General features: G+C 63.0%; 113 protein-coding genes, 2 pseudogenes and 1 riboswitch (2 of these 116 only partly in view). Of the genes and pseudogenes, 52 read left to right on the top strand and 63 right to left on the bottom strand.

The window, feature by feature from the left end; translation table 11 throughout:
- Positions 1–540, top strand: the 3' portion of a protein-coding gene (locus AC0L3O_RS10610) for a polyprenyl synthetase family protein (protein ID WP_128170591.1). 378 nt of this gene lie to the left of the window's left edge; only the last 540 of its 918 coding nucleotides appear in the window; its start codon lies beyond the left edge, outside the window; its stop codon occupies positions 538–540.
- A gap of 25 nt (positions 541–565) precedes the next feature.
- Here AC0L3O_RS10610 and AC0L3O_RS10605 read toward each other — a convergent pair whose 3' ends face one another.
- From AC0L3O_RS10605 to AC0L3O_RS10585, 5 genes are all read right to left on the bottom strand, one after another.
- A complete protein-coding gene (locus tag AC0L3O_RS10605) occupies positions 566–1,456 on the bottom strand; it encodes a LysR family transcriptional regulator (protein ID WP_473615507.1) in 891 nt (296 codons plus the stop codon).
- A gap of 239 nt (positions 1,457–1,695) precedes the next feature.
- Complete coding sequence (locus AC0L3O_RS10600; RefSeq protein WP_473615505.1) at positions 1,696–2,061, bottom strand: hypothetical protein; 366 nt, start codon at positions 2,059–2,061, stop codon at positions 1,696–1,698.
- A gap of 91 nt (positions 2,062–2,152) precedes the next feature.
- Entirely contained in the window at positions 2,153–3,019 is an 867-nt protein-coding gene (locus AC0L3O_RS10595; protein ID WP_128170589.1) for a lytic transglycosylase domain-containing protein, read from the bottom strand.
- A 4-nt stretch (positions 3,020–3,023) separates the two neighbouring features.
- The gene (gene ispG / locus AC0L3O_RS10590) at positions 3,024–4,277 is read right to left on the bottom strand and encodes a flavodoxin-dependent (E)-4-hydroxy-3-methylbut-2-enyl-diphosphate synthase (RefSeq protein WP_473615504.1); all 1,254 of its coding nucleotides are present in this window, start codon (positions 4,275–4,277) and stop codon (positions 3,024–3,026) included.
- 376 nt (positions 4,278–4,653) lie between these two features.
- Complete coding sequence (locus tag AC0L3O_RS10585; protein WP_023797036.1) at positions 4,654–4,839, bottom strand: YdcH family protein; 186 nt, start codon at positions 4,837–4,839, stop codon at positions 4,654–4,656.
- 240 nt (positions 4,840–5,079) lie between these two features.
- On the opposite strand from AC0L3O_RS10585, the gene AC0L3O_RS10580 reads away from it, so the two are divergent.
- Positions 5,080–5,283, top strand: coding sequence for a YdcH family protein (locus AC0L3O_RS10580; RefSeq protein WP_023797035.1), 204 nt, complete (start codon positions 5,080–5,082; stop codon positions 5,281–5,283).
- A gap of 33 nt (positions 5,284–5,316) precedes the next feature.
- Here the strand turns inward: AC0L3O_RS10580 and AC0L3O_RS10575 are convergent, their stop codons facing one another.
- Entirely contained in the window at positions 5,317–6,120 is an 804-nt protein-coding gene (locus AC0L3O_RS10575) for an IclR family transcriptional regulator (protein WP_023797034.1), read from the bottom strand.
- Positions 6,121–6,243: 123 nt separating this feature from the next.
- On the opposite strand from AC0L3O_RS10575, the gene AC0L3O_RS10570 reads away from it, so the two are divergent.
- From AC0L3O_RS10570 to AC0L3O_RS10520, 11 genes are all read left to right on the top strand, one after another.
- The gene (locus AC0L3O_RS10570; protein ID WP_091593538.1) at positions 6,244–7,119 is read left to right on the top strand and encodes a transporter substrate-binding domain-containing protein; all 876 of its coding nucleotides are present in this window, start codon (positions 6,244–6,246) and stop codon (positions 7,117–7,119) included.
- Positions 7,120–7,190: 71 nt separating this feature from the next.
- Positions 7,191–7,856 carry an amino acid ABC transporter permease gene (locus tag AC0L3O_RS10565; protein ID WP_473615502.1) on the top strand — a complete coding sequence of 222 codons (666 nt, stop codon included), beginning with the start codon at positions 7,191–7,193 and terminating at the stop codon, positions 7,854–7,856.
- Position 7,857: 1 nt separating this feature from the next.
- Positions 7,858–8,508: an amino acid ABC transporter permease gene (locus tag AC0L3O_RS10560; protein WP_077380470.1), complete on the top strand. Its 651-nt coding sequence runs from the start codon at positions 7,858–7,860 to the stop codon at positions 8,506–8,508.
- A 4-nt stretch (positions 8,509–8,512) separates the two neighbouring features.
- The gene (locus AC0L3O_RS10555) at positions 8,513–9,307 is read left to right on the top strand and encodes an amino acid ABC transporter ATP-binding protein (RefSeq protein ID WP_031254069.1); all 795 of its coding nucleotides are present in this window, start codon (positions 8,513–8,515) and stop codon (positions 9,305–9,307) included.
- Positions 9,308–9,343: 36 nt separating this feature from the next.
- Positions 9,344–9,805 carry a RidA family protein gene (locus tag AC0L3O_RS10550; protein WP_023797029.1) on the top strand — a complete coding sequence of 154 codons (462 nt, stop codon included), beginning with the start codon at positions 9,344–9,346 and terminating at the stop codon, positions 9,803–9,805.
- Between the two features lie 24 nt (positions 9,806–9,829).
- Positions 9,830–11,035, top strand: coding sequence for an aminotransferase class V-fold PLP-dependent enzyme (locus tag AC0L3O_RS10545; RefSeq protein WP_473615501.1), 1,206 nt, complete (start codon positions 9,830–9,832; stop codon positions 11,033–11,035).
- 104 nt (positions 11,036–11,139) lie between these two features.
- Positions 11,140–11,637: a 5-(carboxyamino)imidazole ribonucleotide mutase gene (gene purE, locus AC0L3O_RS10540; protein WP_023797027.1), complete on the top strand. Its 498-nt coding sequence runs from the start codon at positions 11,140–11,142 to the stop codon at positions 11,635–11,637.
- On the top strand, positions 11,634–12,710 hold the full coding sequence (locus AC0L3O_RS10535; RefSeq protein WP_287341906.1) for a 5-(carboxyamino)imidazole ribonucleotide synthase: 1,077 nt from the start codon (positions 11,634–11,636) through the stop codon (positions 12,708–12,710). The genes purE and AC0L3O_RS10535 overlap by 4 nt, the downstream gene beginning before the upstream one ends.
- 178 nt (positions 12,711–12,888) lie before the next feature.
- A complete protein-coding gene (gene ykgO / locus AC0L3O_RS10530; protein WP_006327841.1) occupies positions 12,889–13,014 on the top strand; it encodes a type B 50S ribosomal protein L36 in 126 nt (41 codons plus the stop codon).
- A gap of 219 nt (positions 13,015–13,233) precedes the next feature.
- Complete coding sequence (locus tag AC0L3O_RS10525; RefSeq protein ID WP_023797025.1) at positions 13,234–13,818, top strand: tetratricopeptide repeat protein; 585 nt, start codon at positions 13,234–13,236, stop codon at positions 13,816–13,818.
- 87 nt (positions 13,819–13,905) lie between these two features.
- A complete protein-coding gene (locus tag AC0L3O_RS10520) occupies positions 13,906–14,973 on the top strand; it encodes an alpha/beta fold hydrolase (protein WP_473615500.1) in 1,068 nt (355 codons plus the stop codon).
- Between the two features lie 33 nt (positions 14,974–15,006).
- On the opposite strand, the gene pyk is transcribed toward AC0L3O_RS10520, so the two are convergent.
- Together pyk and AC0L3O_RS10510 are read right to left on the bottom strand one after the other, a co-directional pair.
- Positions 15,007–16,443 (bottom strand): pyruvate kinase, encoded by a 1,437-nt coding sequence (gene pyk / locus AC0L3O_RS10515; RefSeq protein ID WP_023797023.1) that lies wholly within the window; start codon positions 16,441–16,443, stop codon positions 15,007–15,009.
- The gene (locus AC0L3O_RS10510; protein WP_023797022.1) at positions 16,440–16,928 is read right to left on the bottom strand and encodes a DUF1036 domain-containing protein; all 489 of its coding nucleotides are present in this window, start codon (positions 16,926–16,928) and stop codon (positions 16,440–16,442) included. The genes pyk and AC0L3O_RS10510 overlap by 4 nt, the downstream gene beginning before the upstream one ends.
- A 245-nt stretch (positions 16,929–17,173) precedes the next feature.
- Between AC0L3O_RS10510 and AC0L3O_RS10505 the strand changes: the two genes are divergently transcribed.
- The 3 genes from AC0L3O_RS10505 (at position 17,174) to AC0L3O_RS10495 (ending at position 19,694) form a co-directional block, all read left to right on the top strand.
- Positions 17,174–17,971: an N-formylglutamate amidohydrolase gene (locus AC0L3O_RS10505; RefSeq protein ID WP_128170617.1), complete on the top strand. Its 798-nt coding sequence runs from the start codon at positions 17,174–17,176 to the stop codon at positions 17,969–17,971.
- A 25-nt stretch (positions 17,972–17,996) separates the two neighbouring features.
- Complete coding sequence (locus AC0L3O_RS10500; RefSeq protein ID WP_023797020.1) at positions 17,997–18,305, top strand: DUF1244 domain-containing protein; 309 nt, start codon at positions 17,997–17,999, stop codon at positions 18,303–18,305.
- 192 nt (positions 18,306–18,497) lie between these two features.
- Positions 18,498–19,694 (top strand): MFS transporter, encoded by a 1,197-nt coding sequence (locus AC0L3O_RS10495; protein WP_473524014.1) that lies wholly within the window; start codon positions 18,498–18,500, stop codon positions 19,692–19,694.
- Here AC0L3O_RS10495 and AC0L3O_RS10490 read toward each other — a convergent pair.
- Complete coding sequence (locus AC0L3O_RS10490) at positions 19,652–20,563, bottom strand: LysR family transcriptional regulator (RefSeq protein ID WP_473615498.1); 912 nt, start codon at positions 20,561–20,563, stop codon at positions 19,652–19,654. The genes AC0L3O_RS10495 and AC0L3O_RS10490 overlap by 43 nt on opposite strands.
- Positions 20,564–20,657: 94 nt before the next feature.
- Between AC0L3O_RS10490 and AC0L3O_RS10485 the strand changes: the two genes are divergently transcribed.
- Positions 20,658–21,617: an NAD-dependent epimerase/dehydratase family protein gene (locus AC0L3O_RS10485; RefSeq protein ID WP_473535716.1), complete on the top strand. Its 960-nt coding sequence runs from the start codon at positions 20,658–20,660 to the stop codon at positions 21,615–21,617.
- A gap of 114 nt (positions 21,618–21,731) precedes the next feature.
- Here AC0L3O_RS10485 and AC0L3O_RS10480 read toward each other — a convergent pair whose 3' ends face one another.
- The 6 genes from AC0L3O_RS10480 to AC0L3O_RS10455 all read right to left on the bottom strand — a co-directional run bounded on the left by AC0L3O_RS10480 (position 21,732) and on the right by AC0L3O_RS10455 (position 29,481).
- Positions 21,732–21,890 carry a DUF3309 family protein gene (locus tag AC0L3O_RS10480; RefSeq protein WP_091593346.1) on the bottom strand — a complete coding sequence of 53 codons (159 nt, stop codon included), beginning with the start codon at positions 21,888–21,890 and terminating at the stop codon, positions 21,732–21,734.
- Between the two features lie 98 nt (positions 21,891–21,988).
- Positions 21,989–25,165, bottom strand: a complete 3,177-nt coding sequence (locus tag AC0L3O_RS10475) for an efflux RND transporter permease subunit (RefSeq protein WP_287238289.1) — start codon at positions 25,163–25,165, stop codon at positions 21,989–21,991.
- 2 nt (positions 25,166–25,167) lie between these two features.
- Complete coding sequence (locus AC0L3O_RS10470; RefSeq protein ID WP_419695037.1) at positions 25,168–26,346, bottom strand: efflux RND transporter periplasmic adaptor subunit; 1,179 nt, start codon at positions 26,344–26,346, stop codon at positions 25,168–25,170.
- A gap of 120 nt (positions 26,347–26,466) precedes the next feature.
- Positions 26,467–26,616: a hypothetical protein gene (locus tag AC0L3O_RS10465; RefSeq protein WP_287282408.1), complete on the bottom strand. Its 150-nt coding sequence runs from the start codon at positions 26,614–26,616 to the stop codon at positions 26,467–26,469.
- 127 nt (positions 26,617–26,743) lie between these two features.
- A complete protein-coding gene (locus tag AC0L3O_RS10460; RefSeq protein WP_473535717.1) occupies positions 26,744–29,017 on the bottom strand; it encodes a xanthine dehydrogenase family protein molybdopterin-binding subunit in 2,274 nt (757 codons plus the stop codon).
- 2 nt (positions 29,018–29,019) lie between these two features.
- Entirely contained in the window at positions 29,020–29,481 is a 462-nt protein-coding gene (locus AC0L3O_RS10455; protein ID WP_473615496.1) for a (2Fe-2S)-binding protein, read from the bottom strand.
- 117 nt (positions 29,482–29,598) lie between these two features.
- Between AC0L3O_RS10455 and AC0L3O_RS10450 the strand changes: the two genes are divergently transcribed.
- Positions 29,599–30,195 carry a TetR/AcrR family transcriptional regulator gene (locus tag AC0L3O_RS10450; RefSeq protein WP_473535719.1) on the top strand — a complete coding sequence of 199 codons (597 nt, stop codon included), beginning with the start codon at positions 29,599–29,601 and terminating at the stop codon, positions 30,193–30,195.
- 12 nt (positions 30,196–30,207) lie between these two features.
- Here AC0L3O_RS10450 and AC0L3O_RS10445 read toward each other — a convergent pair whose 3' ends face one another.
- From AC0L3O_RS10445 to AC0L3O_RS10435, 3 genes are all read right to left on the bottom strand, one after another.
- Positions 30,208–31,338: a patatin-like phospholipase family protein gene (locus AC0L3O_RS10445; RefSeq protein ID WP_027152943.1), complete on the bottom strand. Its 1,131-nt coding sequence runs from the start codon at positions 31,336–31,338 to the stop codon at positions 30,208–30,210.
- A gap of 37 nt (positions 31,339–31,375) precedes the next feature.
- A complete protein-coding gene (locus AC0L3O_RS10440) occupies positions 31,376–32,158 on the bottom strand; it encodes a 3-hydroxybutyrate dehydrogenase (protein WP_128182015.1) in 783 nt (260 codons plus the stop codon).
- A 189-nt stretch (positions 32,159–32,347) separates the two neighbouring features.
- Positions 32,348–33,037: a TetR/AcrR family transcriptional regulator gene (locus AC0L3O_RS10435; protein ID WP_473482273.1), complete on the bottom strand. Its 690-nt coding sequence runs from the start codon at positions 33,035–33,037 to the stop codon at positions 32,348–32,350.
- A gap of 101 nt (positions 33,038–33,138) precedes the next feature.
- Between AC0L3O_RS10435 and AC0L3O_RS10430 the strand changes: the two genes are divergently transcribed.
- Positions 33,139–33,585: a hypothetical protein gene (locus tag AC0L3O_RS10430; RefSeq protein WP_473482274.1), complete on the top strand. Its 447-nt coding sequence runs from the start codon at positions 33,139–33,141 to the stop codon at positions 33,583–33,585.
- A 95-nt stretch (positions 33,586–33,680) separates the two neighbouring features.
- Here the strand turns inward: AC0L3O_RS10430 and phaR are convergent, their stop codons facing one another.
- Both phaR and AC0L3O_RS10420 read right to left on the bottom strand, forming a co-directional pair.
- Positions 33,681–34,292, bottom strand: a complete 612-nt coding sequence (gene phaR / locus AC0L3O_RS10425; protein WP_287230006.1) for a polyhydroxyalkanoate synthesis repressor PhaR — start codon at positions 34,290–34,292, stop codon at positions 33,681–33,683.
- 135 nt (positions 34,293–34,427) lie between these two features.
- On the bottom strand, positions 34,428–34,619 hold the full coding sequence (locus tag AC0L3O_RS10420) for a hypothetical protein (protein ID WP_473535722.1): 192 nt from the start codon (positions 34,617–34,619) through the stop codon (positions 34,428–34,430).
- Here AC0L3O_RS10420 and AC0L3O_RS10415 point away from each other — a divergent pair.
- Both AC0L3O_RS10415 and phbB read left to right on the top strand, forming a co-directional pair.
- A complete protein-coding gene (locus AC0L3O_RS10415) occupies positions 34,606–35,784 on the top strand; it encodes an acetyl-CoA C-acetyltransferase (RefSeq protein WP_473615495.1) in 1,179 nt (392 codons plus the stop codon). The genes AC0L3O_RS10420 and AC0L3O_RS10415 overlap by 14 nt on opposite strands.
- A gap of 122 nt (positions 35,785–35,906) precedes the next feature.
- On the top strand, positions 35,907–36,632 hold the full coding sequence (phbB, locus tag AC0L3O_RS10410; RefSeq protein ID WP_287230008.1) for an acetoacetyl-CoA reductase: 726 nt from the start codon (positions 35,907–35,909) through the stop codon (positions 36,630–36,632).
- Between the two features lie 104 nt (positions 36,633–36,736).
- Here phbB and AC0L3O_RS10405 read toward each other — a convergent pair whose 3' ends face one another.
- Positions 36,737–37,987, bottom strand: coding sequence for an FAD-dependent oxidoreductase (locus AC0L3O_RS10405; RefSeq protein WP_473615494.1), 1,251 nt, complete (start codon positions 37,985–37,987; stop codon positions 36,737–36,739).
- An 81-nt stretch (positions 37,988–38,068) separates the two neighbouring features.
- On the opposite strand from AC0L3O_RS10405, the gene AC0L3O_RS10400 reads away from it, so the two are divergent.
- From AC0L3O_RS10400 to AC0L3O_RS10380, 5 genes are all read left to right on the top strand, one after another.
- Positions 38,069–38,653 (top strand): TetR/AcrR family transcriptional regulator, encoded by a 585-nt coding sequence (locus tag AC0L3O_RS10400; RefSeq protein WP_128176220.1) that lies wholly within the window; start codon positions 38,069–38,071, stop codon positions 38,651–38,653.
- A gap of 691 nt (positions 38,654–39,344) precedes the next feature.
- Positions 39,345–42,725 carry a helicase-related protein gene (locus AC0L3O_RS10395; protein ID WP_473615492.1) on the top strand — a complete coding sequence of 1,127 codons (3,381 nt, stop codon included), beginning with the start codon at positions 39,345–39,347 and terminating at the stop codon, positions 42,723–42,725.
- Between the two features lie 14 nt (positions 42,726–42,739).
- Positions 42,740–43,126 carry an RNA-binding S4 domain-containing protein gene (locus AC0L3O_RS10390; RefSeq protein WP_473615491.1) on the top strand — a complete coding sequence of 129 codons (387 nt, stop codon included), beginning with the start codon at positions 42,740–42,742 and terminating at the stop codon, positions 43,124–43,126.
- Between the two features lie 251 nt (positions 43,127–43,377).
- Positions 43,378–43,716, top strand: coding sequence for a ferredoxin FdxA (fdxA, locus tag AC0L3O_RS10385; RefSeq protein WP_023803892.1), 339 nt, complete (start codon positions 43,378–43,380; stop codon positions 43,714–43,716).
- A gap of 467 nt (positions 43,717–44,183) precedes the next feature.
- On the top strand, positions 44,184–44,765 hold the full coding sequence (locus tag AC0L3O_RS10380) for a CarD family transcriptional regulator (RefSeq protein WP_027152934.1): 582 nt from the start codon (positions 44,184–44,186) through the stop codon (positions 44,763–44,765).
- A 199-nt stretch (positions 44,766–44,964) separates the two neighbouring features.
- On the opposite strand, the gene AC0L3O_RS10375 is transcribed toward AC0L3O_RS10380, so the two are convergent.
- From AC0L3O_RS10375 to AC0L3O_RS10365, 3 genes are all read right to left on the bottom strand, one after another.
- Complete coding sequence (locus tag AC0L3O_RS10375) at positions 44,965–45,738, bottom strand: amino acid ABC transporter ATP-binding protein (RefSeq protein ID WP_473512246.1); 774 nt, start codon at positions 45,736–45,738, stop codon at positions 44,965–44,967.
- The gene (locus AC0L3O_RS10370) at positions 45,735–46,415 is read right to left on the bottom strand and encodes an amino acid ABC transporter permease (RefSeq protein WP_027152932.1); all 681 of its coding nucleotides are present in this window, start codon (positions 46,413–46,415) and stop codon (positions 45,735–45,737) included. Before AC0L3O_RS10370 ends, AC0L3O_RS10375 begins: the two co-directional genes overlap by 4 nt.
- 161 nt (positions 46,416–46,576) lie before the next feature.
- Positions 46,577–47,350, bottom strand: a complete 774-nt coding sequence (locus AC0L3O_RS10365; protein ID WP_023803897.1) for an amino acid ABC transporter substrate-binding protein — start codon at positions 47,348–47,350, stop codon at positions 46,577–46,579.
- A 345-nt stretch (positions 47,351–47,695) separates the two neighbouring features.
- Between AC0L3O_RS10365 and AC0L3O_RS10360 the strand changes: the two genes are divergently transcribed.
- Complete coding sequence (locus AC0L3O_RS10360) at positions 47,696–48,559, top strand: RNA polymerase factor sigma-32 (protein WP_027152930.1); 864 nt, start codon at positions 47,696–47,698, stop codon at positions 48,557–48,559.
- A 230-nt stretch (positions 48,560–48,789) separates the two neighbouring features.
- Here the strand turns inward: AC0L3O_RS10360 and AC0L3O_RS10355 are convergent, their stop codons facing one another.
- The 4 genes from AC0L3O_RS10355 to thiB form a co-directional block, all read right to left on the bottom strand.
- A complete protein-coding gene (locus AC0L3O_RS10355; RefSeq protein WP_287176126.1) occupies positions 48,790–50,217 on the bottom strand; it encodes a M48 family metalloprotease in 1,428 nt (475 codons plus the stop codon).
- A 291-nt stretch (positions 50,218–50,508) separates the two neighbouring features.
- Positions 50,509–51,276, bottom strand: a complete 768-nt coding sequence (thiQ, locus tag AC0L3O_RS10350; RefSeq protein ID WP_473535775.1) for a thiamine ABC transporter ATP-binding protein — start codon at positions 51,274–51,276, stop codon at positions 50,509–50,511.
- Entirely contained in the window at positions 51,276–52,895 is a 1,620-nt protein-coding gene (gene thiP / locus AC0L3O_RS10345; RefSeq protein WP_473535726.1) for a thiamine/thiamine pyrophosphate ABC transporter permease, read from the bottom strand. The genes thiQ and thiP overlap by 1 nt, the downstream gene beginning before the upstream one ends.
- A 92-nt stretch (positions 52,896–52,987) precedes the next feature.
- The gene (thiB, locus tag AC0L3O_RS10340) at positions 52,988–54,001 is read right to left on the bottom strand and encodes a thiamine ABC transporter substrate binding subunit (protein ID WP_473615490.1); all 1,014 of its coding nucleotides are present in this window, start codon (positions 53,999–54,001) and stop codon (positions 52,988–52,990) included.
- 43 nt (positions 54,002–54,044) lie between these two features.
- Positions 54,045–54,158, bottom strand: a riboswitch (TPP riboswitch).
- 102 nt (positions 54,159–54,260) lie between these two features.
- Between thiB and AC0L3O_RS10335 the strand changes: the two genes are divergently transcribed.
- The 4 genes from AC0L3O_RS10335 (at position 54,261) to AC0L3O_RS10320 (ending at position 57,332) form a co-directional block, all read left to right on the top strand.
- Positions 54,261–54,905: a thiamine diphosphokinase gene (locus AC0L3O_RS10335; protein ID WP_473535727.1), complete on the top strand. Its 645-nt coding sequence runs from the start codon at positions 54,261–54,263 to the stop codon at positions 54,903–54,905.
- A gap of 1 nt (position 54,906) precedes the next feature.
- Positions 54,907–56,727, top strand: a complete 1,821-nt coding sequence (locus AC0L3O_RS10330) for an ABC-F family ATP-binding cassette domain-containing protein (RefSeq protein WP_027152924.1) — start codon at positions 54,907–54,909, stop codon at positions 56,725–56,727.
- 63 nt (positions 56,728–56,790) lie between these two features.
- Complete coding sequence (locus tag AC0L3O_RS10325; RefSeq protein ID WP_091593381.1) at positions 56,791–57,033, top strand: type II toxin-antitoxin system CcdA family antitoxin; 243 nt, start codon at positions 56,791–56,793, stop codon at positions 57,031–57,033.
- Positions 57,033–57,332 (top strand): CcdB family protein, encoded by a 300-nt coding sequence (locus tag AC0L3O_RS10320; protein WP_023803907.1) that lies wholly within the window; start codon positions 57,033–57,035, stop codon positions 57,330–57,332. Before AC0L3O_RS10325 ends, AC0L3O_RS10320 begins: the two co-directional genes overlap by 1 nt.
- Positions 57,333–57,358: 26 nt before the next feature.
- On the opposite strand, the gene AC0L3O_RS10315 is transcribed toward AC0L3O_RS10320, so the two are convergent.
- Entirely contained in the window at positions 57,359–58,993 is a 1,635-nt protein-coding gene (locus AC0L3O_RS10315; protein ID WP_128170974.1) for a hypothetical protein, read from the bottom strand.
- Positions 58,994–59,067: 74 nt separating this feature from the next.
- Positions 59,068–60,366, bottom strand: a complete 1,299-nt coding sequence (locus AC0L3O_RS10310) for an adenylosuccinate synthase (protein ID WP_473535728.1) — start codon at positions 60,364–60,366, stop codon at positions 59,068–59,070.
- A 313-nt stretch (positions 60,367–60,679) separates the two neighbouring features.
- Here AC0L3O_RS10310 and AC0L3O_RS10305 point away from each other — a divergent pair, with 313 nt between their 5' ends.
- Positions 60,680–61,570: a DMT family transporter gene (locus tag AC0L3O_RS10305; RefSeq protein ID WP_287240371.1), complete on the top strand. Its 891-nt coding sequence runs from the start codon at positions 60,680–60,682 to the stop codon at positions 61,568–61,570.
- A 105-nt stretch (positions 61,571–61,675) separates the two neighbouring features.
- Here the strand turns inward: AC0L3O_RS10305 and serA are convergent, their stop codons facing one another.
- From serA to glmM, 5 genes are all read right to left on the bottom strand, one after another.
- A complete protein-coding gene (gene serA, locus AC0L3O_RS10300; protein ID WP_031255292.1) occupies positions 61,676–63,274 on the bottom strand; it encodes a phosphoglycerate dehydrogenase in 1,599 nt (532 codons plus the stop codon).
- A gap of 181 nt (positions 63,275–63,455) precedes the next feature.
- Complete coding sequence (locus AC0L3O_RS10295; RefSeq protein ID WP_473535729.1) at positions 63,456–64,631, bottom strand: phosphoserine transaminase; 1,176 nt, start codon at positions 64,629–64,631, stop codon at positions 63,456–63,458.
- 187 nt (positions 64,632–64,818) lie between these two features.
- The gene (locus AC0L3O_RS10290) at positions 64,819–65,568 is read right to left on the bottom strand and encodes an outer membrane protein (protein WP_287075062.1); all 750 of its coding nucleotides are present in this window, start codon (positions 65,566–65,568) and stop codon (positions 64,819–64,821) included.
- A 190-nt stretch (positions 65,569–65,758) separates the two neighbouring features.
- A complete protein-coding gene (locus AC0L3O_RS10285) occupies positions 65,759–66,598 on the bottom strand; it encodes an outer membrane protein (protein WP_023799976.1) in 840 nt (279 codons plus the stop codon).
- A 225-nt stretch (positions 66,599–66,823) separates the two neighbouring features.
- Positions 66,824–68,176 carry a phosphoglucosamine mutase gene (gene glmM, locus AC0L3O_RS10280; RefSeq protein WP_236368978.1) on the bottom strand — a complete coding sequence of 451 codons (1,353 nt, stop codon included), beginning with the start codon at positions 68,174–68,176 and terminating at the stop codon, positions 66,824–66,826.
- Between the two features lie 514 nt (positions 68,177–68,690).
- Here glmM and AC0L3O_RS10275 point away from each other — a divergent pair.
- A complete protein-coding gene (locus tag AC0L3O_RS10275) occupies positions 68,691–69,353 on the top strand; it encodes a hypothetical protein (protein WP_473535730.1) in 663 nt (220 codons plus the stop codon).
- Between the two features lie 313 nt (positions 69,354–69,666).
- Here AC0L3O_RS10275 and ftsH read toward each other — a convergent pair whose 3' ends face one another.
- The 10 genes from ftsH to ybgC form a co-directional block, all read right to left on the bottom strand.
- Positions 69,667–71,595 carry an ATP-dependent zinc metalloprotease FtsH gene (ftsH, locus tag AC0L3O_RS10270; RefSeq protein ID WP_023799979.1) on the bottom strand — a complete coding sequence of 643 codons (1,929 nt, stop codon included), beginning with the start codon at positions 71,593–71,595 and terminating at the stop codon, positions 69,667–69,669.
- A 123-nt stretch (positions 71,596–71,718) separates the two neighbouring features.
- Positions 71,719–73,098: a tRNA lysidine(34) synthetase TilS gene (gene tilS / locus AC0L3O_RS10265; RefSeq protein WP_473615488.1), complete on the bottom strand. Its 1,380-nt coding sequence runs from the start codon at positions 73,096–73,098 to the stop codon at positions 71,719–71,721.
- Between the two features lie 70 nt (positions 73,099–73,168).
- The gene (ybgF, locus tag AC0L3O_RS10260) at positions 73,169–74,242 is read right to left on the bottom strand and encodes a tol-pal system protein YbgF (RefSeq protein ID WP_287341882.1); all 1,074 of its coding nucleotides are present in this window, start codon (positions 74,240–74,242) and stop codon (positions 73,169–73,171) included.
- Between the two features lie 202 nt (positions 74,243–74,444).
- Positions 74,445–74,951, bottom strand: a complete 507-nt coding sequence (gene pal, locus AC0L3O_RS10255; protein ID WP_128177544.1) for a peptidoglycan-associated lipoprotein Pal — start codon at positions 74,949–74,951, stop codon at positions 74,445–74,447.
- Positions 74,912–75,598 carry a four helix bundle protein gene (locus tag AC0L3O_RS10250; RefSeq protein WP_473615487.1) on the bottom strand — a complete coding sequence of 229 codons (687 nt, stop codon included), beginning with the start codon at positions 75,596–75,598 and terminating at the stop codon, positions 74,912–74,914. Before AC0L3O_RS10250 ends, pal begins: the two co-directional genes overlap by 40 nt.
- 52 nt (positions 75,599–75,650) lie before the next feature.
- On the bottom strand, positions 75,651–76,934 hold the full coding sequence (tolB, locus tag AC0L3O_RS10245) for a Tol-Pal system beta propeller repeat protein TolB (RefSeq protein WP_245268562.1): 1,284 nt from the start codon (positions 76,932–76,934) through the stop codon (positions 75,651–75,653).
- An 86-nt stretch (positions 76,935–77,020) separates the two neighbouring features.
- Complete coding sequence (locus tag AC0L3O_RS10240) at positions 77,021–78,178, bottom strand: energy transducer TonB family protein (RefSeq protein ID WP_473615485.1); 1,158 nt, start codon at positions 78,176–78,178, stop codon at positions 77,021–77,023.
- Between the two features lie 8 nt (positions 78,179–78,186).
- Positions 78,187–78,645, bottom strand: coding sequence for an ExbD/TolR family protein (locus tag AC0L3O_RS10235; protein ID WP_077375321.1), 459 nt, complete (start codon positions 78,643–78,645; stop codon positions 78,187–78,189).
- A gap of 9 nt (positions 78,646–78,654) precedes the next feature.
- The gene (gene tolQ, locus AC0L3O_RS10230; RefSeq protein WP_023799988.1) at positions 78,655–79,365 is read right to left on the bottom strand and encodes a protein TolQ; all 711 of its coding nucleotides are present in this window, start codon (positions 79,363–79,365) and stop codon (positions 78,655–78,657) included.
- Between the two features lie 292 nt (positions 79,366–79,657).
- Positions 79,658–80,131, bottom strand: a complete 474-nt coding sequence (gene ybgC, locus AC0L3O_RS10225; protein ID WP_023799989.1) for a tol-pal system-associated acyl-CoA thioesterase — start codon at positions 80,129–80,131, stop codon at positions 79,658–79,660.
- 132 nt (positions 80,132–80,263) lie between these two features.
- Here ybgC and AC0L3O_RS10220 point away from each other — a divergent pair, with 132 nt between their 5' ends.
- Entirely contained in the window at positions 80,264–81,514 is a 1,251-nt protein-coding gene (locus AC0L3O_RS10220) for a glycoside hydrolase family 5 protein (protein WP_473535734.1), read from the top strand.
- Here the strand turns inward: AC0L3O_RS10220 and AC0L3O_RS10215 are convergent.
- The 5 genes and pseudogenes from AC0L3O_RS10215 to AC0L3O_RS10195 form a co-directional block, all read right to left on the bottom strand.
- On the bottom strand, positions 81,508–82,422 hold the full coding sequence (locus tag AC0L3O_RS10215) for a metallophosphoesterase (RefSeq protein ID WP_473535735.1): 915 nt from the start codon (positions 82,420–82,422) through the stop codon (positions 81,508–81,510). The genes AC0L3O_RS10220 and AC0L3O_RS10215 overlap by 7 nt on opposite strands.
- Positions 82,423–82,550: 128 nt before the next feature.
- Entirely contained in the window at positions 82,551–83,588 is a 1,038-nt protein-coding gene (gene ruvB, locus AC0L3O_RS10210) for a Holliday junction branch migration DNA helicase RuvB (RefSeq protein WP_128245954.1), read from the bottom strand.
- Positions 83,589–83,631: 43 nt separating this feature from the next.
- Positions 83,632–84,252, bottom strand: a complete 621-nt coding sequence (gene ruvA, locus AC0L3O_RS10205) for a Holliday junction branch migration protein RuvA (RefSeq protein ID WP_473535736.1) — start codon at positions 84,250–84,252, stop codon at positions 83,632–83,634.
- Positions 84,253–84,262: 10 nt separating this feature from the next.
- Positions 84,263–84,772 (bottom strand): crossover junction endodeoxyribonuclease RuvC, encoded by a 510-nt coding sequence (gene ruvC / locus AC0L3O_RS10200; protein WP_023799993.1) that lies wholly within the window; start codon positions 84,770–84,772, stop codon positions 84,263–84,265.
- A 179-nt stretch (positions 84,773–84,951) separates the two neighbouring features.
- Positions 84,952–85,755, bottom strand: a pseudogene (locus tag AC0L3O_RS10195) (LysR family transcriptional regulator); the annotation flags it as partial.
- Between AC0L3O_RS10195 and AC0L3O_RS10190 the strand changes: the two are divergent.
- Positions 85,749–85,976 (top strand): annotated as a pseudogene (locus tag AC0L3O_RS10190) (cyclophilin-like fold protein); the annotation flags it as partial. The pseudogenes AC0L3O_RS10195 and AC0L3O_RS10190 sit on opposite strands and share 7 nt — an antisense overlap.
- Before the next feature lie 163 nt (positions 85,977–86,139).
- Positions 86,140–86,427 (top strand): hypothetical protein, encoded by a 288-nt coding sequence (locus AC0L3O_RS10185; RefSeq protein WP_128172642.1) that lies wholly within the window; start codon positions 86,140–86,142, stop codon positions 86,425–86,427.
- Positions 86,428–86,528: 101 nt separating this feature from the next.
- Here the strand turns inward: AC0L3O_RS10185 and AC0L3O_RS10180 are convergent, their stop codons facing one another.
- The 6 genes from AC0L3O_RS10180 to AC0L3O_RS10155 form a co-directional block, all read right to left on the bottom strand.
- Positions 86,529–86,684 (bottom strand): hypothetical protein, encoded by a 156-nt coding sequence (locus AC0L3O_RS10180; protein WP_473532373.1) that lies wholly within the window; start codon positions 86,682–86,684, stop codon positions 86,529–86,531.
- Between the two features lie 128 nt (positions 86,685–86,812).
- Positions 86,813–87,163: a DUF2200 domain-containing protein gene (locus AC0L3O_RS10175; RefSeq protein WP_128245951.1), complete on the bottom strand. Its 351-nt coding sequence runs from the start codon at positions 87,161–87,163 to the stop codon at positions 86,813–86,815.
- Between the two features lie 116 nt (positions 87,164–87,279).
- The gene (rcdA, locus tag AC0L3O_RS10170; RefSeq protein ID WP_287067967.1) at positions 87,280–87,810 is read right to left on the bottom strand and encodes a protease adaptor protein RcdA; all 531 of its coding nucleotides are present in this window, start codon (positions 87,808–87,810) and stop codon (positions 87,280–87,282) included.
- 401 nt (positions 87,811–88,211) lie between these two features.
- On the bottom strand, positions 88,212–88,616 hold the full coding sequence (locus tag AC0L3O_RS10165; protein ID WP_473615484.1) for a hypothetical protein: 405 nt from the start codon (positions 88,614–88,616) through the stop codon (positions 88,212–88,214).
- A gap of 189 nt (positions 88,617–88,805) precedes the next feature.
- Entirely contained in the window at positions 88,806–89,576 is a 771-nt protein-coding gene (locus tag AC0L3O_RS10160) for a sulfite exporter TauE/SafE family protein (protein WP_128245949.1), read from the bottom strand.
- A 111-nt stretch (positions 89,577–89,687) separates the two neighbouring features.
- Positions 89,688–90,146 (bottom strand): Lrp/AsnC family transcriptional regulator, encoded by a 459-nt coding sequence (locus AC0L3O_RS10155; RefSeq protein WP_128245948.1) that lies wholly within the window; start codon positions 90,144–90,146, stop codon positions 89,688–89,690.
- Between the two features lie 134 nt (positions 90,147–90,280).
- On the opposite strand from AC0L3O_RS10155, the gene AC0L3O_RS10150 reads away from it, so the two are divergent.
- The 9 genes from AC0L3O_RS10150 to AC0L3O_RS10110 all read left to right on the top strand — a co-directional run bounded on the left by AC0L3O_RS10150 (position 90,281) and on the right by AC0L3O_RS10110 (position 98,342).
- Positions 90,281–91,210 carry a DMT family transporter gene (locus AC0L3O_RS10150; protein WP_473532370.1) on the top strand — a complete coding sequence of 310 codons (930 nt, stop codon included), beginning with the start codon at positions 90,281–90,283 and terminating at the stop codon, positions 91,208–91,210.
- 133 nt (positions 91,211–91,343) lie between these two features.
- Entirely contained in the window at positions 91,344–91,991 is a 648-nt protein-coding gene (locus tag AC0L3O_RS10145; RefSeq protein ID WP_473615482.1) for a thiamine phosphate synthase, read from the top strand.
- Between the two features lies 1 nt (position 91,992).
- A complete protein-coding gene (locus tag AC0L3O_RS10140) occupies positions 91,993–93,024 on the top strand; it encodes a tetratricopeptide repeat protein (protein ID WP_023800000.1) in 1,032 nt (343 codons plus the stop codon).
- Positions 93,025–93,208: 184 nt separating this feature from the next.
- Complete coding sequence (gene efp / locus AC0L3O_RS10135; RefSeq protein WP_023800001.1) at positions 93,209–93,775, top strand: elongation factor P; 567 nt, start codon at positions 93,209–93,211, stop codon at positions 93,773–93,775.
- A 138-nt stretch (positions 93,776–93,913) separates the two neighbouring features.
- A complete protein-coding gene (locus AC0L3O_RS10130; RefSeq protein ID WP_023800002.1) occupies positions 93,914–94,714 on the top strand; it encodes an inositol monophosphatase family protein in 801 nt (266 codons plus the stop codon).
- A 124-nt stretch (positions 94,715–94,838) separates the two neighbouring features.
- Entirely contained in the window at positions 94,839–95,546 is a 708-nt protein-coding gene (trhA, locus tag AC0L3O_RS10125) for a PAQR family membrane homeostasis protein TrhA (RefSeq protein ID WP_128245946.1), read from the top strand.
- 115 nt (positions 95,547–95,661) lie between these two features.
- On the top strand, positions 95,662–96,687 hold the full coding sequence (locus AC0L3O_RS10120) for a MotA/TolQ/ExbB proton channel family protein (protein ID WP_023800004.1): 1,026 nt from the start codon (positions 95,662–95,664) through the stop codon (positions 96,685–96,687).
- Between the two features lies 1 nt (position 96,688).
- Positions 96,689–97,720, top strand: a complete 1,032-nt coding sequence (locus tag AC0L3O_RS10115; RefSeq protein ID WP_023800005.1) for a peptidoglycan -binding protein — start codon at positions 96,689–96,691, stop codon at positions 97,718–97,720.
- Positions 97,721–97,949: 229 nt separating this feature from the next.
- Positions 97,950–98,342, top strand: a complete 393-nt coding sequence (locus tag AC0L3O_RS10110; protein ID WP_128245945.1) for a hypothetical protein — start codon at positions 97,950–97,952, stop codon at positions 98,340–98,342.
- Between the two features lie 133 nt (positions 98,343–98,475).
- Here AC0L3O_RS10110 and AC0L3O_RS10105 read toward each other — a convergent pair whose 3' ends face one another.
- Positions 98,476–98,829 carry a DUF1304 domain-containing protein gene (locus AC0L3O_RS10105; RefSeq protein ID WP_023800007.1) on the bottom strand — a complete coding sequence of 118 codons (354 nt, stop codon included), beginning with the start codon at positions 98,827–98,829 and terminating at the stop codon, positions 98,476–98,478.
- A gap of 188 nt (positions 98,830–99,017) precedes the next feature.
- Between AC0L3O_RS10105 and AC0L3O_RS10100 the strand changes: the two genes are divergently transcribed.
- A complete protein-coding gene (locus tag AC0L3O_RS10100; RefSeq protein ID WP_473615481.1) occupies positions 99,018–100,517 on the top strand; it encodes a carboxypeptidase M32 in 1,500 nt (499 codons plus the stop codon).
- Between the two features lie 93 nt (positions 100,518–100,610).
- Here AC0L3O_RS10100 and AC0L3O_RS10095 read toward each other — a convergent pair whose 3' ends face one another.
- A complete protein-coding gene (locus AC0L3O_RS10095) occupies positions 100,611–102,413 on the bottom strand; it encodes an ABC transporter transmembrane domain-containing protein (protein WP_128170697.1) in 1,803 nt (600 codons plus the stop codon).
- Positions 102,414–102,618: 205 nt separating this feature from the next.
- On the opposite strand from AC0L3O_RS10095, the gene rpmE reads away from it, so the two are divergent.
- Positions 102,619–102,840, top strand: coding sequence for a 50S ribosomal protein L31 (rpmE, locus tag AC0L3O_RS10090; RefSeq protein WP_006327661.1), 222 nt, complete (start codon positions 102,619–102,621; stop codon positions 102,838–102,840).
- Positions 102,841–102,906: 66 nt separating this feature from the next.
- Here the strand turns inward: rpmE and AC0L3O_RS10085 are convergent, their stop codons facing one another.
- Entirely contained in the window at positions 102,907–103,548 is a 642-nt protein-coding gene (locus AC0L3O_RS10085) for a TetR/AcrR family transcriptional regulator (RefSeq protein ID WP_128170696.1), read from the bottom strand.
- A gap of 112 nt (positions 103,549–103,660) precedes the next feature.
- Between AC0L3O_RS10085 and AC0L3O_RS10080 the strand changes: the two genes are divergently transcribed.
- Positions 103,661–104,494, top strand: coding sequence for a Rossmann-fold NAD(P)-binding domain-containing protein (locus AC0L3O_RS10080; RefSeq protein WP_128245941.1), 834 nt, complete (start codon positions 103,661–103,663; stop codon positions 104,492–104,494).
- Position 104,495: 1 nt separating this feature from the next.
- On the top strand, positions 104,496–104,975 hold the full coding sequence (locus AC0L3O_RS10075) for an anthrone oxygenase family protein (protein WP_128181530.1): 480 nt from the start codon (positions 104,496–104,498) through the stop codon (positions 104,973–104,975).
- 29 nt (positions 104,976–105,004) lie between these two features.
- Here AC0L3O_RS10075 and AC0L3O_RS10070 read toward each other — a convergent pair whose 3' ends face one another.
- From AC0L3O_RS10070 to AC0L3O_RS10060, 3 genes are all read right to left on the bottom strand, one after another.
- Complete coding sequence (locus AC0L3O_RS10070) at positions 105,005–105,331, bottom strand: Rdx family protein (RefSeq protein ID WP_023800013.1); 327 nt, start codon at positions 105,329–105,331, stop codon at positions 105,005–105,007.
- 84 nt (positions 105,332–105,415) lie between these two features.
- Positions 105,416–106,165, bottom strand: coding sequence for a YebC/PmpR family DNA-binding transcriptional regulator (locus tag AC0L3O_RS10065; protein ID WP_287362947.1), 750 nt, complete (start codon positions 106,163–106,165; stop codon positions 105,416–105,418).
- A 225-nt stretch (positions 106,166–106,390) separates the two neighbouring features.
- Positions 106,391–106,714: an ArsR/SmtB family transcription factor gene (locus AC0L3O_RS10060; RefSeq protein ID WP_023800015.1), complete on the bottom strand. Its 324-nt coding sequence runs from the start codon at positions 106,712–106,714 to the stop codon at positions 106,391–106,393.
- A 51-nt stretch (positions 106,715–106,765) separates the two neighbouring features.
- Here AC0L3O_RS10060 and AC0L3O_RS10055 point away from each other — a divergent pair, with 51 nt between their 5' ends.
- Genes AC0L3O_RS10055 through AC0L3O_RS10045 form a run of 3 tightly spaced genes read left to right on the top strand, consistent with a single transcriptional unit; the run spans position 106,766 to position 108,122 of the window.
- Positions 106,766–107,248, top strand: a complete 483-nt coding sequence (locus AC0L3O_RS10055; RefSeq protein WP_128245937.1) for an SRPBCC domain-containing protein — start codon at positions 106,766–106,768, stop codon at positions 107,246–107,248.
- A gap of 16 nt (positions 107,249–107,264) precedes the next feature.
- Positions 107,265–107,627 carry a VOC family protein gene (locus tag AC0L3O_RS10050; RefSeq protein WP_473535740.1) on the top strand — a complete coding sequence of 121 codons (363 nt, stop codon included), beginning with the start codon at positions 107,265–107,267 and terminating at the stop codon, positions 107,625–107,627.
- A gap of 27 nt (positions 107,628–107,654) precedes the next feature.
- Positions 107,655–108,122 (top strand): SRPBCC family protein, encoded by a 468-nt coding sequence (locus AC0L3O_RS10045; protein WP_473535741.1) that lies wholly within the window; start codon positions 107,655–107,657, stop codon positions 108,120–108,122.
- 293 nt (positions 108,123–108,415) lie between these two features.
- On the opposite strand, the gene AC0L3O_RS10040 is transcribed toward AC0L3O_RS10045, so the two are convergent.
- Positions 108,416–109,182: the 3' portion of a TerC family protein gene (locus tag AC0L3O_RS10040; RefSeq protein ID WP_128245934.1), read on the bottom strand. 1 nt of this gene lie beyond the right edge of the window; the window shows 767 of its 768 coding nt (coding positions 2–768); its start codon straddles the right edge of the window (only 2 of its three bases are visible, at positions 109,181–109,182); its stop codon occupies positions 108,416–108,418.

Raw genomic sequence — 109,182 nt, 5'->3', positions numbered from 1 at the left:
GCCTTGCTAGCGCTCGCCTTCGACATCATTGCCGACGAAGCGACAATGCTGCCGGCCGAACGGCGGGCGGCGCTGGTGCTGGCGCTGGCCCGCGCCGCCGGAGCCGGAGGCATGGTCGGCGGCCAGATGCTCGATCTCGAAGCCGAGCGTAACCGGCCGGAGGAAGCCGGCATCATCCGGCTTCAGGCGATGAAGACCGGCGCGTTGATCCGCTTCGCCTGCGAAGCGGGCGCAATTGTTGCCGGCGCGCCGGCGGCCGACCGTGAAAGACTGGCGGAATTCGGCTCGGCGATCGGGCTTGCCTTTCAGCTTGCCGACGACCTGCTCGATCTGACGGCGGATGCGCGCCAGATGGGCAAGGCGACCGGCAAGGACGCAGCCGCCGGCAAGGCGACGCTGGTGGCGCTGCACGGCGCCAACTGGGCGCGGGACCAGCTTCAAGGCCTCGTCGACCAGGCCCACGCCTTGCTTTGTCCCTATGGCGAAGACGCCGTGCTTCTGAAGCAAGCAGCGGAATTCGTGGCGGCCCGCAACAGCTGACGCTGTTCCAAGCTGTACTCCCGCCCTATGGCGCGCCGTGCAGCCAAGGAGGGTTGGCGAACTGTTCGGCCAGGAAATCCACGAACACGCGCACGCGCGGCGACAGAATTCGGCCAGGCGGATAGACAGCGCAGATTGGCGCTCCGTCAGGATGATTGTATCCGGTGAGCAGCGCGGTCAGTCTGCCTGCCTCGATATCCGGCCCGACCAAGATCTCGGACATGCGGATGATGCCTATACCGGCGAGCGCCAGCCGGCGTAGCGCTTCGGTGCTGTTGGCCTCTATCGGGCTGCGGATACGCATGCTTTGCAGACCGTCCGGGCCATCGAACTCCCAGATATTGAGACCGCCGCGCGCTGTGACGCCAAGACAGATATGACCTTGAAGGTCGTCTGGCGTTGTCGGCATGCCATGTCTTTCGAGATATCGAGGTGATGCGCAAATGACACGGCGATTGGGCGCCAGCCGCCGCACCACCAGCCTGGAATCGCTGTGTGCGGCAACGCGCACGGCGACGTCCGTCGCCTCAGCCAACAGGTCGACAATCGCATCTGTGAACATCAGCTCGAGCTCGACGGCCGGGTAGCGATCGATGAAGGCCGGCAACATCGGCACGATCAAGCGATGGCCGAAGGCGCTCGGAAGACTGACGCGCAGCCGGCCGCGCGGTTCTGCTCCGGGTTGAACCGCGATTTCAGCCTCTTTGATGTCGTTCAGGATGCGGCGAGCGCTCTCGGCATAGGTGCTGCCTTCCGCCGTCAAGCTGATGCGCCGCGTCGAGCGCTGCAGCAAGCGCACGCCAAGGCGGGACTCAAGCCGACCGATGATTTTGCTGACGGCCGAAGGTGTCATCCGCAGCCGGCGTGCCGCTGCCGAGAAGTCGCCTTCCTCGACAACTGCCAGGAACACACCCATCGTCTCTTGCCGGTCGATGATATCTATTCCAATTCGTCACAGATGAACGGAAACTATCACCGATTATCGGCAGATGCGAACCATAATATGTTTTCCTCTTCAGCATGCAAAATGCTGGAGAGGAGGTGCCATGGGTGCAGAACACGTAAACCTGCGAGATGCTCACGACGTGCATCGGTGGGCACGTCGTCAGCGCAGCGCCGCAATTGGGCGGTGGTGTCTTTGGCTTATCCGTACGCTCAATCGGTCACGTCAAGGAATGGGAAAACGCTCAAGGCGAAGCAACGTCCGGGCTGGCGCAGCCGGCCGATCGGAATGATTTCTGGCGATGTTGGAGCGTATGGCTCGCCACGCCAGTTGCCGAGCCATTCTTCGACGACCAGCCCGGTCTGGTCCAGCATCGGCGCAAGGTTTTCTTTGTCGGCACGGCGGTTTTCGATTCGGCGCTGAGCACGCGTCCGCTGCCGGGCATTTCGTAACGGGTGGAGTAAGTGACGACACCGGTAGCGGGATTGTGGCGGAAATCGTTCGAAGTCCACGCCGCCTTGGTTCTCCCATATCATAGAACTGGACGAGGCCGGATCGATGTAGAGACGGTCGGTCATGGTAAGCCTATAGCTGAAGCCGTGGACCAGCAGAATTCGTGGAATAAAAGCGCAGCTTCGATGGTTTGTCGGGAAAATCAGTCGGCACCCATCACCGATTCCGCACCACAATGCATGCACCGCCGACGCTTTGCAGTTTCCGGCAGATGTTGTCGGCCTTGGCTTTGGAGTCGGCGCCGATGCGGACAGCATAGATCCCGCGCCTGCCGATCGGCGAGCGCACCCGGCTGACCACCGGATCATGGCCCTTAAGCAAGGCCGGAAACCGGCGCTTCACACCAGTCCATTGATTGAGCGCCGCGGCGCGGCGGAAATTGCCGGCCACCTGCACGCCCCACGGCTTGATGTTGATCGACGCCATGGCCACGGTTTGGGACTTGATGACCGGCAGTTTTCGGCAGGCGACCGCGAAGCTCGCTTTCTTGTCGAGCGGCTGGATGCTGCCGGCATAGGCGGTGTCGGTGAACCTGTCGGCCGGCTCGCCCATGATGTCCAGGACGTAATTTTCGGTCTCCATCGGCAGGAAGCCGCCGGAACTCAGCCAGCGCGACACCCGGCTTTCGCCGGCATTGTAGGCGGCGGCGGCCAGGCCCAGATTGCCAAAGCCGGTTTTCATCTCGGCGAGATATTTTGCCGAGGCCGGAATGGCCTGCTCGATATCGAAGGAATTGGCGAGGCCGCGTATCTTGGCGGTGCCCGGCATGAACTGGGCAATGCCTTCGGCGCCGACCGGACTGACCGCATTGGGGTCGAAGCGGCTTTCCTTCCAGATCAGCCGGGCAAAGAAATCCTTGGGCAGGCCGTTTTGATCGGCATGCGCCTCGATCAGGTTGCAAACCCGGTCGAGCAGCCGCTGCTTGGCAGGGCGCGGCGGATCGGCGTGGACGGCTGTCGCCCAGCCCAGCCCACCAAGTAAAACACCAAGCAAAATCGGCGTCGCCCAAGGGAAGCGCCGCATCGACCTACTCCGCCGCAGCCTTGCCAGGTTGCCCAAACCGCTGCTCGATATAGTCGGCGATCATTTTCTCGAAGTCGGCGGCGATCGAAGGGCCGCGCAGCGTCGCCGCCTTCCTGCCGTCGACGAATACCGGCGCCGTCGGCGTCTCGCCGGTGCCGGGCAGCGAAATGCCGATATCGGCATGCTTGGATTCACCCGGACCGTTGACGATGCAGCCCATCACCGCGACTTTGAGGTTTTCGACGCCGGGGTATTTTTCACGCCACACCGGCATGTTCTTGCGCAGATCCGCCTGGATATCCTGCGCGAGTTCCTGGAACACGGTAGAGGTGGTGCGGCCGCAACCGGGGCAGGCGGCGACGATCGGTACGAACTGCCGAAACCCCATGGTCTGCAGGAGTTCCTGGGACACTTGCACCTCGCGGGTGCGGTCGCCGTTCGGCTCCGGCGTCAGCGAGATGCGGATCGTGTCGCCAATGCCTTGCTGGAGAATAATGCCCATCGCCGCGGATGAGGCGACGATGCCTTTCGAACCCATGCCGGCCTCTGTGAGGCCGAGATGCAGCGCGTGGTTGGAGCGGGTGGCAAGCTCGGTGTAGACCGCGATCAGATCCTGCACGCCGCTGACCTTGGCCGACAGGATGATCTTCTCACGGCCAAGGCCGATCTCCTCGGCCATTTCGGCCGACAGAATCGCCGACTGCACGATCGCCTCGCGCGTTACCTCCTGCGCGGTCAGCGGAAAGCCCTGGCGCTGGTTGTCGTCCATCAGCCTGGTCAAAAGCTCTTGGTCGAGCGACCCCCAGTTGACGCCGATTCGCACCGGCTTGTCGTACCGGATCGCCATCTCGACGATCGCCGCGAACTGCCGGTCCTTCTTGTCCTTGAAGCCGACATTGCCGGGATTGATGCGGTATTTGGCCAGCGCCTCGGCGCAAGCCGGGTGGTCGGCGAGCAGCTTGTGGCCGATATAATGAAAATCGCCGACCAGCGGCACATTTATGCCGAGCCGTTCGAGCCGCTCGCGGATGGCGGGCACGGCGGCGGCACTCTCGTCGCGGTCGACGGTGATGCGCACGATCTCGGAGCCGGCGCGATGCAGCGCGGCAACTTGAGCGACTGTCTGGTCGACATCGGCGGTGTCGGTGTTGGTCATCGACTGAACGACGACAGGGGCGCCCCCGCCGACCATCACGCCGCCGACGTCGACACCGACAGACGTGCGGCGCGAGAAGGGTGAAGAAAAATATCCGGTCATGGCCGGCTGCCCTTTGTTAGCGCCGATTCCGGAATCGGTTTCCGGAAACAATCTGCGCAAAAATCAAAAATACAGCGTCCATTGCGCGTCCGAAAGGAGGCGCGGCGCTATAGAAGGTCCCGGCATGAGGTGGAGGAGCAAAGATGGCTTGTCAATGGCGATAGGCAGGCAAACCTGTCAAATCGAACCGCCGGACAAACAGGGAAACGCTCCGGCGGCATTGGTTGCCACCGGAGAAGATGGTCGGGCAAAGCGCGCATTGTTCCCTGCATGACCCCGAAACCGAAAGGATTTTCGGAAAGGACCATGCGCCGAAATCAGAAGCACGACAGCGCCCTTTGCGCGTCCAAAGGACGCGCAGCGCCGTAGATGAGCGTCAGTGCGTGGTGGGTTTCGGCTTCGCCTTCAATTTCTCAATCTCGTCCTTGAGCGCCAGCTTGCGCCGCTTGAGATTCACGATTTCGAGGTCGTCGACCGATGGATGGTTCATCGCATCATCGATTTCGCGTTCGATGTCGCCGTGTTTCCGCTGCAGCTCATCAAGATGGGATGCAAGAGACATGATTGGTTCTCCCTTTCATGGTTTCCTCGATTGCAGCCGTCAAGGCGCGTCCCACCGCAATTTCGCTTCTGTGACGGCATAATGACAGTGTGCCACTATCGGGCACCGATGTCGAATGCTGCGTGGTAGCATTCCACGACAATACGAAATGTGGTATTGGCTGCGCGCCGGTGCAAGATACCTCCGGCCTCGCCCAATCAGGCCCATTTTTGGGCGCCGCAGACGTGCAGACGGTAAATAATGTCCGAACAGGAACAGGCCGATATCCGCCTCGAATATTCTCGGCTGAAGCAGGAACACGCCGATTTCGACGCGGCGATCAACGCGATGATCGCCATGGGCTGCGACCCTCTGCAGATCCAGCGCATGAAGAAGAAAAAGCTCTTCCTGAAAGACCGGCTGATGGCGCTGGAAGACCGGATCATCCCCGACATCATCGCGTGAGCGAATCCCACTTACGGTCGCGACAAATCCTGCTCATCCCGTGATCGAAAGCCTCGCGGCGCGTTCGCGCAGCAGGGCGATGAGATCGCCGGTCTTTTCCTCGGAAGTGTCGATGGGAACCACCAGGCATATCGTCGCCTCGACCTTGCCGGCAGCTGAAAAGACCGGCGCGGCAAGGCACTTTGTATAGGCGTCGACAAGACCGGAAGTCACACAGTAGCCGGCAGCCCCGGCCGTAGCGATATCTTCTATGAAGTCGTACAGCAGCAATCTGCGGCCATCCGGCAGGACGAGATCGTCTTCGGACACCATGTCTTCGATCACAGCCCGTTCGAAACCGGCGAGAAGCAACCGCCCGGAAGCGGTCCAGGGAAGCGGTATCTGCAGACCCGTGGCCGAACTGATCCGGAACGGCCTGGTGCCCGGGCTTGAATGGACAATCGTGTAGCGGCCGCTTTGCAGCATGCACAATTCGGAGGTCTCGCCTGTCTCGCGCGAAAGATCGTCGACTTCCTGACGCCCTCTCCTGAGCAGGTCGTTGCCGCGCACATAGTCCATTCCGTAGAGATAAAGCTTCTTCCCGAAATAGACGCGATTGCCGTCGCCGGCCATTTCCAGCAGGCCCGCATCCACGAGCGAGCGCACAAGCGTGTAGATCGTCGAGCGCGGCGCATTCACTCCCTTGGCGAGATCGCCAATCCCGATCGCTCGCTGGTTCGCATGAAGAAACTCCAGGATATGGAGCACGCGGTTGAGACCCTTCTCGCGGGAGCCCGCAATCCTGTCTTCGTCCGGACCAGCGTCCGGCCGAACTGCCAAGCCATTGCCATCTTGCATTGCTGATTCCTGGTGTTAGTATCTGTCTCGTACAGGATACATGTGTCTTTTGTAAGAGACAATCCAGCAGATTACCGATGCATGTATCGGCAAAGGGGAACACAACACGAAAAGGAGGTCGCCGTGAACGACACATCCAAAAGACGTGATTTTCTGAAACTGGCCGGGCTTGCAACGGCCGGAGTGGTGGGCGCAGCGACAACAGTCGATGTTCAGAAGGCGGCGGCGCAGGCGGCACCGGACAGCCTGCTGCGCACCGTTCTCGATCGCGGCAAGGTGATCGTCGGCACCGGCAGCACCAACGCGCCCTGGCACTTTGAAAACGATGCCGGCGAACTGGTCGGCATGGACATCACCATGGGGCGCATTCTTGCCAAGGGACTTTTCGACGATACGACCAAGGTCGAGTTCGTCATGCAGGATCCGGCCCAGCGCATTCCGAACGTGACCACCAACAAGGTCGACATTTCGATCCAGTTCATGACCATGACCGCCCAGCGCTCGCAGTTGATCCACTTCTCCCGGCCCTATTACGTCGAAGGAATCGCCTTGCTGACCCTTCCGAACGCCGAAAACAAGACCTTCGACAAGCTGCTTGCCGGCGGTTCGGCGACGCGGGTTTCCATCCTGCAGAATGTCGATGCCGAGGCAAATGTGCACATCGTCCTGCCGGAGTCGCAGGTGATGCAGATAGACACGCAGGCCAACGTGCTGCAGGCACTGGAATCGAAACGCGTCGACGCCGCCGCCGTCGATCTGTCGACGGTTCGCTGGCTCGCCTCGCGTAATCCGGACAAATACTTCGATGCCGGCAAGAGCTGGTTCTCGATGCTTTACGGCGCCGCACTTCGGCAAGGCGACCTCGACTGGCTGACCTTCGTCAACACGACCTTCACCACGGCCATGTTCGGCCATGAGACGGCGCTCTACGACGCTGCATTCAAGGACTATTTTGGACAGGAGCCGCCGGCGCGCCATCCCGGCTTCCCGGTCATCTGATGCAAGCAAGCGGAAGGGCTTGCGCCCTTCCGCGGCTTATCGTCGACAGCCCTCGATAATGACAGGGACACATGGGCTATACCCTGAACTTCAACCTGATCTGGCGGCATTTCGACAAGCTTTGGGGCGGGCTGCTGCTCAGCCTCGAGCTGGCCGTGATCTCCATCGCGATCGGCATCCTCATCGGACTGCTTCTGGCGGTCTGGTACGTGTCGGCCGGGCGTGCGGTGCGGACCGTCATCGCCGCCTATGTCGAGTTCATCCGCAACGTGCCGCTGATCCTGCTCGTCTATCTCGTCTTCTACGGCCTGCCGACGGTGGTCGACATCGCCTACAGCGCGCAGACCTCGTTCATCGCCACGCTGTCGCTCTATAGCGGCGCTTATCTGGTCGAGGTGTTCCGCTCGGGGCTCGAAGCGGTTCCGCGCGGACAGGTCGACGCCGGCAAGGCGATCGGCCTGACGCCATGGCAAAGGCTGGTCCATGTGCGCCTGCCGACGATGCTGCGCATAACGCTGCCCGCGCTTTCCAACACGTTCCTGTCGCTGTTCAAGGACACGTCCGTTGCGTCGGTCATTTCGGTGCCCGAACTCACCTACGGCGCCCAGTGGATCAACTTCAACACCTTCCGCATCGTCGAGGTCTACCTTGTGGTGACGGCGATGTATCTCTTGACCGGCTACGCGCTTCTTTTTGCACTTCGGCTTGTCGAGCGCCGGTTCAGGGCGGCGCACTAGGATGCTTGGCCAGATCGCCTATGCCTTGCCCTTCCTGGCCCAGGGTTTTGCCGTGACGCTATGGGTGTCGCTGCTGGTCGTGGTGTTGTCGCTCGTCGCCGGCGTGATGATGGGCGTCGGTCTTGTCTATGGCCCGGCTCCGCTGCGCTGGGCAGTGCGCATTTTCAGCGACACCATTCGCGGCATTCCGATCCTGGTGCTCATCTTCTTCGTCTATTACGGCCTGCCTGCCGTCGGCCTCCATCTGGAATCCTTCTGGGCAGCCGTGCTGGCGCTCACCCTGTTCAAGACGGCGCAGGTCATCGAGTATCTGCGCGGCGCGGTCGGTTCCATACCGAAGGGGCAGTCCGAAGCGGCGATGGCGATCGGGCTGACCTTTCGCCAGCGACTGGCCTATGTCATCTTCCCGCAGGCGTTCAGGCGTTTCCTGCCGCCATGGATCAATGGCGTCACCGATGCGGTGAAGGGCAGCGCGCTGGTCTCGCTGCTCGGCATCACCGACCTGATGCACGCCATCAACCAGGTCATCGGCCGCACCTACGAAGCGATGCCGCTCTACATCCTCGGCGCGGTCATCTACTTCGCCGTCAATTACGCGCTCTCCCTGGCCAGCCGACGGTTGGAGCGGCGTTTCTCCTTCATCCGGGAATAGCAAGATGCCCATCGCCACGCCCGCCAATCCGGCGCTTCTCGATGTCTCCGAGGTTTCCAAGTCCTTTGGATCCGTCGCGGTCCTGCGCTCCGTCAGCCTGCAGGTGACGCGCGGCGAGGTGGTGACTGTCATCGGGCCTTCCGGCAGCGGCAAGACCACGCTGCTGCGCTGCGTCAACTTCCTAGAGAGCTACGACAGCGGCTCCATCCGCATCGACGGCAAGGAGGTCGGCTTTCGCGACACGGGAACACGCCAGCGCCGCAGCGAGCGCGACCTGGCGAAGATGCGGGCCGAAACCGGGATGGTGTTCCAAAGCTTCAATCTGTTTCCGCATCTGACGGCGGCCGGCAACATCATGCTTGGCCTGCGCAAGGTGCGCGGCAAGAGCAGTACCGAGGCCCGCGCCATTGCCGAGCACTGGCTCGGCCGGGTCGGCCTTGCCCACAAGGCCGACAGCCTGCCGGCCGAGCTTTCCGGCGGCCAGCAGCAGCGAGTCGGCATTGCCCGCGCGGTGGCGATGGAGCCGAAAATCCTGCTTCTCGACGAGATAACCTCCGCGCTCGACCCGGAACTCGTCGGCGAGGTGCTCGAGGTCGTGCGCAGCCTGGCCGAGGACGGCATGACGATGGTGATGGTCACGCACGAGATGGCCTTTGCCCGCGATGCCTCGAGCCGCATCATCTTCATGGCAGATGGCGGCGTCAGCGCCGCGGGCCCGCCCGCCGAGATTCTGGGCGCGGAGATCGACAATGAGCGTCTCCGCAGTTTCCTGGCGCGGTTTCGTGCCTCGCATTTCTGACATCGGACGGCGAAAGCTGTCGCAAGGAGCCTTTTCATGACGCCTTACATCCGGCTCGCCGAATTGGGCCTGACGCTGCCCGAGCCGCCGACGCCGATCGCCAACTTCGTCACCCACGCCGAAAGCGGACGGCTGATCTTCCTCTCCGGCCAAGGCCCATTGCGCGCCGACGGCACGCTTTGCACCGGCAAGGTCGGCGAGGATGTCACGGTTGAAGAGGCCTATAAGCATGCCCGTCTCACCGGTCTGAACCTGCTCGCCGTCATGCACGCTGCGGCAGGCGACCTCAGCCGCATCGTGCGCGTCGTCAAGCTGCTTGGCTTCGTCAACGCGATCCCGACCTTCAGCGACCATCCGAAGGTGGTGAATGGCTGTTCCGATCTTTTCGCCGCTGTCTTTGATAGTATCGGCGGGCACGCCCGTTCGGCGATCGGTGTCGGCTCCCTGCCGGGCAACATCACCGTGGAAATCGAGGCGGTCGTCGAGATCGCCGCCTGAAGTCTACCAATGGGACCTCCAGAGATGAAAACCTTTCCCGCAAACGGCTCCAACACGACAATCCGCGAACGGCTCGGCCTTCGCCCGATCATCAATGTCTCCGGCACGATGACGGCGCTCGGCGCCTCGATCATCGTCCCGGAAGCGATCGCCGCTATGTCGGAAATTGCCTCGCAGTGGGTGGAGATGGACGATCTGCAGCGCGCCGCAAGCACGGTCGTCGCGCGCCTCACCGGCGGCGAGGCCGGCTTCATCACGGCGTGCTGCGCCAGCGGCATCACCATGGCGATTGCCGGCACGATGACCGGCACCAACCTTCTGGCGATCGAGCGGCTGCCGGACGACACCGAGGCCCTCAAGTCCGAGGTCATCGTCCAAATCGGCCACATCGTCAATTACGGCGCGCCGATCGACCAGTCGATCCGGCTCGCCGGGGCAAGGACCGTACCGGCCGGTACGGTCAGCGTGACTCAGGATTATCATGTGCGCGAGGCGATCCGCGACCGCACCGCAGCAGGCCTCTATGTCGTTGCCCATCACACGGTGCAATACGGCATGCTCTCGCTCGAGGAGTTCTGCGAGATCTGCCACGCCAAAGGCGTCCCGGTGATCGTCGACGCCGCCTCCGAATACGATTTGCGCGGCTTTCTCGCGCGCGGCGCCGACATCGTCGTCTATAGCGGACACAAATTCCTCTCGGGACCGACAAGCGGCATCGTCACCGGGCGCAAGGATCTGGTGCGCGCCGCCTATCTGCAGGTCCGTGGCGTTGCGCGGGCGATGAAGGTCGGCAAGGAAAGCATCGCCGGCACCATGGCCGCACTGGAGGCTTGGGAGCGGCGCGATCATGCTGGCATCCGCAAGCGGGAAGAAGCGGCGCTCGATCTGTGGAAGGACGCATTGCAGGGCCTGCCGGGCATCGCCGCGCATGTCATTCCCGATCCGACCGGTAATCCGCTCGACCGCCTGCAGGTGTTTGTTACGGCTGAGAGCAGGTTCACCGCCGCCGGCCTTGCGTCGGCGCTGGCGGCCGGTTCGCCTCCCATTATAGTGCGCAACCACGAAGTCGAGCGCGGGCATTTCTTCCTCGATCCATGCAATCTTCATCCCGGCGAGGCGGAAATCGTCGCCGAACGCCTGCGGGCCGTGTTGAGCGCGGCCGAGCGTCCGGCGGATGCGATGAAGGCAGCCCGCAAGGATAGCGCCGGCGCCTTGCGCTGGCCGGATTAGGTAATGATGGCGCCTCGCGCCAGAACGCTTGCGCAGAGGCAGCGCATCCTTGCCGTCGAACCCGAATTCCGCTAAGGCGCGCCTTTGCCGCCGGGAGCACAAGCTTGGACGATCACCGCGCCGACGTCGCCATCATCATGGGCAGCCAGTCCGACTGGGCGACGATGCGCCACTCCGCCGAAACGCTGGAGGCGCTGGGCATCCCGCACAAGCGGCTGATCGTCTCGGCTCATCGCACCCCCGACCGGCTCTATGACTTCGCCAAGGGCGCCAAGGCGGCCGGCTTTCGGGTGATCATCGCCGGCGCCGGCGGCGCGGCACACCTGCCCGGCATGACGGCGGCGATGACGCCGCTCCCGGTTTTTGGCGTGCCGGTGGAATCGAAGGCGCTTTCCGGACAGGACTCGCTGCTCTCCATCGTGCAGATGCCGGCCGGCATTCCGGTCGGCACGCTGGCCATCGGCAAGGCGGGCGCCACCAATGCCGCCCTTCTGGCTGCGGCCGTGCTGGCGCTGACCGACGAAAAGCTCGCCGCCCGGCTCGATGCCTGGCGCGCCGCCCAGACCGCCAAGGTCGCCGCCGAGCCCACGGACACGCCATGAGCCTGGCCGCCGGATCGACCATCGGCATCATCGGTGGCGGCCAGCTCGGCCGCATGCTGGCGATGGCCGCGGCGCGCCTCGGCTACCGCACGGTCGTGCTGGAGCCGCAGCCGGATTGTCCGGCGGCACAGGTCGCCAACCGCCAGATCACTGCCGCTTATGACGACACGGCCGCGCTCGCCGAACTGGCTGCAGTCAGCGCCGTCGTCACCTACGAGTTCGAGAACGTTCCAGTCATGGCCGCCAGCGCGCTTGCCGTCACGGTGCCCGTCTACCCGCCGGCGCGCGCGCTGGAAGTAGCGCAGGACCGGGTGGCGGAGAAGAAATTCCTCAACGGCATCGGCATTCCCACCGCTGATTTCTGCCCCGTCGACAATGACGACCAATTGACGGCGGCGCTGAAAAAGTTCGACGGCAGCGGCATATTGAAGACGCGACGCATGGGCTATGACGGCAAGGGCCAGCGCGTGTTCCGCAATATGGAAACAGGGGGCTTTGCCGGCACCTGCGAGGCAATGGGCAACGTGCCGCTGGTCCTCGAATCCTTCGTCGCCTTCGAACGCGAGATTTCGGTGATCGCGGCGCGCGGCATGGACGGTTCGCTCGCCGCCTACGATCCGGCAGAAAACATCCACCGCAGCGGCATCCTGCACAGCTCGACCCTGCCGGCCAGGATAGGGTCCGAAACCGCCGCTGCAGCGCAGGCGGCGGCAGCAGAAATACTCGCCGCGCTCGACTATGTCGGCGTCATCGGCATCGAGTTCTTTGTCCTTGCCGACGGCGCGCTGCTGGCCAATGAGATCGCGCCGCGTGTTCACAATTCCGGCCACTGGACGGAAGCCGCCTGCCTCGTCTCGCAGTTCGAGCAGCACATTCGCGCCGTCGCCGGCCTGCCGTTGGGAAACCCCGGCCGCCATTTTGACTGCGTCATGGAAAACCTGATCGGCGACGATATCCTGCGCGTCCCGGCCCTGCTCGTGGAGCCCGATCTGATGCTGCATCTCTATGGCAAGGCCGAGGCACGTCCCGGCCGCAAGATGGGCCATTTTACGCGAATGAGCCGCCACCGTTGAGGCTATTGGACGGCGCCGCTCCAATGCCGTCGATAGGGCAGAAACTCAAACTCCGCCACATGCTTGGTTGACACGGGCAAGGCTCCTCGTTTATGAGCCACGCACAAGTTGAGAGGCGCGCTTTCCGAGCGCGCCTTAATAATTCGGCCCAAGCGGGCCCAGACCGACGGGCAAGACCATGAAGATCAAGAATTCGCTCAAGGCGCTCAAGGCGCGTCACCGCGACAACCAGCTGGTTCGCCGCAAGGGCCGCGTGTACATCATCAACAAGACCGCTCCGCGCTACAAGGCGCGCCAGGGCTGAGCCTTTTCGCGTTGGGGGCGCCTGCCTCCGCGCCTGCATGATGTACCGCATCGATCCAAAAATCGGAATCGATTTTCGGAAAGCACGATGCCAGGAATTCAAAATGCTGGAACGGCCTTTACGCGTCCAAAAGGACGCGTGGCGCTCTAATACCGGCCTGCCGGCCCTTTCACGCTAAATTCAGTTTGACGATCCGCTGTCCGGGGTTAGATTCCGGTCATGCGGATTCATTTTGCATTCTTCGCGGCGCTTTTTCTTTTCGGTGTCGCCCCGCTTCCGGCTCAAGCGGAAGACCCGGTCACCCCTCCGGTTGCCACGACCAGGGAGGAAAGGCTCGACCAGCTGTTTGTCGACCTGAAGCGCGAGCTCAATGAAAAAGCCGCCGAGCGCATCGCGGCGCGCATCTCGCACGAGTGGTCGCAATCCGGCAGCGCCTCGATCGACCTGATGATGCAATGGTCGCAAAAGGCGGCCGAAGACAAGAAGTTCGACGTGGCGCTCGACTTCCTCGACCAGGTGGTGACGTTGCAACCGGCCTATGCCGAAGGCTGGAACCGGCGCGCCACCGTGCATTTCATGATGAATAACTTTGGGAAATCGATGGCGGACATCGACCGCACGCTGCAGCTCGAGCCGCGCCATTTCGGCGCGCTGTCCGGCCTGGCGCAGATCATGGCGGTAACCGGCCACAAGCAGTCGGCGCTGGAAGCCTGGCAGCGCGTGCTCAGCATCTATCCGATGATGCGCAGCGCCCAGGATCAGGTCGGCACGCTTTCGGAAGAACTTGCCGGCGAAGGGATCTGAATTCCCAGTTGGCGGACAATTCCACTTAAGTGAAAGTCTTTTTAGCTAGACTGTGAACTAATTTCGCTCCGGTCCGTACCTCTCTCCATGAACCCGATCTACCCCGCGCTCGCCTTCCTCCTGGCGCTTGTGTTCACCCTTGCAGGTGTCACCCGCGCCGGTTCATGGCTGATCGAGCGCCGCAATCCGCCGAGCGGCGACTTCGCGGATATAAACGGTGCCCGCATCCACTACGTTTACGTTCCGGCGCGGGAAAACGCCGAACTGCCGCCGATTGTCTTTATCCACGGCGCCAGTGCCAATCTCAGGGATCAGATGCTGCCGTTGAGGCCCTTGCTGGAAGGCCGTGCCGAGATGCTGTTCTTCGACCGCCCGGGTGCAGGCTGGTCGGCGCGCGGCCCCGGCAACAACGAGACCCCATCGGCGCAGGCCAGCACCATCGCAGCGCTGATGGACCATCTCGGCATCAGGAAAGCCATCATCGCCGGCCATTCCTTCGGCGGCTCGGTGACCACCGCCTTCGGCCGCGAGCATCCCGACAAGACGCTCGGCCTGGTGTTCATGGCGCCTGCCACCCATCCCTGGCCGGGCGGCGCGACCGCCTGGTACTACAATTTGACGACCATTCCGATCGTCGGCCGGCTTTTTTCCGAAACGCTGACCTATCCGTCGGGAACGCTGCAGATGAATGCCGCCACCGCCTGCGTCTTTGCCCCCAACAAGGTGCCGGACTTCTATGTCGCCGAGGTCGCGATCCCGCTGGTGCTTCGGCCGAACGCCTTTCGTGCCAACGCCACCGATGTCGCCGGGCTTTATCGCTACACGCTCGATGCCGCACCGCACTACCGCGATATCAAGGCGCCGACTGTGGTCATCTCGGGCGACCGCGACAAGGTGGTCTATGCAACGATCCATTCGGCCGGCCTCGTCCGCGATATCGCCGGGGCCGAACTGGTCTGGGTCCGCAATCTCGGCCACAAGCCAGACTGGATAGCACCCGATCTCGTTGTCGGCGCGATCGAAAAGGTCGCCGGCAGGGACGTGGACCTCCAGGCAATGGCGAAGGCCGTGGAAATCAGGATTGCCGGCGACACCTACGGTGCCGGCAAATGCGCCGACATCAAAGCCCCGGAAGCCGAACTCGCGCCAATTTAGAGCAACCGAAATCACTCGAAGCGACGGCCAAGCCTAGCGGCGGGCCTGCACGTCCGATCCGACATAGGCGATGCGCAGCATGTTGGTGGAGCCGGGCGTTCTCAACGGCACGCCGGCGGTGATGATGACCCGGTCGCCGGGCTTGCCGAACCCCTCGTCCAAAGCGATGCGGCAGGCGCGGTCGACCATGTCGTCGAGGTCGATGGCGTCGGGCGAGACGACGCAATGCGTGCCCCACAAAAGCGATAGCCGCCGCGCCGTGTTGACGATCGGCGACAGGGCGACGATCGGCACCTGTGGCCGCTCGCGCGCGGCGCGCAGGCCGGTCGTGCCGGACGCCGTATAGCTGATGATCGCCGACAGTTTCAGCGTCTCGGCGATTTCGCGGGCGGCAAGCGAAATGGCGTCGGCGCCGGTCGCTTCCGGCTCCGAGCGCTGCGCATTGATGATGCCGGCATAGGTCGGGTCGGTTTCGACCTTGCTGGCGATGCGGTTCATCATCGCCACCGCCTCGACCGGGTAGGCGCCGGCCGCGGATTCGGCCGAGAGCATGATGGCGTCGGCGCCTTCGAACACGGCGATCGAGACGTCCGACACCTCGGCGCGGGTCGGCACCGGCGCGGTGATCATCGATTCCAGCATCTGCGTGGCGATCACCACCGGCTTGCCGGCGCGGCGCGCGGCGCGGGTGATCTGCTTCTGGATGCCGGGCACGGCTTCGAGCGGCATTTCGACGCCGAGATCGCCGCGGGCAACCATCAGTGCGTCCGAAAGTTCGATGATCTCGGCCAGCCTGGCGACGGCTTGCGGCTTTTCGATCTTGGCCATGATCAGCGCCCGGCCGCGCGCGATCTTGCGCGCTTCCGCCAGATCCTCCGGCCGCTGCACGAACGACAGCGCCACCCAGTCGACGCCGGTGGCCAGCACAGCATCGAGATCGCTGCGGTCCTTTTCGGTCAGCGCGCCGACCGGCAGGTCGGTGTCGGGCAGGCTGACGCCCTTCTTGTCGGAGATACTGGTGCCGGCGACGACGGTGCAGACGATCGCCTGTCCGTCGCTCTCCACCGCCTTCAGCTCGAGCTTGCCGTCGTCGATCAAAAGACGGTGACCGGCCTCGACCGATCTCAGGATTTCCGGATGGGGCAGATAGACCCTGGTCGAGTTGCCGGGCTCGGGATTGTCGTCGAGCGTGAAGGTCTGGCCGAGTGTCAGCGTCTCCTTGCCGTTGGCAAACTTGCCGACCCGAAGCTTGGGTCCCTGCAGGTCGGCGAGAATGCCGATCGGCCGGCCGACCGCTTTCTCGACGGTGCGGATGCGACCGACAAGTGTGCGCATCAATTCATGATCGGTGTGGCTCATATTGATGCGAAACACGTCGGCGCCGGCTTCGAAAAGCTTCTTCAGCATGTCCTCGGAGGAGGAGGCCGGACCGATGGTGGCGAGTATCTTGACCTTGCGGCTGCGTCTCATTGACTGTTTGTTCCCGGGGCGGCTGGAACGCCCCCCGTTGCGGGGTCATCGGTCAGCTGGACCATCCAGCTTGCCTGCTCGCCCGTGTCATATTCCTGGAATCCCGCGCGCTGGAAGCCCCGGGCGACGCAATCGCTAACGCCGGCGATCTTGAACTCTTTTTCGGCCACGCACATGTTGATCGGGCCATCCCAGCGCCCGCCGCGCTCGGCGTCTTCTGCATAAAGATAGTAAAATCTTGATGACAGCGGCCCTTCGATCAACGTCTTGCAGCTCGATCCCTCGATGTGCCACCAGCCTTCGGTGATCCAGCCGGCCTTGGCGCGATAGCCGATGCCGACGCCGACCAGGTTCTGCGTGGCGTTGCAGACACGGAAATCGGCGCGCGCCGGCGAGGCAGCAACCATCGCGGCGAGGCCCACAGCGAAGGTCAGGAACGGCATGGCGAAGGCATAGCGCACACGCGGCCTGCCGGCGGAACCCATCCTGAAACCTCTCAAGAACCACATTTGCATCTCTCAACGCCCCTTTTCGGAAAAGTCCGGGCGCATGTCAACGCGCCCTTCCGCTCAATTCCAATCGATTTAGAAAGGCTTCGGCGCACGGTTGGTCGCCTTCTGCCAGATTTCCGCAGAAACCGTGGCCAAACGACGGCATTGCGTAATCGTCCCCTTCGTGGAATGAGGATACCATCCTCCCTGGAAGCCAGCGAACATACCATTTCCCGCCGATGACCCGATCCACAGTTTTCGCGCCTTTCGACGTCGTCGAAGGCGATCGCAAGCGAGGCATCGTGCTCCTGGCCGATCACGCCCGTCGCGACCTGCCGGAAGAGTATGGCAGCCTCGGCCTGCCGGCGGCGGAATTCGACCGCCATATCGCTTACGACATCGGTGTCGAGACGGTGACGCGCGAACTGGCCGCTTTGCTCGGCGTGCCGGCGGTACTCGCCAATTTTTCGCGGCTTCTGATCGATCCCAATCGCGGCGAAGACGATCCGACATTGATCCGCCAACTCTATGACGGCACCGTCATTTCGGGGAATTATCCACTTACCTTGAAAGAACGTGAAAGGCGGCTCGACCGCTTCTATCGACCCTATCACGATGCGGTCGGCGCCATGATCGCCTCGGTGGCGCAGGCTTGCGCAAACGCCCCCTTTATCCTTTCGGTGCATTCCTTCACCCCCTTCATGCAGGGGTTCGTGCGCCCTTGGCATGTTGGCATCTTGTGGGATCGCGACGACCGGGTGGCGCGACCGCTGATCGACATGCTCGCCGAGGACAAAAGCCTTGTCGTCGGCGACAATGAGCCCTACGACGGCGCGCTGCGCGGCGACACCATGTTCAGACATGCCATCGTCAACGGATTTGCCCATGCGCTGATCGAAATCCGTCAGGACCTGATCGCCGATCGGCAGGATGCGGTCGCCTGGGCCGAACGGCTGGCGCCGATCGTTGACGCGATCAATCGCCGTCCCGATATACATCGGGTCAAACGATTCGGCTCGCGCACCGGGCCGCTCTAAGGAGGCCCAAGGAGGCCCAGAACACATGACCGAACTCAGCGACGAGCAGAAACGCGATTTCGAAGCCGCCGCCTTCCGCCGACTGGTCGCGCATCTGCGCGAACGCACGGACGTACAGAACATCGACCTGATGAACCTCGCCGGCTTCTGCCGCAATTGCCTCTCCAACTGGTATCGCGATGCCGCCGAGGCCGAGGGTGTCGATCTCAGCAAGGACCAGTCGCGCGAGATCATCTACGGCATGCCCTATGCCGAATGGCAGGCGCTCAACCAGACCGACGCCTCCAATGCCAAGAAGGCCGAGTTCGAGGCAAGACGCCCCAGGGATCACTGAGACCACGATCCCGAAAGTGGAAACCGGTTTTCGGATAAGATCGTGGTCGAACAAAGCCCGACCAGATCGGCTTCATCAACCTGGGTGCAAGCGAGCCGTTTGGCCCAAGCACTTTTCAAGAACGAGCGCTTGACTGAGGATTGAATCGATCTAATTTGCGGCGCGAAACTATTTTTCGCATCGGATTCTACGATGGACACGCTAAACCGCATGCAGGCCGCCATTCGTGGACGATGGGCGGTGGCGGCCATCTTCCTGGCCAATGGCTTTCTGACCGGCGCCTGGGCGCCGCAGATCCCGGTGGTGCTGACCCGGCTGGATATCAGCAAGTTCACGCTTGGCCTGCTGATCCTGCTGTTCGGCGCCGGCGCGGTCACAGCGATGACCTGGTGCGGCCACCTGATCTCCAGGCATGGGTCGCGCACCGTGCTGAGTTGGTTCGGCCTCATCGGGAGCTTCGGGCTGCTGGTTGTGGCGCTGGCTCCAAACGTGCCGCTAGCGGCCATCGCCATGTTCATCTTTGGCGGTTCGATCGGCGGCATGGATGTCGCCATGAACGCCAATGCGGTCACGGTGGAACGGCGCTTGTCCCGGGCCATCATGTCGTCCTCGCACGGCTTCTGGAGCCTTGGCGGTTTCGCCGGCGGCGCTCTCGGTGGCCTCGCCATCCAGAATTACGGTCATCTCGCCCATGCGACGGTGGTGACGGCGCTCGCTTTCGCCGTGATTGCAGTGGCAGTCCGCTACCTGATCGCGGAGGACAAGCCAGTCCAAGCATCCTCGGGGGTAATCGGGCATCGCAAGTTCGCGCTGCCTGGAAATCCGCTGGTCTATCTGGTCGGGCTGATGGCGCTGATGACGATGATCTCCGAGGGTGCGGTGCTCGACTGGGCAGCGCTTTACCTGCAACAGGAACTCGGCACCGACCTCGCCGTAGCTGGTTTGGCCTACGCCGCTTTTTCCGGCGTCATGGCAGTCATGCGCTTCGTTGGCGACGGCGTCCGCAACCGTTTCGGCGCCGTGACGACATTGCGCGTTTCGGCGCTTGTCGCCGCTGCCGGCATGCTGGTGGCGGGTCTGGCGCCCTCGCCCTGGCTCGCCATCTCAGCTTTTGCCTTTTGCGGCTTCGGCATCGCCAATATGGTGCCGATCCTGTTTTCGGCCGGCGGCAACCAGGAAGGCATGTCGTCCGGCACCGGCATGAGCGTCGTCACCACAATGGGCTATTCCGGCATTCTGGTGGCGCCGTCGGCAATCGGCTTCATCGCCGAGCATTCAAGCTTCGGTCCGATCTTTGTCGCTTTGTCGGGACTGCTGGTCGTCGTATTCTTGATGGCCGGGCTCGCTCACCGCGCCGAATTCGCGCCTGACGCGGCCCCGGCCGAATAGCGCTTCAACTCCTCATAGAGGAAATCCGCGACACGGCGGATGCGCATGCTGGTGCGTACGTCGCGGTGCATGGCCAGCCATACCGGCAGCGTCGGCAGCCCGAGGCCCGGCAGCACTGTCTCCACCAGCGGATCGCGGTCGGCCAGCGGCTCCTGGCCAAAGCCGATGCCGTTTCCCGCCCGCACCGCCTCCCACAGCACGATTTGGTTGTCGGTCCTGAAGCGGAAGGCATTGCGGGTGAGCAGGACACCGAATTGGGCAAAGCCGCGAATGATCTCATCGCTGCGGTCGAAGCCGATCAGGTCGTGGCCGGCAAGATCGCCGGGTTCGCGCGGACGGCCACGCCGGTCGAGATAGGATTTTGCCGCGCAGGCGCGGAGCGGAATGTCTGCCACCTTGCGCGCCACCACCTCGTTCTGGGCCGGCTTGACCATGCGGATAGCGATGTCGGCATCGCGGCGCAAAAGATTCTCGACCTGGTTCGACGCGACGATCTCGACCTCGATGCCGGGCTCCTCGGCACCCAGCCGCGCCGTCATCTCTGGCAGGACATAGGCCGCCACCACCTCGCTGGCGGCAATGCGCACCGTGCCCTCGATCGCCTCGACCGATCCCAGCGCCAATAGCGAAAAGGCGCTTGCCTGCTCGCTCACCGCCCGGCCGCGTTCGTAGAGCGTGCTGCCGGCTTCCGTCAGCGCGTAGCCGCGCCGCCCGCGCCGGAACAGGGTGACGCCGAGCGCCTGCTCCAGCTCGGCGATATGGCGGCCGAGCGTCGGCTGGCTTGCAGCCAGCTTGCGCGCGGCAGCGGACAGGCTGCCGGTTTCCGCCACGGTGACGAAACTCTTGATCAGATTCCAGTCGATTTCCATTCAAAACTGAATATCATGTTGCCAGATTCAGTCAATTTCCATTCGTTTGCGGGCGGATCATATTGTGACCGTAACGCAAACACGGAAACCAAACATGACCAAGATCGCAATTCTGGGAACCAATGGCCGGCTCGGCCGCGTGGTTGCCAAGGCCTTCATCGACGCCGGCTATGATGTCCGCGCCATCACCCGCAGCGGCAAGATAACGGCAGAACTCATCGGCTCGGCGGCCGTCACCGGCGACGGGCTCGATCGCGAAGCGCTTATCCGCGCCACCGAAGGCGTCGACATCATCTTCAACGGCCTCAACCCGATCTATACCGACTGGGGCAAGTGCCTGCCGATGGCCGAGAACGTCATGGCCGCGTGCCGGGCGAACCACGCATTGCACCTCGCTCCCGGCAGCGTTTACAACTACGGCTCGCCGATGCCGACGGTCATCACCGAAGACACGCCATTCCACCCGACGACGGAAAAGGGCCGCATCCGCGTCGCCATGGAAGACCTCTTCCGCCGCGAGGCCGAAGCAGGCCGAGTGCGCACCATTCTGCTGCGAGCCGGCGATTTCTTCGGCGGCACCGGCACCGGATCGTGGTTCGATCTGATGGTGGCCGCCAAGATGGACAAGGGCGTCTATACCGCCCCCGGGCCGGCCGATCTCCTGCATGAATGGGCCTATCTGCCTGATATGGCCAAGGCTTTCGTCGGACTGACTAAGAATCTCGACAAGCTCGGCACCTACGAGGCGCTGAACTTTCCCGGCCACGCCGTTACCGATCTGGAGATCAAGGCCGCCGCGGAGCAGGCGCTCGGGCGCACGTTGAAACTGACGTCGATGCCGTGGTGGGTGTTGCGCGCCGGCAGTCCGTTCGTGGCGATGTGGCGCGAGCTCGTCTCGATGTCCTATCTCCGCTTCGAGCCACACCAGTTGGTCTCGGCAAGACTGGAAAGCATCCTCGGCACGATCCCGCATACGCCGCTAGATAGGGCGGTGGCAGAAGCCCTCGATGATATCGGTGTGGCCACGATTGATGGCGTTTCGAAAGCTGCCTGAAAACGTGCGTTTCGAACCGAAGGCTCGGAAAGGACCATGCGCAAAATCAAATGCTACAGCGCTGTGAGTCCAAAAGGACGCGCAGCGCTGTAGCATTCGTGCACCAACTCCGGGTCAAATCCTGCCCATCAGCAGCAGCACCAGCAGCACGATCAGGATGACGCCGACGATGCCGGAGGGACCATAACCCCAGGAACGCGAATGAGGCCATGCCGGCACCGCGCCGATCAGAATGAGGATCAGAATGATGATGAGAATGGTGCTGAGCGTCATGAGAAACTCCCCGCTTTGAGGCATTCCATGACAGGACAATGCAAAAGGCCGCTGGGTTGTTCCCGGCGGCCTTTTCTACCTGGGCTGAAGGGAGCGACCTATTCGGCGGCCTTCGAGAAGTCAATCGCCGGCTCGTCGAGCAAGCCCGGCCCTGCGGAGGTCTCCATAGTCGCATTGGCTGGCGTTCCGCGCCGGAACACCCGACGGAAGAATGCATAGAAGCGGCTGTTCTTGCTACGCGTGAACACCATCAGCATCGACGGTGTCACCACCAGAGTCAGCAAGGTGGCGAAGGACAGGCCGAAGACGATCGCCGAGGACAGTGAAATCCACCATTGCGTCGACGGCGCGTTGATCGTCGTCTCGTGATGGAAGATTTCGAGACCGAGGCCGAAAGCGATCGGCAGCACGCCGAGGATCGCCGACACCGCCGTCAGCACCACCGGGCGGGCACGTTCGCGGCAAGTCTGCAGCACGGCGTCCATCTTGTCCCAGCCCTCTTCGCGCAGCCGGTCGTAGGTGTCGATCAGCACGATGTTGTTGTTCACCACCACGCCGGCCAGCGCGATGACGCCGATGCCCGACATGACGATGCCGAACGCCTCTCCAGTCAACAGCAATCCCAGGAACACGCCGACGGTCGCCATGACCACGCAGGACAGCACCAGCCAGACGCTGGTGAACTTGTTGAACTGCATCAGAAGCACCAGGAAGATCAGGAAGATCGCCGCGCCAAAGGCCTTGCTGAGGAAAGCGCTGGCCTCGGCGCTGTCCTCGTTCGAGCCGGCAAGCTTCCAGCGTATGCCGCTGCCGAGATCCACTTCGGCGACAGCCTGGCTGACCTGCTGCTGGACAGAAGCGACCTGCTCGCCGGCGGCGACATTGGCCTGGACGACCACGGTGCGCGCGCCGTCGATGCGGTTGAGGATGCCGACGGTCGGCTCGGGCTTGCGCACGACGAAATTCGAGATCGGCACCGACCCTTGCGACGTCTGCACCCTGAGGTCGTCGAGGGTCGACAGCGTGCGCCGGTCCTCGGGCAGGCGCAGCCTGATGTCGACGGCGTCGTCCGCACCGGCCGGCCGGTATTCGCTGAGCTTCAGCCCGTTCGTCACCAGTTGCACCACCGTGCCGACTGACGTCGGGCTGATGCCGTATTGCGCCGCCTTGGCGCGATCCACGTCGAGCGCCCAGTCGACGCCAGGCGGCGGCAGGCCGTCGGAAATGTCGATGACGCCGGGCACCTTGGCAATGCGTGCGGCGACGGCGCGCGCCTTGTCGTCGAGACCTTTCGGGTCGACGGCTGACAGCCTGATCTGGATCGGCTTGCCTGTGGGCGGGCCGGCCTCGGGCACGCGAACCTCGACGTCGACGCCGGGAATGCCGGCCATGACGCCGCGCAGTTCGTCCAGGATGGCGTTCGCCGATTTGCGCTCGCGCCAGTCGACGAACTCGTACTGGATCACGCCGACCACGTCTTCAGGAATGTCCTGGCCGCCGCCTTGCGTCTTGCCGACACGGGTATAGACCGATTTCACGCCTGGCCAGCCGAGAAGCCGGTTTTCCGCGGTCGTTGTGGCGGCATCCATTTCGGCGAGCGAAAGGTTGCCGCGGGCGTGCACATAGAGCAGGCCGTAGTCAGGCTCGACATTCGGGAAGAACTCGACGCCGGCGCCGTATTTCGAATAGGCAAAGCCGACACCGAACAAGAGGCCGACGGTGAGCAGAAGCACGGTGATGGGAAAGCGAACCGCCTGCTTGACCACCGCCATGTACCAGCCGTCGCGGTTGTCGTTCTCGTGATGCGGCGGCGCCTTGGCGAACAAGGCGCCCAGCGCCGGTGCAAAAACCAGTGCATAAAGCATCGAGGCCGAGAGCGTGACGATCAGCGTGATCGGCATGTATTTCATGAAGTCGCCGATGATGCCCGGCCAGAACAGCAGCGGCGAAAAGGCGGCGATGCGCGTCATCGTCGCGGCGATGACCGGACCGGCCATGCGCTTGGCGGCAAGCGCGAAGGCCTCTGCCTTAGGCATGCCTTCGCTCATCCGCCGCTCGGCGAATTCGGTGACGATGATGGCGTCGTCGACCAGCATGCCGACCGCCAGGATGAGGCTGAACAGCACGATCATGTTGATCGTGTAGCCCATCATAGCCAACAGCAGGATGCCGATCAGGAAGGACGATGGAATGGCCAGGCCGATCAGCAGCGAGGCACGGCCCGACAGCGCGTAGAGAATGACGATGAACACCAGGATCACGGCGATCATGACGTGGTTCTGCAGATCGCCGAGCAACTGGTTGACGAAGACCGATTTGTCCTGCGTGTAGGTGACGTGCATGCCTTCCGGCATGGTCTTTATGAAGGCATCGGACACGGCCCTCACTTGGGCGATCGTGTCGATCAGGTTGGAGCCGATGCGCTTCTTCACCTCGATGGCGATCGCCGGCTTGCCGTCGAGACGGGTCACCGTCTCGGCGTCCTTGAAGGTGGAGCGGACGGTGGCGATATCCTGGGCCTGCACCACGGCATTGGGGCCGGCGACGATCGGAAGCGCCGCCACGTCCTGTGGCGTTTCGATCAGCGACGGCACCTTGACCGCGTATTTGCCCTCGGACCCTTCGATGTTGCCGGCGGCGACAAGACTGTTGGAATCGCCCACCGCACCGATCAGCTGCTCTAGCTGCAGCCCGTAGGAAGACAGTTTCATCGGATCGATGACGACTTCGACGAGATCGTCGCGGGCGCCCTGCAGCGAACCCTCCAGCACGCCAGGCACTTCCTCGATGCGGTCGCGCAACTCGCGCGCCGCCGTCGTCAGAACGCGCTCGGGCACCTCGCCCGACAGCGTCACGACAAGGACGGGGAATTCGGAGACGTTGACTTCGGAGACTACAGGCTCCTCGGCTGCCTGCGGCAGGTCGGCCTTGCCGTCCTGGACCTTGCTGCGCGTGTCCTGCAGCGCCGTCGCCAGATCCGTCTGCGGGTGGAATTCGACCAGCACGTAACCGCCGCCCTGGAAGGCGGCCGAACGCATCTCCTTGAGCCCCTTGAGGCTCTTCAGCTTGGCTTCCATCGGCCGCAGCAGAAGGCGTTCCGAATCCTCGGGCGAGATGCCCTGATAGATCAGGCTGACATACATCATCGGAATCGGAACGTCGGGTTCCGCTTCCTTCGGTGTCGACTGATAGGCGACCGCACCGGCAAGGATGAGGAACACCAGCACCGAGATGGTCAGCCTGGCATTGCTGATTGCGAGTTTGACGATATCCATGATTACTGCGTCCCGGCCGTCGCTTCGCCCAGCAGCTTCTGGATGGTCGCCTGGTCGGCCTCGACCGGCTTGACCACTTCGCCTTCCTTCACGAGTTCCTGGCCGGCGACGATGATGCGCGCATCGGCAGGGATGCCGCCGAGCACCAGGCCGGTTGGCGTATCGTCGACCAGATCGATCGGGAAGAACACGACCTTGTTGTCCTTGTCGACGGCGCGGATGCCGAGATCGCCCTTGTCGCCGAGCGTGACCACGGAGCGCGGCAGCATGACTGCGTCGGTCGGCTGCGCGCTCAGCCCGATTTCGGCCGTCATCCCGGCAGGAATGGTGCCCTCAGGATTAGGGATTGCGATCTCGACCCGGAAGGTGCGGGTGGCGGACGACGCGTCGCGGCTGATGTAGCGCACGGTGCCCTCGACGATCTGGCCGCTGACCAGCCGTACATTCGCCTTGTCGCCGATCTTCAGATAGCCGAGATCACGCTCGCTGACCTCGCCGCGGGCGATCACAGGGTCGAGGCTCAGAATGGTTGCCACCTCGCCACCCTGCATCACGGAACTGCCAAGCTCCACCGGCACCCGGTCGATGACGCCGTCGAACGGAGCCCTCACCTCATTGCGATCAAGCTGGGCTTGCATCGCTTCCAGCATCGACTGCGCTAAGGTCAGGGTGGAGCGGGCGTTGTCGAGCTGCAGCTTGGGCAGATTGCCGGTTTTCGCAAGCCGCGAGGCCGCATCGAGTTCGGCCTGACGCTGCGCGACAAGCTGCTTGGCGTTGCTGAGCGCCGAAAGCTTTTCCTCGGTGGCAAGCATCAGCACGAGGTCGCCCGTCTTGACGTGCTGTCCTTGCTTGACCGGCAGCTTGTCGATGATGCCGTCGACCCGGGTCGCCAGCACCGCGCGCTTGTCGGCTTCGGTCAGTCCGGAAATGCGGATGGCGCGCGCATAGGTACGCCTGGGCGGGGTTAAGATCGCGACGGTGCGCAACGGCGCCTTGGGCTGCTCTGCCTCAGCGGGCTTGGCCTTGCCGGCGTCAGGCGCCTTTGGCTGCTCGACCTCCCCCGCTTTGGGTTTGTCGGCGGCCGCGCTGCCGACGGACGAGAACTCGCCCGTCGCCATCCACGCAGCGAATCCGACAAGCACAACAATGGCTGCAAGCTTGTGAAACCTGTACTTCGGCATCGTCATTTTTCCAGTGCGCGGGATTCGGCCAGGCCGCGTCTTGTAACTCGGGCGCGTCGCCGATATGGGTGCGCGCAAGGCCGTGTTCAACTTGCCGTGATCGGCGAACGAGCTTCTACATCAAAGTTGCACCGCAATATAGTCAGAAATGTTGATGGGTAATACTTCGCTGGGCAGGATGCGGCCGCCGCCATGAGGCGCGCCGGACCAGCGCAGCCGTTCGTCTGCGAACATCCATTCGGCGCAGTGCGCATGCGAAAGCAACCGCAAGACCGCGTCCCTCGGACAAACCCTTGGCTGCATGGACCGTCATCGGTGCCGTGCCTTGGCTTTCCTCTGCCGCTGGGAGGTGCCAGCGAAACAGCATGGCAGCAGCTGTCAGCATGATGGGAATATTTCATGCAAAGGTCACCTCCTTCGACAAGGGCAGTGTCCGGATGCGCTCGCCTGTCAGTGCGAAGATGGCGTTGGCCAGTGCCGGTGCCGCCGGCGGCGTGCCGACTTCGCCGACGCCGCCCATCTTGTGAAAATTCTCCAGGATGGCGACTTCGAACGCCGGACACTGGGAGATGCGCATGGCGTCGTAGTCATGAAAATTCGACTGATCGACCATGCCGTCGGCGAAAGTAATCTCCTGACCCATCGCTGCCGACAGGCCGTAGATGGCGGCGGAGATGAGTTGCGCCTCGATGATATCAGGATCGAGCGCGGTGCCGACATCGGCGGCGATCCACATCTTCTCGATGCGGATTCCGGACGGCGTGTCGGCGACCTGGACGATCTCGCCGACCCAACTGCCGAAGGACAGCGCGAACGCCATGCCCTTGGCCTTGCCGGCGGGCAGCGCCTCGCCCCACTTCGCCATTTCGGCGACCTTCTCGACCACCTTCACCGCTGCCGGATAGGCAGCCATCAGCATCTTGCGCAGTTCGACCGCATCGGTTTTCCCGGCGGTGGCGATCTCGTCCATGAAGCCCTCATGAAAGAAGCCGTTGATCGAGCAGCCGACCGATCGCCAGAAGCCGACCGGGATGGAGGCGGGCGCAGCGATGCCGCTGACCCGGTAATGCGGGATGGTGTAGGGCTGGTCGTAGGCCCCATCGACAATGGACTTGTCAGGGCCAAGCGGCGGGATCGAGGGAAACAGCCGGCGCAAGGTGCTGGCTATCACCGATGGCGAGGCGATTGTCATGTCGACGGCGACCGGTATGCCGTCGTTGCCAAGCCGCGCCTGGAATCTGCCGACCGAAGCCGGCCGGTAGGCGTCGTGGCGCATGTCCTCCTCGCGCGTCCAAATCACCTTGATTGGCCGGCCTGCCGTTTCTTTCGCCATCAGCGCGGCACAGAGCGCATAATCCACCTCGATACGTCGGCCGAAGCCGCCGCCCATGAAGGCGGTGTGGACGCTGACCTTGTCCTGCTCAATGCCGACAGCATTGGCGCAAAGCTGCCGCACCAAGGTCGGCGCCTGGTTGCCGCACCAGATGTCGAGGACGCCGTCCTTAAGCCGCGCCGTGGCGTTCATCGGCTCCATCGTCGCATGTGCCAGATAAGGCACGGCATAGTCGGCCTCGACGATCCTTTCGCGCGGCGCGTCGGCGAAGGCGGTATCGACATCGCCATCGTCGCGCATCACCGACCCTTTTGTGCCGAGCGCCTGCTTCAGCACCTCGGAAATGCCGGCGCTGTCCAGCGGATATTCGGGATCGGCCCATTCGGCGTCGATCGCCTCCGCCGCCTTGAACGCCGCCCAGGTGTTTTCGGCGATGATGCCGAAGCCGTGGCCGTAATTCGTGTCGATCGGCACGATCTTGATCACCCCAGGCATTTTCTCGGCGTTCGAAAAATCCGCCTTGACCGGCTTGGCCCAGAAGCGCGGGCTCATCTTGACCGTGCCGTACAGCATCTCCGGCAGCGTCACGTCGATGCCGAAGATCGGCGCCCCGGTGACCTTGGCCAGCATGTCGATGCGTTTTTGCGGTTTGCCGAGCAGTTTCCAGCCGGCTTTGTCTTTGAGCCTGATTTCCGCGGGCGGCGCCATCGTCGCAGCGGTCGCAGCGACCGCGCCATAGGTCAGCGACTTGCCCGATGCCTTGTGCAGGATCGAGCCGTTGGCCGTTTCCAGATCGGCGGCAGCTATACCGAGCTTTTGCGCGGCCGCTGCAATCAGCATCTGCCGCGCGGCGGCGCCTGCCTCCCGCATCTTGCCGAAACCATCGAGCGTCGATGTCGAACCGCCGGTGCCTTGCAGGGCGAGGAATTTTCCGGCCACGCCCATGCCGGCGCGCACTATTTCCGCGGTTATGCTTTCATCGAAGAAGGCGAACGGACCGCCCTCTTCCAGGATCGCCGCATTGAAATAGGCGTAGGAGGCCGGGCCGTGCTCGACCTTGATCTGGTCGAGCCCGACATCGAGCTCTTCGGCAACCATGGCAGCAAGCGTCGTCGAGATGCCTTGGCCCATCTCGGCGCGCGGCGCGACGATGGTGATGGTGTTGTCGGCGCCGATTTTCACATAGGGGTTGAAGGTCGCTTCATCAGCCGCGAGGTCGCCTTCCAGCGGATTCGGAAAAGGCTTGCGATAATAGTAATAGCCGACGGCGATGCCGCCCGCGATGGCAGCGGTGCCGATGAGAAACGTGCGGCGGGCGATCTTTCCGACACTGGCCACGGTCAGATCCCCGCCGTCTTGAGCACGACCGCTCGTTTGATCGCCGCACGGATCTTCGGGTAGGTGCCGCAGCGGCAGAGATTGCCGCCCATGGCATCGTCGATATCGGCATCGGTCGGCTCGGCAACCTGGTCGAGCAGCGCCACCGCGCTCATGATCTGGCCGGCCTGGCAGTAGCCGCACTGGGCGACCTGCTCTTCCAGCCATGCCTGCTGTACCGGATGCAGTCCGCCTTCGGTGCCGATGCCTTCGATCGTGGTGACCGCGCCGGTGACCTCACCGACCGGCAATGAACAGGAGCGCACCGGCTGGCCGTCGACATGCACCGTGCAGGCGCCGCAGGCGGCGATGCCGCAGCCGAACTTCGGCCCGGTCTTGCCCATGAGATCGCGCAGCGCCCACAGCAGCGGCATTTCGGGATCGGCATTGACGTCGAATGCCTGCCCGTCGATGGTGAGGCGCATGGGGATACCCTTTGTTGTCGTCCACAGCCCGGGCAGGCCGGTCGGCCATTCGCCCTTATACATCTTGACAAATTACGTCATTTTGTCAATAGAGCTTTAGCAGGATAAAGTCGCGCCATGATCGAGATCGAGGACATCGCCACCGACCCCAAGCGCGCCCGCATTCTGGACAGCGCGATGAAGGTGTTTCTGGCCTATGGTTTCGCCCGCACCACCATGGACGACATCGCGCGTGCCGCCGACATGTCGCGGCCGGCGCTTTATCTGCAGTTCAAGAACAAGACTGATATTTATCGCGCCATTGCGTTGATGCTGCTCTCCCGCTCGCTCGAGCAGGCGAAAACGGCACTCGCCGGCGAAGAACCATTTGCCGGGCGCACGATGCGGGCCATCGACGAAGCGCTGATCTCGATGACGCGCACCGTCCACGGCTCGCCGCATGGCGCGGAACTGCTTGACATGAAGTCGAGTCTCGCCGACCTGATCGGCTGCTGGCGCAGCCGGTTTGCCGAGCATATCGCCGCAGCGATCCAGAGCGAAGCCGGACGCAATGGCGTCGATCTCACCGCCAACGGCTTGTCGGCAAAATTGCTGGCCGACATGCTGCTCGACGGGCTGGAAGGCATGAAGATGCGCATCAGCGATCCGGACGAGCAGCGGCAGGCTGCGGCCGCGCTGATCAAGGTGATCGATCTAGCCTTGCAAAAAAACTGACAACTAAACGCCTCAGGCTCGGCGACGCGCTGCCTCGGGTTTCTTGCGTGCTGCGAGGAACTCCTTGACCCGCCGCCCCGGTGCCGGTCCACGCATCGGCTTGAAGCCGTCGTCGAGCTCGCCTGAGAGATCAAGCGTCGGCCGCTTGCCGACGGCGTCGTAATTCTCTTCCAGCCAGTCGCTGGCGGCGGTGCGGCCAAGGTCGCGCAGATAGGTCAGGAAGGCCCATTCGGCATTGACCTTGGACGATGCCGACAGGTCCTTGAATGCCTCGTCGGCATCGATGCGGTGCATGCGGATGTCGCGGTATTCGCCATGCGGCAGCCGGCCGGCGGCAATCAGCTCCTTGATGAAGGCGATCGAGCGGAATTCGCGCAAGAGTCCGGCGTTGAAGGTGATCTCGTCGATGCGATTCTGGATTTCGTTGGCGCTCTTCGGCGTCCCCTCGCGGACCACCGGATTGATCTGCACCAAAAGCACGTCCTCGGTGGCAGTCGTCTTGAAGAACGGGAACAGCGCCGGATTGCCGCCATAGCCGCCATCCCAGTAGGGCACGCCCTTGATCTCGACGGCGCGGAACAGCTGCGGCAGGCAAGCCGACGCCATCACCGTGTCAAGATCGATCTCGCCATCGGAAAAGACGCGTAACTGCCCGGTCTCGACATTGGTCGCGGAGATGAACAGCTCCATCGATTTGCAGGCGCGCACATTGCCGAAATCGATCTCCTGTTCGATCACGTCGCGCAGCGGGTTGAGGCCGAGCGGGTTGGCGACATAGGGCGAAAACACCCGCGACATCGTGTCGAAAAACAGATAGCCCGGCGTGTTCTCGATCGACCAGTTGCCCCAGGCGACGTCCCACGGCATGCGCTGCACCGGGCTGAACCGGCCCTTCCGCGCCACCGCGCGCCAGAAATCGTCGAGCTTCTGCCGCGCGCCCTCGACGCCGCCGCGGACGAAGCCGTCGGCCAGCGCCACCGCGTTCATGGCGCCGGCGCTGGTGCCCGAAACCGCCGCGATGTCGAGCCGTCCGTCCTCCAGCAGCTGGTCGAGCACGCCCCAGGAAAAGGCGCCGTGCGAGCCGCCGCCCTGCAGCGCGACGTTGATCTTCTTGGGCTCCTCCGCCTTGCCGTTTGTCGTCATGGCGTTGTCCTTGATCTGTAGAGAGCCATTGGATGGATCACTGCGCGGTCCAGCCGCCGTCGACCGAGATTTGCGTGCCGTTGATCTGCGCTGCCGCATCCGAGCACAGGAATACCGCGGCAGCGGCAACTTGCTCGACCGTGACGAATTCCTTGGTCGGCTGCCTGTCGAGCATGACCTCGCGGACCACCGTGTCGCGGTCCATCTTGTTCGCCTTCATCTGGTCGGGGATCTGCGCCTCGACCAGCGGCGTCAGCACATAGCCGGGACAGATGGCGTTGCAGGTGATCTTGTCGCGCGCCAGTTCCAAAGCGACCGTCTTGGTCAGTCCCATGATGCCGTGCTTGGCCGCGACATAGGCCGATTTGAACGGCGAGGCGACCAGCCCATGGGCCGAGGCGATGTTGACGATCCTGCCGCCGCCGGCTTCTCTCATCAGCGGGATGGCGGCGGCGATGGTGTGAAAGGCCGACGACAAATTGATGGCGATGATGGCGTCCCACTTCTCGACGGGAAATTCTTCCACCGGCGCGACATGCTGGATGCCGGCATTGTTGACCAGGATGTCGACCGAGCCGAAGCTCTCGGCTGCCTTTGCGACCAGCGCCCGGCATTCGGCCGGCTTCGACATATCTGCCTTGATGTAGACAGTCTTCACGCCGTGATGCTTGGCGATCGCATCGGTGACGGCCTGGTCGTCGGCCGTGTCTGAAAAGGAATTGACGACGATGTTGCAGCCATCGGCCGCGAGGGCATGGGCGATTGCCAGGCCGATGCCCGAGGTGGAACCGGTGACGATGGCGGTTTTTCTGCTGGGCAAGGCGAAATCCTTCGTTACGGCGCTAACGGACCATATTGCAGTGCAGCATATATGCCTCGTGTGGCGCAAAAACAGCGGCACTCAGTGGCGATGATATGAAATTTTCGTTATGAAAGAGGACACCCTCACTCAAAGCTGTACGCCTGACACCAGTGCGAAGACAGGTTTTGCAGTGCGAAGATAGTTTTGTCAGCGATCCCCGGAAGCCACTTCAGGGCGCTCGTAAGATTGCGTTTCGGGATTTGTCATCTGGCTGATGAAAAGACGCAGAGCTTTCCGTACGGCGAGCGATGGCGGCTCGGACGGATGCCACTCCGGGAAATGACCATCGATCGCCATGCGTGCCAGGCCATAGACAAATGCGCGGGCGGCAAGCACCAGATGATCGAAGTCGGTGTCCGGGGCAAGCCGACCTTGTTGTTGCGCTTGGGTCAGCAGGTCGATCATTTTCCGGCGAACGGCTTCATTCTGATCACGAAGACTGTCCGACGCGTCGAAATCGATCAGCGTCCGAGAACTGATGATCTGGAAATGCGTGGGATTGCTGATCGCCCACTCCAGATAGCCTTGCCCGATCGCTTCGAAGGCCACAATGGGATCTGCGCTGCCGACTTTGGACTGTGCATCGGCAACGGCCTCGGTCAGCCGGTTCATCGCCTGTTCGGCGACGGCGGTCAGCAGTGCTGATTTCGAGCGGAAATGCCGGAATGGCGCGCCGGGCGAAACGCCGGCACGTTTTGCCGCCTCGCGCACCGAGACATGCTCTGCTCCGCGCTCTTCGATGATCTCTACGGTGGCAGCGATCAAGGCCTCGACCAGATTGCCGTGATGATAGCGCTTGGGGTGGGCGGCTTCGCCGGTATCCGTGGGGCTGGTCATGCCTGCGAAATAGCACAACGCCGACATGTAATCACTGATTATTTTCTTGTGTCCAGGCGTTTCATATGTAATCAGTGCTTACAACATCAATGGAGGTTACCATGCTTCGCATCATCGCAACGACTGCCCTTGCTTTCTCTTTACTGTCGCTCGGGTCTGCCCAGGCCGAAGATCGGCCAACCCTGCAAATCGTCTGGCCGGCGGCCGGCTCGTTCATCGAACTCGGCAATGACCCAGAGAAGGCGATAGGCGTCGTCGTCAGCAGCAACTTCGCGCTTCTGCCAGCGGGTGAATGCGACGGCGTCAGCCAATGCGGCCATTTGCATATGAAGATCGATCCCGCCGGAGACACCTGCAACATCCCCGGCAAGCCGTACAACAGCATGAACAGCGACTTTGGCGGCGATCTTGTCAAGGCTCGTTTCGGCCATTGCCCGGATGCCGCCGGCAAGCATGTGATCGGCGTCCTACTTGCCGATGATCATCACAAGCCCATTCTCGTCGACGGCAAACCCGTTACGGCTCTGGTGACGGTGACGACGAAATAGCGCGGATCGGGCGGGACCCAGCCTCATTCGAGGCGGAGATTTTCTGACACGGCCTGCTGATGAGAGATTTCGGCCGGGCTTGGTCCGGCCGGCGATCACGACATCGTGTCGAGCTTGCGCTGCATGGCGGCGATCTGTTCCTTCAGTTCCTGAAGGTCGTCGGGCTTTTCCGACGTCTCTTTCCTGGTCGGCTCCGCCGGCGCTGCGGAAGTGCCATTCGAGCCTGCCGGTGGGAAGGGCGTGAACAGGCGCATGGCGTTCTGGAACATCTCCATGTTGCGGCGCGTCTGCTCTTCCAGCGCCTTGATCGGCGTGGCGATCTTCATCATGTCCAGCGGCGACTTGCCCAACGCACCCTTCATCTGCTCGCGGAAGCGTTCCTGTTCCTTCGAGAAGGCGATCATCGACTGTTCGAGGAAGCTCGGCACGATCATCTGCATCTGGTCGCCGTAAAAAGCGATCAACTGGCGCAGGAACGGAATCGGCAGCATGTTCTGCCCTTCCTTGTTCTCCAGTTCGAAGATGATCTGGGTCAGCACCGGATGGGTGATGTCGTCGCCGGTCTTGGCGTCCTGGACGGTGAACTCCACGCCCTTCTTGACCATTTCGGCAAGGTCCTCGAGCGTCACATAGGTGCTGGTGCCGGTGTTGTAGAGGCGGCGATTGGCATATTTCTTGATGATAATCGGTTCGTCTTTCGCGGCCATCAGCATCCTCCCGGGACACCGGCGCACTTGAGGTAAGCTGCCGGTAACGATTGCGCCTTTTCAAGGATATGCGCAAAAGCGTCACAATTCCAAGCGGTTTGTGCAGTGCGGCATCAATTAATGCTGCACGGCGGGCTAGAAATGCTGCGCAGCAATGGGCCGGCTGTATCCACCACGATGCGCAACCTGCTTGCGACGCATGGCCGGTATGCCCATTTCCGGTTTGACTTGGATCATTGAAAGGGCAAGAAAAGCCCTGACGATACAAAACTGCGATACCAAAACCTCGATACCTCGAAGTGTGGAGAAGAACATGTCCGCTGCCATCGTTGTCGCCAGTGCGGCGCGCACGCCCGTCGGTTCCTTCAACGGCGCCTTCGCCGCCACGCCCGCGCATGAGCTTGGTGCCGTCGTCATCAAGGAGTTGCTGTCCCGTACCGGTGTCGAGCCGGCGGAGGTCGACGAGGTCATCCTCGGCCAGGTGCTGACCGCGGCTCAGGGCCAGAACCCCGCCCGCCAGGCATCTATCGAAGCCGGCCTGCCGAAGGAAACCACCGCCTGGGGCCTCAACCAGGTTTGCGGCTCAGGTCTGCGCGCTATTGCTCTCGGTATGCAGCAGATCGCGACAGGCGATGCCAAGGTGATCGTCGCCGGCGGGCAGGAATCGATGTCGCTGGCCCCGCACGCTCAACACCTGCGTGCCGGCGTCAAGATGGGCGACTACAAGATGATCGACATCATGATCAAGGATGGGCTGTGGGATGCCTTCAATGGCTACCACATGGGCAACACGGCCGAAAACGTCGCTCGCCAGTTCCAGATTACCCGCGAAAACCAGGACCAGCTCGCATTGGCCTCCCAGAACAAGGCAGAGGCCGCGCAGAAGGCCGGCAAATTCAAGGACGAGATCGTGGCCTTCACCGTCAAGGGCAAGAAGGGCGACACCATTGTCGACCAGGACGAATATATCCGCCACGGCGCCACGATCGAGGCCATAACCAAGCTGAGACCGGCCTTCGACAAGGACGGCACGGTGACCGCCGCCAATGCCTCCGGCATCAATGACGGCGCCGCCGCCGTGCTGCTGATGACCGAAGCGGAAGCCGCAAAGCGCGGCATCACGCCGCTGGCGCGCATCGTGTCCTGGGCGACCGCGGGTGTCGATCCGCAGATCATGGGCACCGGGCCTATTCCCGCCTCGCGCAAGGCGCTGGCCAAGGCCGGCTGGTCGGTCGGCGATCTCGACCTGATCGAGGCCAACGAAGCCTTCGCCGCCCAGGCCTGCGCCGTCAACAAGGACATGGGCTGGGATCCGTCGATCGTCAATGTCAATGGCGGTGCCATCGCCATCGGCCATCCGATCGGCGCCTCCGGGGCCCGCATCTTCAACACGCTGGTTTACGAGATGCGCCGCAGAAGTGCCAGGAAAGGCCTTGCCACGCTGTGCATCGGCGGCGGCATGGGGGTCGCCATGTGCGTGGAAGCGCTGTGAAGTCATCTTCAAAGCGCCGTGAGGACGGAGCGAGCAAGCCGTGAAACAGTCGGTGGCGAACAGGCTCCGCCGTTAGAGCGTTTCCGTTCGCCGCCCGCCGATCGAGAAAAAGGGAGGATATTATGACAAAGGTAGCACTCGTCACCGGTGGGTCGCGCGGCATTGGCGCCGCGATCTCGATCGGCCTGAAAACCGCCGGCTATCAGGTCGCCGCGAACTACGCCGGCAATGACGAAGCGGCGCAGAAATTCAAGGCAGAGACCGGCATCCCCGTCTACAAATGGTCGGTCGCCGACTACGATGCCTGCGCCGCCGGCATCAAGCAGATCGAGACCGATCTCGGCCCGGTTTCCGTTCTGGTCAACAATGCCGGCATCACCCGCGACGCCATGTTCCACAAGATGACGCGCGAGCAGTGGAAAGAGGTCGTCGACACCAATCTTTCCGGCGTCTTCAACATGACGCACCCACTGTGGGTCGGCATGCGCGACCGCAAGTTCGGCCGCGTCATCACCATCTCCTCGATCAATGGCCAGAAAGGCCAAACCGGCCAGGTCAATTATTCGGCGTCGAAGGCCGGCGATATCGGCTTTACCAAGGCGCTCGCCCAGGAAGGGGCGCGGGTCGGCATCACCGTCAATGTCATCTGCCCCGGCTACATCGCCACCGAGATGGTCAGGGCGATGGACGAGAAGGTGCTCAATGAGCGCGTCATCCCGCAGATCCCGGTCGGCCGACTCGGCGAGCCGGAAGAGATCGCACGCTGCGTCGTCTTCCTCGCGTCAGACGATGCCGGTTTCATCACCGGCTCGACCATATCAGCCAATGGCGGCCAGTATATCACGTGAGGCGTTATGTCACCTGAGGCGTCGGCCTGTTGCCGGCGACTGTTGCACGGGTCTAACCGCCCACACGGCCGAGTTCGAGGCCGGGATCCGGATTACTCCGGCCGTCAGGCGACACGCTTCAGCCCTGGTTCGGCTGCCGGCTTGGTCTGGGCGGCTGGACCCGGCTGGCGCGAAGGTGCCGGCAGGCGGGCAAGCGACGCCCGGCTGAGGCCCGACAGTTTCAAGGCGATGCGACGCTTCAGAAATGGAGTGAGATTCAGCGCCGAAAGCACGAGATTGCGGACGAACCGCTTCACCGAATTGCGGGAAAGCGCCATCTCGGTCATCATGCCCGCCAGTTCAAGCACCTCCTGGGCCGCCGGGCGGCGCAGCGTTTCGTAGAGGTCGAGCGCGGTTTCCGGGCGCACGCCGTTCACCACGTCGCCAAGCAACTGGCCAAGCACGACCGCGTCGATGATGCCGGTGTTCATGCCTTGCCCTCCCGCCGGGCTGTGCACGTGCGCGGCATCGCCGATGAGGAACAACCGGTCCTTGCGATACGAGCGGACCAGGCGGTGATGCACGCGAAAACGCGAGCTCCACACCAGTTCGAGCACCCGGGTTCTTTTCTTGGTCGGACCACGGCTGTCGAGCAGCGCCTGGATGTCGGTGACCGCGGGGTTTTCCGGTGCGTCATCCATTGTCGCGACGACCCGGTACGAACCGTCCGGGAGCGGTGCCACCACCACCAGCCCGGCCGGTGCAAAGAACAGCGACACTTCCGTCGGGCCAACCGGCCAGTCGAGACGAACATCGGCGAGCACGAACGACGCGTCATAGGCGGCGCCGTCGAACTCGATGCCGGTCGAGCTGCGCACCAGGCTGTGCATGCCGTCGGCACCAACGACGTAGCGTGCCGATATCAGTTTCTGGCGGCCGTTCTCGATCACCGTCACGTGTGCGCCGTCAGCGTCCTGAACGACTGCCTTGGCCTCGATCGAGCGATGAATCACGCCGCCCAGGGCAGCGCTCCGTTCGGCGAACACCTGCTCGGTCAGGTTCTGAGGCAGCATCATCAGATAGGGATGCCTCGAAGGAAGCTTGCTGAAATCGAGATTGAGCAGCGCCCGGTTGCGGTCGCGGATGGTGAAATTCTGCAGCTTCAGGGCAAGTTCGCTCAGCCGCTGCGTAACGCCGAGAGGCTCCAGCGTTTCCAGCGTCTGCGCGTGGATGACGCCAGCCCGCGAGGTCTGAAGGCCCTCCTCCAGCCTGTCGATCAGGACGTGATCGACACCGGCCTGGTGTAGCACGATGGACAGCGCCATGCCGGTCGGGCCGGCGCCAACGATCAGGACTTCCGTGGTTTCGGGCAACATCTCTCTCTCCATTTATCAACGATCGTTGACTTTCTAGGCGAAGCCATTGCATTTGTCAACGGCTGTTGTCATAAGCATTTCATGACCGAGAATCAGCCGAAAAAACCCGGCAAGTCGGACCGCACGCGCGCCAAAATCCTGGAGGCCGCGAAGCTCCTGTTCGCCGAGCACGGCTATGAGGGCGCCTCGATCCGTGACGTCGCGGCGCATGCCTCGATCGATCCGGCCATGGTGATCCGCTATTTCCGCAGCAAGGACGAGCTGTTCGCCAGGGCGGCGGTCGTCGACCTGCAATTGCCGGCACTGCGGGTGATCGACCGAAATGCCATCGGCGAAACGCTGATCAGGCGTTTTCTTGAAGTCTGGGAGGGCCCGACCAGCGGCCCTGGCATGGCAATTCTGCTGCGTTCGGCGACGTCGAACGAATTCGCCGCGGAAAAATTGCGCGACGTATTTGGCAACCAGGTGAGGCCGGTGATTGCGGCGGTCGCTGACCCCGCCGATGCGGGTCGACGGGCCGGGCTCGTTTCGAGCCAGTTGCTGGGTCTGGCGATGTGCCGGTACCTGTTGCGGCTTCCGCCCGTCGTCGCCCTGTCGCACGACGAAATTATCCAGAACGTCGGCCCTACTTTGCAGCGCTATGCCGTGGGAGAGGATGCGCCTTGAACAAGCCGGGCTGGCAGTCTGGTCCTCGTGCAGCGACTGCGCCGACCGACGGGCGTGACGCCGATTTGTGCCGAAGCGGCACGCAAAGGGTTAACGGCGGCCGTGCGGCCTGTGCAAAACCCTGTTGCCCGCCTGTGGATAACAGGTGGAATACCTGTTCACGATACTACATATGGGGGTGAACATACCGGGAAACATGCTCCGGCGCCGATTCGTCGCCGTTTCGTTCCGGCTTTGAGCGCAGTGTTAAACGACAAAGACTGAAAAACATCCCCAAATGGTTAAGGCGCGTTAGGAAAGACTAATTATTTCAAAATGTTGGATGACGCCGGCCGACCTGCGTCGATCGTTCAGCGGCAAAAGTTAACGGCGACGTCAGCCCTGCATGAAACGGGCCAGTTCGGCGATTCAGCATGTGGTGAGACTCGCAGGCGAGAAATCCAGATGTAGCCGTGAACAAACCATGAATATGCGCGAGTCAGCGATTCGTAGCCGATTCGTTCCAGACTCGTTCCAACTGTTAAATCGGAACGGCGGAACGGATTGTCGACGGCGACGGAAGGCTTCGAGCTGCCATCGGAATATTCTGCTTTCGCTTCACGCCCAAAATCCCTATGTGTCGGCTGTCACCCGCGCCACCACGGGGCGCGCTCCCGACAACGCGAGGCAGAGAGCCTTAATTTCCAGGTCGATGAACATCCAGCCGAAACACACTGAGCCACTGATCCTGTCAGGCCGCGACGTGACCGCTGTGCTCGGGCCAACCAACACCGGCAAGACCCATCTCGCCATCGAGCGCATGGTGGCGCATGAAAGCGGCATTATCGGCCTGCCGCTCAGGCTGCTCGCCCGCGAGGTCTACTCGCGCGTCTGCGAAAAAGTCGGCGCTCACAAGGTGGCCCTCATCACCGGTGAGGAGAAGATCCAGCCCGACGGCGCCAGATATTCGGTCTGCACCGTGGAAGCCATGCCGCGCGAGACCGACGCCGCCTTCGTTGCCGTCGACGAGGTCCAGCTGGCCGGCGACCTCGAGCGCGGCCACATCTTCACCGACCGCATCCTGCATCTGCGCGGCCGCCAGGAGACGCTGCTGCTCGGCGCAGCGACCATGCACGGCATCCTCCAGCGTCTGCTGAAGGGGGTGTCGGTGGTGACGCGGCCGCGGCTGTCGCATCTCGCCTATGCCGGTTCGAAGAAGCTGACCCGCCTGCCGCGACGTACGGCGATCGTCGCCTTCTCCGCCGACGAGGTCTATGCCATCGCCGAACTGATCCGCCGCCAGCAGGGCGGTGCGGCAGTCGTGCTCGGCGCGCTATCGCCGCGCACCCGCAACGCGCAGGTGGAGCTGTTCCAGTCGGGTGACGTCGATTATCTGATTGCCACCGATGCGATCGGCATGGGCCTCAACCTCGATCTCGATCACGTCGCCTTCGCCCAGAACCGCAAGTTCGACGGCTACCAGTATCGCAACCTGACGGCGGCCGAGCTCGGCCAGATCGCCGGCCGCGCCGGCCGCCACTTGCGCGACGGAACTTTTGGCGTCACCGGCCAGGTCGATCCACTGGACGAGGAACTGGTCAAGAAGATCGAAGCGCATGATTTCGACCCGGTGAAGGTGCTGCAATGGCGCACCGCGCGTTTCGATTTCGCCAACCTCGACGCGCTGAAGCGCTCGATCGAAACCAACGCGCCGGTTGAAGGCCTGACGCGCGCGCTGCCGGCGGTCGATGCGCAGGCGCTCGAACATCTGTCCCGCGACGAGGACATCCGGGCGCTTGCCACCGACGCCAGGCGCGTGGCGCTGTTGTGGGAGGCCTGCGCCCTTCCCGATTACAGGAAGATCGCCCCGGCTCAGCATGCCGACCTGATCGCCTCGATCTACATGGACCTTGCCAGGCATGGCCATGTCGACGAGAATTACATGGCCGAGCAGGTGCGCCGCGCCGACACCACCGAGGGCGACATCGACACGCTGTCGCACCGGATCGCCCAGATCCGCACCTGGACTTTCGTTTCCAACCGGCCCGGCTGGCTGGCCGATCAGGCACACTGGCAGGAAAAGACGCGCGAAATCGAAGACAGATTGTCGGATGCGCTGCATGAGCGGTTGACGAAACGCTTCGTAGACCGCAGGACTTCCGTCCTCATGCGGCGCCTTAGAGAAAATACCATGCCTGAAGCCGAAATCAGCCCAACCGGAACCGTCCTCGTCGAAGGCCACCATGTCGGCGAGTTGCAGGGGTTCCGCTTCACCGCCGACCAGAGCGCCGGCGGCGAGGACGCCAAGGCGGTGCGCACAGCGGCCCAGAAGGCGCTTGCAGCCGAATTCGAGGCGCGGGCCGAACGCTTCGGCGCCTCGGCCAATGGCGACATCGCGCTCGGCTCCGACGGCACGCTGCGCTGGATCGGCGCGCCGATCGGCACGCTGGTCGCAGGCGACGAGCCGTTGAAGCCACGCCTGGTGCTGCTGGCCGACGAGCAGCTCACCGGTCCCGCCCGCGACAAGGTCGCGGCGCGCGCCGAGCGCTTCGTCAATTTCCAGATCGAGTCGCTTCTGAAGCCGCTGGTCGACCTCAAGAACGCCGAGCAGATCACCGGCATCGGCCGCGGCATCGCCTTCCAGCTCGTCGAGAATTTCGGCCTCATCAACCGCCGCGACATCGCCGAGGAGATGAAGTCGCTCGACCAGGAAGGCCGCGCCGCCCTGCGCCGGCTCGGCGTGCGCTTCGGCGCCTACCACGTCTTCGTGCCCGCGCTGATCAAGCCGGCCCCGGCCGGACTGGTGACGCTGTTGTGGGCGCTGCAGAACGACGGCAAGGACAAGCCCGGCTTTGGCGACGTGGTTCACGCGCTGGCCTCCGGCCGCACCTCGGTGGTCATCGATCCCACCTTCGACAAGACCTTCTACAAGCTGGCCGGCTACCGCAATCTCGGCCGTCGTGCGGTGCGCGTCGACATCCTCGAACGGCTGGCCGACCTGATCCGGCCCGCAACCAACTGGAAGCCGGGCCTCGGCCAGCGCCCCGACGGCGCCTATGACGGTCAGTCCTTCATGGTGACGCCGCCGATGATGTCGATTCTCGGCGCCACGGCCGACGACATGGAAGAGATTCTGAAAGGCCTCGGCTACCGGGCCGAGCCGAAGCCGGCTGTCGAGGTGAAGGCACGGCTCGAGGCACAGGACAATGCCGCGCGCGAAGCCGCCGCGGCCAAGCAGGCGGCGGAGGCACAAGCCGAGCAGGCCAAGGCAGCGGAAACCGCGATTGCCGACGCAGCCGCCGAGGCGCCGGCCGACAGTCCAGAGCCGGATGCAGTGGCAGAAGCCACGGCGGAGGCTCTCGCGGAACCCGCTGCCGAAGCGGAACCTGTCGCAGAAGCTCAGCTGCAAAGTCCGCCTGAGGTCACGGTAGAGGGACTGCCTGCAGCTGAAGCCGCAGCTCGAGAGGCAGCACCCGAAACCGCCGTGCTTGAGGTCGCACCGGCGGAGCCGGCTTCCGAAGCCTCGCCCGCAACGGCAGCAGTCTCGGCCGAACCTGCCGCGGCGGCGGAAGCCGCCACCGGCGAGGCTGCTCCAGAGGCCGAGAAAGAGGCAGAGGAACCAAAACCCATCCTGTTGTGGCGGCAGGGCCGCTTCGACCAGCGCCCACGCCACCGCCACCACGACAACCGGCCCCGTGACAGGGACAATCGCCCGCGCAGCGGACAAGCAGCGCGCGATGGCCGCAGCAACGCGCCGGCAGAGGCCGGGCAGCAGGCCGGCGCTCCAGGCGACCGGCCCGCCCGTGAAGGACGCCGCGACGGCGCCGGCAAGCCGCGCTTCGACCGCAGCAAGTTCAAGCCCAAGCCCCAGGGCGAGCCAGGCGAACGGCGCGACGGCAAGCCGCAGGGCGAGCGCCCCGATCGTCGCGAAAGCCGGCCCGACTGGAAAGGCGGCAGGCCGGACGGCAAGGGCGGCGCGCCTGGTGGAAAGCCCGCGTTCCAGCCGAAGCCTCGCGAGGAGCGTCCGGTGCGCTTCGACCCGGATTCCCCCTTCGCCAAGCTCGCCGCGTTGCGCGACCAGCTGAAGAAGTAAGTTCGTTCGCTCCGATGGTCACTGGTGCCCGCCAGCGCATCGACAAATGGCTGTTCTTTTCGCGTGCGGTGAAATCGCGCTCGCTGGCGGCGAAGCTGGTGGTGGCCGGACGCGTTCGCATCAATCGCGACAAAGCAGCGCAGGCCTCCGATCTGGTCCGCCTCGGCGACGTCCTGACCATCACTCTCGAGCGGCGCATCTTCGTCTGGAAGGTGCTCGGCACCGGCAGCCGGCGCGGTCCCGCCGAGGAAGCGCGCTTGCTCTACGAGGATATCTCGCCGCCGCCGGCACCAAAGGGCGAGGCCGTTCGCGATGCGATCCCCGCACTGCGTGATGCCGGCAGCGGCCGCCCGACCAAGAAGGAACGCCGGGAAACCGACCGGTTGTTCGGCGACGACTGACGCATAACCGGCTTTCGTCGCATCACCGGCAGGAAATCCATTCCGGAAACACCGGCATCACGCGCAATGGCTGCCCTTGCAAGCGGCAGGCAAAGACGTTACCTCACCAAGAAAGCCTACCGCATCGGCCCACAAATCGATATCGATTTTCCAAGAGCACGATGCGTGGATTCAAAGTGTTAGAGCGTACCTTATGCGTCCGATTGGACGCCACGTCGCCCTGATAAAACGGGACGTCCCGGAGCCGACCGATGACCTATGTCGTGACCGATAATTGCATAAAATGCAAATACATGGACTGCATCGAGGTCTGTCCGGTCGACTGTTTTTATGAGGGCGAGAACATGCTCGTCATTCATCCCGACGAGTGCATCGACTGTGGCGTCTGTGAACCGGAATGCCCGGCCGACGCGATCAAGCCGGACACCGAGCCAGGGCTCGACAAATGGCTGCAGATCAACACCGAATACGCCGATAAATGGCCCAATATCACCGCCAAGAAGGAGCCTCCGGCCGACGCCAAGTCCTTCGATGGCGAGGCCGGCAAGTTCGAAAAATATTTTTCTCCCGAGCCCGGCCAGGGTGACTAGCGCTCGACCGCGAAAATCGAAATCGATTTTCGGAAGGACTATGCGCCAGATCAAAGTGTCACAGCGTCCTTGCGCGTCCAAAACGAGCGCGTGGCACCGTAATGGCGACGCCGGTTTGATCGGCGTCACGCGTGCTGACAGGCACCGCACGTTAACTGCCTTGACAGGCGGAGATCGCGCTTGACCTTCGCGCGTGCAGCAAAACCTTGATTCTTCCGACTTTTTGTGCTACACGAACCAAACATGCCGGTGACACAACGTCGATTTATGGCGCAAACGCCCCAAATCACTGAAAGGTGAATTTTTCAATCCGGACCAGAGTGATCTGGGGCAGGCAGTCGCGACTATGCGATTTGCCGCCCTCGGCTTTTCCGGTGGGTTCGTAGTTGTGCGGCTAACGATCGGTACCCGATCGCGCGAGTTCGACCGGCAGAATGCCGGTTCCACACCAAGGAGTTCATGGCGTAATGGCAACAATCACCCCGCAGAAGAAGTCCAGCGCAGCGCGTCACGGTTTTAAGACGGGCGAGTACATCGTCTATCCGGCGCATGGCGTCGGCCAGATCGTCTCGATCGACGAGCAGGAAGTTGCGGGCCACAAGCTGGAACTGTTCGTCATCGACTTCCAGAAGGACAAGATGCGTCTGAAGGTTCCGGTCGCCAAGGCGACCTCCATCGGCATGCGCAAGCTGTCGGAAGAGGATTACGTCGATCGCGCGCTGAAGGTCGTGCAGGGCCGCGCCCGCGTCAAGCGCACCATGTGGTCGCGCCGCGCCCAGGAATATGATGCGAAGATCAATTCCGGCGACCTGATCTCGATCTCGGAAGTTGTGCGCGACCTCTACCGCGCCGACAATCAGCCGGAGCAGTCCTATTCCGAACGCCAGCTTTATGAGGCGGCACTCGACCGCATGGCGCGCGAGATCGCGGCCGTCAACCGCATGTCGGAAACCGAAGCGGTGCGCCTCATCGAGGTGAACCTCAACAAGGGACCGAAGCGCGGCGCCAAGGCCGACAACGAAGAAGCCGAGCAGGAAGAAGCAGCCTGAGCGCTTCTCGCCTTAATTTGGAAAAACCCGGCCTCGCGCCGGGTTTTTTTATTCCTAAGCTCGTCGCGTTTGACTGGATTCATGCGACGCGCTTTAGGTTGTTGTTGTTGTTATGCATGTCGTGATCGCAAAACCACCGCGCGCCCTGCATTAGTGATCGTCACCCCAAAACCGCTACGCACTTTTTGGGCGACATGCCTTAAATTTCGCCACCGGTTTCCTTCTCTGCCTCCTGCTTCAGCGTCGCGATAAACCGCTTGGTTCGCTGGCGCTCCGGATTGCTGAACAGAACCGCGGCGGGGCCTTTCTCGACGACGCTGCCGGCGTCGAGGAACACCACCTCCTGCGCGATTTTGGAGGCGAGGCGCAAATCATGCGTCGCCATCACCATGGTGGTGCCCTCGCTGGCGAGCTGGCCGAGCACGTCGACCACCTCCTGCGCCAGTTCCGGATCGAGCGCCGAAGTCGGCTCGTCGCACAGCAGCACTTTCGGCGATGGCGCCAGCGCCCGGGCGATCGCCACGCGTTGCTGCTGGCCGCCTGACAACGTCGCCGGCCAGGCGTCGGCCTTGTGCGCCATACCAACCTTTTCGAGCAGGGCGAGCGCCCGCTCGCGCGCTCGCCCGGCCGGCCATTTCAACACCGTCACCAGCCCCTCCATGACGTTTTCGATCGCCGTGCGGTGCGGAAACAGCTGGAAATTCTGGAACACCATGCCGGTCTGAAGCCGCAGGCGCTGGATGGCCCTGCCGGGAACCTTGCCGCCGGGATGGAATTCGAGCGCGTCGTCGCCGATGCGCACCGTGCCCGAGGTCGGGATCTCGAGCAGGTTGATGCAGCGCAGAAGCGTGCTTTTCCCACCGCCCGAGGGGCCGACAAGGGCGGTGACGCTGCCTTCCTCGATGGTGACGGTCACGCCCTTCAGCACGAGATTGTCACCAAAGCGCTTCTCGATGTCGGTGAGGCCGATCATGGGCGCGCCTCGAGGAAGCCGCCATAGCGGTTGAGCCGCTTTTCCAGGCGCGTCTGCAACGCCGACAGCACCGAGCTCAGCGCCAGGTAGAGAGCCGCCGCCTCGACATAGAGGATTAGCGGCTCGTAGGTGGTGGCGACGATGCGCTGCGCCGCCTGGAACATCTCCGGCACCGTGATGGCGGCGGCCAGCGATGTATCCTTGACCAGCGAGATGAAGGTGTTGGACAGCGGCGGCACCGCGACGCGGCCCGCTTGTGGAAGGATAGTGCGTCGCATCGCCTGGCCCCAGGTCATGCCGATCGAATAGGCCGCCTCCCACTGCCCCTTCGGCACCGAGCCTATGACGGCGCGGATGATCTCCGACGTATAGGCGCCGATATTGAGTGTGAAGCCGATCAACGCGGCTGAAAAGGCGTCGAGCAGGATGCCGACCGAGGGCAGGCCGTAGAAGATCAGGAAGAGCTGCACCAGAAGCGGCGTGCCACGGAAGATCCAGACATAGAAGCGGACCACGGCGACCAGCGGCTTCGGGCCGAACAGCCGGACGAGCGCTGCGACCAGTCCTACGAAGAGACCGAATGCGAACGACAGCAGCGTTAGCGGCACGGTGAAGATCAGCGCGGCCCATAGCAGCGTGGGCAACGAATCCAGCATCAATTGCAGCCAGTGCGGCACGAAAACTCTCCTTGCGAGATTGCCGCCCAAAAATCGGCCCGGCAGCATCGAGGCGCGACCATAGTGTCGTCATATCACGCCAAAAGCGGCGGCCGTCAAAGACGGCTCGCCGCGATCCTTTGCCATGCGGGCCGGCAACCGGCCCGCTCCGTGAAATGCGCCTACTTCGAAACGTCCTGGCCGAAGTAAGTGTCGGCGATCTTCTGGTAGGTGCCGTCGGCCTTGATATCGGCCAGCGCCCGATTGATGGCGGCGACCAGTTCCGGATCGCCCTTGCGCACGAGCACGCCGGAATAGTCGGCATTTTCTTCCTGCGCGGCGATCTTCACGTTGGCGTCGGGCTTGTGCTTCTTGAAATCGAGGAAGGACAGGCTGTCGTTGATGGTGGCATCGGCGCGGCCGGTAAGAAGCAGCTGGATCGATTGGTCGAAACCATCGGTACCGACGAGTTCGGCGCCGTTCGCTTCGGCGAGCTTGCCGAAATTCGAGGTCAGCGACTGCGCCGCCTTCTTGCCCTTCAGGTCGGCAAAGCTCTTGATGTCGGTATTGTCGCCGCGCACGATCAGCACCGCCTTGGAAGCAATATAGGGATCGGAGAAATCATACTTGGCCTTGCGCTCCTCGGTGATGCCGACCTGGTTGATAACAGCGTCATAGCGCTCGGCGTCGAGGCCGGCGATCAGCCCATCCCATTTGCCTTCGAGGAATTCGGCCTTGACGCCGAGTCGCTCGGCGATCGCCTTGGCAATCTCGACGTCGAAGCCGACCAGCGCGCCCGAGGCATCATGATAGGTGAAGGGGGCATAGGTACCTTCCGTGCCGACCTTGAAGACACCGGCCTGCTTGATCTGATCGAGATTGGCGCCGGCATGGCCTGATGTGCCTGCCAGTACCTGCAGTGTTGCGGCGACGATAAGCGATTTGAGCCATTTCATTTTTCTGTGATCCCGTCATTGGCCGGCGTCCGGGGCCGGCGTCCGGCGCATTTGTGAGCGCCGGAAACTGACAGATGCAGCCTGGCGAAATAAGGAACCAGATTTCAAAAATGAGACACTTTCGAAATCCAATTCTCAAAACTACATCGACTCACGCCAACCGGCCGAGGAGCGACCGCCGTATCGAGCGTTCGAACAGTGCAATCCACGCGACATCAGCGGCGGAACCATTCGCGCGGGTGGCACGTTTGTTGGCTGTTGTAGGGCGCGGCGTCGCCAATTCAACCACGATGCCAGCTCAGGGGCGAGCGAACGCACCGCAACGCCCGGAACAGGGAGCGTGGCATGATGGAAGATACGGCAGGGCGAACCATGGTCCGCGCGGCGATGAAAGCCCCCTATCTCGAGCGCGACGAGGAGCATGTTCTCGCGCTGCGCTGGAAGGAAAACAACGACCAGCAGGCACTGCACCAAATCGCCATGGCGCATATGCGGCTGGTTATTTCCATGGCCTCGAAGTTCCGCCACTATGGCCTGCCCCTCGGCGACCTGGTGCAGGAGGGCCATGTCGGCCTGCTGGAGGCAGCGGCCCGTTTCGAACCGGAGCGCGAGGTGCGGTTTTCGACCTATGCGACATGGTGGATCCGTGCCTCGATGCAGGACTATATCCTGCGCAACTGGTCGATCGTGCGCGGCGGCACCAGTTCGGCGCAAAAGGCGCTGTTCTTCAATTTGCGGCGCCTGCGCGCCCGCTTGGCGAACGGTGCCGAGCCGATCTCGAACACCTCGCTCTACCGCGAGGTGTCGGTGGCGCTCGGCGTCTCCGAGGCGGATGTGGCGATGATGGACTCGCGCCTTTCGGCCCCGGACAGTTCGCTCAACCAGCCGCTCGCCGACGATGCGGGCGCCACCGAGCGAATGGATTTCCTGGTTTCGGACGATCCTTTGCCGGACGAAGTGGTGGGCGACACGATCGATGTCGAACGCCGCTCTATCTGGCTGAAAACCGCGCTCGGCGCGCTCAATGCCCGCGAGCTCAGGATCATCGAGGAACGCCGGCTGAGCGACGAGGGCGCGACGCTCGAAGCCCTCGGCGAGGCGCTTGGCATCTCCAAGGAACGCGTCCGCCAGATCGAGGCACGCGCCATGGAAAAGCTCAAGATAGCGCTGGTGAAGCAAAACCCCGAGTTTCTGGCGACCGCCGCCTAGGGTGTGTTGCGATTCAGGTTAGGACGAGTCGGAGTCGAACACGGGCGCGAAGCGACCAAACCAGGTGGTTTCCGAGAACCGGAGCGGAGCGTACATAAAGTACGTGAGCACCGGCCTACGCCGGCCGTAGCCTTACTGCCGCGACCGCTCATGAGTGCTCCGGCCGGCGAAGGTCGGAAGCGCAGGAAATTGCCGTTTGCGGGCCGGCATCACCTGAATATCGACACACCCTATCTGTCGGTGATGATCTTGACCTTGTCGCCCGCCGAAACGGCTGCGCCGGGCGACATTGCATTGAGCACCCTGAACAGGTCGAGCTTGCGGTCGACGCCGACCATCTGCGCCGCGAGCGAACCCATGGTCTGTCCGGGCCGGACCGTGACGACGCGGATATGCAGCGGCTTCAGCGCTGCTTTTTCGGCCGCGCTCAAGATCCGGAACGAGCCGCTGACCGAGCGCGCCACCGCGTCCAGCGAGGTGCTGGCGGAGGGGGCTGCCGTCAGCAGCCGGTAGACCTGGCCGCCGGCGCGGATCACCGCGATGCCGAACTGCCAGCCCTCGGCGCTGGCATGCGCCGTCGCCGCCTCGTTGCCGTTGATTGTTTCCTGGCGCACGCTGCTTTGGTCGAGACCGGCCACCCAGCCGCTGCGGAGGTAGTCGGTCAGCGATCGGTTCCTGTCGATCGAGACGCCGTCGAAGCGGATCGCTATGTCGCCCGGCCCGGTTGCCGTCACCGCCGCGGCCGAGTTGTCGATGATGAAGCCGTCGGGCACCGAGAACGACACGCCGAGCCCCGGATGCAGGAAGGTTTCGCCACGCACATAGCCTTCCTCCGGCGTGTCGCCATAGAGCAGCCCGTCTATGCCGGCGAGGAAGGCGTCGCGGTCGCGCGTGCCGACGCCGGGCGCGCCGAACTGGCGGGCGTGGCGCTGCGCCAGATCGATGCGTTGCGGCGTGTTCGGGTGCGTTGCCAGGAAGTCGAGGCTGGCGTCGGTGGCGCCGCTGATCGAGCGGAAATCGGTGTAGGCCGACATGGACTGCAGGAAGCGGCCGGCGGCAAACGGATCGAAGCCCGCCTCGCCGATCGACTTGATGCCGATGCCGTCGGCCTCCAGCTCCTGATTGCGCGAGAACTGGGCAAGCCGCAACTTGCCGCGGATCAGTGCCGCCTTGGCGGTCGGGCTGTCGCCGAGCACATCCGAGACGACTTTTGTCGCAAAGCCTTCCTCGGCCTCGAGCTGCTGGCGCTGCAAGCCGTGGTTTGCAGTAACATGGCCCATCTCATGCGCGATGACCGCGGCGAGCTCGGCCGAATCGTTGGCCAGCGCCAACAGGCCGCGCGTGATGTAGAGATAGCCGCCAGGCAATGCGAAAGCGTTGACGTTGGGCGAATTGAGGATCGTGATGCGGTAGGTCTGGCTCGGGTTGGCCGAAACCACCGTCAGGCTGCCGACGACTTTGGCGACCATGCGCTCGAGCTTGGGATCGGAATATTCGCCGCCATAGGTCGCGAGGATGCGCGGATGCTGCGCCTTGGCCATTTCGGCGACCTTGCTGTTGGCGGCAACATTGTCGACGGTGACCGGTTTGCTGGAAGGCTGGAAGCCGGATTCCTGAACGTCCGGAGGCGTGAACATCTGGCAGCTTGCCAACGCCATGGCAAAGCCGGCCAGCGCCAGGAAGCGCGCCAGCGGTTTCCTTCTCACTCTGTCTGTGCCGGTCGGCAGAACAGCTTCCTTTCGGCTCTCAGCACATGGCCCGAAAATCGGGCATCGATTTTCAGATCATGCGCAAAATCAACTGCCACAGCGTCGTTCGAGCCCACGAGCGCGGATGGCACCGTAGTGGCAAATCACAACCTATGCCGGACCAGTATCGGAGGACCTAGCCACACTACTTTGACCATGGCAAGCAAACGCCACATCGCCTGAAGCCGGTTTGGCCGTAAATTATGTCCGCTTCCGGGCAACATCTCGTGATCCTGCGCCAAACGGACCTGCACCGATATAGCGCCGAAAGGCTTCCGGTCCAGCCTTGGTAAAAAAATCGGCGACAGTCCCGGTTGCGGCAACCGTGCCATTGTCCAGGAACACCATGTCCTGGCCGATACGGTGGGCGTCCTCCGGCTGATGGGTGACGAACAGCACCGTCATGCGCCGCTCCGCTTGGAGGTCGGCTACCAGATCGAGCATGTCGTCGCGCAAGGCCGGTCCGAGCGAGGCGAACGGTTCGTCGAGCAAGAGCACCGGCCGGTCGCGCACCAGGACGCGGGCGAGCGCGACGCGCTGCCGCTCGCCGCCGGAGAGTTCGCGCGGCAGGCGCCGTTGCTTGCCGGCAAGGCCGACGCGCTTGAGCGCCCCGGCGATTGCAGCGTGGTCGGCCTCGGTCAGCCTGAGCGATGGCGAGCGGCCAAGGCCGACATTTCGTTCGACCGAAAGATGGGCGAAGAGATTGTTTTCCTGGAACACCATCGACACTGGCCGCGCCGAAGGCGGTTTGCCGCCGACATCGCCGCCACCGATCAGCACGCGGCCCGATCGCGGCGTCTCGAAGCCGGCCACCAGGTTGAGCAGTGTCGATTTTCCCGAGCCGCTCGGCCCCATGATGGCGGTGATCTTCGAGGCGGCGAACTCGACATCGAATAAAAACGGCGCTTCGCCATAGCTGAACGAGACCTTTTCCAGCCGCACAGCCGTACCGTTTTCGCTGTTGAGCATCATGATTTTTCTCCCCGTCCCAGCCAGTCCGCGGCCAGGACAAGCGCGAGACAGACCAGGCCGAGCAGCAATGCCAGGCCGGCCGCGTCCATCGTGCGGTAGCTACCCATGCGGGCCAGCAAGAGATAAGGCAGCGTCTGCAGGGAGTCGCTGCCAAACAGGGCAATGACGCCGAGATCGCCGAGCGACAAAGCCATCGCGAACGCGAAACCGGTGGCGAGCGGCCGCCGCAGCGACGGCCAGTCGACCAGCCGGAAACGATTCCAGCCCGAAATGCCAAGCAGCAAACAGAGCCGCTCGTGGCGTTCGCTCGCCGCATCATAGCCGGGGCGAATGGCGCGGATGGCAAACGGCATCGCCATCACCGCATTGACGGCGACGACCATGACAGGGGCGATGGCAAAGACGTCGCTGACGGTCCGCAGGAGCAGGAACCAGCCGGCGCCGATGACGACGGGCGGCACGACGAGGACGAAGCCGGCGCCGGTATCGGTGGCGTATTCGAGCAGCGTCCTGGCGCCGACGCGACGCCTCAAGGCCAGCGCCCGGCGTGCCATGACCAGCGACAGCGACAGCGCCACTGCAAGCAGCGCCGCCAGCAAGGCGAGCACGGCGCTGGTCAGCGCCGCTTGCCGCACCGCGCTCTCGCCGGCCAGCCGGCCGAGATCGGCGCCAAAGCCTGACGTCACCGTGGCCGCCATCGGCCCGGCGACGAACAGCAAAGCGAGGATGATCAATGCTGCGTTCAGCACGGTCTCGGCGGCGCCGGCCGAAAGATAGCGGCGCGAAGCCGCCGGCAGGTTGGCGTCGCCGACGGTATTGGCGCCGAGCCGCATCAATGCCAGCACGACGACGAAGGTCAGCGCGATCTGCAGCACTGTCAGCGTCACCGCGCGGGCAGGATCGAAATCGAAACGCAGCGCCTGGTAGATGGCGACCTCCAGCGTCGTCGCACGCGGCCCGCCGCCCAGCGTGAGCACGATGGTAAAGGATGTGATGCAGAGCATGAAGACAAGCCCGGCGACGCCCGGCAGCGCCGCGCGCAGCGTCGGCCATTCAATCAGCCGGAAGGCGGGCCTGGCGCCCATGCCGAGTTGGCTCGCCAGCCGCCACTGGTCGGCCGGCACTGTCGCAAGCGCTTCGAGGAACAGCCGCGTCGCCAGCGGCAGATTGAAAAAGACATGGGCGACGAGGATGCCGGACAGGCCGTATATGCCCGGCCAGCCCTGACCGCCGATCGCGCTGAGCACGCCGGCAAAATAGCCTGCACGGCCATAGAGTGCCAGAATCCCGAGTGCTGCGACGATGGCCGGCAGCGCGAGCGGCACGGCGAAGAGCTGCAGGATCAGGCCGCGACCAAAGAAGCGCGGATGCCGCGACAGCGCCCGCGCCACGAACAGCGCTGGCACGACGGAGAGCAGTGTCGACAGCAATGCCTGCCACAACGTGAATCGGGCGACGCGGAAGAGGTAGGAATCGAAGGCCGACGCGGCGCCGGACGGATCGCGGGCGCCTTCGACGATGAGCCCGGCGAACGCGCCGCCGATCAGCAGCGCAACAGCGGCAAGCGCAATTGTGCCGGCGGTGACGCGGGGGTCGGCAGGATATCCGGTACGCATGCCGCCCTGCCTAGTTCAACGATCGTCGAAGCAGAAAATATGGCTGAGGCCGAGTTCCCGGCGCCGTAGAGTGATCATCTCTCAATCACAAGCTACTTGCTCATCACCGACAGCCATTCGTCGACCCAGGCCTTGCGATTGGCGGCGACCTCTTCGGGGCTGAAAAGCAACGTCTTGGTCGGCTTGACGAGCTTGTCGAAAGCCGGATTGAGCGGCTTCTCGGTCTTGCCGGCAGGGAACATCCAGTTGGTCTCGGGAATGACATCCTGGAATTTCGGCCCGGTCATGAAAGTCAGGAACTGTTTCGCCAACGGGTTCTTCGCACCTGATTTGGTGATGCCGGCAACCTCGATCTGCAGATACGCGCCCTCGTCGAAGGACGCTGCCTGATAGCGTTGGGTGTTTTCGGCGACCATGTGATAGGCCGGCGACGTGGTATAGGACAGCACCATCGGTGCCTCGCCCTTGGTGAACAGGCCGTAGGCCTCGCTCCAGCCCGGCGTCACGGTGAGCACCTTTGCCTTAAGCTTGGCCCAGGCTTCGGGCGCCTTGTCGCCATAAACCGACTTCACCCACAACAGCAGGCCGAGACCGGGCGTCGAGGTGCGCGGATCCTGAATGACGATCTTTTCATCGGCATTGCCCTCGACCAATTCCTTCAGGCTCTTCGGCGGCGTCTTCAGCTTTTCGGTGTCGTAGACGACGGCGAAATAACCATAGTCGAACGGCACGAAAATATCGTCGCTCCAGCCGCCCGGCACCTTGACGTCGATGACGGCACCATGCGGCGAAAACAGGCCGGTGGCCTTGGCTTCCGCCGTCAGATTGGTGTCGAGGCCGAGCACGATGTCGGCCTTGGTCGCGGCCCGTTCGAGCCCGACGCGGTTGAGCAGGGCGACGCCGTCGGCGACCGCGACGAATTCGAGAATACAGCCGCATTCGGCCTCGAACGCCTTCTTGACCGCCGGGCCTGGACCCCATTCGGCGGTGAAGCTCTCATAGGTATAGACGGTGAGTTTTTCCTGCGCGGATGCCGGCCCGGTGCCGGCGAGAACGGTCGCCGCGAGCAGCACTGCCGAAACAAGTGTGTATAAAAACGTGCGCATCGGCGCCTCCTTCGTTGGCGTTGAAGGGAATTGAGGCGTCGGGTTGTCCGAAACGTCTAATCCCTCCGCCGGTACAAACCGGATCAGGTTCAGCGGGTTGGCAGGTTGCCTCTCAGCCGGCCCGCGAAGATCGCGTCCAGCACCCCGTTAGAGCGCTTCGACACATAGGCCCGGCCCATCTGCGGCGCAAGCGGAAGTTTGCCGGGCATCCAGACCGCGGCCTTCCGTTTCGCAAGCAGGGCTGGTAAGGGCCACGCATATGAGCAAATTCACCATCCTGCTTGGCGGCGACCTTATCGGCACGCCGCTGCTCGACCGCCAGGTCGAAGGCACGCGTGTCATCGCCGCCGACGCCGGCATCAGCCATGCCCGGACTCTGCGCCTGACGCCGGAACTCTGGGTCGGCGACTTCGATTCGGTGCCGGCGGATTTGCCGGACGAGCTCGCCGCCGTGCCGCGCCAGGTGTTTCCGGCAGAAAAGGACAAGACCGACGGCGAACTGGCTATCGCCGCCGCGCTCGAACGCGGCGCGACCAGCCTCGTGCTCGCCGGCGCGTTCGGCGGCAAGCGCACCGACCACGCCTTCCTGCACCTGGCGCTCGGGGTCCGGCTGGCCGAGGCAGGGACAGAGGTGCTTTTGACCAGTGGCGCACAGGAAGGCGTGCCCTTGCTTCCCGGAAAGGCCGGCTTCGACTACGCCGACGGCACGCTGTTTTCGATTCTCGGCTTCTCCGACCTTGCCGGTCTGACCGTGACCGGCGCCAAATGGCCGCTGAACCATGTCGAGGTGGCGTTCGGCTCGTCGCTGACCATTTCCAACGAGGTCAAGGGCCGGCTCGAAGTCGCGCTGGGCAGCGGCCGCGCGCTGTTGCTCGCCCATCCATTCCCCCTACCTGAAAGCTGACATGGCGCCGCCGCTTCTCAATCTCGACGGGATAAAACTGACCTTCGGTGGCACGCCGCTGCTCGACGGGACGGAACTGACGGCGTCGGCGGGCGACAAGATCGCTCTGGTCGGCCGCAACGGCTCGGGCAAGTCGACGTTGCTGAAGATCGCTGCGGGATTGATCGAGCCGCAGGATGGCGAGGTGTTCCGCCAGCCTTCGGCAACAGTGCGCTACCTGCCGCAAATGCCCGACATGGATGGTTTCGCCAGCGTCCGCGCCTATGTCGAGGCGGGGCTCGGACCCGCCGACGATCCCTACCGCGCCACCTATCTGATGGAGCATCTCGGCCTGTCAGGCGAGGAACGGCCGAACGATCTCTCCGGCGGCGAAGCCCGCCGTGCTGCCCTGGCCCGCGTCATGGCGCCGGAGCCCGACATTCTCCTCCTCGATGAGCCGACCAACCATCTCGACCTGTCGGTCATCGAATGGCTGGAGGAGGAGCTCGCCCGCACCTCTTCGGCGCTGATCGTCATCTCGCACGACCGCCGCTTCCTCGAGCGCGTGTCGCGCGCCACCGTCTGGCTCGATCGTGGCCAGACCCGCAGGCTGGACAAGGGCTTTGGCCATTTCGAGGAATGGCGCGACACCGTTCTGGAAGAAGAAGAGCGCGAGCAGCACAAGCTTGGCCGCCAGATCGTGCGCGAGGAGCACTGGCTGCGCTATGGCGTGACGGCAAGGCGCAAGCGCAACATGCGCCGGCTCGGCGAATTGCAGACCATGCGCCAGCGCTTTCGCGGCCATCGTGGCGCCGAGGGTGCGGCGACGATGGTGGCCAGCGACGCCGCCGAATCGGGCAAGCTGGTGATCGAGGCCAGGAACATCGAGAAGAGCTTTGGCGACCTCACCGTGGTCAGGGGTTTCTCGACCCGCATCCAGCGCGGTGACCGCGTCGGCCTGGTCGGCCCGAACGGCGCCGGAAAGACGACGCTGCTGAAGATGCTGACCGGCGAATTGAAGCCGGACTCAGGCACGGTGCGACTCGGCACCAATCTGGAGATCGCCACGCTCGACCAGAAACGCGAGGCGGTCGACCCGCAAGAGACGCTGGCGCAATATCTCACCGACGGCCGCGGCGAGAACCTTGTCATCAACGGCGAGCAGCGCCACGTCGTCTCCTACATGAAGGACTTCCTGTTCAAGCCGGAACAGGCGCGCACGCCGGTGCGCGAGCTTTCGGGCGGCGAGCGGGCGCGGTTGCTGCTCGCCCGCGTGCTGGCGCGGCCGGCAAATCTTTTGGTGCTCGACGAGCCGACCAACGATCTCGACATGGAGACGCTGGAACTGCTGCAGGAACTGGTCGCCGGTTTTGCCGGCACCGTCATCCTGGTCAGCCACGACCGCGATTTCCTCGACCGCACGGTGACCAGCCTGATCGCGCCGGAAGGCGGCGGCCGCTGGATCGAATATGCCGGCGGCTATTCCGACATGCTGGCGCAGCGCGGCGGCACCAGGCTGGACGACCGCAAGGCACGGCCGAAGGCCGAGACGAGTGAAGTGGCGGCGGCAGCCAGGACCGAGGCAACTGCGCCGAAGGGCCCGGCGAAAAAACTGTCGTTCAAGCAGAAATTCGCGCTGGAATCGCTGCCCAAGAAGATCGACGCGGTGACCGCCTCGATATCACGGCTGGAGGACAATATCGCCGACCCGGCCTATTACGAGCGCGACCCGGCCTCATTCCAGAAGACCATCGCCGCGCTCGACAAGGAGCGCGCCACGCTGGCAGCGCTCGAGGAGGAATGGCTGGAACTTGAAATGCTGCGCGAGGAGATGGAGGGGTAGACGCTTCGCCGTTGCTCCACCACGACAATGCGCATACATTATGCGCATTCTGCGGAGGTTATCATGCGAAAGATAGCTATGAATGCGGTTCGTCAGCCGGCAAATCTGTCGATCGACTCAAAGCTCATGAAGGAAGCCAAGGGACTCGATGTGAATGTCTCGCGCGCCGCCGAAGCCGGTATCGCAGAGGCGGTGGCTGCCGAAAAAGCCCGACTATGGAAACTTGAGAATCGCGCCACAATAGAAGCGTGGAACGAATACGTCGAAAAGCACGGTATTCCGTTGGAAGAACATCGGCAGTTCTGATGGCACGCTATGATGTCTTCGCGGGTCGGGTGGAAGGCAGCTATTTGCTGGACGTCCAATCCGACCTGCTCGACGATTTTAAAACACGGGTGGTGATCCCGCTGCTTCCGACAACAATGACGCCGCCGCCGATGCGAAAGCTCCATCCCCTCGTCGAGATCAATGGGCGAAAATTGGTTGTGGCCACCCATCTGATCGCCACGGTTCCGGCCAAGGAATTGGGCGAAAGTCGACTGAATATCTCCAGGCATCACGACGACATCGTGGCCGCGCTCGACATGCTGTTCCAGGGCTTCTGAGCCGAAGGGAGGCTGGTGAGCCGGCCTCAGCCCGCCTCTTTTGTTTGCCAGGCCTTCAGCGCCTCGTCGAACACCTTCTCGCCGGGAATGCCCTTTTCCATGGTGAGCAGCGCCCGCCGTCCGGTCTTGTAGACGACCGGCACGTCGATCCATTTCTGGCCCCGCAGCAGGGTCAGATTGGCGTCTTCGTCCGGCTTTGTGTCGTTGAGAGCGACCAGGAAGAAGCCGTCGGCGATCTTGGCCGGGATGCCGATCAGTGGACTGCCGGCATCCTGTTCAGAGCCCTTCATGGCGACGCGCAGGATGTTGTCGACACCGCCGCCGTCGAAACCATCGGGCGTCAGGAAAATCATCTCGATGATGTGGCTGGCCGGCAGCGTCTGGTCGGTGTTGCGGCGGATGGTCATGCGCAACTGCACGTCCTTGCCCGGAATGCTCGCCTCGGCGCGGATTGCCGGCTCGGGCGGCAGATTGCCGCCGGGCGATTCCTGCACCAGCGACCAGACGATGCTGCCGGGCTCGGCCGAGCCTTGCGCGGTGCTGGTGCGCTCCTCGTAGAAGATCGCCTTCTGGCCGACAGCCAGTGCGGTTTCCGCAGGCGCGGCTGTCGGTGCAGCACCCGGCGCGGCACCCGGGGCCGGCGCTGCCGGCGCGGCTGCGCTATCGGTCGGCGCCGCAGGCGCCAGCGTGGCGGCATCGGCAGGCGGTGTTGCGGGGGCCGCGCCCGGTGCGGGCACATTCGTGGCTGGCGTGCCGGCAGGCGCTGCAGGCGCAGGTGCGGCCGGCGGGGGCGTGGTCAGTGCTGCGACGGATTCGCCCTCTCCGATGCCACTTTGTCCTGAAGCTGGGCCGGGATCGACCTCACCGCCCTCAGGTGTCAGCCGCTGGGTGAACTTTGTGCCCTCGGCATCGGCTGGAGCCGCTGCGGCCGGGGCCCTTGCCGCAGCATCGGCAGCCGGCCGCTCGGCCGGGCTCGGCTTCACCAGCGGTTCTACGGTTGCGACCGTCGTGCTGTTGAGACCCAGCATGTTGCTGAACGCGTCCTTGTTCAGCCAGATGCCGTAGCCGCCGCCCGCGATGACGAGCAAGGCGACGACAGCGGCGATCAGCCCGCCATAGCTGCGCCTGCGCTCGGCAGGATGCTGAAAAGTGTCCGGCGCCGGCTCCTCGTCGTTGGGGAAGACATCGTCTCTAAAGCTATCGCTGTTCTCGTACGCCGCTGGAAGATCCGCGTCCGAAGGCTCCGCATCGGTGCCCTCTGGAGGCGGTTTTTGCCAATTCAGCGAGGCTTTGGCGGCAGGTGCCGGCTGCCATTCCGGCTCGGTCTTGGCCGGCTGCCATGCCGGCTCGGCCTTTGCCGGCTGTCGGACATGGCTGGGTTGGTTCTTGTTGCGGTCGATGGAGGAGAAGATGTCCTCCAACTCCGACAGCGGATCGGATACCGGCGCAGGCTTGGCGTAGCTCCGCTCGACGATGGCGATGGCATCTTCCAGAGTGCGCTTATGCTGGGCAACGACCGACGGCGCCAGCGGCGGTATGTTCTTCGCAAGCTTGTCCGCGATTGTCGAACGGGCCTTGTCATAGACCCTGGCGCGTATCTCCGGCGTCGGATTTCCAAGGCCGTCGAGCGTCTTTTTCAGAGCACCAACAAAATCTGCCATGCTTCAGTCGACCTGCATTTCGTTTCTGGGCCGGCCCCCGCAAATCGGCCGCGATGCCCGGAACAGCTTGGAATCTAGTCTTGAAACGGATCGGTCACAAGTATTGTGTCGTCCCGTTCAGGGCTGGTGGAAAGGAGTGCGACCGGCGCGCCGATCAGTTCCTCGATGTGACGGACATATTTGACTGCCTGGGCCGGCAGATCGTTCCAGCTTCTGGCGCCGGCGCTGGTGCCTTTCCAGCCCTCCAGCGTCTCGTAGACCGGTTCGACGCGCGCCTGCGCACCCTGGCTGGCCGGCAGATAGTCGATCGCCTCGCCATCGAGGCGGTAGCCGGTGCAGACCTTGATCTCGTCCAGCCCGTCGAGCACGTCGAGCTTGGTCAGGGCGATGCCCTTGATGCCGTTTACGGCGACGGCTTGGCGAACCAGCACGGCATCGAACCAGCCGCAGCGGCGCTTGCGGCCGGTGACGACGCCGAACTCGTGGCCGCGCGTGCCCAGGAACTCGCCGATCTCGTTCTTCTGTTCGGTCGGGAACGGACCTTCGCCGACACGCGTCGTATAGGCCTTGGTGATGCCGAGCACATAACCGATGGCACCCGGGCCGACGCCGGATCCGGCGGCCGCTTGGCCAGCCACCGTGTTGGACGAGGTGACGAACGGATAGGTGCCGTGGTCGATGTCAAGCAGCGTGCCCTGCGCACCCTCGAACAGGATGCGTTCGCCGGCGCGGCGCTTGTCGTCGAGGATCTTCCAGACGCGGTCCATATAGGGCAGGATCTCGTCGGTGACCGAAATCAGCTCACTCATGATTGCGTCATGCGTGACTTCGGCGTGGCCGAGCCCGCGGCGCAGCGCATTGTGATGCGTCAGCAGCCTGTCGACCTTCAAGGGCAGCGTTTCCAAATCCGCCAAATCCATCACCCTGACTGCGCGCCGGCCCACCTTATCCTCATAAGCGGGGCCGATGCCGCGACGGGTCGTGCCGATTTTCGTTCCCGAATTGGAGGCGGCGTCTTCGCGGAATCCGTCCAGCTCCCGGTGCAAGGACAGGATAAGCGCGGTGTTTTCGGCTATTTTCAGGCGCTCCGGCGTCACCTCGACGCCTTGCGCCTTCAATTTCGCAACTTCCGCGACGAAGGCATGCGGGTCGAAGACGACGCCATTGCCGATGATGGACAGCTTGCCTTGCCGCACCACGCCGGACGGCAGCAGCGACAGCTTGTAGACCTTGCCGTCGACGACCAGCGTATGGCCGGCATTGTGGCCGCCCTGGAAGCGCACGACGACGTCGGCGCGTTCCGACAGCCAGTCGACGATCTTGCCTTTGCCCTCGTCGCCCCATTGCGAGCCGACGACCACCACATTGGCCATGTTTCTTTTCCCTTGAGGCGCCGCTCCGAGCGGCTTGAATGGTTCGAAACGACAGGCTTCTATCGCATCGGCCAGAAAATCGGAATCGATTTTCGGATAGCACGACGCGAACGTTCAAAGCCTTGAGACGCGTACTTTGTGCGTCCAGGTGGACGTACGTCGTTCTATAACGTCAACACCCGGCGAGCGCGACCATTCTTTGCCGCCGAAAGCGCCCTCAGGCACAACAATTTTCACGTTTGACATCATTTACTTGGGCGAACCACCACAATAGGTCGGCAATGACCCTGCCCACCCCGGCTGGAATTTCGCGATGCATCGAACCGCCTATCTGTTCCTGCTGTTCACCACCTTGCTGTGGGGCGGCAACTCCGTGGCCGGCAAGCTGGCAGTCGACCATATTTCGCCGATGACGCTGGTCTTCCTGCGCTGGGTCCTGGCCGTTCTGATCATGCTGCCGATCGGCTGGCGAACGCTGCGCGAGGACTGGCCGGTGGTGCGCAGGCATTGGTTGCTGCTTGGCGGGCTCGGCGCTTGCGGCTTCACCTTTTTCAACGCGATCTTCTACACGGCGCTCAACTACACGACGGCGATCAACGTCTCGATCGAGCAGGCGGCAATCCCGGTCGTCATCATCCTCGCCAATTTCGTGCTGTTTCGCCTGCGTGTGAACCGGGTGCAGATCGCCGGTGTCGTGCTGACGATCATCGGCGTCGCCCTGACCGCCAGCCACGGCGATCTGCGCCAGCTTCTCAAGCTGGACCTCAACTTCGGCGACGCCATCATGCTGATCGCGGTGCTTTGCTACAGCTTCTACTCGGTCGGGTTGCGGCTGAAGCCGGCCATACGCTGGCAAAGCCTGATGCTGGCGCTGTCGATTGCCGCACTGGTGACCTCGCTGCCTTTCTTCCTCTGGGAGGTGGCTGCCGGCAAGGTCATCATCCCCGATGCGCGCGGCTGGGCGATAGCGTTCTACACTGCGATCGGCGCTTCGGTCGTCTCGCAAATTTTTTATATCAGGGGCATCGAACTGATCGGCGCCAACCGGGCCGGCCTGTTCATCAACCTGGTGCCGATCTTCGGCACGCTGCTTTCGGTGCTGATCGTCGGTGAGACATTCCAGCTCTATCAGGGCGTGGCCCTCGTGCTGGTGCTCGGCGGCATCAGCCTGGCTGAATACAGCGGACGTAAAATGGCGATTTGACAGCCGGAAAGCTGTGACGGGCCGTGAAAGAACTCTGTCGATATTTCGACGCCATTGTCGAACGCCCCGTGGGCTTACAAAGCTCGCGGGGCGCTCGCGCATGACTCAGGCGACGCCGACGTCGAAATGCAGCCGCTTGGCGGAGTCGATCGACTTGTGCGCCCGCACCTGTTCCAGCACCTTCTCCGGGAACGGCGCATCGAGATAGAGCAGCGCGATGGCATCGCCGCCAGGCCGGTTGCGGCCGAGCTGGAAGTTGGCGATGTTTACGCCGTTCTCGCCGCAGACCGTGCCGAGCAGGCCGATGATGCCGGGCGCGTCGGCATTCGTCGTGTACAGCATGTGCTGGCCGACCTCGGCGTCGAGGTTGATGCCCTTGATCTGGATGAAGCGCGGCTTGCCGTCCGAGAAGCAGGTGCCGGCGATCGCACGCGTCTTGTGCTCGGTCTTGACCGTCAGCTTGATATAGCCGTCGAACACGCCCGATTTGTCGCGCTTGACCTCGGCGACGATGATGCCGCGCTCCTTGACCATGATCGGCGCCGAAACCATGTTGACGTCGGAGACCTGCGGCCGGATCAGCCCGGCAAGTGTGGCGCTGATCAGCGCGCGCGTGTTCATCGTCGCGGTCGAGCCGTCGAACAGGATCTCGACCTCCTTGATCGGATCCTCGGTGACCTGGCCGACAAAGGCGCCGAGCACTTCGGCCAGCTTGACGAAGGGTTTTAGGCGCGGCGCTTCCTCGGCGGTGATCGACGGCATGTTGATGGCGTTGGAAACGGCGCCCTTGATCAGGTAGTCGGCCATCTGCTCGGCGACCTGCAGAGCGACATTCTCCTGCGCCTCCATCGTCGATGCGCCGAGGTGCGGCGTCGCCACCACATTCTCCATGCCGAACAGCTCGCTTTTCTCCGCCGGCTCGACCTCGAACACGTCGATGCCGGCGCCTGCCACCTTGCCGCTTTTCAACGCCGCGATCAGGTCGGCCTCGACGATCAGCCCGCCACGGGCGCAGTTGATGATGCGCACGCCGGTCTTCATTTTGGCGATCGCCGAAGCGTCGATGATGTTGCGCGTCTTGTCGGTCAAGGGCGTGTGCAGGGTGATGAAATCGGCGCGGGCGAACAGCTCGTCGAGTTCCACCTTCTCGACGCCGAGTTCCTCGGCGCGACTGTCCGACAGGAACGGATCGAAGGCGATGACGTGCATCTTCAGGCCAACGCCGCGCGTAGCGACGATCGAGCCGATATTGCCGCAGCCGATGATGCCCAGCGTCTTGCCGGTGATCTCGGTGCCCATGAAGCGGTTCTTTTCCCACTTGCCGGCATGGGTCGAGGCATTGGCTTCCGGTATCTGGCGGGCCAGCGCGAAGATCATGGCGACGGCATGCTCGGCGGTGGTGATCGAATTGCCGAAGGGCGTGTTCATCACGATGATGCCCTTGCGGCTCGCCGCCGGGATGTCGACATTGTCGACGCCGATGCCGGCGCGGCCGACCACCTTGAGCCTTGTGGCGGCGTCGATCAGCTTTTCGGTGACTTTGGTCGCCGAACGGATGGCGAGGCCGTCATACTGGCCGATCACTTCGAGCAGCTTTTCCTTGTCCTTGCCGAGATCGGGCAGGTAGTCGACCTCGATGCCGCGATCCCTGAAGATCTGCACGGCGGTGGTGGAGAGTTTGTCTGAGACGAGAACGCGGGGCATGGGCTTCATCCTTTGCGATTGGCGCCCCTCCCCTGACGGGAGGGTCGGCGCGAAGTGCCGGGGTGGGGTGGTTGCGGCCGGGCGTGGCCGAAATCTTTTTCTTCTGGATGGCGGACCGTTGAGTTGGGTGGAGGCGACCCCACCCGGCCCTTCGGGCCACCCTCCCCTCGAAGGGGAGGGATCAGGCGGCCGCCTTGAGCGACGCCTTTTGCGCGGCAAAGGCCCAGTCGAGCCACGGCAGCAGCGCTTCGAGGTCGGAAGTCTCGACGGTTGCGCCGCACCAGATGCGCAGGCCCGGCGGCGCATCGCGATAGGCGCCGATATCGTAGGCGACGCCTTCCTTGTCGAGCGCCGAGACGATGCCCTTGGCGAACGCCGCTTGTCCGTCGGCATCGAGCGCGGCGACGTCCGGGTCGGTGAAGGAAAGACAGACGGACGTGTTCGACCGCGTCGCCGGGTCGGTGGCCAGATGGCCAAGCCATGCGGATTTACCGACGAAACCGTCGATAATTGCGGCGTTGGCGTCGGCGCGGGCAATCAATGCGTCGAGACCGCCGATCGACTTCGCCCAACGCAGCGCGTCGAGATAATCCTCGACGCACAGCATCGACGGCGTGTTGATGGTTTCGCCCTTAAAAATGCCTTCGATGAGCTTGCCGCCCGAGGTGAGGCGAAAGATTTTCGGCAGCGGCCAGCCAGGCTTGTAGCTTTCCAGCCGCTCGACGGCGCGCGGGCTGAGGATCAGCATGCCATGCGCACCTTCGCCGCCCAGCACCTTCTGCCAGGAGAAGGTGACGACGTCGAGCTTGCCAAAATCGAGCTCTTGCGCAAAGGCCGCCGACGTGGCGTCGCAGATGGTCAGGCCCTTGCGGGCGGCCCGGATGAAATCGCCGTTCGGCACGCGCACGCCTGAGGTCGTGCCATTCCAGGTGAAGACCACGTCGCGGTCGAAGTCGATTTTTGTCAGATCCGGCAACGCACCGTAGCCGGCTTCGATCCTGCGCACGTCGGCGAGCTTCAGATGCTTGACCACATCGGTGACCCAGCCGGAACCGAAACTCTCCCAGGCGACCATGTCGACGCCGCGTTCGCCGAGCAGCGACCACAGCGCCATCTCGACCGCGCCGGTGTCCGACGCCGGCACGATGCCGATGCGATAATCCGCCGGAATTTGGAGAATTTCCCGCGTCAGCTCGATCGCCTGTTCGAGCTTGGTTTTGCCGATCTTGGCGCGGTGCGAGCGTCCGAGCGCGGCATTGGCCAGCGCCTCGACTGACCAGCCGGGGCGTTTTGCACAGGGACCTGAGGAAAAATTGGGATTTGCCGGGCGCAGTCCGGGCTTCGTATGGATCGTCATCGTGGTCTATCCTTCCAGATAGTGGCCCCTCGTTGGGGAGGGGTGGCCCACAGACGGCGATATGCGTTCAGGCTTCCGGCGTCAAGAGGAAAGTTTTTGTCGCTGACGGGATACTGGTCGCGTCCCACCGAAAAAGAGAACGACGGACCGAAATCCGCCGCTGGCATTCCCGAGGCTTTCGCCGTGCCTACCAGAGATCGTAGCGCAGCCCGACCTTGACCTGATGATTGCTGATCCCTTTGTCGATCGGATAGGAATCCAAATCCTGTGCGGTGGTATATTCGGCGTCGGGTGCGGAAAAATATTGATAGCCCAGATCGACTGAAAGGTTCTTGGACACCTGGTAGGCAAGGCCGGCGTTCAGCGTATAGGCGAAAGAGTAATGGGTCTCGTTGTCATCGCGGACGAAATCGTCGGCGGGGTTGGCGTTGTCTGTGAAGTAGTCCGCCGAGAGGCGCCGCCTGGTCTGGACAATACCGATACCGGCGCCGAGATAGGGTGTGATCCCGACATAGGTGCCAAGATCGACATAGCCGTTGAGCATGCCCGAGAACGCGTAGTTCTCCAGGTCCGCCGATGCCACGGTCGTTCCGTTGTCATAGCTGACGCTGATCTCGTTGCCGGGCAGATAGCCCAGATTGAGATCGGCGCGCAGATAATCGTTAAAATGGTAGCCGAAGCCGATGCTGGCGAAGATGTGATCCTCTTCTTCGTCGAAGTTCGCTGGCGCGAAGGCGAAGTCCTCATTGTCGAAGCTCTTCTGCACCAGATAGGAGACATCGCCGCGCAGATACCATCCCGAACCGACTTCGACCGGCACATAGTCCGGCGCCTGGTCGACATAGATCGGCGGATCGTAGTCGGCGCCAAGCGCCTGCGACAACGGCGTCAGGGCGATTGCTGCAAGCGCCAGTGCTATGCCCGATTTGACTGTCATGATCCCCGGCTCCCGAAGGTGGCGCCATTCGCGATCGCGAGCGCCGTTTCAGGGCATTGTTAACCATAGTGGTTAAGTGGCGGTTAAGGATAACAGGGCGTTAGCGAATTGATTTTGATGCGCGTTCCGCCACAACGAGAAAAACCGCCCGGCTTTTGCCGGGCGGTCCGCAAACCTGCTCTCGAAGCGATTACTTGGTGTAAACCGGTTCGGGTTCGTAGGCGATCGGCTCCGGCTGGGCGCAGTCCGAGTTGCCGAACTGGTAGCGCAGGCCGCCGCGCACTTCGTGCACATTGATGCCCTTGTCACGGCCGGGACCGACATTGCTGTCTGAAGCGTAGTCGAACATCTTGCCGCCCTCGATATGGCTGAAGCGGTAGCCGAGATCGAGCTTGACGCGATCGGTCAGGCAGTAGGAGGCGCCCGCCATGGCCGCATAGGCAAAGCGCCAGCCCTTGCCGCCATGATGCTCGAACTCGCCGTCGATGTCATTGTTGTGCAGCGTGTCCCATTTGACCCAGGCGCCGCCGATGCCGGCGCCGACATAAGGCGTGACGCCGTGCCAGGTGCCGATATCGACATAGGCATTGGCCAGGAGCAGCAGCGCCGTATAGGATGAGTGGTCGGTCGAAGTGCAGGGCGTCTGATTGATGCCGCAGAAGCCGCTGGTCGAGCCGCGGAAATCGGATTTGCTCATCCAGTCCGCGGTCAGGTCGGTACGGAAATGCCGGTTGATCTGGTAGCCGACGCCGGCGCCGGCCGAGAAGGCGCCATCCAGCTTGCCGCTGTCAAAGCTGCCAGTGCCTGGAACCGCCCCGTAGGTGATGTAGTCGCCGCCGCGGAACTTCGACCAGTGGTAGTCGATGTCGCCGCGAATGTACCAGCCGCCATATTCGACCGGCTGCTCGTAGACGGGCGGCGGAGGGGCCGGCTCGACCACGGGCGGCTCGACGAAGTCGGCGGCCAACACTGGTCCGGCCACGCCCGCGAGCAGCGCGGCAAAGAGGCCCATTCTTGCTGTATTGAACATGCTTGTCACCCCTGAGAACCCTCGGCACAGCGAACGCGTCCGAATCTGATTGGTTTCAGTCGTGGAGAATGAATTGGAAAAGTTAAAAGCCGTTTAACCCTATCGCTTAACCATGAATCTCTAAATCTTTCAGGATTTTCGCGTTGTCTGCCAACGATTTGGCGTGCGGACACACGAAAAAAGCCCGCCAGAGGGCGGGCTTTTCACCTGGCAAAAACTGGGGGATCAGGCAGCGCTGCGGGTTTCCGAAATGACCTCGACGATGTCGTTGACGACGGCCTCGACCAGTTGCTGATCGTCGCCTTCCGCCATGACGCGGATGAGCGGTTCCGTGCCGGACGGCCGGATGACCAGGCGGCCAGCCTGGCCCAAACGATGGCGTCCATCTTCGATCGCCGCCTTGACCAGGGCTTCCTCGAGCGGCTTGCCGCCGGAAATATGAACGTTCTTCAGCAATTGCGGCACCGGCGCGAACTTCTTCGACAGTTCGCTGACCGGTCGGTTCTGCCGCTTGATGCAGGCGAGCACCTGGAGTGCCGAGACGAGGCCGTCGCCGGTGGTGGAAAAATCGGACAGCACGATGTGGCCCGACTGTTCGCCGCCGACATTCAGGCCGTGCGCACGCATGTGCTCGACGACATAGCGGTCGCCGACCTTGGTACGGTGCAACTGCAGGTTCATGTCGCCGAGGAAGCGTTCGAGGCCGAGATTGGACATCACCGTCGAGACGACGCCACCGCCGGCCAGCCGTCCGCTCTGATGCCAGGACTCGGCAATCAGCGCCATGATCTGGTCGCCATCGACGATCGCGCCATTCTCGTCGACGATGACGACGCGGTCGGCGTCGCCGTCGAGCGCGATGCCGATATCGGCGCGCACTTCGTGCACCTTCTTCTGCAGGCCGGCCGGATGGGTCGAGCCACACTCCTTGTTGATGTTGAAGCCGTTGGGCTCGACGTTGATGGCGACAACTTCGGCACCGAGTTCCCACAGCGCCTCGGGCGCCACCTTGTACGCAGCGCCGTTGGCGCAATCGACAACGATGCGGAGGCCCGACAGCGACATCGACCGCGGCAGCGTGCGCTTGGCAAATTCGATGTAGCGGTCATGAACGCCGTCGACGCGCTTGGCGCGGCCGAGCCCGTCCGAGTCGGCGAGCGCCAGTTCGATATCCTTGTCGAGCATGCCCTCGATGCGCTCCTCGATCTCATCGGAAAGCTTGTAGCCATCGGGACCGAACAGCTTGATGCCGTTGTCGTAGTAAGGATTGTGCGAGGCCGAGATCATCACGCCGATGTCGGCGCGCAATGAGCGCACCAGCATGGCGACCGCGGGCGTCGGAATCGGGCCGAGCAGGAACACATCCATGCCGGCGGCGCACAGGCCCGATACCATCGCATTCTCGATCATGTAGCCGGAAAGTCTGGTGTCCTTGCCGAGCACGACGCGGTGACGATGGTTGCCGCGCTGGAACGAAAGGCCGGCGGCCATGCCGACCCTCATGGCGACCTCCGCCGTCATTGGAAATCTGTTAGCGCGTCCGCGAATGCCGTCCGTTCCGAAATAACTTCCTGCCATGCTAGTCAGCTTCCCGATGGTTCATTGCCGGCACGTCATGCCACACATTGGCCCGAGCCCTATCATCACAATTCATGATTATAGGGCACCAATCCTTAGAAAACTGTTGTCTTGTGTGTTTTGTGTCACGTCAGTGCTTTGATTTTGCCTGCCCTGGTTGCAGCACAGCGTTCAGGAACTTCTGACCGCATCTGGATTGTTTCATGTGCGCGTCGATAGGCATTGAATTCGAAACCCGCGCGTCGTGTTGCTCTGGACCGGGCATTCAGGTCCGCCGCACTGCCGACCCGATCGGCCCGCCATGTGAGGCAGTTCCTGATACTGGTCCGCCCTATACAAGTTTTCCGTGCAAATGCGCGCGGGCAAATCGCCCGGCGAACGGAGGCTGGCACCCATTTCATAAAAATAATGCACTTTCCGACAGCTTTCACGCCATTTAGCCTCTGGCGCAACCATTCGTTGAGTGTTATTGCTTGCTTGGGACATAACGTGAACACCCAGAGGGAGAAGACACATGCTCATCCATCGACTTGCCACTTTGACGGGTCTTGCCGTCGTGACTTTATTCCTGGCAGTACCCGCCAAAGCGCTGACCATGGCCGAATGCAGCACCAAGTATAACGCGGCAAAGGACGCGGGAACACTTGGCGGACAGAACTGGAACCAGTTCCGCAAGGCAGAATGCGGCACCGTTGCCGCCGCAACCGACGCCACGCCAGCCAAGCCGGACAGCACCAGCGCTGCAACTACCGATGCGGCCGCCGCAGCGACGACCAAGGCAGCGGCAACTGCCAATGCAGGCAACGGCCTCAGCAGGGCGGAGTGCGGCGCCAAATATCGGGCGGCCAAGACTGCCAACACGCTGAACGGCATGAAGTGGAACGACTTCCGCATGAGCCAGTGCGGTGCCAGCGGTTCCGACGACACCATACCGGCAGCCGATCAGGCAAGCCTCACCAGCCAGCCGGAAAAGCCGACCGTCACCGCTCCCCAGGGAGTGACGTTTCCGAAGGCGATCTCCACCAAGTATAGCAGCGAAACCCCGTCCAAGGCCCGCATGCACACTTGCCGCGACCAGTACCACGCCAACAAGGATGCCGGGACGCTGGGTGGCCTCAAGTGGATCCAGAACGGTGGCGGCTTCTACAGCCTGTGCAATGCCGCGCTGAAGAGCTGATCGACATTAACATTCGAATATAGCAAGGCTCGCGAAGGTTCGCGGGCCTTTTGCTGCTGGCGGTGGCAGGCAGGGCCAGGATATGCCGCATCTGCGCTGCAAGCGAGGCGCTGTCGGCGCCGCTGTCGATCTCCCCCCTTGCGGGGAGATCAGCCCTCATCACGGCATCCGCAAACCTTCAACGTCTATTTCCCATGTGGAGAAGTCCCCGGCACTTGGGTGAAGTGATTGAGTTTTTCAGGCCGCGATCGGCTGTCGGCACCTCCTGAACAAAAACGCCGCGTCCAAGCCGCGGCGTTTCCTGAGCCGGACCCTAGCTTGACGGCTGAGGCTCCATGCCGCCTTCGGGCTCCGGGCCCTTCTTGCGGCGGCTGCCGGACTTCGGCACGGCCGAGCCGCGGCTCGGCGGCGTGTCGTCGCCGAGATCGCGTGCCGGCTTGTGGCCGGCGATCAGCTGCTTGATCTCGTCGCCGGACAGCGTCTCATATTCCAAAAGCCCCTGCGCCAGCGCAATCCATTCCTTCTTCTTCTTGGTCAGGATGGATTTCGCCGTCGAATAGGCCTCGTCGATCAGCCGACGCACTTCGGCGTCGATGATCTGCGCCGTCTCTTCCGAGACGTTCTGCGTGCGCGCCACCGAATGGCCGAGGAACACTTCCTCCTGGTTGTCGCCATAGGCGACGTGGCCAAGCTTGTCGGAAAAACCCCAGCGTGTGACCATGGCGCGCGCCAGCTTGGTTGCCTGCTCGATGTCCGAGGAGGCACCCGAGGTGATGTTCTCCTTGCCGAACTTGAACTCCTCGGCGACGCGGCCACCCATCATGATGGCAAGGCGCGAGATCATGTATTTGTAGCTCATCGAATAGCGGTCGCCTTCCGGCAACTGCATGACCATGCCAAGCGCCCGGCCGCGCGGGATGATGGTCGCCTTGTGCAGCGGATCGGCCGACGGCACGTTCAGCGCCAGGATGGCGTGGCCGGCCTCGTGATAGGCGGTGAGTTCCTTCTCGGCCTGGGTCATCGCCGACGAGCGGCGCTCGGCGCCCATCATGATCTTGTCCTTGGCGTCCTCGAACTCGGCCATGGTGACAAGGCGCTTGTTGCGCCGCGCCGCCATCAGGGCGGATTCGTTGACGAGGTTCATCAGGTCGGCGCCGGAAAAGCCCGGCGTGCCGCGCGCGATCACCTTGAGGTCGACATTGGGGGCCAGCGGCACGTTGCGCACATGCACCTTCAGGATCTTCTCGCGGCCGACAATGTCGGGGTTCGGCACCACCACCTGGCGGTCGAAACGGCCGGGCCTGAGCAGCGCCGGATCGAGCACGTCCGGCCGGTTGGTGGCAGCGATCAGGATGATGCTTTCGTTGGATTCGAAGCCGTCCATTTCGACCAGCAACTGGTTCAGCGTCTGCTCGCGCTCGTCGTTGCCGCCGCCGAGGCCGGCGCCGCGATGGCGGCCGACCGCGTCGATTTCGTCGATGAAGATGATGCAGGGCGCATTCTTCTTGGCCTGGTCGAACATGTCGCGGACGCGGCTAGCGCCAACGCCGACGAACATCTCGACAAAGTCCGAGCCGGAAATGGTGAAGAACGGCACGTTGGCCTCACCGGCGACCGAACGGGCAAGCAGCGTCTTGCCGGTCCCGGGAGGGCCGACGAGCAGCACGCCGCGCGGAATCTTGCCGCCAAGCCGCTGGAACTTCTGCGGATCACGCAGGAATTCGACAATCTCTTCCAGATCCTGCTTGGCTTCGTCGACGCCGGCGACATCCTGGAAGGTGACGCGGCCATGCGCTTCAGTCAAAAGCTTGGCTTTGGACTTGCCGAAGCCCATGGCGCGGCCGGAGCCGGACTGCATCTGGCGCATGAAGAATATCCAGACGCCAAGGATTAGGATCATCGGCAGCCAGGAGATGAGATAGCTGAACAGCGAATTGGAACCGTCGGATTCGGGGCGCGCGTTGATGGTGACGTTCTTGTCCTGGAGTCTCGAAACCAGCGACGGATCACCCGGCGAATAGGTCTGGAAGCCGGTAGAGGTGTCGGTATAAGTGCCCGAGATGCGGGCGCCCGCGATGGTCACCGTCTTGACCCGGCCGGCCGCGACGTCCTGCAGGAACTGCGAATAGGGGACGTCACTCGCTGCTCCGCGCGTCTGCGGCGTCTGGAACAGATTGAAGAGAGCGATGAGCAGGACCGCTATGATCGCCCAGAGCGCGAGATTGCGATAATTCGGATTCATCAATTGTCCCGTTGGTGTCCGCCAGCGGACACGCGTCGTGAGAGGAAACTTGGGTCTAACATAGGGATGGCGCCCTTCATTGCCAAGCAGAACAGCATGTCGCGGTTAAGCTTTCGCCCATGATCAACCGGCAGTGTGGCCGCCGAAAGGCGGGGCAGGAAGTCGCGGCGCGCCGATCAGCGCGGCGACAGTTCCGGCCGGCGCCAGGTCGTAGGACGGCAGGAAGCGGGCAAAGGGCGCGACGACCGGGCATACCGCCATTCCCGCCAAGACCGGGCTGTCGCCTGGATGTTCGCTTGCGCGCCACAGCACCGGCTCGGCCGCCAGAGCCGCGCGGACAAGGCTCGGCGGCGTGCCATTTTCGGCAATTGCCTGTCTTGCGGCACGCGCCGCGCCGAGCGGCGCGATCAAAAATTCACCCGGTCTGTCCGCCAATGTGATCCTCCGGCGACCGTCCCAAGGGGCATTGTTCACGGCAGGCGCAGCGGGCGGCAGGTTGCGGGTTTCGCGACGCAGAAAAATGCCGGCACGCCGCGCATCGACCACCGTCCGCGACAATGTGGCGCAAAACGGGGTAGCGAAAAATGAGGTTGTGCCAGGTGGTCCGGGCCTCAGCCGGTTGAGCAGCGCCTCGCTGCGAGCCTGCTCGGGCAGAAACGCAATGCCGCCGACAGTCGCCAGCAGGACGCGCAGCGCGTAGACGGCCGCCGCCTCGTCGACGGCTGTCGCAAAGCCCGGATCGAGACGGATAAGGCCGGCTGCGGGCCTGCTGGCAAAGCCACGGATCAGCGCGGCGGCGCGATGGCCAAGCTGCTCGCGCTCCACCGCAGCCCGCGCGGCCAGCGCCAACGCGTCTTCCCGCGCACCATTGCGGTCGGCAAGCGCTGCGCGGATACGTGGCCTCTCGAAAGCCTCGTCTTCATTGGTCGGGTCTTCGGCCCAGCCGACATTCGCGCGCCGCAGGACTTCGCGCAGCGCAGCACGCCGTGTGCCGAGAAGCGGCCGTGCGATCCAGATCCGCCAGTCATAGAGGGTGGCCGGTGCCATGCCGGCCAGACCTCGCTCTGGCTCTCGCGCTCCCTCCTGGCGTGCTTGCCGCATCAGCACCGTCTCGGCCTGGTCGTCGGCCGTGTGGCCGGTCAGGATAAGGCCGATACCTTCCGCCTGCGCCGCCTCGGCCAGCAGCCGGTAGCGTGCCTCTCGCGCGGCAGCCGGCAGGCCGGTCGACGGCTTGCGTCCGGACCAGAGCAGGATGCGGTGGGCAATGCCGCGCCCGGCGCAAAACCTGGCCACGGCCTGTGCTTCCGCTGCCGAGCCCGGCCGCAGACCGTGATCGATGGTCACAGCCAGCAATTTCGTTGCCGGCGCGGTACGGTCGAGGTGATCTTTAAGGAGAAGGAGGAGGGCGGTCGAGTCGCTGCCGCCGGACACGGCCGCAACAGCGCCGCTGGTAAAGTCGATCTGCGAAAAAACCGAACGGTCAGGCTCGGTTTCGGGCGTCAATGCATATCGCCCAAAAGTGGCCCCGGATCTGGGGCAACAAGTCTTGGGGCAACGACGTGCAAGAGAAAAACTAACACGCCGCGAGCGCCCTTTCCTGCTTGACGCGTTCCTTGAGCGCGCCGGAAACGTTCGGATAGCGCTTGCCGATCTCGCCGAAAGTGGCGCAGGCCACGTCGCGCTGGTTCAATCCGACCAGCGACACACCGAGCTTCAGCAGCATGTCGGGAGCCTTCTTGGCCTTCGGATAGTCCTTGCTGGCGGCGAGGAAAGTCTCGGCCGCGTCGCGATACTTCTGCTGGCCGAGCAGCGACTCACCCAGCCAGTAATGCGCGTCCGCCGTCTTGGCGTCCTTGGGGAAGCGGGCGATGTGGTCGCGAAAACCCTGTTCGGCAGTGCCGTAGTCGCCCGACAGGATGAACTGATAGGAATTGCGGTAAAGCTCCTCCGGGTCGTCGGTGGCGGGCAGCGCCGCGACCACCGTATCGTCGGACTTGCCGGCCTGCGTGCCAGCGGCCTGGTCGCCGGAGACAGGGGCGGTGTTCTGCGCCGGTGCATGTGCCTGCGTCTTGCCGTCTGCGTCGATCACATTGCCGTTCTTGTCGACGGTGATGGTGCCGAACGTCTTCGGCGGCGTGCCCGGGATCACCGCGCCGGGTTCCCCTGTCGGTGATTCGACGATGACCTCGCCGCTCTGGCCGCCCGCGGGCGGTGTGCCCGCATCGGCCGGCGCATGCGTCGCCGGAGCCTCGGCGACGCTGCTGTCGGTGTTGGTGGTGGCGTCCGACTTCTTCTGCTCGCGTGGCTGCTGCGCGCCTTGTGAGCCGCCTTCCAGCTGCTGGAAACGGAACTCGTTATCTTCCTGCTGCTTGCGGATCTGCTCCTGCATCTGCAGCACCTGGAAGTTGAGCTCCTCGATCTTGCCGTTCATTTGCCGGAGTTGTTCCTCCAGCGCGGTAGTGCCGGTGCCATCCTGCGCAAATTGCACCTGATCCGGTTTCTTTTTTTCACCGAAAATGCCGAGCGTCGGCAGGCGGAAGGAAAAACCGCTTTTTTCTGTGCCTTGCTCATTGCCTACTGCCGGGGCAGCGACGCTTGATACGAGCAGCAACGCAAGCGTGCCGCTCAAGACCGATCTGAAATGCATGTGCCTCTCGCCGTGGATTGTTTGCCTGTTGCATGCCTTCCGATCGGAGTGGACCGTCAGGCGCCTCGGTTATTACCAAGGACGCAGGACTTCGGCCAAATTTTGTTTCAAGTCCCACATCCGGGCGCCGGACATGAAAAAGGCGGCCGCAGCCGCCTTTCACACGTAGGTGTTGCATTTCTGCCGATCGGAAAATTGCCGATCAGGAACCGGCGCCGCTGATCGTGGTGACGGCGCGGCGGTTCTGCGACCAGCAGGAGATGTCGTCGCAAACCGCGACCGGACGCTCCTTGCCGTAAGAAATGGTCTTCAGGCGCTGGCCGGAAACACCCCTGGCGACGAGGAAGTCGCGGGTGGCGGCGGCGCGGCGGGCGCCGAGCGCCAGATTGTATTCGCGCGTGCCGCGCTCGTCGGCATGGCCTTCAATGACGATGGCATACTGCCGATACTGGTTCAGCCATTGCGCCTGCCGCGAAAGCGTCGTCTGCGCGTCGGCGCGGATCGAGGACGAATCCGTGTCGAAGAAGATGCGGTCGCCGATGTTGACGGTAAAATCCTGGGCCGATCCGGGCGTTGCCGCCCCGGCGCCGCTGAGACCGAGATCGGCGGCGCTGTTCAGGTTCTTCTTCGAGGCGCAGCCGGCGATGGCGAGCAATGCCACCAGCGCGATCATCGCCGGGTTTCTGGTAAGTGCTGCGATACGGCCCATGCCGCCTCTCCTTCGCAATTCGAGTGATTTCGTTGATCGTCCAGTAACCACGTTTGGGTTAACCGGCGTTCAAGAAACACGGTTAAAATTTGGTTTCGGCTGCCGTCCACAGCCGTTTTGCCCAAGGGGAATCCGAGGAGGCAACAATGCGCGCGGACCGTAGGCAGAAATGCGGCTGAAACGCGACCAAGCCGTGGAAAAAGGGAATTGAGGAACTGAGGAATTGGGGAACTGAGGAACTGACGAACTGAGGAACTGAGGAAAGAGGTCACCTCAGCTTCTCTCTGAGATTGACCAGCATTCCGTAGATGCGGGGCATAGGATTGCAACCAGTCGTCGCGTTGCGCCTGGGTGATATACTCCAGATCGAACGCATACGAAATCCACGTCTCCACTTCACTGCATGACCCTATCGCCATCGAAATGAACCGTGCGAATTCGGGCTTGGAGCGGGTTTGTTTGGCAAAACCCTCAGCCAAATTGGCGCAGATCGCCTTGCTGGAACGACGTAGTTGATCGGCGAGCGCGTATTGCTCCATTTTCGGAAAAGCAAGCGTGGCTCTGTGTACCCCAAGGGAAACTGCATAGGCACGCTTATAGACTTCCAAATCCCTCGCGTGCTCGATGTAGGCCGCTGCCTTCTCCATCCTTCAGTTCTTCAACTCGTCAGTTCCTCAATTCCTCAATTCCCCTTCCAGCCTATTCCAGCAGCGGCGACCAGGCCGGGTCCGAAGCGAAATTCGAGGTCGGGATCGACTGTTCGTTGCGGCCGGTGAGATCGACCGAAACGAGTTTCGGGCCGCCGGCAGAATCGCGGAAGAACATCAGCACCCGGCCGTTGGGCGCCCAGGTCGGCCCCTCCTGCTGGAAGCCGGTTGAAAGGATGCGCTCGCCTGAACCGTCGACGCGCATGACGCCGATCTGGAACTCGCCGGCGGTCTGCTTGGTGAAGGCGATGAGATCGCCACGCGGTGACCACACCGGCGTCGAATAGACGCCGTCGCCGAAGGAGATGCGGGTCTGGCCAGAACCGTCGGCGCCCATCACATAGATCTGCGCGCGGCCGCCGCGGTCGGAGGTGAACACCACCTTGCTGCCATCCGGCGAATAGGACGGCGAGGTGTCGATGGCCGTCGAGTTGGTGAGCCTGGTCGTCGAGCGGCTTCTCAAATCCATGGCGAAGATGTTGGAATTGCCGTCGTCGCGCAGCAGGCTCATGATCACCTTCTGGCCGTCGGGCGAGAACCGCGGCGCAAAGGTCATGCCGGGAAAGTCGCCGACCAGTTCGCGCTGCCCGGTCTCGATCTGCAGCAGATAGACCTTCGGCTGGCCGCTTTCATAGGACATGTAAGTAATTTCCTGCCGGTTTGGCGAGAAACGCGGGGTCAGCACGATCGACCTGCCGTCCGACAGGTAGCGGATATTGGCGCCGTCCTGGTCCATGATGGCGAGGCGCTTCTTGCGCGCGTTCTTTGCGCCCGATTCGTCGATGAAGACGACGCGCGTGTCGAAATAGCCTTTCTCGCCGGTCAGCCGCTCATAGATGGCGTCGGCGATGATGTGGGCGACGCGCCTTGTGTTGGCGTCGTTGGCGAAGAACTGCTCGCCCGACATCTGCTGGCCGGCAAAGGTGTCCCACAACCGGTACTGGGCACGGACGCGGCCATCGGCCTCCTTGCTGACGCTGCCGGTGACCAGCGCCTGGGCATTGATCACCTTCCAGTCCTCGAAGCGAGGCGTGGCATCCGGGTTCGAGATCTTTTCGATGAAGGCGCTCTTGTCGATCGGCGCGAACAGGCCGGAGCGTTTCAGGTCTGCGCTGACGATGCCGGAAATCTCCGCGCCCAGCGCATCGCCGCCCTGGAAATCGGTGATGGCGATCGGCAGCGGCTCGACATTGCCTTTGTTGACGTTGAGCTCAACGAGCGCCCGCGCCGGCAAGGTGGCGGCGGCAGTCATGCCCAGCGCCATCGCTACGATCATCAGGAGCGGCTTGAGGATGGATTTCATGTCTTCTCGCTTCTCTTCAATGATTCTACGGGTCTTCAATGATTCTGGGGGCGCCAGGCCTACAGGCCCAGCATCTCCCTCGGATCGAAAGTGACCCGGACGTCGGCCCAGATGTCCTGCTTGCCGGCGGGAACCTGCAGACCGGCCATGTCGCATTTCTGAACCGCGCGTACGGCACTCTCGTCGAACGGGCGGCTTCCGCTCGATTTTTCGACAGCAGGCCGGCCATCCAGCTTGCCAGACGCGTCCAGATTGAAGCGGATCACGGCCACGTAGCTCTCCGAGCCCTCGACGCCAGCAGGAATTGACCAGCAACCGGCAAGCTGATCTCGGAGCGCCCCTTCCTCCGACTTCGACAACTTCTGGCCCTGATCCTTGTCACCACCGAGCGATGCCTGCTGGGTTGAGCGCTTGGCGCCGCCGCCGGATGGCTTCCGCTTGTCAAGCAGGGCAGCGACCTCATCGGCGTCAAACTGCTTCTCCTCGGATTTCGGCTTGGACGAGGCTTCCTTGACCGGCTTGTCGGCGTCCTTGCGCTCGGGCGCCTTGGCGCTTTCGGCCTGGGCCGGCTGCGGCTTCGGCCGCGCCTGGGGGGCGGGCGCCGATTCCGGAAGCTGCGTCGTCTCGGTTGGCGGCTCCTGGGCAATCGCTTCCGCGACCGCGTCCGGCTTGACCTCTGGCTTCGGGTCGATGGCGGCGGTCTTGTCCTGCGGCGGCGTCGGCGCCGGTTCCTTGGCCGGTGTCGGCTTGGGCTCCGCCTGCTTGACCGGCTCGGGCTTGACCTCTTCCTTCGGCTGCGGGACCGGTGCGACCTCCGTCGCCGGGACAGGCTTCGGCTGCTCCTTCGGCTTCGGCGCGTCCTCGGGCTTCGGCTTCTCTTTCGGCGTCGGCGCGGGCGGCGGCGCCTCAGCCATATCGACCGGCTGGGGCTTGGGTTCCGGCGTCGGCGGCTTGTCGGTATCGACGCTGTTGTCACCGACCGTCTTCGCGTCGGGAACGATATCCGGGCGCTGGGTCGGCAATGGCGCCGGCTTTTCGCTCACCGCAGCCTTCTTGTCGCCTTTCTGTATCTGCGCGATCGCTTCCATCGGCACGATCTCGACTGCGACCGACTCGACTTCGGACGACGGAAGCGCAGCCGGCGCCGACAGCGTGAACAGCCCGAAGGCGATCGCCGTCGCATGCAAGATCACCGATGTGGTGAGGCCGGTCCGCATGTTCTTGTCTACTGGTCCTGTTCCTGCAGCGAGATGAGACTCATATTCTTGTAGCCAGCGGCTTGGACACGGGCCATGACCTGCAGAGCCGCTCCATAATTGGTTGCCTTGTCGGCGCGAAAGAAGATGCGCTCGTCATAGCCGGTCTTCGAGATCGCCTGCAGCTTTGCCACCAGTTCCTCGATTGGGATCTCGGTCTTCTGGATGTAAATCTGGCCGGCGGAGTTGATGGATACCTCGATCGGTTGCGTGTCGGCCGCAATCGCCTTGGCCTGTGTTTCCGGCAGGTCGACCGGAACGCCGACCGTCAGCAGTGGCGCGGCGACCATGAAGATGATCAACAGCACCAGCATCACATCGACCATCGGCGTGACGTTGATTTCCGATATCATCGCGTGATGGCGGCCGCGCCGCCTGTGGCCGCGACCACCGCGTCCCCCGCCACCCGCGCCTACAGACATTCCCATGATTGTTCCTCAGGTCTTCTGCGCGACTTTTTCATCGATTTGGCGCGAGAGTATGGCGGAGAACTCGTCCGCGAACCCTTCCATGCGCACGGCGATCTTGCTCGCGTCCGACGACAGCTTGTTGTAGGCGATGACGGCGGGAATAGCCGCCAGCAGGCCAATTGCCGTGGCCAGCAGCGCCTCGGCAATGCCGGGTGCGACCACCGACAGGCTGGTGTTCTTCGATGCCGCGATCGCCTGGAACGAGGTCATGATGCCGATCACGGTGCCGAACAGGCCGATGAACGGCGCCGCCGAGCCAGTGGTGGCGAGAAAGCCAAGCCGTCCTTCCAGTTTTTCCATTTCGCGGGTCAGCGCCAGGTCCATCGCCTTGTCGATGCGGGTCTGCAGGCCAAGCGGCGATTTCGCCCCCTTCTCGAAGCTCTTCTTCCATTCGCGCATGGCGGCGACGAAGATGGCGCCCATGCCTGACGTCTTGCGGTCGGCGAGCGTGCGATAGAGCTCTTCCAGCGACTGCCCGGACCAGAACACCTGTTCGAAGCGATTGAGCGCGAGCCGCATGCGGCCATAGGCGACGAGCTTGTCGACGATGATCGCCCAGGTCCAGATCGAGGCGCAGAGCAGCCCGATCATGACCAGCTTGACCACCCAGCCGGCCTGCGTGAACAGCGCCCAAATCGACAAATGCGCGCCCGGTTCGGCGAGTGCGATATTTTCCATGGTTACGTCCTTAAGAATTTCCGGGCACGGCTGGCGGCTGGCCCATAGGCATCCCTTATAATCCGTTCGCGCAAAGCTTGCGGAATAACCCCAAAATGCACCGTAGGCGGCCTTTTCAGGGCAAATCTTGGTGAAAGGAAGGCGCTGGATTCCTCCAATCTTCACCACTCTCTTCATGAACTGTTATGGTTAAGGATGGGTTAGGACGCACAGCGCGGCGCATTGCCGCGCCTTGGGCGAGCCGCCTGGCATTGTCAGCGGATCATTGGGATCGGTAACTTGCCGATTTGAACTATCGATTTGTCTTGGGCATGAAGGTTGCGATCCATTCCTTCGGAAAGCGCCTTGGCCGGCCGTTCTCGCCGATGATCGCCGCCTCGACCCGCGCCTCGACCAGCACCTCGCCGCCGCGCTTCAGCTGCTGCGCCATAAAGATGCGGGCGCCCGAAATGTCCTCGGTGCGCGTCTCGATGGTCAAGACATCGTCCATGCGGGCGGAGCCGCGAAAGTCGATTTCCATGCGCCGCACCACCCAGATTATTCTTTCGCCATGCTTGCCGTCGGCAAGCTCGGTGTGGTGGACGCCGGCAAGCCTGAGATAATCGGAACGGCCGCGCTCGAAGAATTCGAGATAGCGCGCGTGATAGACGACACCGGAGAAATCGGTGTCGGCATAATAGACCCGCGCCATCAGCCGGTGGCCGAATTCGGTCAGCGCGCCGGAAAGCCCGGCGCAGAGCGCCGCCGATTCACCATGATCGTCCATCGCGCTTTCCTTTTTTGGCCTGACCGGGCACCTAAAGCGCGACGCGCTTCAGGTAGTGTTTCCGGGCGCGTCGTTGTCCAAAAGCCGCTACACAGTTTTGGGCGACACGCATTAACTTGGCGCATGAACCCGATGGCACTGTTGACGGCGATGATCAAGACCTTGATGGCGGCGCTGCTTGTGCTGGCCGCGCTGGTGCCGCCGGGCCAGGCGGCGAGCTTTATGATGAAGCGCGGCCTCAATCTCGACCAATGGACGACATGGCCGGGCGAGGACAAATGGGGCGACCGGCAAGCAATCCTGCCCTATCCGGAATGGCGCAAATTCCTCAACGACGACGACCTCAAGGCGCTGAAGAGCGCCGGCTTCGATTTCCTGCGCATGCCGGTCGATCCGTCGCCGTTCCTGTCCGGCGAGACGCTGGCGCTGCGCGACGAGCTCTATGCCAGCGTGCTGGCCTCGGTGCGCATGATCAATCGCGCCGGCTTGAAGGTGATCGTCGACTTGCATCTGATCCCCAGCGGCAGCAGCCGCAAGATCGGCATGGGCGAGGTGATGGACGATCCACAAATGTTCGACGCCTATGTCGAAATGGTGCGCAAGATGGCGCGCACGCTGGCCGATGAGGATCCGCGCCAAGTCGCTTTCGAGCCGATGAACGAGCCGGTCACCGACTGCGACGCCGACGGCACCGGCCTGTGGCCGGAGCGCCAGCAGAAACTGTTCGCGGCGGCGCGTTCGTCAGCCACCAGGCTCACCCTGATCCTGACCGGCGCCTGCTATTCCAATGCGGCATCGCTGGCAAAGATCGATCCGAAGGCGATCCCCGACGCCAACATCATCTGGACCTTTCACTCCTACGACCCGTTCCTGCTGACCCATCAGGGCGCGACCTGGGCCGGCGACTTCATCCCCTATGTCACCGGCCTGCCCTATCCGCTCAGCGCCGTCCCACGCGCCCAACTGGATGCTGCGCTCGATACGATCCGCGCGAGGATCAAGGCAGAGGCGCCATGGGCGCGCCAGAGCGGCCTGCTTGCCTATCTCGACGAGCAGGTGGCCGGCCTGGATACGGATCAGAAACTGCGCGAGACGATAGAGGCGCCGTTCACCAGGGTCGAGGCCTGGGCAAAGGCCAACGGGATCAAACCGGAGAACATCACGCTCGGCGAATTCGGCATGATCCGCCAGGAATACGGCAATGCCTACGTGATGCCGGCCGAATACCGTGCCGCTTATGTCAGGGACATGATCGCGCGCGCCGAAGCCCATGGCTTCGCATGGTCGATCTGGAGCTATGGCGGCGCCTTCGGCATCATCGACGCTTTTGATGGCGACAAGGCCGAGCCGGATGTGATGGATGCGATCAGGTTACTTCACTGAAGCGCCGAACCCAATTCGATCGAAAGAATCTCTGGACGCATCCCGAAACGCACCGGCAGGATGCTAAAACCGAGACCTCCAGAGACGATCAGGTTGCCGTTCTCCTCCACGACATGACCATAGGCAAACCGGTTGCCGAAGCGGGATGGCACGACCGGAGAATAGCCGAGCAACCGCACCTGTCCGCCATGGGTATGGCCCGAAAGGGTCAACGATACCCGTGGCGGGACCTTCGGGAAAATGTCCGGCTCATGTGCAAGCAGGATAACGGGAGCCTTGTCGCTTACCTTTGCCAGCGTGCCGTGCAGGTCGTCCAGTCCTGTGAACCTGCTGCGGCCCCAGGCCTTGCCCGGCCGCAGCGCAAGTTGGTCGGCAAGTCCGGCGACCCAGAAGCCATACCCGTCTTTTTCCAGGCGCACCACATCGTTTTCCAGGACCGGTATGCCGGCGCTCTCGAGCGCCCGGCGCGCCACCGTCGGCCCCAACCCGGCCTTCTGCGCGGAAAGGTCCTCCCACCAGTCGTGATTGCCAAGGATTGACCACACCCCGAGCGGCGCCTTCAGGCCTGACAAGGCCGGCGCCCATTCGGAGGAAGCCACCCAGTCCGTAACCAGGCGTGTGCCGGCTGCATAGTCGCCAAGCAGGACAATCAGATCCGGCTGCAGGCTGTTCGCCCGTTCGGCAAGCGACCTGATCCGCTCCGGCGTCATCCATGGCCGACAGACATGAATATCGGCGAGAGCGACGACGCGAAGGTGCAATCCTGCAGGCCAGTTTGGCGGGGTCAGTGAATAGCGCTTTACATGCGTCAGCAGCAGCGGCTCGAGGCCAACCGCATAAGCACTGAGCGACACGGCGGATAGGAAGGAACCGCCGATGAGGCGCAGGAAGCCGCGTCTGGTGATCATCGCTCAACCCCATCGTTCGTGGAACCGACGGTCCCACAGCGAAGCGTTAGAGCCCGCAAATGCGCCGGCAAGCTGACCAGGATTAGGAGATTTTGCGCAGCAAAGAAGGCCGCAACGCCGCGCCGACGCTACTCTTCCTGGAATAGGCTGATCTGCTGCTGCGCCAGGTCCTTCGGCGCATCGAGGCCGAGATGCCGCCAGGCATTGGCGGTCAGCACGCGGCCGCGCGGTGTGCGCTGAATAAAACCCTGTTGGATCAGATAGGGCTCGATGATGTCCTCGATGGCGTCGCGCGGCTCGGAAAGCCCTGCCGCGATGGTCTCGATGCCGACCGGCCCGCCGCCAAAATTCCGCGCGATCATCGAGAGATAGCGGCGGTCGAGCGCGTCGAGGCCGAGCGCATCGACCTCGAGCCGCGTCAGCGCCTCGTCGGCGATCTGGCGGTCGACGTGACCGTCGCCGGCGACGGAGGCAAAATCACGCACGCGGCGCAACAGCCGGCCGGCGATGCGCGGCGTGCCGCGCGCGCGCCGAGCGATCTCAAGCGCGCCATCGTCGCCGAGCGGCATGGCAAGGATGCGGGCGCCGCGGCGCACGACCTGCTCCAGTTCCTCGACCGAGTAGAAATTGAGGCGGACCGGAATGCCGAAACGGTCGCGCAGCGGATTGGTCAAAAGGCCGAGCCGGGTGGTGGCGGCGACCAGTGTGAAGCGGGCAAGATCGATCTTGACCGAACGCGCCGCCGGCCCTTCGCCGATGATCAGGTCGAGCTGGAAATCCTCCATCGCCGGATAGAGGATTTCCTCGACCGCCGGGTTGAGCCGGTGGATCTCGTCGATGAACAGCACGTCGCGGTCTTCGAGATTGGTGAGCAGTGCTGCTAGATCGCCGGCCTTGGCGATGACCGGACCGGAGGTCGAGCGGAAATTGACGCCGAGCTCGCGTGCCATGATCTGCGCCAGCGTCGTCTTGCCGAGGCCGGGCGGCCCGACGAACAGCACATGGTCGAGCGCCTCGCTGCGGCCCTTGGCGGCCTCGATAAACACTTTGAGATTGGCCCGCACCGCCGCCTGGCCGACGAAATCGCCGAGCGTCTGCGGCCGCAAGGTCTGCTCGGCATCTTCGCCGCGCTTGTCGGGAGCAATGAGGCGTGGCGAAAGGCTCATGCCGCCTTCCTTGCACAGGGCAGAGAACGGGACAAGCGCAGACTCACCGCGCCAGTTCCTTCAGTCCGAAGCGGATCAGCTTCGACGCATCCGCGTCCTCGCCGGCGCTTTTCAGCGCCGCCGCCACCGCATTGGCGGCGGTATCGCGTGAATAGCCGAGATTGACCAGCGCTGAGACGGCGTCGGTGATTGGCGCCGGCGCGACGCCTTCGCCAAGCTCCTGCTTCAGGCCGATGGTGCCGGAGGCAGCGCCGGCAAAGGCCGGCGCCTTGTTCTTCAGTTCGGTGACGATGCGCTCGGCCACCTTCTTGCCGACACCGGGCGCGCGGCTGACCATGGCAATATCCCGCAATGCGATGGCATTGGCGAGATCGGCCGGCGCCAGCGTCGACAGGATGGCCAGCGCGACCTTGGCGCCAACGCCCTGCACATTGTTCATCAACAGCCGGAACCATTCACGCTCCAGCACCGACTGGAAACCGTACAGCCGCAGCATGTCTTCGCGGACATAGGTCTCGATAAACAGCACCACCGCCTCGCCGGGGGCCGGCAAGGCGGCCAGCGTGCGCGTCGAGCAGTGGGCGACATAGCCTACGCCATGCACGTCGATAGTGCAGAAATCCTCGTCGACCTCGTCCAGCGTGCCTTTTAGCTTGCCGATCATGTGTGGTCCCTCATGCCAGCGCCGCCAACCTATAGACAACACTCTGCCGGTGATGCGCGTGGCAGATGGCAATGGCCAGCGCGTCGGCGGCATCGTCGGTGTCGAACGTCGCCTTCGGCATCAGCACCTTGACCATCATGTGGATCTGCTTCTTGTCGCCATGACCGACGCCGATCACCGCCTTCTTGACGGCGTTGGGCGCATATTCGGCAACGACCAGGCCGGCCAGCGCCGGCACCAGCATGGCGATGCCGCGCGCCTGGCCGAGCTTCAGCGTCGCGGCCGCATCCTTGTTGACGAAGGTCTGCTCAACCGCTGCTTCGTGCGGCATGGCGGCATGCAGGATCTCGGCAAGTCCGTCATGCAACTGGCAAAGCCGTGTCGCCAGCGTCGCCTTGTCGTCGGAACGCACGGTGCCGGAGGCGACGAAGCGCAGCGAGTTGCCGAGGCTTTCGACGATGCCCCAACCGGTGCGCCTCAGCCCCGGATCGATGCCGATGATGCGAATCGTTTCCCCCATCCGCCAAGTTTACCCGTGGCGGACAGCGATGCCAGCGAAATGTGAACAAACCAGAAACGGTTCCGCTGCGTCCCACAGGCTGTTTGAGAATTCGCTCTGACGAGACAGACGGCGTGGTCTGCGAGAACCGAAGCGGAGCGGACATTTGGGTCCGTGAGCCGCGCGTAGATCCCCTCGCTTCAATTCCGATGTCGTAGCGCATCGACGATGACTTTGAACGCGCGAAGATTTTGACGACGGCTCGGATAGTAGAGGAAATAGCCTTCAAAAAACGGCGACCAATCGTCCAGGAGCTGAACCAGCTTGCCACGTGCGATGTGCTGCTCGACGATGATCTCCGGGACGTAGGCGACGCCGTATCCACTGGCCGCGGCATCAATCGTGGCATAAGTATTATTGAAGGTCAGTTGACCGTTGACTCGAACGCGGAGCGCCTGCCCATCCTTCTCGAACTCCCAGGCGTAAAGGCCGCCGGCGCTTTCATGACGCATGTTGATACAGAGATGCCGAATCAGTTCTTGCGGGTGCTCGGGCACACCATGCGCGGCGAGATAGGCAGGCGAAGCAATGGCGACCAGACGCCAGTCGGGACCGATGCGCACCGCGATCATATCCTTCTCAACGCTCTCTCCAATCCGGACGCCGGCGTCGGAGCCTTCCTCAACGATGTTGCGGAAGGTGCTGTCCAGGATCAGTTCGACGCTGATATCGGGATAGGCGACAAGCACCGGCTTGAGCTTGGGCCAGACCACGCTTTCGAGTGCATGGTCGGACAGGGTCAGCCTGATCGAGCCTGACGGCTTGTCGTGGAGCGCCGTCAGCGCCGCGATCTCGTCGTCGATTTCGGCGATGCGCGGCGCAATTGTCTGCAGCAGCCGTTCGCCCGCGATCGTCGTTGCGACGTTGCGCGTGGTGCGGGTCAGCAGGCGGATGCCCATGCGCGCTTCGAGCTGCTTGATTGTATGGCTGAGCGTCGATTGCGCCGGAAGGCGGCGGTCGCTTCGGGAACGAGGCGGTTGGCGATCTTTGCTACTACGCCCCTTGGGGCAATCTTGCGATGTTTCATGGTCCCTATCGGTGGTCGCGCGGCCTGATCCGGCTCGGGCGTCTCGACCAGGGGCCAGCGCCGCTTCTGGTGCGCGGAGAGCATCCGATGCGCGTCGAAGTTCTTCCTGAGCCCGGAAGGCTACCGCACAATGGATGAACGCCGCCTCCCGCGCTCCACTTTATTGCAAGGGTCAAATTTGAGCTTCCGCATTCATGTTTTGTCGAGCGTATCTCTTAGAGTCGCTTAAACCTTCTGCGCCGTAAGTTTTAGCCGTGCTGAATCGCCGTCAGCGCCGATGACGACGAAATAGGAGAACGCAATGACTCGAAATCACGTTGAACGTCTTGGAGAGTTCAGGGAAATCCTGGTCGCGACTCGACGCGAAGGAGTCCGTAACGTGCACCATACCCGCGACGCAATGCGGGCAAGCGGCTTTCAGATCGGGGACAGCGACGGCTCCAGCTACGGAGCCAAGCTAAAGGAACTCCAAGAGGAAATCGAGGCAGTCGATCGCGCCATCGAAGACGAGAAGCGGCTGGCCTTGCCCCTTGAGAGTGCGGCTCAATCCCGCCGACCACCAAAGCCGAGAATCGTGAAGGGAACATAGAGTCGGCGACGGCCCTTGCTGCCCGTCGCGTGGATTCGCCTGCGACATCGTGTCGGGCTCGTCGCCGCCGTGCAACTAGCCCTGAACGTCATCCGTTGCCATCAAACGTGGCGGCCGAAGCCGCCCTGTGTCGATGTCGATTCGCTGTGTCCATCGTTGTCGATGCCGTCGCTACCCTCGCCAACGGCGTTCTTCAGGTATCCGATCTGAAACGCGATATTTGGATATGAAATCACGGAGGCCAGCTTCTGGCGCAAGGCGGTCGGCTGGATGAAAAGGTCGGCTTTCTAGCGCCATCATCCCGAAAGCGAACGTTCCGCTTCCGGCCCCACGATGCTCGTTCGCGTCATTGTCGGATCGCAGTCGATGCGATCGTGCGATCGCGTCATTTCCGCAAGATCTTCTCCATCGCCTTGCCCCTGGCAAGCTCGTCGATCAGCTTGTCGAGGTAGCGGATTTCCTTCATCAGCGGGTCTTCGATGTCTTCCACCCGGACACCGCAGATCACCCCCGTGATCAAATTCCGAGAAGGATTCAGTTGAGGCGCCTGATCAAAGAAATCCTTCAGGCTGGTTTTCTTCCCCAGCTGGGCGTCCAGCCGCTTCTGGGTGTAGCCCGTCAGCCAGCGGATGATCTCATCGACCTCGGCTTTGGTGCGGCCTTTCTTTTCTGCCTTGGCGACATAGTGCGGATAGACCCTGGCAAAGCTCATGGAATAGATTCGATGCTCGGTCATGGCACTCCCTCATGCGTCGGGATCGGGGCCAAGAAGCGGCATCACGTCCACGGCATCGCAGGGGAAGATCGTAAAGTGTGGATGGCCTTCGAACATCTTCGATATCGAGCAGTCTGTCAGCCGCGGGCGAAAGCCGTGTTGAGCAGCGTGATCTGGTCGGAAACCGGATTGGTGCGGCGGCCGGATGGCGCAGCCTCGGCCACGGCGCCGCCGTAGATTTCCTCGTCCATGCGGCGCACCAGTGCCTGCAGGCGCAGCGAGCGGTCGATGAGGTCAAGAAAATCCTTGGGCAGCTCGACCCAGCCTGCGGCATCGTTGTTGGCGGAAGCGGTGTCGAGACGCACCTTGGATTTTTCGGAAGCAACCTGATCGCGAGTCATTTCGCCGGAATTCGCGGCGCGCTGCAGAAGCAGCCAGGAGGCGACCTGCATCAGCCTCGTGGTCAGTCGCATCGACTCGGCCGCATAGAGCGTCGCCGCCAGCCTGGACAGTTTCTTCGCCTCGGCCCGGCCCTTGCCGTCCAGATATTCGGCCGCCTGCTCGACCAGGCCCATGCCTTCCTGGTAGAGCGGCTTGAAGGATTGGGAGAAAACCCGGCGCTCCGCCAGCTTGATGGTTTTCGCGCTTCCCTTCGAAGGATCGTTCATCGATACGCCCTGCACTTGCCTAACAGCCGGCCGAATCGGCGTCATCGCCGCCACGCCTGCACCCTAAATGACCGAGGCTTGAAAATGCGCTTCGCCGCCGGTGAAGGCAAGCACATGTTTAACAAACGGTTAACGGCGACGCAGCGGCGCGGGCGACCGGCAATCCGGGTCGCCGAAAAAAAAGAGCCGCGGATAAGGCGGCTCTCAGGAGTTTAACAGGGAGGCGTCAAACAAAGTGGCTCCAACCACTCGGTAAGAATCCAGATCACTGGATGCGCATAGTAAACGCCTGTAAAGCTTAATGAAGCCTTAACGGCGAGGATATTTTTTGATCAAGCGTCGCCCGCCTGTGCCGTAACAGCACAATAACTCCAGGCTTTTTGGGGCCCAGACCTTTGGACTCAGGCCTTTTGCGTCTCAGCATGCCGTTCGGCTTTCCACACCACCGGCAGCGCGATGTAAGCGAACAGCAGCAGCCCAGCGTAAAAGCCCATCGAGGATGTTGCCACCAGCGGTTCGATCGCCGGGTTGCCGGCAAGCATGATGTAAAGGCCGATCAACAGTCCGGTGCCACTGATTGCCGTCAACCAGAAATGGACGGTGGCAAGCGTCTTTTCCGCGACTGCCGGAAACAGATAGTAGAAGAATGCAAACACCGCCGACATCAGCCATCCGGCCACCATGATGTGGGCGTGGGTTGGCATCTGCGCATGATCTTTGCTGATCGCCATCTGTAGGCCGAGCGCCATCCCGGCGAGTGCGTAGAAGACGGCCAGCGTGAAGAAGTTTCGTGCTACCTTTTGCATGTTATGCCCCGAATTGCCTTTTCCCGTCATGGGAATGGGTTGAGATCAGGCGGTCGCCCCGCCACCGGGTCCCCGGCATCGGCGCATTAGCATCGGCAATGTTTCTGGACGATGTCGCATCGCGCCCGCCTGAAACCGCCGTGACGCTGCTGACGGCTCGGCTGCCGGCAACTTCCATCGGCTGGCAATCTAGAGAAGGCCGGCGATCCCGTCCCACAGGAGTTTGACCGCGACGACCGCTACGGTCGCATAGGTGAAGGGGTAGAACAGTTCCGGTCGCATCCGCCGCACCAGCCAGGCGCCGGCGATGGTCGAGAGCGGCGCCAGCGGTACCAGAACCGCCGATGCGGTCAGGTTGGTGGTGTCGAACTGTCCGAGCGCAAAATAGGGGATGAGCTTCAACGCGTTGGTGGCGGCAAAGAAGATTGCGGCGGTGCCCGACAGCACTTTCGGATCGAGCCGGATCGGCAGCGCATAGACCTGAAAGGGCGGGCCGCCGACATGGGCGACGAAGCTGGTGAAGCCGGCGACCGTCCCCCAGAGTGCGGCAGCCGCGCGGTTGGGCTCGGCCGAGTGGCGCGCACCGTGCCGCACCTGTAGATAGACCCAGCGAAGCACGAAGATAATCGCCACGGCGCCGACGATCAGCCGCACCATTTCCGCTGTCACCAGCGCCGCGGTCAGCCAGCCGAGGCCGATGCCGATCACTGCCCCCGGCATCATGTCCGCAAGCATCTTGCGGTCGTAGACCCCCCACCATGTCCACACCGAGACGACGTCCATCAGGCACAGTATGGGCAGCAGGATGGCGGCTGCCTGCACCGGCGGCATGGCCAGCGCCATCAGCGGCACGCCGACGAAACCGACCGCGCCGCCAAAGCCGCCCTTGGACAGACCAACCAGGATGACGGCTGGAACGGCAGCGGCATAGAACCATGGATCGAATAGCAAGCCTGACATCGTCGGGGAGCAGTTGGAGGGAAAGCGTGTAGACGCTGGAATAGCCGATAAACTTTCGCGCCGCGACAGCAAATGCGCACACGACGCTGTGGTCGTTCGTGCTGAGGCCTGTCACGGTTTTGAGGAGGCAGTTGCGCCGAGTGGCGGCGGGCGCCTGCGGATCGGCTGCCCCTTGATGATGGCTGTGCTCGTTTCGGCCTTGTCGGCGATACGGTCGAGAAGCTTGTCGAGGTCGCCGATCGAGCGCACGAACAGCCGGGCAACAAAGCAGTCGTCGCCCGTCACCTTGTCGCATTCGCCAAACTCCGGAATCTCCTCGATCAGCTTCTGGACAATATGCAGCTTGCCCGGCAAGGGCCGGATGCGAACGATCGCCTGCAAGGTGTAGCCGAGCGCTTGGGGATCGATTTCGACGGTGAAGGCCCTGATAACGCCACGATCCTCCAGCCGACGCAGGCGTTCCGCGACACTCGGCGATGACAGTCCTACCTGCTGGGCCAGTTCCTTCAATGAGGTTCGCGAATCCTTGATCAGGCTTTCGAGAAGGCGTCGGTCCAGATCGTCCAGCATTTTACATTCCCAAGGAAAAGGCCGTCTTCACCTTATTTAATTAGGCATAACGGGCATATCACCCGGCGCAAATTATTGAAAGCGCTGATGTGGCATGGGATTATCAACCATCAGCGTTTCGAGAGGCAATATTCATGGACAGCGCGGTGCGTGGCACGGTCGAAATGACGGCCGCAATGGTGATCCTCGGCACGATCGGATGGTTCGTCGTCATGTCGGGCGAGCCCATCATGGACGTCGTCTTCTGGCGCTGCGCCTTCGGCGCTATAACGCTGCTGATCATCTGCGCTGCCCTGGGGCTGCTGCGCGGCACGCTGTCACTGCGCATCGTGGCGATTGCGGCCCTTGGCGGCGCGGCCATCGTCATCAACTGGCTGCTGCTGTTCAGCTCGTTTTCCCGCGCCTCGATCTCGATCGCCACGGCTGTTTACAACACGCAGCCCTTCATGCTGGTCGGCTTTGGCGCGCTCTTCTTCTCAGAGCGGCTGACCCTGACAAAGCTGGCCTGGCTTGGCATCGCCTTCGCCGGCATGCTGCTGATCGTGCAAGGCTCGCCTGATGCCGGCTCCGATGCAGGCCCCAATACAGGTAATGTCGGCACGGATTATTTTATCGGCATCGCGATGGCGCTGGGTGCGGCTTTCTTCTGGGCCGTCGCCGCCATCGTCACCAAGAAGCTCAAAGGCACGTCGCCGCACCTGATCGCCCTCATCCAGGTCTGCGTCGGCGTCGTCATCCTGGCACCCTTCGCCAACCTTTCCCACCTTCCCGCCGACGTGTGGAGCTGGAGCATGCTGGCGACGCTTGGCGTCGTCCATACCGGCCTGATGTACATCCTGATGTACGGCGCCATTCAGAAACTGCCAACCTATCTGCAGGGGTCGCTGTCCTTCATCTACCCTGTGGTCGCGATCCTGGTCGATGTCGTCGCCTTCGGCCACCGCCTGCATCCGGCCCAGATGGTCGGCGGCGCCGCCATCCTGGTCGCCGCCGCCGGCATGAATCTTGGCTGGACGCTGTGGAAATCGAAGACCCCAGCCGAGAGCACCCAGGCAATCAAGTGAGGCAACAACGTCGCCGTGCGACAATCATGCGCCAACGGTCCTGGCCGCCCGCCTGTTCAAGGCCGGCACTTTGCTCTATGCCGCAATGCAACCATCTTCGCCCGGCATAGGCGAAAACCGGGGTCAAAAACCAATGAACGACGCAACGCCTCCAAATCGCTGCCGCATCGTGCTGATCGCGCCGCCCGGCATGCCGGCTGAGCACATCGGCGCGGCGTTCGAGGGCGGCGACGTCGCCTCGCTGATCCTGCCCGAAAACGACATGGACGAAGCCTCCTTCCAGGCCTTCGCCGAACAGATCGTGCCGGCGGCGCAAGCGGCAGGCATCGCTGTCATCATTGCCGGCGACACCCGCATCGCCGGCCGCGTCCAGGCCGATGGCCTTCATGTCGAGGCCGGCAAGGCCGAACTCGCCGAGACGATCGAGCGTTTCCAGGCAAAAATGTTGGTCGGCACCGGCGGCGCCAAGACCCGCGACGATGCGCTGGAACTCGGCGAACTCAGACCCGACTACATCTTCTTCGGCCGCTTCGGCTACGACAACAAGCCGGAGCCGCACCCACGCAACCTGTCGCTGGGGCAATGGTGGGCGGATGTGATCCAGATCCCTTGCATCGTCATGGCCGGGTCCGACATCACTTCGGTGGAAGCGGTGGCTGCCACCGGCGCCGAATTCGTGGCGCTGTCCAGCGCCGTCTTTGCCGAGGGCATCGACCCAAAGATGGCAGTCGCCAGCGCCAACGCGCTGCTCGACGAAACCGCGCCGCGTTTCGAGGACTGACGTGCCCGCGCCGACAATCCTTTTCGGTGCTTTGCTTGCGCAGCTCACGGTGCAGGTCGCCGTGGCGGAAACCGTCCCATTGCCGCAACCGAAGCCCGACACCGCTGCAAGCACGGACAAGCCGATCGCCACGCCGCTGCCGCAGCCCGCCACCACGGCGCCGCTGCCGTCGGCCGACGCCATTAATCCCGACCGCTTCGGTGCAAAGCCGTCGGATTCTGCCTATGGCGCCTTCCAGCGCGGCCTTTACAAGACGGCCTACAACCTCGCTCTGGTTCGCGCCCAGAACGGCGATCCGGCGGCGCAGACGTTGATCGCCGAGATATTGTCGCGCGGCCTTGGCGTGCCGGTCGACGCGGCGGAGGCGGCCAAGTGGTACGCGCTTGCCGCCGAGCAGGGGATACCGGAATCGCAGTTCCAATATGCGCTGATGCTGCTCGACGGCCGCTACGTCAAGAAGGACGAGAAAGGGGCTTACGCGCTGATGCAGGCCGCCGCCGAGGCCGGCAACCGTCTGGCGCAGTTCAATTTCGCGCAGCTGCTGGTGCGGCAGGACCCCGGCGATGCCGGCATCGCAAAGGCCGTGTCCTATTATCAGCGCGCCGCCGCGACCGGCCTTGCCGACGCGCAATATGCGTTGGCGCAGGTCTATGCCAATGGCGTCGGCGGCAAGCTGCGCGATGATGCCCAGGCGCGCGGCCTGCTGGCGCAGGCAGCAAGGCAGAACTACGATACGGCGCAGATCGATCTCGCTGCCTGGATGATCGAGGGACGCGGTGGCGCCCGCGACCTGAAGTCCGGCTTCGGCTGGATGAAACAGGCCGCCGAGGGCGGCAATGTCGCCGCCCAGAACCGCCTCGCCAAGCTTTACATGGGCGGCATCGGCACCGATCCGGATCCGATCCTTGCCGGCGCCTGGTACGTCGTCGCACGGCGCGCCGGGCTGATCGATCCGGAGATGGACGATTTTCTGCAGGGCCTGACCGACGACCAGACCAAGCAGTTGCTGCAGAAGGCCAACCGCCTGCCGTAAAGCGTCGCGGACAGTGAATATCGGGCAGCGGCGGGGATGGATGCTGACGAGGGGATGGCTCCGCCGTTACTCCCCTGCTGTCCACTCTCCCTCTTGCCCAATCGCTTGCCTCTCCTGGCGATTTGTGGTCTTGGAGGCGCCAAATCGCTTTCGTCGCGAAAATCTCATTCCGGATCACATCATCATGGCCAAGATCAATGGCAACGAAATCCGTCCCGGCAACGTCATCGAGCACGATGGCGGCTTGTGGGTGGCGGTCAGAACCAACGCTGTCAAACCAGGCAAGGGCGGCGCCTATAATCAGGTCGAGTTGAAGAACCTGATCAACGGCACCAAGCTCAATGAGCGTTTCCGCTCGGCCGAGACAGTCGAGCAGATCCGACTGGAGATGAAGGATTTCTCCTTCCTCTACGAACAGGGCGAAGCGCTGGTGTTCATGGACACCGAAAGCTACGAGCAGCTTGAATTGCAAAAGGATTTCGTCGGCGATCGCGCTGCCTTCCTGCAGGACGGCATGATGGTGACGGTCCAGCTCTATGACGAAAGGCCGATCGGCATTTCGCTGCCCGACCAGGTGACGCTGACGATCACCGAGGCCGACCCGGTGGTGAAGGGCCAGACCGCCGCCTCGTCCTATAAGCCGGCGATGCTGGAAAACGGCATTCGCGTGCTGGTGCCGCCTTTCATCGGCTCGGGCGAGCGTATCATCGTCGACACCAACGAAATCACTTATGTGCGCCGCGCCGACTAAGGCATGATCCCAAAAAGTTGCAGACTTTTTTGGACAAGATCATGTCTCAAAGCAAATAGCATCATCCCAAAAAGTTGCAGACTTTTTGGATAAGATCATGCCTCAAGGCAAATAGGCGCAGCGGCAGGAAGAAGAGCAATGGCGCGTTCCGCGATCCTCAATGTCATGGTCCAGGCCGCTATGAAGGCCGGCCGCTCGCTGTCGCGGGATTTCGGCGAAGTGCAGAACCTGCAGGTCTCGATGAAGGGGCCGGGCGACTATGTCAGCCAGGCCGACCGCAAGGCAGAAGAAATCCTCTTCACCGAGCTGTCGAAGGCGCGGCCGGGCTATGCCTTCCTGATGGAGGAGCGCGGCCTGATCGAAGGCGACGACAGCCAGCACCGCTGGATCGTCGACCCGCTCGACGGCACCACCAATTTCCTGCACGGCATTCCGCTCTTCGCCATCTCGATCGCGCTGGAGCGCCAGGGCCAGATCGTCGCCGGTGTCGTCTACAATCCGGCGATGGACGAACTCTACACCGCCGAGCGCGGTGGCGGCGCATTCATGAACGACCGCCGGCTGCGGGTTGCCGGCCGCACCAAGCTGATCGACACGGTGATCGGCTGCGGCGTGCCGCATCTCGGCCGCGGCCAACATGGCAATTTCCTGATCGAGCTGCGCAACGTGATGGCCGAAGTTTCGGGCGTGCGCCGCCTCGGCTCCGCCTCGCTCGATCTCGCCTACGTCGCTGCCGGCCGCATGGACGGGTTCTGGGAAACCGGCCTGTCGGCCTGGGACGTCGCCGCCGGCATCCTGCTGATCCGCGAGGCGGGCGGCTTCATCTCCGACTTCGCCGGCGGGCAGAACATGCTGGATGGCGGCTCGATCGTCGCCGGCAACGAGACCATCCAGCGTGCGCTGTTGAAGACCGTCAGGAAGCCGGTGACGCCGCGCTAGACCATGATCCCCGAAAAACCATGAACCCGGACTTGGCGCGCTGAACCGCCGCAGTCGCAAAACCGCAACGAAAGCTTGAAATGCTGTCCGGCATCCGCCCAAATAAGGGGATGCAGGATCATTCATGACGCGCATCGGCCCGAAATCCCAGATCGAGATACCCCAGATCGAAATCCCGTTCATGGGACGCTGGCACTATTCGCGCGCCGAAATGATCGCTGACGGCATCGTCCATGCGGTGGGCATCGTGCTCGCCATTGCTGCTGGCTCGACGCTGCTGGCGCTGGCTGCCTTCCATACAGGTCCGGGCGAATATATCGCCGCCGCTTTCTACGTGGTTTCGCTGTTCGCCGTGCTGTCGGTGTCGCTGGCCTATAATCTGTGGCCGGTGTCATCGCCTGCCAAGTGGATATTGCGGCGCTTCGACCATGCCGCGATCTATCTGCTGATCGCCGCGACCTACACGCCTTTCCTCGCCCAGCTCGACGGTTCGTCGCTGGCCATCTCGATGATCGTCCTGGTCTGGGTCGCGGCAGCGATCGGCATCTCCATCAAAGTGCTTCTTCCCGGTCGCTTCGACCGGCTGGCGATCGTCTTCTATCTCGCCATCGGCTGGAGCGGCATCGTTCTGGTCGAGCCGCTCGTCCAGACATTGCCGACGACATCGATCGCGCTGATCGTCGCCGGCGGCATCGTCTATTCCTGCGGCGTCATCTTCTTCGCCTGGAAGGGCCTGCGCTTCCACAATGCGCTGTGGCACGGCTTTGTCGTCACCGGCGCCGGCCTGCATCTTGCCGCCATGGTCGACTGCCTGGTCATCAACCGACCCTAACGCAATGGTCCGCTTGGCAATATTGCCAAGCGCCATTCAATTTGGTCACAATTGCGTTTAGAGTCGCCGTCAAACGTGAATTGGCGGCGGCGGCGGCATCGGAAACGGGGCACGGATGGCTTTACTCAAATCCTTCGGCATGGGCAGGCGCTCCGACGTGCTGATGTACGATCCGCACAAATTGTCGAGCCCGCAGGTCTTTCTCCTGACCATGGTCATCTTCCTGATGATCGTCGCTTTCATCGCCGCCATCCTGACCCGTCAGATCTCGACAGCCTTTGCCACCAATCCCGGTCTCAACGGCCTGATCGTCGGCGTGCTTGCGGTCGGCATCCTGCTGGCCTTCGCGCAGGTCGGCCGGCTGTTTCGCGAAGTGCGCTGGGTCAACTCTTTTCGGGCCGGCTCCGAAACCACCGAACCGGTGCTGCTGGCGCCGATGAAGGCGATGATCGGCCGCTCGCCGACGATCGCCTTCTCGACCAGCTCAATGCGCACCATGCTCGATTCGATCGCCACCCGCCTCGACGAAAGCCGCGACACCTCGCGCTATCTTGTCGGGCTGCTGGTGTTCCTTGGTCTGCTTGGCACCTTCTGGGGCCTGCTCAACACGATCGGCTCGATCCGCGAAACCATCGATTCGCTCGATCCCGGTACCGGCGATGCCGCCGCCGTGCTCGAATCGCTGAAGGCCGGGCTTTCCGCGCCGCTGGCCGGCATGGGCACCGCCTTCTCGTCCTCGCTGTTCGGCCTGTCCGGTTCCCTGGTGCTCGGCTTCCTCGACCTGCAGGCTGGCCGCGCCCAGACACGCTTCTACACCGAGCTCGAAAACTGGCTGTCCTCGGTCACCGACCTGTCCTCCGACATCGTCGTCGCCGAACCGCCCAGGGTCGAGTCCTCCGACGAGATCCGCGTCCTGTCGGAAAGACTGCGCAGCATGCAAGAGAACGGCGGCGGCGCCAATCCGCGTGTCGCCACCGCCATGGCCAACCTTGCCGACGGCATTTCGGGCCTGGTCAAGAACATGCGCTCGGAGCAGCAGATCATGCGCGACTGGGTCGAGGCCCAGTCGGACGAGCAGAAGGCGATGCGCAACACTCTGGAGAAGATCGCCGACGCCTTGAAGAAGACTGGAGTCCATTAGCATGGCTCTCGCCAGGAGCCGGCGTGCCGATCGCCGTATCGATTACTGGCCGGGCTTCGTCGACGCGCTGTCGACGTTGCTGCTCGCGATCATGTTCCTGCTTACCGTCTTCGTGCTGGCGCAGTTCCTGCTCGGCCGCGAAATCTCCGGCAAGGACACGGTGCTCAACCGCCTCAATTCGCAGATCAACGAACTGACCCAGCTTCTGGCGCTGGAGCGTTCGACAACGCAGGACAAGGAAGATTCGCTCGCCAATTTGCAGGCGTCGCTGTCGGCGTCGGAGGCGGAAAAGAGCCGGCTCGAGCAATTGCTGGCGCAAGGCGCCGGTGCCGGCGACGCCGCCAACCAGCGGGCCACGGCGCTTTCGGGCGAACTCGACAACCAGCGCCAGATCAGCCAGCAGGCGCTGAGCCAGGTTGAAATCCTCAACCAGCAGATCTCGGCGCTGCGCAGACAGATCGGAGCGCTCGAAGAAGCGCTCAACGTGTCGGAAGCGCGCGATCGCGAGTCCAACACCAAGATCGCCGATCTCGGCCGCCGCCTGAACGTCGCGTTGGCGCAACGTGTGCAGGAACTGAACCGCTACCGGTCCGACTTCTTCGGGCGCCTGCGTGAAATCCTCGCCGATCGCGAGAACATCCGCATCGTCGGTGACCGTTTCGTCTTCCAGTCGGAAGTGCTTTTCCCGACAGGCTCCGAAGTGATCAACGATGCCGGCAAGGACGAGATGAAGAAGCTCGCCGACGCCATCATCGACCTGCAGAAGGAGATCCCGCCGGAGATCAACTGGGTGCTGCGCGTCGACGGCCACACCGACGACAAGCCGCTGTCGGGCACCGGCCGCTACCGCGACAATTGGGAATTGTCGACGGCGCGCTCGACCTCGGTGGTGAAGTTCCTGATCGAGAACGGCGTGCCGGCCAACCGCCTGGTTGCCGCCGGCTTCGGCGAATTCCAGCCGCTCGACCCCGCCGACACCGAAGACGCGCGCAACAAGAACCGCCGCATCGAGCTGAAACTGACCGAGCGCTGATCGCCCCGGCTCCAGGCGGCGGCCGCACTTAGGGCGGCGATGCAGGCTAGCAAGGCCTGAAAAGATTACCTTTTTTTGATTACACTTTGCCGAGGATCGCTCCTAGCTATGTCATGGGCCCGAGAACCGCCGGCGGTGGAAGCGTCCATTGCGACCCGACGGAACCGACGGCCCACGGCCGGAAGGTGGCCCTCCCAATCGCCGCCTCCCCTGTAAAAGGAGACGCAACATGCGCTCTTTCACTCCCAAGACCCTCAGGACTGCAACGCTCGCCGCACTTCTCGTCACCGTTCCGTTTGCCGGCGCCGGCCCGCATGAGGCAGCTTTGATCAACCAGATAGAGAGCGTGGATACCGGTATCCGAGGCGCCAGGCAGGCGAACAGGATCAAGCTGGACGAAGCGCGTGGCTTGCGCACGCAGGTCGCTCAACTTGATCGGGCCGCGCAGAGGGCCGCGCGAGATGGAACGATGCCGGCCACGCAGTATCATCAATTGCTGGCTGAGCTCGATCATATCAGTCAAAGGCTGCGGGCTGCCACCGGCAGCGCCTTCCTCATCGGCAGCGGCGGCGATGGCGGGTACTATCCGAACGGCTACGGCCCAAACTATCCAAAAGGCTGAAATGATCCATTACAGCGCCGCACTTTGATCTTGCGCATGATCTGTTGATTTTGCGCAAGATCCGTTCCGCACCGAAGCCCCAGGCAGCAATCCGCACAGGGAACTTTTCCAGAAATCGAGTCCGATTTCGGGGTTATGCGCCCAGCCAAACTGCGACCAGAGCAACTGCAGCCGGCACGGTCTGGATGTAGAGGATTTTCCTGCCGACCGTCGCCGCGCCGTAGAGGCCGGCGATGGCGACGCAGAGCAGGAAAAACACCTTGATCTGGAAACCAGCCGCGCCGAGGTAAAGCCCCCAGATCAGCCCGGCTGCGAGAAAGCCGTTGTAAAGTCCCTGGTTGGCCGCAAGCACTTTCGATGCGCTGGCGAATTCCGGCGTCAGCTTGAACGCCTTGTGGCCGCGCGGCGTGTCCCACAGCACCATCTCCAGATAGACGATGTAAAGGTGGATCAGCGCCACCAACCCGACCAGCACATTGGCGATCATGCTTCGTCTCCCCGATGCGACGCGCCGCCGCCTCGCGACATTGATCACGCACGCCACCGCTCCTGCAAGACCCATTGCGCTGTGCATCCTGGCCAGCAACCATGTGCCCATCGCCAACGGCCTTTCGGGGTTGCCAATATCAGCGCATTGGTATCTTTTCCCGCCGTTCAAATTCAGCGGAACCCCCCATGTCCTTTCAAAAACTCGACGACCTCTGCCACAAGCTCGAAGCACTGGAGCATGCGCTCGCCATTCTCAGCGCCGACGAGGCGACCCACATGGCCGTCGGCGGCGGTGACAAGCGTGCTGAGGCGATGTCGGCGCTGGCCGGCATGCATCACGCCAGAGCGACAGCGCCGGAGATCGCCGACTGGATCGCAGCGGCCGAACAGGAAACGCTGAACGAAGAACAGCAGGCAGCGGTCAAGGAATTCCGGCGGCAATACACCAACCTGACCTGCCTGCCGGTCGAATTCGTCGAGCGCCAAACCACCGCCCGGATGCGCTCCGAGCAGTTGTGGCGCGACTTGCGTGCAAAGAACGACTGGGCCGGGTTCCTGCCGGCGCTCGAAGGCGTCGTTGCGCTGGTGCGCGAGGAAGCAGGCCTTCGCGCCGACGTGCTCGGCCTTGACCCGTACGACGCGCTGATGGAGCAATATGATCCCGGCAACCGCGCCGCCGACATCACGCCGGTCTTCGCCGAGTTGAAGACCTTTCTCAGGGATTTCGTGCCGGAGGCACTGGCCGTGCAGGAAAAGCGGCTGGCGAAACATCCGCTGAAGCCGCTTTCGGGCAGCTATGCGATCGAAAAGCAGCGCGAGCTTGGCCTCGCCTTGATGGCGGCGGTCGGCTTCGATCTCACCCACGGCTCGCTGTCGGTATCGCATCATCCGTTCTGCGGCGGCGTGCCGAGCGACGTGCGCATCACCACCCGCTACAAGACCTCCGATTTCCTGTCGGCGCTGATGGGCGTGCTGCACGAGACCGGCCACGCGCTTTACGAACAGAACCTGCCGCAGGCGTGGGCGCACTGGCCGCTCGGCAAGGCGCGCGGCATGGCTGTGCATGAAAGCCAGAGCCTGTTCGTCGAGAAGCAGATCGGCCGCAACCCCGAATTCTGGCGCTGGGCGCTGCCGGTGGTCGAAAAGCACCTCGGCGAGGCGTGGTCGATCGAAGACATCCTGCCGCATGTACACCGGGTCGAGCGCGGCCTGATCCGCGTCGACGCCGACGAGGTGACCTATCCGCTGCACGTCATCCTGCGCTACGAATTGGAGCAGGAGCTTGTCTCGGGGCGACTCGAGGCCGCCGACCTGCCCGAGGCCTGGGACGCCAAGATGCGCGACTATCTCGGCCTGTCGACCATCGACAACCCGGCCGACGGGCCGATGCAGGACGTGCACTGGCCGGGTGCTGCGTTCGGCTATTTCCCGTCTTATACGCTGGGCGCGATGATGGCGGCGCAGCAATGGGCGGCGCTGACCAGAGATCATCCCTCCGCCGACGAAGACCTCGCCAAGGGAAATTTCGCGGCGATCAACGACTGGCGCCGGCAAAGGATCTGGTCGCAAGGCTCGCGCTGGTCAACGCCCGAACTGCTCGAGCGCGCCACCGGCGAGAAGCTCAACGCCACGCATTTCACCGAGCATTTGCGCAAGCGCTATGGGGAGGTGCTGAAGGGCGCCTGACATATCTTCAAGCGCATCGAACGCGGCGGCAATTTCGTCACTGCCGACCAGCGCCATTTGCAAAAGACGAAGCCGTTTGGCAGCGTCGTCCTACTACTCCGCGGCGCCCCTGAAAGCGTTCGCCCCGGTTTCGAATTGCAGCTTGGCCAGCCGCGCATAGATGCCGCCCTTGGCGACGAGGCTCTGGTGGGTGCCTTCCTCGACGATGCAGCCGCCATCCATGACCAGAATCCGGTCGGCCTTCAGCACCGTCGCCAGCCGGTGGGCGATGACGATGGTGGTGCGATCCTGCATCAACCGTTCCAGCGCCGTCTGCACCAGCGTCTCGCTTTCGGCGTCGAGCGCCGAGGTCGCCTCGTCGAGCAGCAGGATCGGCGCATCGCGCAGGATGGCGCGGGCAATCGCCACGCGCTGGCGCTGGCCGCCGGACAAGGTCACGCCGCGCTCGCCGACCTGGCTGTCATAACCGTTCTCAAGTTTTAGGATGAACTCGTCGGCAAGCGCATCCCTGGCCGCCGCCTCGATCTCGGCCTGGCTGGCGTCCGGGCGGCCGAAGCCGATATTGTCGCGCGCGCTGGCCGCGAAGATGGTGACGTCCTGCGGCACGATGGCGATGCGCTCTCGGATGGCGACGGGGTCGGCCTCGCGCACATTGACGCCGTCGATCATGATCTTGCCGGTCTCGGGGTCGTAAAAGCGCAGAAGCAGCGAAAAGACGGTGCTCTTGCCGGCGCCCGACGGGCCGACGATCGCCACCGTCTCGCCGGGCACGACCTGGAAACTCAGGCCGTTGACGGCAGCGCGGTCGGGCCCGGCCGGATAGGAGAAGGACACGTCGTCGAAACTGATTGCGCCCCTGGCCGTCGCCGGCAGCGGTTTAGGATGCGCTGGGGCCTGGATTGCGGGCTTCTCGGCCAGGATCTCGGTCAGCCGTTCGGCAGCGCCCGCCGCCTGGGAAAGCTCGCCCCACACTTCCGACAGCGCACCGAGCGCGCCGGCGGCAAACACCGAATAGAGCAGGAACTGACCGAGCGTGCCGGGCGACAGCGTGCCGTCGAGCACGTCGCGCGAGCCGAACCACAGCACCGCCACCACCGAGGAAAAGATCATGAAGATGGCGAAGAAGGTGAGGAAGGAGCGGGCAAAGATCGAGGACCGCGCCGCCTCGAAAGCCGCTTCCACGGCAGCTGAAAAATGCCCGGTGACCAGCTTCTCGTTGGTGAAGGCCTGCAGCGTGCGCACCGCGCCGATCTGCTCGCTGGCATAGGCCGTGGCGTCGGCCAGCGTGTCCTGCGCGAGCCGCGATTTGCGCCGCACCGAGCGGCCGAAGGCGACCAGCGGCAGCACGATCACCGGAATGGCGGCGATGACGAGGCCCGACAGTTTCGGGCTGGTGAAGACCATCATCGCAACGGCGCCAAGCCCAAGAATGACATTGCGCAGCGCCACCGACGCGGTGGCACCGACCGCCGACTTGACCTGCGTCGTGTCGGCGGCGAGCCGCGAGACGATCTCGCCCGACTGTGCGGTGTCGAAAAAGGATGGCGACAGCGTCGTGACATGGCGGAACACGTCGCTGCGGATGTCGGCGACGACGCGCTCGCCCAGCGTGATGACGAAATAATAGCGGCAGGCCGACGCCGCGGCGAGCAAGGCAGCCATCACCACGAGCATCGCGAAATACTCGGCGATGAAAATGGAATCGGAAGCGGAAAAGCCGTGGTCGATCATCCGCCGCACGGCCAGCGGCAGCGCCAGCGTCGTCGCCGCAGCAACGGTCAGCGAGACGACCGCGCCAATGACCATTTTCCGGTAGCGGGTGATGTAGGGGAACAGGCGCCGCAGCGGCTTGAGCGAGCGCCTACGCTCGTCTGCATCGCCGCTTGTATGCGCCATGACCGTTTCCTCTGGCCGCCTTCTGGGCATGCGCCTCAATATGCCTTACCGCGGCCTTGTGATTCAATTCCGGCTGATGTATAGGCTCGCCAACCGTTTTTAAAAGCCGTGGCTCCTCAATAGCTGCGGCTTCGAGTTTTAAAAAGGGGCGCATCGACGCAGGCTTTATGCCCGTCAGCGGCGCCGGCGAACCAGGAATAGCACAATGAAGACCGATATTCATCCCGACTACCACACCATCAAGGTCGTCATGACCGACGGCACCGAATACATGACCCGTTCGACCTGGGGCAAGGAAGGCGATACGATGAACCTCGACATCGACCCGACCACCCATCCGGCCTGGACCGGCGGCCAGCAGACCCTGCTCGACCGCGGCGGCCGCCTGTCGAAGTTCAAGAAGCGTTTCGAAGGTTTCGGCCTCTAAGCCGCAAGCCTTTTCGGATCGAAAGAAACCCGCCCTCGTGGCGGGTTTTTTGTTGAATGCGGCTCTCTATTCGCCAACCAGTTCGCGCAGCGCCATCCGCTTGTAGGCGGCGACCAGGTCGTCGCCTTCTTGGCGCCCGACCGAGATCGCCAGCCGCATGGTGGCCTCGCCCATCTGCCAGGTGAGAAACGCCGTCGTTTCCAGCGCCGCCGGATCGGCGGTAGGCCGCAGCCGCCTCAGCACCGCGGTGAGGAATTCGGCGTTGGCCCGGCTGTCGGCGAGTTCGAGTTCGCGCAGCGCCTTGTCGGCCTGCGTGCCCGACCAGATGTCGCGCATCACCGGTTCGGCCAGGAATAGCCCGTAATAGATATCCACCAGCTCGGAAAAAGCCCGCCGCAGCCCTTCGGCGTCGCTAACCGGTGCAAGCGCTGCCGCGATGCAGGCCTGGCTTTCGGCGGTGTAGCGCTCGGCCAGCGCCCAGATGATCGCTCGCTTGTCCGGGAAGAACTGGTAGAGCGAGCCGATCGACACGCCGGCCCGTTCCGCCACCTCGCCCATGCGCATGGCATCGCTGCCTTGCTCGGCGATCAGCGCAGAGGCGGCGGCCAGCATCCGCTCGACCCGCTCCCGGCTGCGCTGCTGGCTGGGCGCCCGGCGCGGCGATGCGATCTGGCCATCCTGTGAACCCGATACGGTCGAGCCTTCCATCACTGTCTCCTGGCGAACGATCAACAAATTGGCTTGACTCACAAAATACGAGGGTTTATCACGTTTTGCAAATGTGAGGATTACTCATATTTGTGAGCAAAGGAAAATCGCCATGATCGACACAGCAGCAAAACCGATTTTGATCCTCGGCGGCACCGGCAAAACCGGCCGTCGTCTCGCGGACAGGCTGACGGCGCAGGGCCTGCCGGTACGGATCGGCTCGCGCTCGGGCACCCCGCCCTTCGACTGGGAAGACGATACGACCTGGGAACCCGCGCTCGATGGTGTCGGTGCCGTCTACATCAGCTACTATCCCGATCTTGCTCTGCCCGGTGCGGCCGAAGCGGTCGGCGTCTTCGCCAACCTTGCCGTGGCAAGCGGTGTGCGCCGGCTGGTGCTGCTGTCGGGGCGCGGCGAAATCGAAGCGCAACGTGCCGAAGAGATGCTGAAAGCCTCAGGCGCCGACTGGACTATCCTGCGCTGCGCCTGGTTTTCCCAGAACTTCAGCGAGAGTTTTATGCTCGATCCGCTGCTCGCCGGAGAGGTGGCTTTGCCGGTCGGCACTGTCGGAGAACCGTTCGTCGATGCCGACGACATTGCCGACGCCGCCGTGACGGTGCTTACCCGGCAAGGCCATGTCGGCCAGCTTTACGAGCTGACCGGGCCGCGGCTGCTGAGCTTCGCCGACGCGGTCGCCGAGATCGGCCAGGCGGCCGGCCGCGACATTCGATTCAAACGGATTTCGCATGCCGAGTTCACTGCCGCGGTAGCCGGGTACGAGTTGCCGGCCGAGTTCGCTTGGCTGCTCAACGAGCTGTTCACCGAGGTGCTCGACGGCCGCAACGAGGCGCTGACCGACGGCGTCGAGCGCGTGCTCGGCCGCGCCCCAAAGGACTTTTCCGCCTATGCAACCGAAACCGCTGGTACGGGCATATGGAGTGACTGACATGATCATGAAACTGCTTCCCAGCCTCACCTTCATCGCCGCGCTCGGCTCGGGCGTCGTCGCTGGTGTCTTCTTCGCCTTCTCCAGCTTCGTCATGCCGGGCCTCGCCCGCATGCCTGCCGTGGGCGGTATCGCCGCCATGAATTCGATCAACGTCACTGCGGTGACGCCGCTGTTCATGACCGCGCTTTTCGGCACCGGGCTGATCTGCCTCGTCCTCGTCGTCGGCGCTGTCATCGGCTGGGGCCAACCGGGCTCGTTGTGGCTTCTCGCCGGCGCCCTGATCTATGTCGTCGGCAACCTGATCGTGACGATGATTTTCAACGTGCCGCTCAACAACGCGCTGGCCGCCGTCGATCCGGCAAGCGCCAACGGCGCCGCCGTTTGGGCCACCTATCTCAGGGACTGGGTGATGTGGAACCACGTCCGTACCATCACCGCCATCGTCGCGCTGGCCTGCTTCATCGTGGCGTGGCGGTGAACGAGGGCAGAAATCTAAAAGACCTTGCGTCAGGCAGGGTCTTTTGACGGGGTATCTTTTGACTTGTCGCTCTTGCGGTCGGCATGGCCGAGATCGCGGTCCGGATCGATCACGTCGCGAACCAGTTGCTTGAGCCTTGCGGCATCGGGAAAGCCGCCGTCGCGCTTGCGGTCCCAGACCAGTGTCTCGTTGCAGGAAATGGTGAAGATGCCGCCGGTGCCGGGCACCAGCGTGACCTCGCCCAGATCCGTTGCGAAGGTCGACAGCAGCTCCTGCGCCATCCAGCCGGCCCGCAGCAGCCAGTGGCACTGCGCGCAATAGGTGATGCGGACCTGGGGCAACGGCTTTTCGGTCATGTCAGATTGAGTTCCGCTCATATCTCAGATTAAGCTCCGCTCAAATCTCGGATTGAACTCCGCTCATGTCTGGTTGAGCTGTGCTCATGCCGCGCTGAGCTTCGCCATGGTCTCGTCGTCGACCTCGAAATTGGCGTAAACGCTCTGCACGTCGTCATCGTCCTCGAGCGTAGCGACCAACTTCATCAGCGACTGTGCCCGCTCCTCATCGACCGCAATGTTGGTCTGCGGCTTCCAGATCGGTTTCACTGATTCAGCCTCGCCGAGCGCGCCTTCCAGCGCCTTCGACACCTCACCAAGATTCTCGAAGGCGCAATAGATCGTGTGGCCTTCCTCGTCCGACTGGACGTCGTCGGCCCCGGCCTCGATCGCCGCGTCCATGACCTTCTCCGCGCTGCCTACCAATGCCGGATAGAAGATTTCGCCGACACGGTCCCACATGAACGACACCGAGCCGGTTTCCCCCATCGCCCCGCCGGCCTTGGTGAAGGCGGCCCGCACATTCGACGCCGAGCGGTTGCGGTTGTCGGTCAGCGCCTCGACGATGAGCGCAACGCCGCCTGGCCCGTAGCCTTCGTAACGCACAGCTTCGTAAGTCTCGGCGTCGCCCATCGACGCCTTGTTGATGGCGCGCTGGATGTTGTCTTTCGGCATCGACACCGCCTTGGCGTTCTGCACGGCAAGACGCAGGCGCGGGTTCATCGACGGGTCCGGCGTGCCGCTCTTGGCGGCGACGGTTATTTCGCGCGCCAGCTTGGAAAACATTTTCGACCGCACCGCGTCCTGGCGGCCCTTGCGGTGCATGATGTTCTTGAACTGTGAATGGCCAGCCATGGCACCCCTGTCGTCTTCTTGGCAGAGCATCCTGCAGCGAGGTAGTCACCTCGCCTTTGCCAAAATGCTCGAAGTCAAAATTTCAGAACGTCCCTGCTGCGTCCGGATGGACGTACGGCGCTCTATCTCGGAATGGCCGGCTTATAGATAAATCGGCTCAATTCGTCCAGCCGCGCCGTAAGGATGGTGCGGCATGGTAACCGCCAGCTGCTTTCCTGCGAACGCTCACTCCTCCAGATCGGATCTCAGCCGGTCGAGAATGCTGATCGCATGCGTGGCGTACTGGCTGATCCAGCGGTCGTGGATCTGCTTGATTGGCAGCGCATTGAGATGGTTCCAGCGTTCGCGCCCCTCGCGCCGCGCCACCACCAGGTCGGCTTCCTCCAGCACTTTCAGATGCAGCATGACGGTGCAGCGGTCCATGTCGGGAAAGGCATCGCACAGCATGCCGGTGGTCCGCGGCGCGTCCTTTAGCTCGTCGAGCAGCGCGCGCCGGCGCGGATGCGCCAGCGCCTTGAAAACATTGTCGTCCTGCGCCTTGCTTGACATGTTATATTTTTATAACATAATATCGATCTTATCAAGGAAGGAGCTGTGGATATGTCTCTTGGATTCAGAGTTTCGGGCCGCATCGGCAAACCGGTCGCCGAAGTCTTCGATGCGGTCGTCAATCCGAACAAGCTCAGCGGCTATTTCACCACCATCGGCGGCGCCAGTGCCCCGCTGCTGGCCGGCGCCAGGGTCGTCTGGTGGGGCAAGGTCCCGGTCGAGGTCGACGAGGTGGAGAAAGACAACCGCATCGTGCTGCGCTGGGACGCCACCGACGCCGACGGCAAGCCGGCCTACAAGACCCGCATCGAGATGAATTTCGAGCCGCTGGACGACGGCGGCACCTTCGTCACCATCGCCGAGGCCGGCTGGCACGAGGACGCGGTCGGCCTGAAGAAGTCCTACCTCAATTGCGAGGGCTGGTCGCAGATGCTGGCCTGCATGAAGGCGTATGTCGAATATGGCATCAATTTGCGCGACGGCTACTATCGCAGCGAGATGAAGGGCGAGCCCGCGAGCGAAGACAATATCTGAGAAGACGGAGGAAAGAATGGCTGCGAAGATCACCGGCGGCATCAACATCGCCATGAAAGTGCCGCCCCACCAATACCAGGAGACGATCGCCTTCTACCGCGATGTCGTCGGCCTAAAACCGTTCACGGCCAAAGCGCCGGCTGTTGGTTTCGAACTCGGTCCCAATCGCCTGTGGATCGACGAGGCGCCGATGCTGAGCCAGGCCGAGGTCTGGCTGGAGTTGTTCACCGATGATTTTTCGGCCGCCGCCGATCATCTCGCCAAGGCCGGAATCGTGCGCTGCGACGCCATCGAGGTGCTCGGCGAAGGTTTTCGTGGCGGCTGGATCACCAATCCGGCCAACATCATTCACCTGGTGCGCGAACCCGACGCCTGGTGACGGAGACCTGTTCGGAAGGAGGACGAAATGGACATCCGTGAGATACCGACCGCCGAAGCCGGCATGCTGATCCGGCGGCCGGTCGCAGAAGTGTTCGAAGCCATCGTCGATCCGGCGATCACGACGAAGTTCTGGTTCACCCATGGCAGCGACAGGCTCGCCAGCGGCAACGAGGTTCGCTGGGAATGGCGGATGTATGGCGTTTCGACGCCGGTCACGGTCAGCGAGTTCGTCACGAACGAAAAGATCGTCATGCAATGGAGCGATCCGCCGACCACCGTGGTCTGGACTTTTACCGAGATGCCCGGCGGCACGACCTTTGTCGAGGTTCGCAATTACGGTTTTGCCGGCAGCCCCGATGAACAGGTCAAGCAGGCGATCGGCTCGACCGATGGCTTCGCGCTGGTGCTCGCCGGCGCCAAGGCCTGGTTGGAGCAAGGCTTGACGCTTGGCCTGATCCGCGACCGTCATCCGAAGGGCACGCCGACCGCTTAAGTCGCTGGGTGCAAAAAGCCGTTCTGCAGCGATCCTTCCCACCCCCTCTGTCCTGCCGGACATCTCCCCCGCAAGGGCCCGCAAGGGGGAGATCGGATGTCGCTGAGGCTTTCGCCAATCTCCAACGCTGCAGGACGAGCGGAGCGCTAAAGCTGCCAATCTCCCTCCTTGAGGGGGAGATGTCCGGCAGGACAGAGGGGGGTGCTGTCCCTCCGACGTCTCAAAGGTTCTGCATGGCCGCGACAATTGAGGCAGAGCTCAGGCCTTCGCGCCGTCGCTTCGCCCGGCCAACCTCAGTGCCCCGCGCCGGCCTTTGCCTTTCTCCGACGTCGCGCCAGCATGTTGAGGCCCTCGACAAGGGCGGAAAAACCCATGGCGGCGTAGATGTAGCCCTTCGGCACATGGAAGCCCATGCCGTCGGCGATCAGCGTCATGCCGATCATCAGCAGGAAGCTCAGCGCCAGCATGACGATGCTGGGGTTCTTGGCGATGAAGTTAGCGAGCGGCCCGGCCGCCAGCATCATCACGGTGACCGCGACGATCACGGCGATGTACATGATGGCGATCTCGTCGGTCATACCGACTGCGGTGATGATCGAATCGATCGAGAAGACGAGGTCGAGCAGCAGGATCTGGAAGACGGCGCCGGCCAGCGAAAGCTGCAGCGTTTCGCCAATCATCGTGTCCTGATGGTCCTCGAGATCGACCGTATGGTGGATTTCCTTGGTCGCTTTCCAGACGAGGAACAGGCCCCCGGCGATCAGGATCAGATCGCGCCAGGAGAAACCATGGTCGAAAGCGGTGAACACCGGCGCCGTCAACTGGACGATGATCGAGATGGTGGCAAGCAGCACCAGCCGCATGATCAGCGCCGCCGAAATACCGATTCGCCGGGCGCGGGCCCTCTGCGCCTCCGGCAATTTGTTGGTCAGGATCGAGATGAAGATCAGATTGTCGATGCCGAGCACGACCTCCAGCACGATCAGCGTCAGCAACGCGACCCATGCAGTCGGATCGGAGACAAAGGCGAAATGTGGCGCCAGGAATTCGATGAGCTGCA

The sequence above is a fragment of the Mesorhizobium sp. WSM4810 genome (genome assembly GCF_055811235.1).
The sequence above is the reverse complement of the archived record's forward strand: the minus strand, read 5'-3'. Positions and strand labels throughout refer to the sequence as shown.

What these genes read in the sequence shown, in the direction of transcription:
- AC0L3O_RS10155 (WP_128245948.1), bottom strand. Translation starts at nt 90,146, where the DNA reads ATGCTGGACGATCTGGACCGACGCCTTCTCGAAAGCCTGATCAAGGAT.
- AC0L3O_RS10220 (WP_473535734.1), top strand. Translation starts at nt 80,264, where the DNA reads ATGGCACTGTTGACGGCGATGATCAAGACCTTGATGGCGGCGCTGCTT.
- AC0L3O_RS10065 (WP_287362947.1), bottom strand. Translation starts at nt 106,165, where the DNA reads ATGGCTGGCCATTCACAGTTCAAGAACATCATGCACCGCAAGGGCCGC.
- AC0L3O_RS10070 (WP_023800013.1), bottom strand. Translation starts at nt 105,331, where the DNA reads ATGACCGAAAAGCCGTTGCCCCAGGTCCGCATCACCTATTGCGCGCAG.
- AC0L3O_RS10215 (WP_473535735.1), bottom strand. Translation starts at nt 82,422, where the DNA reads ATGATCACCAGACGCGGCTTCCTGCGCCTCATCGGCGGTTCCTTCCTA.
- AC0L3O_RS10045 (WP_473535741.1), top strand. Translation starts at nt 107,655, where the DNA reads ATGGACATCCGTGAGATACCGACCGCCGAAGCCGGCATGCTGATCCGG.
- phbB (WP_287230008.1), top strand. Translation starts at nt 35,907, where the DNA reads ATGACAAAGGTAGCACTCGTCACCGGTGGGTCGCGCGGCATTGGCGCC.
- AC0L3O_RS10060 (WP_023800015.1), bottom strand. Translation starts at nt 106,714, where the DNA reads ATGTCAAGCAAGGCGCAGGACGACAATGTTTTCAAGGCGCTGGCGCAT.
- AC0L3O_RS10365 (WP_023803897.1), bottom strand. Translation starts at nt 47,350, where the DNA reads ATGAAATGGCTCAAATCGCTTATCGTCGCCGCAACACTGCAGGTACTG.
- AC0L3O_RS10175 (WP_128245951.1), bottom strand. Translation starts at nt 87,163, where the DNA reads ATGACCGAGCATCGAATCTATTCCATGAGCTTTGCCAGGGTCTATCCG.
- AC0L3O_RS10335 (WP_473535727.1), top strand. Translation starts at nt 54,261, where the DNA reads ATGAGCAAATTCACCATCCTGCTTGGCGGCGACCTTATCGGCACGCCG.
- phaR (WP_287230006.1), bottom strand. Translation starts at nt 34,292, where the DNA reads ATGGCCGCGAAAGACGAACCGATTATCATCAAGAAATATGCCAATCGC.
- AC0L3O_RS10120 (WP_023800004.1), top strand. Translation starts at nt 95,662, where the DNA reads ATGGCTTTACTCAAATCCTTCGGCATGGGCAGGCGCTCCGACGTGCTG.
- AC0L3O_RS10580 (WP_023797035.1), top strand. Translation starts at nt 5,080, where the DNA reads ATGTCCGAACAGGAACAGGCCGATATCCGCCTCGAATATTCTCGGCTG.
- AC0L3O_RS10390 (WP_473615491.1), top strand. Translation starts at nt 42,740, where the DNA reads ATGGTCACTGGTGCCCGCCAGCGCATCGACAAATGGCTGTTCTTTTCG.
- AC0L3O_RS10290 (WP_287075062.1), bottom strand. Translation starts at nt 65,568, where the DNA reads ATGACAGTCAAATCGGGCATAGCACTGGCGCTTGCAGCAATCGCCCTG.
- AC0L3O_RS10325 (WP_091593381.1), top strand. Translation starts at nt 56,791, where the DNA reads ATGCGAAAGATAGCTATGAATGCGGTTCGTCAGCCGGCAAATCTGTCG.
- AC0L3O_RS10160 (WP_128245949.1), bottom strand. Translation starts at nt 89,576, where the DNA reads ATGTCAGGCTTGCTATTCGATCCATGGTTCTATGCCGCTGCCGTTCCA.
- AC0L3O_RS10405 (WP_473615494.1), bottom strand. Translation starts at nt 37,987, where the DNA reads ATGTTGCCCGAAACCACGGAAGTCCTGATCGTTGGCGCCGGCCCGACC.
- AC0L3O_RS10330 (WP_027152924.1), top strand. Translation starts at nt 54,907, where the DNA reads ATGGCGCCGCCGCTTCTCAATCTCGACGGGATAAAACTGACCTTCGGT.
- AC0L3O_RS10310 (WP_473535728.1), bottom strand. Translation starts at nt 60,366, where the DNA reads ATGGCCAATGTGGTGGTCGTCGGCTCGCAATGGGGCGACGAGGGCAAA.
- AC0L3O_RS10295 (WP_473535729.1), bottom strand. Translation starts at nt 64,631, where the DNA reads ATGACGATCCATACGAAGCCCGGACTGCGCCCGGCAAATCCCAATTTT.
- AC0L3O_RS10240 (WP_473615485.1), bottom strand. Translation starts at nt 78,178, where the DNA reads ATGCGGACCGGCCTCACCACATCGGTGATCTTGCATGCGACGGCGATC.
- ykgO (WP_006327841.1), top strand. Translation starts at nt 12,889, where the DNA reads ATGAAGATCAAGAATTCGCTCAAGGCGCTCAAGGCGCGTCACCGCGAC.
- AC0L3O_RS10110 (WP_128245945.1), top strand. Translation starts at nt 97,950, where the DNA reads ATGCGCTCTTTCACTCCCAAGACCCTCAGGACTGCAACGCTCGCCGCA.
- ruvC (WP_023799993.1), bottom strand. Translation starts at nt 84,772, where the DNA reads ATGGGGGAAACGATTCGCATCATCGGCATCGATCCGGGGCTGAGGCGC.
- AC0L3O_RS10505 (WP_128170617.1), top strand. Translation starts at nt 17,174, where the DNA reads ATGACCCGATCCACAGTTTTCGCGCCTTTCGACGTCGTCGAAGGCGAT.
- efp (WP_023800001.1), top strand. Translation starts at nt 93,209, where the DNA reads ATGGCCAAGATCAATGGCAACGAAATCCGTCCCGGCAACGTCATCGAG.
- AC0L3O_RS10165 (WP_473615484.1), bottom strand. Translation starts at nt 88,616, where the DNA reads ATGCAAAAGGTAGCACGAAACTTCTTCACGCTGGCCGTCTTCTACGCA.
- AC0L3O_RS10080 (WP_128245941.1), top strand. Translation starts at nt 103,661, where the DNA reads ATGATCGACACAGCAGCAAAACCGATTTTGATCCTCGGCGGCACCGGC.
- tolB (WP_245268562.1), bottom strand. Translation starts at nt 76,934, where the DNA reads ATGATCGTAGCGATGGCGCTGGGCATGACTGCCGCCGCCACCTTGCCG.
- AC0L3O_RS10235 (WP_077375321.1), bottom strand. Translation starts at nt 78,645, where the DNA reads ATGGGAATGTCTGTAGGCGCGGGTGGCGGGGGACGCGGTGGTCGCGGC.
- AC0L3O_RS10315 (WP_128170974.1), bottom strand. Translation starts at nt 58,993, where the DNA reads ATGGCAGATTTTGTTGGTGCTCTGAAAAAGACGCTCGACGGCCTTGGA.
- thiP (WP_473535726.1), bottom strand. Translation starts at nt 52,895, where the DNA reads ATGCGTACCGGATATCCTGCCGACCCCCGCGTCACCGCCGGCACAATT.
- thiQ (WP_473535775.1), bottom strand. Translation starts at nt 51,276, where the DNA reads ATGCTCAACAGCGAAAACGGTACGGCTGTGCGGCTGGAAAAGGTCTCG.
- AC0L3O_RS10145 (WP_473615482.1), top strand. Translation starts at nt 91,344, where the DNA reads ATGAACGACGCAACGCCTCCAAATCGCTGCCGCATCGTGCTGATCGCG.
- AC0L3O_RS10430 (WP_473482274.1), top strand. Translation starts at nt 33,139, where the DNA reads ATGCTTCGCATCATCGCAACGACTGCCCTTGCTTTCTCTTTACTGTCG.
- AC0L3O_RS10275 (WP_473535730.1), top strand. Translation starts at nt 68,691, where the DNA reads ATGCTCATCCATCGACTTGCCACTTTGACGGGTCTTGCCGTCGTGACT.
- AC0L3O_RS10560 (WP_077380470.1), top strand. Translation starts at nt 7,858, where the DNA reads ATGCTTGGCCAGATCGCCTATGCCTTGCCCTTCCTGGCCCAGGGTTTT.
- AC0L3O_RS10470 (WP_419695037.1), bottom strand. Translation starts at nt 26,346, where the DNA reads ATGCCGAAGTACAGGTTTCACAAGCTTGCAGCCATTGTTGTGCTTGTC.
- AC0L3O_RS10480 (WP_091593346.1), bottom strand. Translation starts at nt 21,890, where the DNA reads ATGACGCTCAGCACCATTCTCATCATCATTCTGATCCTCATTCTGATC.
- AC0L3O_RS10305 (WP_287240371.1), top strand. Translation starts at nt 60,680, where the DNA reads ATGCATCGAACCGCCTATCTGTTCCTGCTGTTCACCACCTTGCTGTGG.
- AC0L3O_RS10355 (WP_287176126.1), bottom strand. Translation starts at nt 50,217, where the DNA reads ATGGCGTTGGCAAGCTGCCAGATGTTCACGCCTCCGGACGTTCAGGAA.
- trhA (WP_128245946.1), top strand. Translation starts at nt 94,839, where the DNA reads ATGACGCGCATCGGCCCGAAATCCCAGATCGAGATACCCCAGATCGAA.
- AC0L3O_RS10115 (WP_023800005.1), top strand. Translation starts at nt 96,689, where the DNA reads ATGGCTCTCGCCAGGAGCCGGCGTGCCGATCGCCGTATCGATTACTGG.
- AC0L3O_RS10500 (WP_023797020.1), top strand. Translation starts at nt 17,997, where the DNA reads ATGACCGAACTCAGCGACGAGCAGAAACGCGATTTCGAAGCCGCCGCC.
- AC0L3O_RS10485 (WP_473535716.1), top strand. Translation starts at nt 20,658, where the DNA reads ATGACCAAGATCGCAATTCTGGGAACCAATGGCCGGCTCGGCCGCGTG.
- AC0L3O_RS10595 (WP_128170589.1), bottom strand. Translation starts at nt 3,019, where the DNA reads ATGCGGCGCTTCCCTTGGGCGACGCCGATTTTGCTTGGTGTTTTACTT.
- AC0L3O_RS10605 (WP_473615507.1), bottom strand. Translation starts at nt 1,456, where the DNA reads ATGGGTGTGTTCCTGGCAGTTGTCGAGGAAGGCGACTTCTCGGCAGCG.
- tolQ (WP_023799988.1), bottom strand. Translation starts at nt 79,365, where the DNA reads ATGGAAAATATCGCACTCGCCGAACCGGGCGCGCATTTGTCGATTTGG.
- AC0L3O_RS10320 (WP_023803907.1), top strand. Translation starts at nt 57,033, where the DNA reads ATGGCACGCTATGATGTCTTCGCGGGTCGGGTGGAAGGCAGCTATTTG.
- AC0L3O_RS10445 (WP_027152943.1), bottom strand. Translation starts at nt 31,338, where the DNA reads ATGACGACAAACGGCAAGGCGGAGGAGCCCAAGAAGATCAACGTCGCG.
- AC0L3O_RS10585 (WP_023797036.1), bottom strand. Translation starts at nt 4,839, where the DNA reads ATGTCTCTTGCATCCCATCTTGATGAGCTGCAGCGGAAACACGGCGAC.
- AC0L3O_RS10395 (WP_473615492.1), top strand. Translation starts at nt 39,345, where the DNA reads ATGAACATCCAGCCGAAACACACTGAGCCACTGATCCTGTCAGGCCGC.
- AC0L3O_RS10510 (WP_023797022.1), bottom strand. Translation starts at nt 16,928, where the DNA reads ATGGGTTCCGCCGGCAGGCCGCGTGTGCGCTATGCCTTCGCCATGCCG.
- serA (WP_031255292.1), bottom strand. Translation starts at nt 63,274, where the DNA reads ATGCCCCGCGTTCTCGTCTCAGACAAACTCTCCACCACCGCCGTGCAG.
- AC0L3O_RS10380 (WP_027152934.1), top strand. Translation starts at nt 44,184, where the DNA reads ATGGCAACAATCACCCCGCAGAAGAAGTCCAGCGCAGCGCGTCACGGT.
- AC0L3O_RS10415 (WP_473615495.1), top strand. Translation starts at nt 34,606, where the DNA reads ATGTCCGCTGCCATCGTTGTCGCCAGTGCGGCGCGCACGCCCGTCGGT.
- AC0L3O_RS10535 (WP_287341906.1), top strand. Translation starts at nt 11,634, where the DNA reads ATGAGCCTGGCCGCCGGATCGACCATCGGCATCATCGGTGGCGGCCAG.
- AC0L3O_RS10105 (WP_023800007.1), bottom strand. Translation starts at nt 98,829, where the DNA reads ATGATCGCCAATGTGCTGGTCGGGTTGGTGGCGCTGATCCACCTTTAC.
- AC0L3O_RS10490 (WP_473615498.1), bottom strand. Translation starts at nt 20,563, where the DNA reads ATGGAAATCGACTGGAATCTGATCAAGAGTTTCGTCACCGTGGCGGAA.
- ftsH (WP_023799979.1), bottom strand. Translation starts at nt 71,595, where the DNA reads ATGAATCCGAATTATCGCAATCTCGCGCTCTGGGCGATCATAGCGGTC.
- AC0L3O_RS10495 (WP_473524014.1), top strand. Translation starts at nt 18,498, where the DNA reads ATGGACACGCTAAACCGCATGCAGGCCGCCATTCGTGGACGATGGGCG.
- AC0L3O_RS10050 (WP_473535740.1), top strand. Translation starts at nt 107,265, where the DNA reads ATGGCTGCGAAGATCACCGGCGGCATCAACATCGCCATGAAAGTGCCG.
- AC0L3O_RS10095 (WP_128170697.1), bottom strand. Translation starts at nt 102,413, where the DNA reads ATGGCGCATACAAGCGGCGATGCAGACGAGCGTAGGCGCTCGCTCAAG.
- ruvB (WP_128245954.1), bottom strand. Translation starts at nt 83,588, where the DNA reads ATGAGCCTTTCGCCACGCCTCATTGCTCCCGACAAGCGCGGCGAAGAT.
- glmM (WP_236368978.1), bottom strand. Translation starts at nt 68,176, where the DNA reads ATGGCAGGAAGTTATTTCGGAACGGACGGCATTCGCGGACGCGCTAAC.
- AC0L3O_RS10100 (WP_473615481.1), top strand. Translation starts at nt 99,018, where the DNA reads ATGTCCTTTCAAAAACTCGACGACCTCTGCCACAAGCTCGAAGCACTG.
- AC0L3O_RS10545 (WP_473615501.1), top strand. Translation starts at nt 9,830, where the DNA reads ATGAAAACCTTTCCCGCAAACGGCTCCAACACGACAATCCGCGAACGG.
- AC0L3O_RS10450 (WP_473535719.1), top strand. Translation starts at nt 29,599, where the DNA reads ATGATCGAGATCGAGGACATCGCCACCGACCCCAAGCGCGCCCGCATT.
- AC0L3O_RS10285 (WP_023799976.1), bottom strand. Translation starts at nt 66,598, where the DNA reads ATGTTCAATACAGCAAGAATGGGCCTCTTTGCCGCGCTGCTCGCGGGC.
- ybgF (WP_287341882.1), bottom strand. Translation starts at nt 74,242, where the DNA reads ATGCATTTCAGATCGGTCTTGAGCGGCACGCTTGCGTTGCTGCTCGTA.
- fdxA (WP_023803892.1), top strand. Translation starts at nt 43,378, where the DNA reads ATGACCTATGTCGTGACCGATAATTGCATAAAATGCAAATACATGGAC.
- ruvA (WP_473535736.1), bottom strand. Translation starts at nt 84,252, where the DNA reads ATGATCGGCAAGCTAAAAGGCACGCTGGACGAGGTCGACGAGGATTTC.
- AC0L3O_RS10600 (WP_473615505.1), bottom strand. Translation starts at nt 2,061, where the DNA reads ATGACCGACCGTCTCTACATCGATCCGGCCTCGTCCAGTTCTATGATA.
- AC0L3O_RS10520 (WP_473615500.1), top strand. Translation starts at nt 13,906, where the DNA reads ATGAACCCGATCTACCCCGCGCTCGCCTTCCTCCTGGCGCTTGTGTTC.
- AC0L3O_RS10360 (WP_027152930.1), top strand. Translation starts at nt 47,696, where the DNA reads ATGATGGAAGATACGGCAGGGCGAACCATGGTCCGCGCGGCGATGAAA.
- AC0L3O_RS10375 (WP_473512246.1), bottom strand. Translation starts at nt 45,738, where the DNA reads ATGATCGGCCTCACCGACATCGAGAAGCGCTTTGGTGACAATCTCGTG.
- thiB (WP_473615490.1), bottom strand. Translation starts at nt 54,001, where the DNA reads ATGCGCACGTTTTTATACACACTTGTTTCGGCAGTGCTGCTCGCGGCG.
- AC0L3O_RS10565 (WP_473615502.1), top strand. Translation starts at nt 7,191, where the DNA reads ATGGGCTATACCCTGAACTTCAACCTGATCTGGCGGCATTTCGACAAG.
- AC0L3O_RS10555 (WP_031254069.1), top strand. Translation starts at nt 8,513, where the DNA reads ATGCCCATCGCCACGCCCGCCAATCCGGCGCTTCTCGATGTCTCCGAG.
- AC0L3O_RS10550 (WP_023797029.1), top strand. Translation starts at nt 9,344, where the DNA reads ATGACGCCTTACATCCGGCTCGCCGAATTGGGCCTGACGCTGCCCGAG.
- pal (WP_128177544.1), bottom strand. Translation starts at nt 74,951, where the DNA reads ATGGGCCGTATCGCAGCACTTACCAGAAACCCGGCGATGATCGCGCTG.
- AC0L3O_RS10185 (WP_128172642.1), top strand. Translation starts at nt 86,140, where the DNA reads ATGACTCGAAATCACGTTGAACGTCTTGGAGAGTTCAGGGAAATCCTG.
- AC0L3O_RS10575 (WP_023797034.1), bottom strand. Translation starts at nt 6,120, where the DNA reads ATGCAAGATGGCAATGGCTTGGCAGTTCGGCCGGACGCTGGTCCGGAC.
- AC0L3O_RS10150 (WP_473532370.1), top strand. Translation starts at nt 90,281, where the DNA reads ATGGACAGCGCGGTGCGTGGCACGGTCGAAATGACGGCCGCAATGGTG.
- AC0L3O_RS10250 (WP_473615487.1), bottom strand. Translation starts at nt 75,598, where the DNA reads ATGGAGAAGGCAGCGGCCTACATCGAGCACGCGAGGGATTTGGAAGTC.
- AC0L3O_RS10435 (WP_473482273.1), bottom strand. Translation starts at nt 33,037, where the DNA reads ATGACCAGCCCCACGGATACCGGCGAAGCCGCCCACCCCAAGCGCTAT.
- AC0L3O_RS10400 (WP_128176220.1), top strand. Translation starts at nt 38,069, where the DNA reads ATGACCGAGAATCAGCCGAAAAAACCCGGCAAGTCGGACCGCACGCGC.
- AC0L3O_RS10085 (WP_128170696.1), bottom strand. Translation starts at nt 103,548, where the DNA reads ATGGAAGGCTCGACCGTATCGGGTTCACAGGATGGCCAGATCGCATCG.
- ispG (WP_473615504.1), bottom strand. Translation starts at nt 4,277, where the DNA reads ATGACCGGATATTTTTCTTCACCCTTCTCGCGCCGCACGTCTGTCGGT.
- AC0L3O_RS10525 (WP_023797025.1), top strand. Translation starts at nt 13,234, where the DNA reads ATGCGGATTCATTTTGCATTCTTCGCGGCGCTTTTTCTTTTCGGTGTC.
- AC0L3O_RS10475 (WP_287238289.1), bottom strand. Translation starts at nt 25,165, where the DNA reads ATGGATATCGTCAAACTCGCAATCAGCAATGCCAGGCTGACCATCTCG.
- AC0L3O_RS10420 (WP_473535722.1), bottom strand. Translation starts at nt 34,619, where the DNA reads ATGGCAGCGGACATGTTCTTCTCCACACTTCGAGGTATCGAGGTTTTG.
- ybgC (WP_023799989.1), bottom strand. Translation starts at nt 80,131, where the DNA reads ATGGACGATCATGGTGAATCGGCGGCGCTCTGCGCCGGGCTTTCCGGC.
- AC0L3O_RS10130 (WP_023800002.1), top strand. Translation starts at nt 93,914, where the DNA reads ATGGCGCGTTCCGCGATCCTCAATGTCATGGTCCAGGCCGCTATGAAG.
- rcdA (WP_287067967.1), bottom strand. Translation starts at nt 87,810, where the DNA reads ATGAACGATCCTTCGAAGGGAAGCGCGAAAACCATCAAGCTGGCGGAG.
- AC0L3O_RS10075 (WP_128181530.1), top strand. Translation starts at nt 104,496, where the DNA reads ATGATCATGAAACTGCTTCCCAGCCTCACCTTCATCGCCGCGCTCGGC.
- AC0L3O_RS10055 (WP_128245937.1), top strand. Translation starts at nt 106,766, where the DNA reads ATGTCTCTTGGATTCAGAGTTTCGGGCCGCATCGGCAAACCGGTCGCC.
- AC0L3O_RS10455 (WP_473615496.1), bottom strand. Translation starts at nt 29,481, where the DNA reads ATGCGCCTCACCATCGACGGGCAGGCATTCGACGTCAATGCCGATCCC.
- rpmE (WP_006327661.1), top strand. Translation starts at nt 102,619, where the DNA reads ATGAAGACCGATATTCATCCCGACTACCACACCATCAAGGTCGTCATG.
- pyk (WP_023797023.1), bottom strand. Translation starts at nt 16,443, where the DNA reads ATGAGACGCAGCCGCAAGGTCAAGATACTCGCCACCATCGGTCCGGCC.